The sequence below is a fragment of the Clostridium saccharoperbutylacetonicum N1-4(HMT) genome (assembly GCF_000340885.1).
Lineage (GTDB): Bacteria > Bacillota > Clostridia > Clostridiales > Clostridiaceae > Clostridium > Clostridium saccharoperbutylacetonicum.
On record NC_020291.1, the window covers coordinates 57,672 to 147,500 of the forward strand.

The following is an 89,829-nucleotide window of genomic DNA, read 5'->3' on the forward strand; positions in this document are numbered from 1 at the left end:
GAAAGTAAAATTAAGGATAAAGTTGTTGTAGTAATTGATATGTTTAGGGCAACTTCAGTAATAGTTACAGCGTTAAGTAATGGATGTGAAGAAGTCATTCCATATTTAACAATAGAAGAAACATTGGAGGCTGCAGATAAAATTTGTAGAGATAATTACTTATTGGGAGGAGAACGTAATGCTGTCAAAATAGATGGTTTTGATTTATCTAATTCTCCATTAGAGTACACAGAGGATATTGTAAAAAACAAGAAAGTTTTATTTACAACAACAAATGGGACTAGGACGCTTGCTAGATCAAAGTATGCAGGAAGAATATTAATAGGTGCTATGATAAATGCAAAGGCAGTAGCTAAAAAATTAATTGAATTAAATCAAGATGCAGTTATTATAAATGCAGGAACCAATGGAAATTTTTCCATGGATGATTATATTTGCAGTGGGTATATAATTAATGAAATGTTAGTTTATGGTGAAAAGTTAGAACTTACGGATATAGCAAAGACAGCTAATATAATATATGAAGGAAATTTAGAGATAATGAGTTATGTAAAGCAAGCAACGCATTATTCAGTTATGAAAGCTCTAAATTTGGATAATGACATTAGTTATTGCACTAAAAAAAGTATTATAGATATAGTTCCAGAGTATAAAGATAATAAGATAACAATATTAATTTAAACAGAATTTATACTTCTAATTAATAAGAAAATAAAATTATTTTTAAATAAAAAACGAACGGATCAAGAAATTAAGGATATTCTTGATCCGTTCGTAATTATCTCGAATGAATAATTTTAAATAATTTTGATAATAATCCAGTTTTTTTAGATTGAACTTCATTTTGAATGTAATAAGCTTGCTCAATTACATTCTTAAATTTTTTAATTTCATTTATCAAATTGTTATCTCTAGATATGGATAATTGATTAAATTCATTAAGTTGTGTAGTTATAGTGCTTTCTAACGAATTTTCTTCAGTTTTATGTTCTATACGAAATTTAGAGTCAATGTGATCCTTAAGTTCATTTAAAATAGTATCTTTAAGATTTTCCATGTATTTATTTTGTTCTTGAACTACTGCTTCAGCAACTTTTTGAACGAATAATTGATTATTTTCAGTAATCTTGTCAGCTAAATATTTTTTAAAGTCTTCAATTTCTTTATTTTCCTTGTTTTGTATCATAGCGCCAATATCTAACTGAAATTCTTGGCAGTAATTTTGAATTTCTTTAATAGTCATTCCTTTGTTCTTTAATTTAATTAAAAATTCAAGTTTATCTATATCTCTAGCTGTATATCGTAATTCTTTATCTGATATTTCTATTTGTAAAATATTATCAAAAACGTTGGTATAATAGAGTATATTTTTGTCTTCTTCATCTAGTAAAGAAGATACCTGACTAATTGTATAATATGATAAATCTCCTCTTTTTTTCTTTTTTATTATAACTTCTTCATCAATATTTATTTGTGCATTTTCAGAATTCATAGTTTATTAAATCCCCCTTAATTAAATTCAAATTAAAACAAATTAGTATGATTAATTAAATGTCATATAAAACCCCTAATATAATTTAATAATTTAAGAAAATGCCTAGAATTATATAATTAGTTTATTATAATATTAAAATCTGTAATTAAATTTACTTATAATAAACTTAATTATTACTAAATCAGAGTATTTTAATTTTTTATTGTTGAAATTAATCAGATTATAAATAATTGTACTTTAAATTTCTGCCAGTATAGTATAAAATTATAATTGTTAATATAGCTATATTAATATTATATAATAAATATAGAGAATAAAAAATAATAAATATTCAAAATGATAGGATAAATTTGTTATAATTAAATAATTGGGAGGATAAGTTATGGAAAAGAGCAAAATATTATTAGTTGCATTAGGACAAGGTGCTGGCAATGTAGTAGATGGTTTATTGAGTAAGAATAAAAGTTATAATGGATTATTTTTCAATAGTAGTTTGTTTGATATTAAGCCGTTAAAAAATGCAAATATCGACAAAAATGTTTATTTATATCCAGGAACTGATGGCTCTGGAAGAGATCGTACTAAATCAAAAGAAATGATAAAAGATAATGCAAATGCTATAGGGACTTTATTAAGAAAATATCCTCAAACAGAAGTTATGGTTGTCTTTACAAGCATGGCAGGTGGGACAGGATCAGGTGCAATTAAAACGTTTATACAAATAGCATCTGCTGCCATACCTACAACAAAAATAAATGTGGTGGCAATTTTACCAAGTTTAACTGAAGATCAGTTATCATTAAGAAACACTATAGAATGCTGGAATGATATTAACAGTATAATGGATTTGATAAGTGATATTAAGTTTGTTGATAATAATAAAAGAAATACATATAAAGAGATAAACAATGAAGTGGTTGATAATTTAGATTTGGCATATAATCTAATGGGAACGCATATTGATGGTACTATTGATAGGAAAGATTCATTGAGAATAAATACAGCAGATGGATCAGGGCTTGTCTTTAAACTTTATGATGGATTAAAAGATGCAAAGAGTGCTATAGATTTAGCTATACAAAATAGTATATTTGCGCAACCAGATACATATGATTGTGATTATTTAGGTATAAATCTAAAAATCGATGGTTATGATCCAAATGAAATTGCTAAAAGTTTTGAAGTTTATAGAAGTACTTATATCACATACAATAATGACTTTAATGTAGTTGTTCTTGGAGGTTGCGAAACTCCTACAAAATCAATTAAATTAATAAAAATGGCATTAGATGATAAATCTAAGAGAAAGTTGGAAAGATCTAAAAAGAGAAGTTTAATTATAGATTTTGATGATGAAGGTAGTACTAAAGAAAATAATAGTGGAATAGAAGACTCTCATGTAGGTGATGGTGGAGAGCTAGAATTTTCTTTTGAATAGTCATTGCATGATATAATATAAGACATAAATATGAGTGGATGTTGGACTAGTTTTAGTGAAATACCCACTCATAATTTTATTTATTGTTATATTGTTTGATTAATTGATAAATCCTTGGTGAACAATTTTTTCCTTTGCAATTACCACTTCCGGCACCTGTAGCTTTTTGAACTTCTTCTACAGTTGAAGCACCATTTTTAATAGCCTCTTTGATTTTAGCTCTAGTAATTAGCTTACAGGTACAAGTTTTGGTTAATTTATCTAAAATAGCTTCATTTAAATCATTTTCCATAAAAAACTCTCCTTTGCAGATAGTTATTTTAGATAATTAAATCATTTCATTTTAAATTGGTCAATAGAATTTATTAATAAATTTTATTTAATGTTTTTCAATAATTGACAATTAAAAATCATTAATATATAATTATTACAATAAAAAGACTATGATTAGGAAAAGTATCTTGGATGACATTTTTAGAGAGTAGCTGTTTGGTGCAAAGCTATAATAAGTCTAGGAGAAAATCACCTAGGAGTTGGAGACTGAAAAGCTTTATGCTGAATAAGTTATCACGTACAGCCTGCGTTAAAGGATAGAGTATGTTAGTACTTGAATTTAAACATTTAATTTTTTGTTTAAATGTTTAGCCTTAGGTGGTTTGCGAATTCAACTTCGTCCTTTAGGATGGAGTTTTTTTATTTACAAAAAATCATAGAATTTTTAAAGTCTATAAGGGCTAAAAAATAAGAATTTAGAAAGTATAAGGTTAGTGATTAGCAGTTAATGGTCTCAGGAATATTGAATAATAAGCTTTAAAAAAATAATATATAAAAAATGCGAAGCGTTTTTTATCCTAGCAACTGTAAATTGTAAACTGTAAACTGATTATAAGGAAGGGGATTTTTAATGTACAACAAGGTAGATTCGTCAAAAGGTACCGTCAACATCGAAAAAGACATAGCAAAGCTTTGGAAGGAAAAAGATATTATAAAAAAGAGCTTTGATTCTAATCAGGATGGAGAGTATTTCACTTTCTATGATGGACCTCCAACAGCAAATGGAAGACCTCATGTTGGTCATATTTTAACTAGAGTTATGAAAGATATTATTCCAAGATATAAAGTTATGAAGGGCCATAGAGTTCTAAGAAAAGCAGGATGGGATACTCATGGGCTTCCTGTAGAATTAGAAATAGAAAAGAAGCTTGGAATTTCAGGAAAAGAACAAATTGAAGATTTTGGCGTGGAAAAGTTTATTAAAGAATGTAAAGATAGTGTATTCTCATATGTTAGCTTATGGGAAGATATGTCACATCAAATAGGATATTGGGTTGATATGGAAGATCCGTATGTAACTTACCATGATAATTATATTGAATCAGAATGGTGGGCACTAAAGAAATTATGGGATAAAGGCTTATTATACAAAGGTCATAAGGTAATGCCTTATTGCCCAAGATGTGGAACTGCTCTTTCATCTCATGAAGTTGCTCAAGGATATAAGGATGTTAAAGACTTAACTGCAACAGCTAAGTTTAAAGTTAAAGGAGAAGAAAACAAGTATATACTTGCTTGGACAACAACTCCTTGGACATTACCATCTAACTTAGCATTATGTATCAATAAGGCTTACACATATGCTGATGTTAAAGTCGGTGATGAAGTTTATGTATTAGCTAAGGACTTAATAGGAACAGTTCTTAAAGATTTAGAACATGAAGTAATTAAAGAGTATAAAGGTGAAGAATTATTAGGTACTGAATACGAACAATTAATGCCTTTTGCTAAAGTTGAAGGTAAAGCGTTTGTAGTAATCCATGGAGATTATGTAACACTTTCAGATGGTACTGGTATAGTACATATTGCACCAGCTTATGGTGAAGATGATAGTCTTGTTGCAAAGCAAAATGGTATTGCATTTGTAAATTTAGTAGATGCAAGTGGTAATTTTGTTTCAGAAGTAACTCCATGGGCAGGAAAGTTTGTTAAAAAGTGTGATGAAAGTATCTGTAATTACTTAGAAGAAAATAATAAGTTATTTGATAAGCATAAACATCTTCACTCATATCCTCATTGCTGGAGATGTGATACACCACTTTTATATTATCCAAAAGACAGCTGGTTCGTTGCAATGACTCAAATGAGAGATAAGTTACTTGAAAATAATGATAAAGTAAACTGGTATCCTGATAACATTAGAACAGGAAGATTTGGTAAATTCCTTGAAAATGTTATTGATTGGGGTATTTCGAGAGATAGATACTGGGGGACACCACTTCCAATATGGCAATGTGAATGTGGTCATAGAGATTGCATTGGAAGCAGAGCTGAATTGGAAGAAAAGGCAACTACAGACTGCAAAGGTATAGAATTGCACAAACCTTATGTAGATGGAATCAAGTTAAAATGTCCTGATTGTGGGAAGGAAATGACTAGAACTAATGAAGTAATTGACTGTTGGTTCGATTCAGGATCAATGCCTTTTGCACAATGGCACTATCCATTTGAAAACAAAGAAAAATTTGAAAAGAATTTTCCAGCTCAATTTATATCAGAAGCTGTTGACCAAACAAGAGGATGGTTCTATACATTAATGGCACTATCAACATGTTTATTTGATACAAATCCATTTGAAAACTGTATAGTACTAGGTCACGTATTAGATAAAAAGGGACTTAAGATGTCTAAGTCTAAGGGAAATGTTGTTGATCCATTTGAAGTGCTAAATAGTCAAGGTGCAGATGCTACAAGATGGCATTTTTACACTGCAAGTGCTCCATGGCTTCCAACAAGATTTTCAGTTGATGACGTTGCAGAAACTCAAAGAAAGTTCTTAGGAACTTTATGGAATGTATATTCATTCTATGTGTTATATGCTGAAATAGATAATTTTGATCCAACTAAGTATGCAGATTTTGTTTCAGAAAATGTAATGGATAAATGGATTATATCTAAGCTAAATACATTAATTGAAACAGTTGATGATGGATTAAACACTTATAAGATCACTCAAGCAGCGTTAGCTATTGAAGATTTTACAGATGAGTTATCAAACTGGTATGTAAGAAGAAACAGAGCTAGATACTGGACACAAGAATTAACAGATGATAAGATTGGTGCTTATGTAACATTATATAAAGTGTTAGTTAATTTAGTTAAGGTAGCATCACCATTTGTACCATTTATGACAGAGGAGATTTATCAAAACTTAGTTTTAAATCTTGATAAGAATGCTCCAGAGAGTATTCACTTATGTAGCTGGCCAGAAGTAAATAAGGAAGCTATAAATGAAGAATTAGAAAAGGAAATGGATTTAGCTTATACATTAGTTAAGCTTGGAAGAAGTGCTAGAAATGCTGCTAACATTAAAAATAGACAGCCACTTTCAGAATTGCTTATTTCAACAAAATCGCTTCCAGAGTATTATGGAGATATAGTAAAAGAAGAATTAAATATCAAGATGGTTGAATTAGGAGCTGACCTTTCTAAATATGTTAACTTCGAAATTAAACCAAACTTACCTGTTATAGGTAAAATGTATGGTAAATTAATTCCTCAGATCAAAAAAGCAATTTCGGAAAAGAATCAAATGGAATTAGCTCAAAAGATTCAAAATGGTGAAAGCGAAACTATAGTTGTTAATGATACAGAAATAGTTCTTACAAACGAAAATCTTTTAGTTACAATGCAGGGATTAGAAGGTTATGCATTTGCAGGTGAAGGTGAACTAGGAGTTGTTTTAGATACTACAGTAACACCAGAACTTCAAGAAGAAGGTCATGTAAGAGAAATTATTTCAAAGATTCAAAATATGAGAAAAGATAAAGGTTTTGAAGTAGCAGATAAGATAAAGCTTTATGTAGCAAATAATGATATGTTAGTTGAAGTTATTAAGAAGTTTGAAGAAACAATTAAGAAAGAAACTTTAACTAATGAAGTTATTTATAACAAAGAAGCTGATTATTCAGAAGCGGCTATTAATGGTGAAATATTAAAGATGACAGTAGAAGTCATAAAATAGTTAAGATAGCTAGGAATTTCAAGTCTTATTGAAATTCCTAGCTATTTTAGAATATCTACTTGCACAAGATGAAACTCGAATTAAGTAAGCATAAATTAACTTTATTACTATTTTTACATATTATTTTTAATATTTTTTTAAGTAATTAAATAAAGTTACAAATATAAGGTTAGAAACTGTGATTTTTGACAAAACTTATGATATAATAAAAATTTATTATAAGTTTTGTTGATTTATAATGTAATATGTTAGTATAATAGAAATATCTAGAAAAATTCAAAGGAGGAATTAATAATGGCTACTTCTATAAAGGATGTTGCAAAGGAAGCTGGAGTATCAATTGCAACTGTTTCTAGAGTTTTAAATGATATCGATGTAGTAAATGAAGATACAAAGAAAAAAGTTTTAGATGCAATAAAAAAACTTGGATATAGACCTAATATAGTTGCACGAAGTTTAAAAACTCAAAGAACAAAAACAATAGGAATCTTACTTCCAGATATATCAAATCAATTTTACCCAGAAATTGTGAGAGGTGCTGAGGATGTTTCCAATATATATGATTATAATATAATATTGTGTAATTCAGACTTGGACATAGAAAAAGAAAAAGAATACTTAAGAGTACTCAAAGAAAAAATGGTTGACGGTGTAATCTATATGAGTATCTCTCTTAATTCAGAAATATTAGATTTAATAAATGAATTAGATGTAAAGACTGTCTTAGTTGAAACTAAAGATAGAGAAGGTGTACTGCCAAGTGTAACGATTGATAACGTTAAAGCAAGCTATGATAGTACAAAGTTATTAATTCAAAAAGGAATAAAAGAAATTGCATTCATAGGTGTTGGTAAAGATAGTGAAAATGCTTGGGGAGATAGATTTATCGGATATGAAAAGGCTATGAAGGAAGCAGGCATAAAAATAGATCAAGAGTTAGTGTATTTTGAGTCAATGAAAGTAAAGAGCGGGTATGAAGGAATACAAAAATTCTTAAAGGATAAAAAGAAATTTAAAGGTGTAGTATGTGCATCTGATGATATTGCTATGGGAGCAATAAATGCTTTAAGAGATAATAAGTTAAAAGTTCCAAAGGATGTAAGTGTAGTTGGATTTAATGATAATTTTGCTGCATCAATATTCTATCCAAAGATTACTACAATCTCACAACCAACTTATGATATGGGATCAGTAGCTATGAGAATGCTTATAAAACTTTTAAATAAAAAAGAACTAGAAGAACCACATTATGTTTTAGAACATGAATTGATTGAAAGAGAAAGTACGATTTAATTTCAACAAGAATTACAATTAGAAGGTAGGGCGTAGTTAATGCACTACCTTTTTTATAGTTGCAACAGCAACTAAACAATGTTAGAATAAGGTTTATTTTGATTAGTTGAAAGCTTTTAATTATCAAGGAGGATATTAATGAATAGTCAAAAACGATTAGAAGAAATGAGTGTAGGTAAGTTACTATTAGAATTTTCGATTCCAGCAGTTATTGGTATGTTGGTTAATACTTTATATAACATAATTGATAGAGTATTTATTGGACATATTGAAGGGATAGGAGAATTAGCAATGGCCGGTGTTGGAATAACAATGCCGTTAATGACTATAATATTGGCGTTTGGAATGCTAATTGGGATTGGTACAGCTACAAAGGTGTCAATAAAACTGGGGGAACATGATAGAGAAGGGGCAGAAAAACTTTTAGGAAATGCTTTTTCATTAATAATTATTATAAGTATTTTACTTACAATACTAGGAATTATATTTGTAGATCCACTGTTAAAAATGTTTGGAGCAAGTGATAATATTATAGTTTTTGGTAGGGAATTTATTCAAATAATCTTCATGGGATGCATATTTAATATGATAAGTTTTGGTCTTACTCACTCAATTAGAAGTGATGGAAGTCCTAAAATAGCAATGATGATTATGATAACAAGTGCAGTTATAAATACAATTTTAGAACCAATATTTATTTTTGGGTTAGGACTTGGTGTTAGAGGTGGAGCACTTGGAACAGTTATTGCACAATTAATAAGTAGTATTTGGATTTTATATTACTTTACCAAGGGCTCTAGTGTTCTTAAGATTAGAAGAAGTAATTTAAAACTTGATAAAGCAATTGTGTTAAGTATTTTTGCAATTGGAATAAGTCCATTTATTATGCAACTTTCACAAAGCGCTGTTCAAGTAGTAGCCAATAATTCATTGCAAACATATGGTGGAGATATAGCAGTTGGTGCAATGACAATTATAAATAGTGTTGCATTAATATTTTTAATGCCTATCTTTGGATTGAATCAAGGTCTTCAACCTATAATAGGGTATAATTTTGGTGCAAAAAGACATGATAGAGTTAGGCAGGCTGTAAGATATGGGATTATTGCTGCAACAATAATCGTATCAATTGGTTTTATTGTTATTGAAGGTTTTGCTGAAAAATTAGTTGTAATATTTAATAATGACTCTTCTCTTATAGAAGTTACGGCACATGGAATAAGAATATTTCTTGTAATGCTTCCACTAGTGGGATGTCAAATTATAATTACAAACTATTTTCAATCTATTGGCAAGGTTAAAATTTCAATGTTTTTAAGTTTGTTGCGCCAAGTTATAATATTAATCCCTTGTATGCTTATAATACCAGTGTTTAAGGGATTGGATGGAGTTTGGATTGCTGGAGCAACATCAGACATTTTGTCAGTTATGGTTACATTAATTGTTTTTGCAAAAGTATCAAAAAAGGTGAAAGAAAATAATGACAAAGAAAAAATTATATTTGAAAATTAAATTTTAATACAAATATAATTGATGTTAAAATATGAAAATAAGTTTATCCAAAATATTTTGAGATAAACTTATTTTTATATGTAAATAATTAAGAGGATAAGAAAGCGAAATTAAGTTTTTAATAATAAGGATATTTGACCCAAGGATACTCATTGATATCAACAACATTAAAAAACAATGTTCTTCCTATATTAGTATTAATTATTGCATCGTGAGCTATTTTTTTGGCTTTTTCTTTATTAAGGAAAAAGTTACATTTAAAAAAAAGACGAAGATCTTCCTTTGCAACACACTTGAATATATTAATACCATCATGTGTAATATTTTCTACTATTTTTACTATATCGTCTTGTCTTAAAGCGCAATTTACTATAATCATAAACAACATCAACCTCTTTTGCTTAAATTTTATAAAATGACGTCAATTCTTAATCGTCGCTTAAACAAGTATAAATATTAATTATATTATAATTGGATTTTTTATAAAAATCAACAAAAGATGACAAAAAACATGGTTGATTTAGAAAAAAAGATAAAAAAAGAGGGGAAAATGACTATTTTGAGATATATATTTAATAAAATTAAAATAAACCTTGTATAATAGAATAAAAATCCATTATATAAGGTTTATTTTTATAAATTAGTATTAATTTTTATTTTTAATATTAAAGAATTCCTTCATTCATTAATATAGTTTCTAAGTTTTGAACTCTATTTGATAAACATATAAATTTTTCCTTTAATTGTTCTTTTGAAGGGGAATCTGTATGTATATATTTTTCCATTTCTTCTACAGCTTTTAAAGCTTCCTCTACATCTTGTTGCGCTATCTTTAAATTTGAATTATCCATGAAAATTCTCCTTTTTATTTATTTATGTTTAATAAGTATATCCTATCACTACTAAAAAATAAGTGCAAGGAATATAAATGTAAAGAATAATTATACTATGGGGGAGAATATGATAAATTATATTTGGTTTTTTCTAATATTTTTCGGAATTTTAGTTGGGATATTGAGTGGAAATGGTGAAATTATTTCTAAAGCAATAATTAATTCATCAGGGAATACTGTTACTTTTGCAATTGAACTTACTGGTATAATGTGTTTTTGGTGTGGTGCGATGAAGGTGGCCGAAAATAGTGGACTCACAGAAAAAATATCGAAATTATTAAAACCAATTCTAAAACTTATTTTTAAAGAAGCATCAAAGGACGAAAAAACTTTAGGTGCTATAGTAATGAATCTTACAGCTAATATGATGGGATTGTCTAATGCAGCAACACCATTTGGAATTAAGGCAATGGAGGAAATGAATAGGTTAAATGATAATAAAGGGATTGCATCTAATGATATGGCACTTTTTCTAGTATTAAATGCTACTTGTATTCAATTAATTCCATCTACAATAATTTCTATAAGAGCTGCATGTAATTCATTAAATCCAGGTATTATAATATTACCTACACTAGTATCTACTACAACAGCAGCAATTGTTGGAATAGTATGCTGCAAAATATTGCAGAAGTATTTTTGATTTACAGAGGGAGAATAATTATATGTTTAATTATTTAAGTAAAAGCATAATACCAATAATATTTTTACTTATTATAACCTATGGAATGTTCAAAGGAAGAAAAGTTTATGAATGGTTTATAGAAGGAGCTAAAGATGGTTTACAAGTAACTTTAAGGATATTTCCATATCTTTTAGCTATGATAATTGCAGTGCAAATATTTAAGGAAGCTAAATTAATGGATTTATTAAATAATCTAATAGCACCTATCGGAAATTTGATTGGATTGCCAAAGGATCTTATTCCTTTGCTAATAATAAAACCTTTATCAGGAAGTGGAGCAATAGGGGTATTTACAGATATAATAAAAAGTTTTGGACCAGATACTAGAACTGGACTTATAGCTTCTGTTGTAATGGGGAGTACAGAAACAATATTTTACACAATTACAGTGTATTTTGGAGCAATAAAAGTTAAAAAAATAAGGCATACTTTATGGGCAGCAATACTAGCAGATATGACAGCAATAATTATGGCAATTTTTGTGGTAAATATATTTTTATGTTAAGTATCTTTATTAGTGTAAATTTTTGCAGTATTATATGTTTGTAGAAGAAAATATTTCTAAACAGGAAAGAGGATACATTTATGAAGAAAGAGGCATTTATTAGAAACAGAAGTAATTTAATCAACAGTTTAGAAAATAATTCGATTGTAGTTTTATTTTCAGGAAAGCCATGCAAAAAGACTGGAGATGAATTCTATCAATTTACAGTTAATAAAAATTTTTATTATTTAACAGGAATACAAGAAGAAGAGCATATTATAGTTTTGTCAAAAATTAAAGGAGAAATAAGCGAAAAGCTATTCTTAAAAGATTTAGATTTAGATAAAGAGTTATGGAATGGAAAGACTTTAAGAGATACTGAGGGGCAAGAAATATCTGGCGTAAAAGATGTAGTTTATATGAAGGAATTTACTTCTTATTTAAATAGGTTAATAAGAGGTGTTGAAGAGATTAATTTATATTTAGATTTAGATAGAGAAGAAATGGAAGAAGAAGACTCTATAGCTAATGTTTTTGGAAGGGATATGAATCAAAAATACCCTTACATTAATATAAAAAATATATCTCATAAGATAGCACCTCTAAGAATGATTAAATCTGATGAAGAAATAGCAGAAATGAGAAAAGCAATAGAAATAACAATAGCAGGTGTAAAGTCGTTAATGAAAAATGCTAAAGCTGGAATGAAAGAATATGAGCTTGAAGCATATTTTGATTTTGAATGTAAAACAAAAGGAGTTAAGGATTACGCCTTCAGAACTATTGCAGCAGCAGGAAAAAATGCGGCAATACTTCATTATGTAAATAATGATAGCGAAATAAAAGATGGTGATTTAATATTATTTGATCTAGGAGCTCAATGGAATTTATATAATGCAGATATCACTAGAGATTTTCCGGTAAATGGGAAGTTTACAGCTAGACAAAAAGAAGTTTACGAAGCTGTTCTAAGAGTGAATAAAGCTGTTATTAAAAAGATAAAGCCAGGTGTAGATTCTAAAGAATTAAATGCGTGGGCAAAGGATTTAATTGCTGAAGAATGTATTGGATTAGGACTTATTAAAGAAAAGTCTGAAGTTAATAAATATTATTGGCATAGCATAGGACATAATTTAGGGTTAGATACCCATGATTTGGGAATATTGGGAAGAGAATTTACTTTTGCAGAAGGAATGGTATTTACAGTTGAACCAGGAATATACATTAGTGAAGAATCTATTGGAATAAGAATTGAAGATGATATTTTAGTTACCAAGGATGGTTGCGAAGTCTTGACCAAAGATATGATTAAAGAAGTTAATGAAATTGAAGAGTTTATGAAATAATATATACTGCATCTAAGAAATTCATAGATTAACTTGTTAAATATAATGAAAAGTATTTGGTAAAATAGCAAGTCAATCTGTTTGACAGCATTGACTTGGTGTTTTATTTGCTAATAACAGTATTAAAGGAAGGTTGGAATAAATGAAAGTATCAGAACGAATACAAAAATTAAGGGAACTAATGAAAAAAGAGAAAATAGATTATTATATAGTGCCAAGTGAGGATTTTCATCAAAGTGAATATGTAGCTGAATGTTTTAAAGCAAGAGCGTATATAACAGGTTTTACTGGATCTGCAGGAACAGCCTTAATTGGATTAGAAAAAGCGATTTTATGGACTGATGGAAGGTATTTCATACAAGCTAACCAACAATTAGAAGGTTCAGGAGTAGAACTTTTTAAGATGAGAATTCCAGGATGGCCAACATTAGAAGAATGGCTTATGGAAAATGTGTCAGAAGGTCAGACGTTAGGCTTTGATGGAAGAGTATTACCAGTTAATAGATACAAAGATATTTTAAAAATAAAACAAAACAAAAATATTAATATTGCTATGGATAAAGATTTAATTGAAGAAATTTGGACTGATAAACCAGAAATGCCAAAGGAAAAAGTTTTTATACTTGATACAAAATATTGTGGAAAGAGTGCAAAGGAAAAAATCCAAGAAGTAAGAAATGATATGAATAAATTAGGAAGTAAAGCTTATATTATATCATCATTAGATGATATAGCCTGGCTTTTTAATATTAGAGGAAACGATGTTAAAAATACGCCAGTAGTTTTATCATACGCACTAATTGATGAGGATAGAGCAATACTTTATATAGATGTAGAAAAAATTTCCGATTCAGATAAAGAAGCTTTATCTAGAGAAGGAATTATAATAAAAAATTATGAGGATGTATTCGAAGATATAAAAGAAATAAAGGACAGTATCATATTTGATTCGGACAAAGTAAGTGCCTATATATATGAACAAATTAATAATGATGTTAAGAAAATAGAAGAGTTAAATATAACTACAAAATTAAAAGCAATAAAGAATGAAACAGAAATAAATAGCCTTAAAAATTGCCAGCTTAAGGATGGAGTTGCAATGGTAAGGTTTATAAAATGGATTAAGGATAACGTAGGAGAAGAAGTTATTACAGAACTTTCATTAGCTGACAAGTTGTGTGAAATAAGAAGTAAAGGTGAATTATTTATAGAAGAAAGCTTTGCTACAATTGCAGGGTACAAGGAACATGCAGCAATGATGCATTATTCAGCAACAGAAGAAAGTGCATATGAGTTAAAAAAAGAAGGGATATTGCTAGTTGATAGTGGTGGACAATACTTCGATGGAACTACAGATATTACTCGTAGCATTATTTTGGGAAAATTGACTGAAGAAGAAAAAAGAGATTTTACATTAGTATTAAAGGCGCATATTGGCCTTATGAAGGCTGTATTCTTAAAGGGAACAACAGGTTCTAATGTAGATATATTAAGTAGAAGGGTTTTATGGGAAGAAGGGCTAGATTATAAATGTGGAACAGGACATGGAGTAGGTTTCTGCTTAAGTGTTCATGAAGGACCACAAACAATAAGGCCAATTCCAAATACAGTAGAGTTAGAACCAGGAATGATATTAACTAATGAACCAGGAATATATAGAGAAGGAAAACATGGAATCAGAACAGAGAATATAATGCTAGTTGTTCCAGATAAAAAAGATGAAGAATTTGGAGAATTTTATAAATTTGAAACAATGTCATATTGTCCAATAGATTTAGAAGGAATTGATGTGAATTTACTAACAGATTATGAAAAAGAATGGTTGAATGATTACCATAAAGAAACTTATGAAAAATTAAGCCCATTTTTAAATGATGATGAAAAGCAATTCCTTAAAGAAGAAACTAAAGCAATATAATACATTTAAAGTTATTATTCTTAATATAGAAATTAAAAATAATTTCACTAATCAATTATAAATATATTATTGCACTTAATTCTAACAAATAGTATAATGTAAATAATTTGAGAATTAACAGGAAGTATTGTAATTTAAGTTAACTGCGTAAAATTATATTAAAAAATTCTGAAAGAATTTTACTTCAACTGTAAACTGTTAATTGTCCACAGGATACCCTGAAGGGCATAAATTTTTAATTGTATAAGATTGCGATGATGAGAAGAGTAGTAAAAGAATCATTCTATAAGAGAGCTAATACATGCTGAAAGTTAGCGTTTGTGAATTTTATGAAGATGGTCTTAGAGCATGTTTTTTGAGCCAAGATATTGGTTAGGGAAATACGGGCGCAACCGTTATATTGCAGGGTGATGATGGTCACCTAATAAGTTATTCATTGTGAAGTGAGTAAGAAATAGAGTGGTAACACGTATAATGCGTCTCTATATAGGTTTTAATATCCTATATAGAGGCTTTTTTATTATAAATGTAAAATCGCAGTGAAGTATTTTTTTAGATATATAAATACTCATTGGCTTAAAATAAGGAGGAACACAAATAATGTGTACAGATTGTAAAAAAACATATTATATTACTACACCAATTTATTATCCATCAACAAAGCTACATATAGGAAATACTTATACTACTGTAGCTGCGGATGCACTTGCAAGATTCAAAAGATTAACAGGCTATGATGTAATGTTTTTAACAGGAACAGATGAACATGGTCAAAAGATTCAAAGAATAGCTGAAGAAAAGGGAATTACACCAAAAGAGCATGTAGATGAAGTTGTTGCTGGTATTAAGGATCTTTGGAGCATGATGAATATAAGTTATGATAAGTTCATTAGAACTACTGATGATTATCATATTAAAGCTGTTCAAGATATATTTAAGAAATTATATGATCAAGGAGATATCTATAAGAGTTCTTATGAAGGGTGGTATTGTACACCTTGTGAATCATTTTGGACTGATACTCAATTGGTAGATGGAAACTGTCCTGATTGTGGAAGACCAGTTGAAAAATCAAAGGAAGAAGCTTATTTCTTTAAAATGAGTAAATATGCAGATAGATTAATAAAATATATTGAAGATCATCCGGATTTCATTCAACCAGAATCAAGAAAGAATGAAATGTTAAATAACTTCTTAAGACCAGGTCTTCAAGATCTTTGCGTATCAAGAACAAGCTTTAACTGGGGAGTTCCTGTAACTTTTGATGAAAGTCATGTTGTGTATGTTTGGATAGATGCATTATCAAACTATATAACTGCTCTTGGATATGGTCAAGATAACAAAGAATTATACGATAAATTCTGGCCAGCAGATGTGCATTTAATAGGAAAAGATATTTTAAGATTCCATACTATTTATTGGCCAATTATGTTAATGGCATTAGATTTACCACTTCCAAAGCAAGTATTTGGGCATGGATGGCTTCTTGTTGATGGTGGAAAGATGTCAAAATCTAAAGGAAATGTAGTTGATCCGGTTGTTCTTGTAAATGAATTTGGAGTAGATCCTGTAAGATATTATTTATTAAAGGAAATTCCATTTGGAGCAGATGGATTATTTAATAATGAGATATTTATAAAGAAGATAAATTCTGACCTTTGTAATGACTTAGGTAATCTTTTATCAAGAACAGTTGCAATGGTTGAAAAATATTTTGCTGGAGAAATGCCTGCACAAGTTGAAAAAGAAGCTATTGATGATGAATTAATAAGTTTAGCTTTAGCAGCGCCAGGAAAAATTGAAGCAGCAGTTAATGAATTAAATATACCACAAGCTTTAGAATATGTATTTGAATTAATAGGAAGAGCAAATAAGTATATAGATGAAACAACTCCATGGATATTAGCTAAGGATGAGGCTAAAAAAGCTAGACTTGGAACAGTTCTTTATAATTTAGCTGAAAGTCTTAGATTTGCATCAGTAATGATTTCAGCCTTCTTACCAGATACAGCTAAAAAGATCAATGAACAAATAAATACTTCAGAAATAGCATGGGAATCACTAAAAGCATTTGATGGAACAAAGGCTGGAACAAAAGTTGTTAAAACTGAAAACTTATTTCCAAGAATAGATGTTGATAAAAAGCTTGCAGAATTAGAAGCTTTAAGAGCGGCATCTCAACCAGCTAAGAGAGAAATAACTCCAATTAAAGAAGAAATCACGATTGAAGATTTTGAAAAAATTGATTTAAGAGTTGTTAAAGTATTAGCTTGTGAACAAATAAAAGGAGCTAAAAAATTATTAAAATTAAAAGTGGATTTAGGTGGAGAAGAAAGACAAGTGGTTTCAGGAATAGCAGTCCACTATAAACCAGAAGAATTAGTTGGAAAAAATGTTGTGCTAGTAGCTAATTTAAAACCTGTAAAACTTAGAGGTGAATTATCACAGGGAATGATTTTATGTGCTGCAACGGATGATGATAGCGTGTTAAAGGCTGTAGATCCAGGAGATCTAGAATCAGGAAGCATAGTAAGATAAGCAGGTAAGTGAAAGTACAAAAGTGATGCTCCAAATCTTGTATTTGGCTATAAGTGAAAGGTTCTTGGTTGCAGCATAGCTGCTTCTTTATAAGTGCAGAACTTTCTCTGTGAGCATCTATGATTTATATTCTTGAACTTAGTTAATTCATTTGTGAGTTGATCGCATATAAAAATAATTTTATATGATCACTTACTTTGTGTGGATTGATAATATGTTAGGAATGGAAGTTTCATATTTAATAAATGTAAAACAATAAAAGAACGTCTCACTTAGGGGAGTGAGACGTTCTATAACCATATATTAATGGTTAAAGGGGTAAATAATAATGCTTTAACTACTTTACAATTCATATTTTAAGATATGAATATGGCAATTAGGTGTCAAAAAAATTAATATTATATTAACTTAATTATTGAATTGAGGTATACAATATAAAGAAAGGATTTTATTTATGGAAGGAAAATATAAAATAATAGATAGTCATGCTCATTATGATGATGAAGCTTTTAATGAAGATAGGGAAGTAGTATTTGATGAGATTAGGAAAAATGGTGTTATTGGAGTTCTAAATTGTGCTGCATCATATGATAGCTTGAAAAGTACAGATAAATTGACTAGAGAGTATGATTTCATATTTGGTGCATTAGGAATACATCCAGAAAATGCAAATGATATGAAAGAAAATACGTTAGAAGAAATTAAAGAATACATTAGTAAAAATGATAAAATTGTAGCTATTGGGGAAATAGGATTAGATTATTATTGGGAAGAAAATCCATCAAAAGAAATTCAAAAAGAAGTATTTAGAAGACAAATGAATTTAGCAAGAGAATTAGATTTACCAGTTATTATTCATGATAGAGAGGCTCATCAAGATACATTAGAAATAATGAAAGAATTTCCTGAAGTTACAGGGGTAGTACATTGCTTTTCGGGAAGTGTAGAATTTGCAAAGGAATGCATAAAACTTGGATATTATATAGGTTTTACTGGAGTAGTTACTTTTAAGAACGCTAAAAAAGTAGTTAGTGTAGTAAAGGAGATACCAATAGATAAAATTCTTGTTGAAACGGATTGTCCGTATATGGCGCCTGAACCAAATAGAGGGAAAAGGAATAAATCGGACTATATCGAATATATAATAACTAGAATTGCAGAAATCAAAGAAATTGACCCATATGAAGCGAATTTAAAGTTTAATGAGAATTTTTATAGGTTGATTAAAAAGGAAAAATAAGGTAAAATATAACTTGTATACTTATTAATTTATACTAACAAAGTTTTAGTAAAGATAACATAATAAATCATAATTTAATATTGTTAAATTTTTAACTTTATAATGGAGTAATATAAAATCCGCTATCATTTGTATTTATAATTTTTATGCACAGAGTGCATTATTACTACGCTTCATTATAATGCAAGAGGGTGTTAATTTGACAACTTTGGAATATTAATATATAATCAAAAGACACTCTTGCCAAAGGAGGGAATTTAATGATAGAAAAATTTAAACAATTTGTTAAACAAAGTTTTTCTAACGGTCCGAAGGCAAAAAAAATAGTTGGAGCAATTGCAATTATAGTTGTAGTTGTTACAATAGTGACGATATTGAGCATGAGAAAAACGCTCGTATTAAGTGTAGACGGTAAAGAAGAGACTTTTGTCACTTACAAGGGGACTGTTAAAGATGTGTTGCAAGAAAGAGGCATACAATTAGCTGAAAAAGACAAAGTGCAACCATCCTTGGAATCCAAAGTATCTGCGAAAGAAACTATTAAATTAAAGAGAGCTATTCCAGTAGAAATTAAAGCAAATGGAATACAATTAAAGGTACAAACAGCAGAAGATACAGTTAAAGATATGCTAGAAGCAGAACAAGATACATTAAAAGATCAAGGTATAAGCTTTGATGAAGATGTAGATGAAGTATCACCTTCATTAGATTCTAAGGTAGAAGAAAACTCAAATGTACAACTTGTTAAAGTTGATACCAAAGATCTTGTAGAGAAACAACCAATTAACTTCGATACAATAGTTGAAAATGATGAAAACTTGGACACTAGTGTTCAAAAGGTAAAGAGTGATGGAGTTAATGGTCAAAAGGAAATTACCTATCAAGTAGTATATAAAGATGGAGTAGAAGTTTCTCGGAATGTAAAAAGCGCAAAGACTATTGTAGAGCCACAGAATAAAGTGGTGATAAAAGGAACTGGTCAAGTTTATGCAAGCAGAGGTGGAGAACAAATAAAATATAAGAAAAAAATGAATTGTACAGCAACTGCCTATAGTGGTCATTCGACTACTGCTACAGGAAGAAGACCTGTTAGGAATGAAGGCGGATTAAGTACGATTGCAGTTGATCCATCTGTAGTACCATTAGGAAGCAAAGTTTTTGTAGATGGTTATGGATATGCTATTGCAGCTGATACAGGAGGTGCTATAAGAGGCAACAAAATTGATTTATTTCTTGATTCATCAAGTGAATGTGATAGTTGGGGAAGAAGATCAGTGAATTTATTGTTGGTTGCTTATCCGGGAGAATGGTAAATTATTTTAAGAGATAACATTTGTTATCTCTATTTTTTTCTTTAAATTATAGATATTTTACATTATTATTAAAAGAGATGCGAATGAGATAATAATTTAGAAACTAAATATTTCAGCATAAATGAAAGGAAGTAGAGTTTTGATAAAAGAAGTAATAGTTGTTGAGGGTAGAGACGATGTCGATGCCGTAAAGAAAGCCATAGATGCGGAAATAATAGCCGTTGGGGGCTTTGGAATAAATGCAAAGGTAATAGCACGAATACAGGAAGCTCAAAAGAGAAAAGGTGTAATTGTATTAACTGATCCAGATTTTGCAGGTGAAAAGATAAGAAGAATAATATCTAAAAGAGTTAAGGGAATAAAGCATGCTTATATTTCAAAGGAAGACGGATTAAAGAATGGAGATATCGGAGTAGAAAATGCAAATCCTGAAGTTATTTTAAGAGCACTTGAAATGGCTAAAATAACTCAAGAAGAAAAACATGAATTTTTTACTATGCAGGATATGTTTTATTTCAAGCTTACAGGAGATAATACATCAAAGATTAGGAGAAATATGCTTGGTAAAATATTAGGTATAGGTTATGGGAATGCAGCACAAATGGTTTCTAGGTTAAATAATTACGGAATAACTAAAGAAGAATTTACTAATGCTATAGAAGAAATAGAAAAACAATTGGAAGTAGGTAATAAATAAATGGATTTGAAAGATATAAAAACACAAGAGTTAGTTAAGAAATATAATTTTAAGTTTTCAAAAAGCCTTGGTCAAAATTTTTTAGTTGATGATTCAGTGCTTAATGACATTGTAAGTGGTGCAGAAGTAAATGATGAAGATTTTATAATAGAAATTGGACCAGGAGTTGGAACACTGACTGCACAACTTTTAATGAAAGCTAAAAAAGTGACTTCTATTGAATTGGATAATGACCTAATTCCTATATTGCAACAGGAATTAGGAGATCATAAGAATTTTGATTTAGTACATAAAGATGCACTTAAAGTAGATTTTAACGAACTTATAGGTGATGAGAAGAGTGTAAAATTGGTGGCAAATCTTCCGTATTATGTTACAACTCCTATAATTGTTAAACTTCTTAAGGAAGGATATAATTTCAAATCCTTAACTATTATGATTCAAAAAGAGGTTGCTGAGAGGATTAATGCCGAACCAAATACTAAGGAGTATGGATCATTATCTGTTTTAGTGCAATATTATTGTGATACTAAAATACTTAGAAAGGTACCTCCAACATGTTTTATTCCAAGGCCAAAGGTAGAATCTATAGTAATAAGGTTAGACAAGTTAGATGAACCAAGAGTAAAAGCTAAAAGTATTGCTTTGATGTTTGAACTTGTAAGAGCTGGTTTTAATATGAGACGAAAAACCTTATGGAATGCAGCAAAATCACTTAAAGTTAATGTAGACGCATTAGAAAAGGCATTTGAAAAATCAGGAATAGACCCTAAGCGAAGAGCAGAGACATTAACATTAGAAGAATTTGCATTATTATCAGATTGTATTTTTGAATTTAGGAACTAAATTATAAATATTTTTTAGCAGTGTATGAAACTATGAAAAAATACAAGTTAAATCATAATTGTATTTTCTCCACATATAATATATGGAATAAATATATGTGGAGGGAAAGTAGGGTTGGCACATAATAAGTTGTATAGAAATTTTATAATATTACAAGAAGATGAAAGAGGATATTCTCACTCAAGTGATAAAACTTTATCTGGATATGCTAAGATTGAAGCAAAAGGGGATAAATGTAAAATATCATTTTATGCTCAGAATCTCAGGCCAGAAGATGATTATTCTATGGTACTTATCTGTTCCAAAAGAGATTTGAAACAATTAATTGATATTGGGCCTTTAGCAATAAACAATGTTGGAAAGGCTGATACTAGTAGAGAATATTATGTTAATAACATAGCTGGACTTGGAATATCATATGAAAAAATATCAGGAGCAGCAGTTTGTAAGACAAAAGACAATGAAAGTGAATTCATAATGCATGGATTTATGAATGGGGAAGATTCTTCAGAGAATTGGAGAAAATATAAAATTGTTAAAGTTGATTCTAGAAATGATATTAATAAATTAAATTTAGAAGCTAAGAAAAAAGAGTTCTTTAGTTCAAGCACAGCTAATAACTCAGAAAAATCCAATGATATGGAAATTAAAACATCTAATGTAAATAGCTCCAAAACTGAATTAGGCGAAAACAAAAAAGCTGAAAATAATTTTAAGATTAAAGAGAACATAGAATTAGGAAATTTAAGCACTAATAGTTTTAAAATGGAGGATAAGCAAAATAGAATCCCAGAAAAATCTCCTAATGCAGCGGAAAACATAGAGTCTTTTGATGATGATAGATGTAAAGGCAAAGAAGAGAAAGGATCTCATAAATGTCATAAGTGTGATAAACATGATGATGTTGAAAATGAGAAGGAAGATTTAGAAGACATTATAAGCAAATTAGCTAAAAACTTGGATGAAGATAATGGAATAATAGATATAAACATAGATTATCATATGCATGAGGATGTTATAGTATATGGTTTTATAAAGGATAAGAAACACGGATGTAAGTGGAAAAAATTCAAATTAGAAAAGAAATGTAAAGACAACAATAAAGATTTTAGTAACTATTATTGTAGTGCAAAAAGAGTTGAGGAGAATTTTCAATTAGATAGATTAAATCAAGGTTATAATGATGACAGGTCAGATTTAATAGATTTTGATAAGTATGAGAAAAGCATTCAACCAACAAATACAAATTATTCCAACCAAGGAGCAATGACTCAACCAATTGCAGAAATGGCAAAGTTTAATAAAACTCCTACGGAATCAGGTCAATGTGGAGTAGCTACAAACCAATCAATGGGAGGAACAGGTCAGAAAACTATAGAGAATTCAATGACAAACAATATGGAGAAAACAAATGTAGGGATGCAAAACATTGATTTAACTGAGAGTGGGCCAGCAAAATTAACTAAGCACGAACAAGAAAAACCAGTTGAAGGATTTAATTTAGTTGGAACTATAGGAAAGTTCTTTGAAAAACTTGCAGAAGACTTTAGACCTCATGATGCAAATTTAAGTGATATAAATTATTGTAAATGGTATAAAGTAAATGTTAATAGTATTGATGATTTAGCGGATGAATCAAACTATAATAAATACACTTTAGCATTATACCCAATGTTAAATTATTACCCTTACATTAGTAAAATGGGTCATTTCCTATTAGGGTATAAATGTAATAACATTGGAGAATTGAAGTATATAATATATGCTATTCCGGGAAGTAAAGCGAAAAATGATCAGCCATATGGTGGTAGGACTGGCTTTGTAACATGGACTAATGATAATAAAAATGATTTGGGATATTGGTTAATGTTTTATGACTTTAAAAATTCGTCAATTGTCATCCCAACAAGATAGAGCTAAATCATTATGAATAAAAGGCAATTAATAGTTATATCGATATTATTATCATTAATGTTGATATTAGTCATGATACAAGGGGTATTTAAGGAAAACTTTGAGCAGATAGCTCTTATAAGTCAAGGTATAAGTGAATTTAAAGAATATACTTTTGATGAGAATAAGTACAATATATTTCTACCAAGTGAGTGGATTGTAGAGGAAAAAGAAAGTAAGGGTAAATATGTTAGTTCCACATTAAATTTTAAAGGTAAGGATAATAAGATAAAAGGTCTATTGCAAGTAATAAACACTAAAGAAGATGTAAATGTATTTGCAGAAAATGATTTGAATAATCAGTATTTAGAGTACTATAATTCAGAATTAGTACCTTTTAAGAATTCTAATAGTTCAGGAGTATTAGTTAAATATGAGACAAGCATAAAGGGTGGATATGAGTATAAGAATAAATGTTATTATTTAAATGTTGGAGAAGGGAAGATAATAAAAGTATCATTTAATCTTATAGGAAAGGATTATGAAGAAAATATGAATACTATAGTTAATGCTATTATTTCTAGCATTAAAGTAGTTTGAAGTATAAAAATTAATTTTTTGGTTTAAGCTTTAAAGTATTTCAATTTAAGTGTGAATTGTAAGCTTTAATATAGTAGTTTTATGTATGATAAATAAGATTTGCCAATAAACATGATAAGTATTATAATCTAAGTATCAAGGAGAGGCGAAAATAGCTTCTCCTTGATACTTATTTATGTTTGGAGGGAAGTAATGAGGATAATATTATTTGAGATATTTGGAATACAAATAAAGAGCTACGGATTAATGATTGCAATTGGTATTATAGTTGCAGCAGCTTTATTTATAAATAAGGGAAAAAAGAAGGGCTTTAATGAAGATCATTTATTAAATTTAATAATTTTTGCAGTTATAGGTGGAATAATTGGAGGTAAAGGATTATTTATAATAACAGAAATTGCTGATATTATAAAAGACCCTAAAGTATTATTGGATTTTGGATATGGTTTTGTAATTTATGGCGCAATAGGTGGTGGCGCACTAGCTATATATTTATATTGCAGAAAGAAGAGTTGGGATATAATTGAAATGCTAGATATGACGGTTCCAGGGCTTGCAATTGCACAAGGATTTGGAAGAATTGGATGCTTTTTGGCAGGGTGCTGCTATGGAGCTGAGACTACACTGCCAATAGGAGTTGAATTTCCAGAAGGATCACTTGCTCCTGCAGGAGTACATTTACATCCTACACAAATATATTCATCCATCTTTGATTTTGCAATGGGATTATTTCTTTTATATTATAGTAAGAAGACAAAACAACGTGGTAAAACAATGGGTATGTATTTAATAATATACAGCATAGGAAGATTTATAGTGGAATTTTTAAGAAATGATCCTAGAGGAAATGTGGGTATTTTATCTACATCACAATTTATTGCAATATTTACTTTAGTATTTGGGATTATTGTTTTTTATAACAGCAGAATTTTTAAAGGAGCGAAAAAAAGCATTGAAGAAAAATAAATTTTCAATTATGATGTTAGCTATGTTACTGAGTATAAGTGTAATGCTTTCAGGGTGCAATGTTATTAATGATTTGCAAGTTAAAATGAATTTAAAAAATAATGAATTTGAGTATATAAAGCAAAATAAAGTTGATAAAATCATAATACAGAGCGTTAGAGATAGTGGATTTAGATTTGTGGTTAGAGATGACAAGGCAATAGGTGATATTTATAACATTTTATCAAAAGGTAGTAAAGTTTCGCAAAAGAGTTCTTATGATCCAGATTACGTTTTTGAAGTGTATACTGGCACTGATGTAAAAAAATACAACTATGTAGTTGGAGATAATGGACATGATATTGGAAATTTCTATGACGACAATACAGAATTTTCAGTTCCTAAAAATTTAGAGAATACTATAATGCAAAATCTTTCATTTATAAGGAAACCAAGAGAGTTTAATTATATATATTATGAAGCAATTTTAAAAGTTATCGAGAGCAAAAAGGATTCCTTATCTAATGGAAATAAAGTTGGAGTGGATATACAGTCTGATACAGATTGCTTAAAATATATATTTTCTGTAGATTTAGAGGAGTTTAAGAAAAAGTTAGCTAAGACATTACCTAATGTTAGTTTAGTAAACGGTGACCAGAATTTTGATACAATAATTAAAGTAAAAAATAGAGGATATAATACTACAACTTTCAAAACATTAATAACAGTAGAAAATAGTAAGGATAAGTCTACTGAAAACTATTATGTAGTTGCAGAATATGATTATAAAGATTGGAATATTAAGGTGAGTGAACCTAATAAGGTACCTCAGAATTGGTAGGGAGGAATAGATGTAATGAGTTGTGAAGATTGTAAAAGTAAAGATACATGTCAAACAAAGGAAACAGGATGTAAAGAAGAGAATCCAAAATTAATGCCTAGATATGGGAAGATTAAAAATATTATAGGAATTATAAGTGGAAAAGGTGGAGTTGGAAAATCAACTGTTACTGGAATTATAGCAACTATGTTAGCAAAGAAGGGTTATAAAGTAGGCGTATTAGATGCAGATATAACAGGACCATCTATGCCAAGATTTTTTGGAGTTAATGATAAAAGGGCAACCATAATTCCTTTAGAAAATGATATGGTGAAATTTGAACCAGTTGAAACGGATAGTGAAATAAAAGTAATTTCAATGAACCTTCTAACTGCTGTAGAAGATGAACCTGTAATTTGGAGAGGACCTGTAATTACTGGAGTATTAAAGCAAATGTTTGTAGAAACTAATTGGGGAGAACTTGATTATTTACTTATTGATATGCCACCGGGAACAGGAGATATTGCATTAACTGTAATGCAAGAGCTGCCAATAGACGAAATAGTGGTAGTTTCTACACCTCAAGATATGGTATCTATGATTGTTAAGAAAGTTGTTATAATGGCACAAAAAATAGGTATTAAGATTAAAGGTGTAGTAGAAAATATGGCCTATATAAATTGCCCAGATTGTGATAAAAAGATAAGAGTATTTAGTAAAAAATCTTCAGAAGAAAATGCTGACTATTTAGGAATTCCTTTAATTGGAGAACTACCAATTAATATTGAACTTACAGAAGCATTAGAAAGTGGGAAAGCTGAGGAATATGTAAGAGAAAATTCATTATATTCATTAATATTTGAAGGATTATATTAGAAATATAGTGGTTTTATAATTGAAAATTATATAATTATATTAATACATAACTTAATATTTCTTAGGAAATAATAAGTTATGTAATTTTATATTGAGGAGATGAATTAAATTATGAAACCAAAGGTAGATAAAGATACGTGTATAGCATGTGGGTTATGTCCGTCTATATGTCCAGAATGCTTTGATATGGAGGATGATGGAAAAGCAGGGGCTATAGTGGATGAAGTACCATCAGACGCTGAGGATTCAGCTAAGGAAGCTGAAGAAAGCTGTCCAGTAAATGCAATTGAAGTAGAAGAATAGAATTATATGTATAAATAAGTTTGTGCATATAAATAAAAATAGGATTGATTATTGTTAATACAAAATCAATCCTATTTTATTAAAAGCTTAATTAGTTATGGCATTTGTTGAAGAGGCATGTACTATCCTTTCCATAGGAAGTACAGCAAAAATTACTAAGCATATGATAGCTTCTATTCCAACCATAGGACCATTAACTATTACTGAATATACAACTGGAGACATTCCGTCAGGAGCATATGACCCAAAGAATGCCACACCTGAAATGAAATGACATATGAACCGAACAAAGGCTGCTATACCTACTCCGAGTAATTTCTTGTTTTTAAAGAATCCAACAACACCTAGTGCTGTAAAAGGTAATGGATAATCAAATAATACTTGTATTGGACTTAAGATATATGGATCTAAGATTAATGTTATTATGCCATATAGGAAACCAGTTAGGAAACCTATTTCTGGACCATACATAAGAGCTATAAGCATAATTGGAACCATACTACCTAATGTAATACTTCCGCCTTGTGGAAAGTGATATATTCTAAGCATTTTTAATACAGTTGCCAATGCTAAGGCTATACCAATACGAGCAATTAATTGTGGAGTGAATTGAATTTTTTTTGCTTTGACTAATACCACAAGTAACAATATACATCCTATTAGTGTAGCAATTGACATTGGACTTGCAGCTATATCCTGAATATTTTGTGGAAATTTTTGGATTAGTTCGGAAAATTGTACAGACCAATCATTAAAAATTGACATAAAAAAAACCTCCTTTATTGTGCTTGGAGATTATGAACCAAATAAATATCAATATATTTTTATAAGGTTGCATTCCCTACGCTAGAATTAACTAGATCAGGTTTTAAGGGTTTATGAATATCAAATCTCAGCACGATGGCTCCCCTAGCACATTATCATATACAGTTTATACCAATAATTATAAATAGTCAATTATGCTATAATTATTTAATCTACTATTTTTATTATAATCAATAGCATGATTTATAGCAGTTTCACTTATATGTACATAATTATGAGGAATGGAATTGAGGCGTAAAGAACTTAAGGGAACAATACTTATATCATCATTGCTATTAATAATAGTAACATCTTTATAAGTTGAATCTAATATAAAATTTTTCATATAAAAATAATTTCCTTTCATATTTATATAGATTATTACGATAATATTATTTACTAATTAGTAAATAAGTATTCAAGGAAAAGTCTTTTGAAAAAATAATTTATTGTATAAACTTACAGAATAAATTTAATGAAAAGTATTATACTATTTATGAACGTAGTAAAATAGAGTGAATATAAAATTTCTTAATTAGTCAAATACTTAAAAATCACAAAAAATAGGAAAAATAAAAGATAATCGGATGTAAATCACGATAATTAAATTCTAAAGCCTAAAAAATAAAAAAATAGTAGCATTGCTAATGAATACCTAATACAGTATAATAATACGGTAGTTAAATACTATATATTGTGTGTGGAGGGAATAAAAATGCTATATGTTGTGAAAAGGGATGGGAGAGAAGTTAAATTTAATTCGGATAAGATAGCTCAAGCGATCAAAGGATCAGCTAGTGAAATCGGTTTATTATTAAAGGAAAGTCAAGTGTTAGACACTGTACATAAAGTAATAAAATATATTGAAGTTGAGTCAGAATACAAAAGAACTGTTACGGTAGAGCAAATACAAAATCTTGTAGAAAAAGCTCTGAAGGATGAAGGTCACAAAGATATAGCAATTGCTTATTCATCATATAGAAGTGAAAGAACTAAGGTTAGAGAAATAAAATCAGATCTAATGAGAGCAATAAGGCAAATTGGAGTTGAGACTGATAGAGATAATGCTAATGTTGGGAATAATTTTAGTTCAAAATTATTAAGAATAGCATCTGAATCTAACAAGTGGAATACCTTAGCAACAATGCCTAAGAATTTAGCAAAGGCTCACGAAACAGGAGATTTGTATTACCATGATTTAGATAGCTATAATTTAACTGTAAATTGTCTTCATATTCCAACTAGAGAAATTTTAGAAAATGGATTCAATACAGGATATGGAACAATTAATGCTCCTAAAAGAATAGAGACAGCTGCTGAATTGTCATGTATATTATTGCAATCCACTCAAAATGATATGTTTGGAGGACAATCGCATCCAGACTTTGATAATGATATGGGGATATTTGTAGATCCTACTAGAGATGAAATAAGAAAAGAATTAGAAGAATTAGAAATACCAGAGGAAAAGATAGAGGCCTTACTTGAAGGCAAGGTAAGAAAAAAAATACATCAAGCTATGCAAGGTGTTGTTTATAATCTTAATACAATGCACTCAAGAGCTGGTTCACAGGTTCCTTTTAGTTCAATTAATATTGGATTACCAACTAGTAAGGATGCTGCGCTAGTGTGTGAAATATTTCTTTTAGAATATGAAAAAGGATTAGGAAAAGGAGAACAACCTATTTTCCCAAACATAATCTTCAGAGTTAAGTCTGGCGTTAATAGGGAAGAGAGTGATCCTTATTTCCACTTATTTAAGTTAGCTTGTAGAGTAGCTGCAAAGAGAATGAATCCGACATTTATGAACATTGATGCAGACTTTAATAAAGAGTATTATGATAAAGGATATGTTCCAGCTACAATGGGATGTAGAACTTATCTAATGAAGAATGTCAATGGTGAACCAGGTTGTAAAGGAAGAGGCAATATAGCACCTACAACATTGAACTTACCAAGAATAGGACTACAAGCTAAAGGTGATATAGATAAATTTTTTGAAATATTAGATTCAAGACTAGAATTAGCAAAAGACTCATTGATGAATAGATATGAAGTTCTTAAAAAACTAAGAGTGAAAGATTTACCTTTTGTTGCAGGTCAAGGTCTTATGAAGGGGGCAGAAGGATTAACTCCTGATGACTCTATAGAACCTATTTTAAAGCAAGGAACTTGGGGAATTGGATTTATTGGTTTAGCAGAAACATTGACAGGATTGGTAGGAAAACATCATGGTGAAGATGAAGAAGCTCGAGAGTTAGGTGTAAAAATCATTGAGCATATAAGAGAATATTGTGATAAGCTTTCAGAAGAATATAAATTAAATTGGAGTTGTTATGCAACTCCAGCAGAAGGGCTTTCAGGTAAATTTATAAAACAAGACCAAAAGATCTTTGGAAAAATACAAGGGGTAACTGATAAGGACTATTACACAAATAGTTATCATGTTCCAGTAGGATATTCAATATCAATTAAGGACAAAATTAATATTGAAGCACCATACCATAAACTTTGTAATGGTGGTCACATAAGTTATCTTGAAGTAGATGATACGCCAGATGCTGAAACAGTAATGAATATAATAAATTATGCATATAAAAATACTAATATCAGCTATGTTGGAATCAATTTTCATATAAGATATTGTAAGGAATGTGGAACTTATCTTCATAATAATGAAAATAACTGTACAAATTGTGGAAGTCAAGACATACAAGGAGTATCTAGAGTTACAGGATATTTAAGTTTAGATGAAAGATTTGGACCAGGAAAATACCATGAAAGAAAAGATAGAATATCTCATGCAGGAGATCATAAGCATAATTATTAGAATGTAAAATTATTTATTATTGAATAATTTAGTGTTAATGAGTAAATAAGTTTTAAAATAGGAATCTCAATTTAATAAGCTATGTTAGAGCATATATTTAAATTTAAATGAAATTTAGAATTATGCTTTAGCATAGCTTTTTTATTCTTTGGGAATTTTATAATGCAGTAAAATCTGTGGATAATATATGAATAAGGCTATTTAAATGAGTTGTGTATAAGAAAAGAATAAAAAACAAATCATATTCGCCTGCATAAAATGTTCTCATATGCAGCATAGCTGCCATTTCTAATGTGCAGATTTTTCTCACATACGTTCGAAAAGGCAGATGCGCACCTATAAAAAGAGTGCGAAGCACAATACGGAACTTAATATTAAAAATCTCCGGCTCCACAGTCGCCTGCGATTTTTTTGTAAGTTTAAATATATGACAGATAAAGATTATATTGTAATTAACCATGGAGTAATTTGGTATAAATACATAATGAAATGATTAAAATTACTATAAGAGTAAATGATTGAAAAATTTAATGTATTGCAATATTTGAAAAAAAACTTGCAATAATAAGTGAAAATAACCTTGTAATTGTAAAAAAAATAAAATTACTTGAAGGAGTTGTGAAACTATATTGCAAAAAATAGAAAAAAACAGTGTACCAATTTACTAAAGTATGATATTATAAATATACATGAAAAATGTTAATTTATTAGAAAAAGAATAAGCTATAAGTAAATTATTTAAACGGGGGGATTGCAATGGCACTTATTAATTTAAACCAAAATACAAAAGTTACTGTTGTAGATACTACTCTTAGAGATGGAGAGCAGACAGCAGGGGTAGTATTTGCAAACACAGAAAAAGTAACTATAGCACAGATGCTAAGTGATTTGGGGGTTGACCAATTAGAAGTAGGAATTCCTACAATGGGTGGAGATGAAAAGGCAGCAATTAAGGAAATTGTAAAAAGAAATTTAAAATCGAGCATAATGGCTTGGAATAGGGCAGTAATTGGTGATATAGAGCAATCAATAGACTGTGGAGTTGATGCAGTTGCTATATCAATATCAGTATCAGATATACACATTCAGCACAAACTTAAAACTTCAAGAGAATGGGTATTGGACAATATGGTTAAATCAGTAGAATTTGCTAAGAAAAATGGTTTGTATGTGTCTGTTAATGGGGAAGATGCATCAAGAGCAGATAAGGGGTTCTTAGTGGAATTCATTAATGCAGCTAAACAGGCTGGAGCTAATAGATTTAGATATTGCGATACTGTAGGAATTAAAGAACCATTTGGAATTAAAGATGATATACAATATTTATACAATAAAACAGGCTTTGACATAGAAATGCATACACATAATGACTTTGGAATGGCAACTGCCAATGCAGTAGCAGGTATTAAAGGTGGTGCAACTCATGTTGGAGTAACTGTAAATGGCCTTGGAGAAAGAGCAGGAAATGCAGCATTAGAAGAGGTTATAATGTCGTTAATGCTTGTTTATGGATATAAAGGTGATGGAATAGATACAAAAATGTTCCGCGAAGTATCTGAATATGTATCAAGGGCATCAGGAAGAGAGCTTCCAATATGGAAAGCAATTGTTGGTACAAATATGTTTGCTCATGAATCAGGGATTCATGCAGATGGAGCAATTAAAGATCCTAAGAATTATGAAGCTTTTGATCCAGCGATAGTTGGTCTTGAAAGACAAATTGTTATAGGAAAGCACTCTGGAAGAGCAGCGGTTGTAAATAAATTTAAAGAATATAATACTGAGCTTAATAATGATGAAGCTAAAGGTATATTAGAGCTTGTAAGAGAAACTTCAGTAAGGTTAAAGAGATCTTTATTTGATAAAGAAGTAGTTCAATTATACAAGGAATATCATAGAAAATTAGAAGAAAATAAGCAATAGAAATAGGGGGAATATAAAATGGGAGATAATTTAGTTTATAAGATTTTAAAGAGCCATATTGTTGAGGGGGAGTTGAAAGCAGGAGAGCCAATTGCATTAAAAATTGATAAGACTTTAACTCAAGATTCAACTGGAACTATGGCGTATCTTCAATTAGAAGCAATGGGAATAGACAGAGTAAAAACTAAAAAGTCAGTAGCATTTATAGATCATAATATGTTACAACAAGGGTTTGAAAATGCAGATGATCATAAGTTTATTCAAACAGTAGCATCTAAGTATGGAGTATATTTTTCAAAGCCAGGTAATGGAATTTGCCATCAAATTTTCTTAGAAAGATTTGCAACACCAGGAGATACTTTAATAGGTTCAGATAGCCATACACCAACGGCAGGAGGTGTTGGTATGCTTGCTATGGGTGCAGGCGGGTTAGATGTTGCTCTTGCTATGGGCGGAGGAGCATACAATATTAATACTCCAAAGGTAGTTAAAATTGAGCTTACTGGAAAGCTAAATAAAATGGTAGCAGCAAAAGATGTTATATTAGAAGTTTTAAGATTGTTGACTGTAAAAGGTGGAGTAGGAAAAGTATTTGAATACGCAGGAGAAGGTGTAAAAACACTTTCTGTTCCAGAAAGAGCAACTATAACAAATATGGGAGCAGAACTTGGAGCTACAACTTCAATATTCCCGAGTGATGAAAGAACATTAGAATTCTTTAAAGCACAAGGAAGAGAAGAAGATTTTATAGAGTTTAAGCCAGATGCAGATGCTATATATGATGAGGCAGTAACAATTAATTTAAGTGAACTAACTCCGCTTACAGCTAAACCACATAGCCCAGATAATGTAGCTAAGGTTAGTGAAGTAGGAAAGATTAAAGTTGACCAAGTATTCATAGGAAGCTGTACAAACTCTTCATATGAAGATTTAATGAAAGTGGCTAAGATATTGAAAGGTAATAAAGTGCATCCAGATGTAAGTTTAGTTATTGGGCCGGGATCTAGACAAGTTATGGAAATGATAGCTAGAAATGGAGCATTAGCAGATATAATAAGTGCAGGTGCAAGAATACTAGAAAATGGATGTGGACCATGTATTGGTATGGGACAATCGCCTGGAACTGATGGAATTTCACTTAGAACAGTAAATAGAAATTTCTATGGAAGAAGTGGAACTTTGTCTGGGCAAATATATATAGTAAGTCCTGAAACAGCGGCAGTATCAGCAATCAGTGGTGTCTTAACTAATCCAACAGAAATAGATGTGGATTTAACAATAGATATGCCAAAGGAATTCTTGATAGATGACTCAATGATTTTAGCACCAGCACCTACTAATGCTGAGGTTGAAGTTGTTAGAGGACCAAATATTAAGCCATTCCCAGTAAGCAAACCATTAGCTGAAGGATTAGATGGAAAAGTATTAATAAAGGTTGAAGATAATATTACAACAGATCATATTATGCCTTCAAACTCAAAATTATTGCCATTTAGATCAAATATACCTTATCTTGCAGAATATTGTTTTAATACTGTAGATACAGAATTCCCTAAGAGAGCTAAAGAATATAATGGTGGGTTTATAATAGCAGGTGGAAACTATGGACAAGGTTCAAGTAGAGAGCATGCAGCGTTAGCACCACTATATTTAGGAGTTAAAGCTGTTATAGCTAAATCATTTGCAAGAATTCATAAAGCAAATTTAATTAACAATGGAATAATTCCAATGGAATTTAAAAATGAAGCTGATTATGATGGAATTGATTTAACAGATGATTTGAAGATGGAAGATATTAAGGGCGCTTTAGTATCAGGTGTAGTTAAAGTTAAGAACTTAACTAAAGGAACTGAATTTGAAGCAACAGTTGATTTAACAGAAAAAGAAATTGCTGTAGTTAAAGAAGGCGGAAGGCTTAATTACGTAAAAGCAAATAACTAATATTTAGAAAAAGCACAAGAGTTCAATAATTGAATTTTGAATTCTTGTGTTTTTATTTAGACAAAATTAATTTTGTAAATGCTATTGACAAAAATAAACAATAGTTTTAGAATTACTTTAAATTAAAAAAATAAAGCTTTGAAGAGAAAGAGTAAAGTTAATAGCGTTTTACAGAGAGTTCCCGGAAGGTGAGAGGGGCAAAACAAGTTGATTTGAATACATCTCTGAGCAGCACTCCGAAAGATAACAACCAGTAGGCAGATGTCGTATTCGCACACGTTATAGTGCTAGGGTATAACCAAGATATAATTATATTGGCGTACCTGAAGAGGTTATTATTGTGAGATAATGATAAATTAAGGTGGTAACACGTAAGTAATGCTTTCGTCCTTTTATTAAGGCTGAGAGTTTTTTTGTCGTTCTTTTTACCAGTGATGAGATAATAAAAAATCATTTTATTTTAATTAAATAATTGTTAGGCGCCAATAATTATTTAATTAATTTACTAATAATAACTTGAAAATATAATCATGAATTATGGAGGAATTAAAATATGATGAATATAGATGAACAAATTAAGATAATAATGAAAGGAGCAGATGAAATAATAGGATTAGATTTTCTAAAGGATAAATTGATGAAAGCTAATGCGAATAAACAGCCTTTAATTGTTAAACTTGGATTAGATCCAAGTGCACCAGATATACATTTAGGTCATACAGTTGTGCTTAGAAAGATGAAGCAAATTCAAGATTTAGGGCATAAGGTAGTTATTATAATAGGTGATTTTACTGGGAAAATAGGAGACCCTACAGGTAAGGCAAAAGGAAGAAAAGCACTTACAACAGAGCAAGTTTTAGAGAATGCAAAAACTTATGAGGAACAAATATTTAAAGTTCTAGATAGAGATAAGACAGAGGTAAGATTTAATAGTGAGTGGCTCTCAAAATTATCTTTTGAAGAAACAATTAAATTGGCATCAACAATGACTGTAGCAAGAATGCTTGAAAGAGAAGAATTTAAAAAGAGATTTGATAATCAAATTCCAATATCAGTGCATGAATTTTTTTATCCGTTAATGCAAGGATATGACTCGGTTTCAATACATGCAGACATAGAACTTGGAGGAACTGACCAAAGGTTTAATGTATTAATGGGGAGAATGCTCCAAAAGGAATATGGGCAAGAACCTCAAACTACAATATTTATGCCACTCCTTGAAGGTATTGATGGAAAAGAAAAAATGAGTAAAAGTCTTGGAAATTATATTGGGATAGATGAAAAAGCAGAAGCTATGTATGAAAAAGCAATGATGATACCTGATGAATTAATAATAAAATATTTTAACTTGGTAACTGATATTTATCCAGATGAAATTCAGAAATTAAAAAATAATTTGGATAATAATAATATTAATCCAAGAGATGTAAAAATGAAACTAGCAAAAGAAATTGTGAAATTATATCATGGTGAGGATAAAGCAGAAAAAGCTGAGGAGAGATTCAAAAGTATATTTCAAAAAGGCCAGATACCTAAAGATATAGAAACGGTTATTGCTTCAAAAGAAAATTTTGATTTAGCTGAGATATTAGTGTCAAACAATATTGTAAAAAGCAAAAATGAAGTTAGGAGATTGGCAGCTCAAGGTGGAATTAAAATAAATAATAATACAGTTTATAGTATAATAAATGTTACAATAGATGAAGAGATGATTATACAAGTAGGTAAGAGAAAATTCATAAAAATTAAATTCAAATAATAAGTTTATGTTAGCATTCTGGGTAAAACTTATAGAGAAATAAAATTAATAATACTATATAATATTATTATAATGAAGCAATTAGAAAGAGGATGTTATTATGGAAAAGACTATAAGATTATCTGGAATAGCTTATGAGAGTTTAGTAAATGGACCAGGTATGAGAAGAGTATTTTTTGCTCAAGGCTGCACACATAACTGTAAAGGATGTTTTAATCCAGATACTCATGATTTTAGTGGTGGAGAAGAACGAGAGGTGGATTTTTTAATAAAGGATACATTAGATAATCCAATGCTAAGTGGAGTTACATTTAGTGGAGGAGATCCTTGGGAGCAGGCAGATAAGTTTGCAGATATGGCCAAGGCTTTTAGAAAGAAAGGCTTAAATATTTGGTGTTATACAGGTTATACTTATGAATACATTTTAGAAAATAAAGATAAACGTTTTGGATGGAATGATTTATTAAATAATATTGATGTTCTTGTTGATGGAAAGTTTGAAGAAGATAAGCAATTAGATGGACTTAAATTTAGAGGGTCAACTAATCAAAGAATAATAGATGTTGCGGAAAGTTTAAAAAACGATACTATAATAATTAAAGAGTATTAGACAAATAGTACATAACCTAATAATTTTTAAATGCTAAGTAATATAAAGTTTATAAGTATATATTACTAATTTTGGGAGGAAAGATTATGATTTATTCTTTAGAAAACTCAAGTATTAAAATTACAGCAAGTACTCATGGTGGAGAAATACATTCTATAACTAATAAAGAGGATGGGACTGAATATTTATGGAATGGAGATCCAGAGTATTGGAAATATCATGCACCAATATTATTCCCTATAGTTGGAAAGGTTGTTGATTCTAAATATAGAGTTAATGGACAAACATATGAATTACCACAACATGGTTTGGCCAGAACATCAGACTTTAATTTGATATCACAAACAGATAATGAAATATCTTTTGAATTAACATATTCAGAAGAATCATTAAAAGTATATCCTTTTAAATTTTCATTAATCTCTACTTATAGATTAGAAGATAACTCTATAGATGTTACGTATAGCGTAAAAAATTTAGATGATAAACGAATATATTTTTCTATAGGAACTCATCCAGCATTCATGTGCCCTATTAATGGAGATGATAAGCTAGAAGATTGTTATCTTCAGTTTAATGAAAAAGAGACAAGCAGTAGAAACCTTCTTACTTTAGAAGGATATCTTTCTCATGAAAAAGGTGAATGTTTAAATTCCACAGATGTTATTATGTTATCAAAAGAGTTATTTAAAGATGATGCCTTAGTATTCGATGATTTAAAGTCTGATAAAATAACAATTAGATCAAAAAATAATGATAAAGCACTGATAGTTGATTTTGAAGATTTTCCTTACATGGGAATTTGGGCACCAAAAAGTGGAGCTCCATTTGTATGCATAGAGCCTTGGTTTGGGCACGCAGATTATGAAGATTTCAATGGTGAATTTAGTGAAAAAGAAGGTGTGATTTCACTAGAAATAGATGAAAAATTTAGTTGTACATATAAAGTTACTATCATATAATCTAAAATTATATTTCTCATTAGAAGATTTGCTAGAATAAAAAATAATTCACAGAAAATATGGATTAGTTCTATTTTTTGTGGATTATTTTTATTGTTATGTGGATAATATTTAGTGGATATTGAGAATTGTATTAAATATATAGAAGGGGTGTTGAAAGATGATTCTAAATAAAGAATTTTATAAGCAAGGAGCATTAATTTTAGCGAAAGAATTATTAGGAAAAGTTGTTGTAAGGACTGTTGATAATCTTACCTTAAAAGCAAAGATTGTTGAAACAGAAGCTTATGTAGGAGAAATAGATAAAGCATCACACGCCTATAATGGTAGACGGACAGAGAGAACAGAACCTTTATTTAGAGAAGGTGGAATAGCATATGTTTACTTTATTTATGGTAAATACTATTGTTTTAATGTTATAAGTGGAATTGAAGATAAAGGTGAAGGAGTTTTAGTCAGAGCCTTAGAACCACTAAATGAATTTGATTATCTTGCAAGGAAAAGATTTGGAAAAAGTTTTGATGAATTATCAGAAGCAAATAAAAAAGCACTTACAAATGGTCCTTCAAAATTATGTATAGCTTTTTCAATAGATAAATCAGAAAATTATAAGAAACTATATGAAGAAGGAGATTTTTATATAGAAGATAGTAAGGATGAAAAATTTGATATAGTTGAAACTACTAGGATAGGTATTGATTATGCCGAAGAAGCTATAGATTTTCCATGGAGATTTTATATAAAGGACAATAAATATATATCTAAGAAATAATTAATAATAAAGTTATAGATTTATAATGATAAGTTTAACAATAAAAAAATCAAATGATAACATATAAATGAAATAAAAAAATAATATATTATCATTTGATTTTTTATTTATTACTTCTATTTCGGAAAGTAAAGAATTTCATTAATATAAAAGTAACTGGTACACCTATGATTGCTGCTAACATATAAGCAAAAAGCTTATGAAATCCAATAGTAGTACAAATTATTACAACAATATACTGAATGAAAAAATTAGGCATAGATGATATTGTAAACTTAGTTAATTTTTCAAGGCTAAGTTTTTCTTTAAAGGTTATAAAGCTATTTAATATATAGGATATTAATAAACCAGAAATATAACCTGGTATAAAAGCAATATTAGCACTTAAAAAGCTGGAAAATATATAGGAAAAAACAGTTCCATTAAAAGTATTTACTATTCCTATTAATACGAAAATAATAAATTGTTTGGTAAAAAAAGTATTCCTGAATTTTTCAATAAAATTATCCATAAAATAAATACCTATTTATCTTTCTTATTAATATCAATTAGTTTATCAGAAATAATAAAGCGAGGCCTTTGTTTAGTTTCATTGTATATCTTACCAATATATTCACCTATAACACCAAGAGATAAAAGTTGTATGCCACCAAGCATCCAAATTGATAAGGTTAATGAAGTCCATCCAGTAACTGTACTTCCAAAAAATTTAACAACTATAGAATAAATTAATGCTATAACACTAACAAAAAATATAGTAAAACCGAGCATTGTAATTATTCTTATAGGTTTTATACTTAGAGAAGTGATTCCATCTAAGGCAAAAGCTATCATTTTTTTTAGCGGATATTTAGATTCACCAGCAAATCTTTCATGACGTTCATATTCAACAATTGAATATCTATATCCTATTAAAGGAATCATTCCTCGAAGAAACAAATTAACTTCTTTATATTGACTCAATCCTTCTAGGGCACGCTTACTCATAAGACGATAATCAGCGTGATTAAAGATTGCATCAACACCGAGAATATTCATTAATTTGTAAAAGGCTAAGGCTGAGGTTCTTTTAAAGAAAGTATCAGTTTGGCGGGAAGATCTTACACCATAAACAATATCACTGCCATTATAGTATTGTTCCACAAATTTATCTATTACACCTACATCGTCTTGCAAATCAGCATCTAAGGATATGGTCATATCTGCATATTCTTTAGCAGTCATTAATCCTGCAAGTAGGGCATTTTGATGGCCTCTATTTCTTGATAAATTAATGCCGGAAAATATAGAGTTCTTTGAATAAAGTTGTTCAATTATATCCCAAGTTTTATCCTTTGAACCGTCATTAACAAAAAGTATTTTGCTTTCACAAGAAATAAGTTCATTTGAAATCATGGTATTAATTTTTTCTAACAATCGTTTAGAAGTTTCATGCAAAACCTGCTCTTCATTATAGCAAGGTATTACAAGATATAGTATATCTTTCATAAAGCCACCTCCAGTAGATTATTATATCAAATTTAATTCTAAAAATACCAATCTTAATGATTTATTAAGAGTTTCTTTATAAATCATATACTACTTTTGTTATAACAATTGAAGTTTCATCTATTAAATTAATTTCTTTATTAATTATATTATCATTAGAACTCTTAATAATTTTTACAATTGGACGTAACGGAAAGTTAGGCAAAGTTTCTTGAACAACGGCGACATCAGCATTGCTAAGTTCAACTAAAGTTCCTTTAGAAAATGGAATTACAATTTTACAAAAAGTATTAACCATATCATAATCAAACATTCTTCCAGCATTAGACATTAAATATTCTAAAACGTCACTTGGAAACATAGCCTTTTTATTAGGTCTACCTGAAGATAAGGTGTCATAAGCATCTGCAATGCTTACTATTTTACTTAAATTATTGATTTTATCATCAGTTAATTTATCAGGATATCCTAATCCATCAGGCCTTTCATGGTGTTGTAATACTATCATTTTGCTATGAGAACTTAAATTATAAGCATCTGAAAGGTATCTATATCCAAGAGTTGGATGCTGTTGAAGTATTAAGAGTTCCTCTAAACCTAGTTCTGAGTCCTTCATTAAAATTTCATTATGAATAAAAGTTTCTCCAACATCATGAAGCAAAGCTCCGATACAAAGATATTGAAGCTGTCTTTTTGGAAGTTTTAATGCAATACCTAGAACGAGAGATATAACAGCAACATTTACTGAATGAGAATAAAGATAATTATTCATACTTCGGATATCTACTAAAGAAAGAAGTACATTTTTATTGTTCAATATATTTTCGATTAAATTTTCAGCCATATCTTGAATGTTGTTAAAGTACTTTTCATCCTTTTTTGAAAATTTATCAGCAACAGTAATTCTATTTATGTTTGAAAAACTTTCTTTTATAGTTGAAATTGCTTCTTGTCGTAGTTCGGGTTTGATAATATCATCAATTTCTTCAGAACTATATTCATCAATTATATATATTGCTGGAATTTGTATATCTTTCATTTTAGAAATAATTGGCTGGGTTAGAACAAGACCTGATTTAGCTAATATTCTACCTTCAGAATCATATAATGTTTTTCCAATGATTGTATTGGTTTTTACACATTCAAGTGGGACTAATCTCATATTTATTCTCTCCTAAAATTTAGATTATAGTACAATATAGAACATAATTCGAAATAATATTTAAATATAATAGTAGTATAGCAATAAATTTGATGCATTTATAGTATATAAGGAAAAAAATAAAATTATAATTTATATGGTATAAAACTATAATTTATTTTATGCATAAATTTATGAATTAAATTAAAAAAGGGAAAATAAGAATTTGAGAAGATTGCAAGAGGAATTTTAAATAAATAGTATATAAATTTTGTATAAATATTCTGATTTTTTATACTAATGTATGATAAATTTGTTTCTTGGAATTTAAATTGTGATATAATATTATAGATAAAAATAAAATATCACAAGGGGGCTTTTTTAATGTCAAGAGTTTATAATTTTTCAGCGGGACCTGCTGTATTACCAGAGGAGGTTCTCAAAGAAGCGGCAGAAGAAATGTTGGATTATCAAGGAACTGGAATGTCAGTTATGGAAATGAGTCATCGTTCAAAGGCGTTTGAAGGCATTATTACAGATGCTGAAAAAACACTACGAGAACTTATGGGGATTCCGGATAATTACAAGGTATTATTCCTTCAAGGTGGGGCATCACAGCAATTTGCAATGATTCCAATGAATTTAATGAAAAATAAAGTTGTGGATCATATTATTACTGGGCAATGGGCAAAGAAAGCAGCAACAGAAGCGAAAATATTTGGGAAAGTTAATATTTTAGCTTCATCAGAAGACAAAACCTACACATATATACCAGATCTAAAAAATTTAAAAATATCTGATGATGCAGATTATGTGTATATATGTCACAACAATACAATATATGGAACTAAGTATAATGAGCTACCTGAAGTTGGGGATAAACTGTTAGTAGCAGATATGTCATCAGATTTCTTATCAGAACCGGTTGATGTATCAAAATATGGATTGATTTTTGCAGGTGCACAAAAAAATGTTGGACCAGCAGGAGTTGTTGTTGTAATAGTTCGTGAAGACCTAATTACAGATGATGTACTACCAGGAACTCCTACTATGTTAAAATACAAGGTTCATGCAGATAATAATTCATTGTATAATACACCACCAGCATATGGAATATACATATGTGGAAAGGTCTTTAAGTGGCTTAAAGATAAAGGTGGACTAGAAGCCATGAAAAAGATAAATGAAGAAAAAGCAGCTATACTATATAATTATTTAGATTCAAGCAGTATGTTTAAGGGAACTGTTGTGAAGAAGGATCGTTCTTTAATGAATGTGCCATTTGTAACGGGTTCAGATGAACTAGATGCTAAATTTGTAAAGGAAGCAAAGGCAAAAGGATTTGAAAATATAAAGGGACACAGAACTGTAGGCGGTATGAGAGCAAGTATATATAATGCTATGCCAATAGAAGGTGTTAAGGCTTTAGTTGAATTTATGAAGAAATTTGAAGAAGAAAATAAATAGATAATAACAATTAGAGAATCATATTTTTGATTCTCTAATTAATTTTGAAATAGATAATTCTATAATACATCTAAAATTTACATAAAAGTTATAGAATTCAAATCATAGAAAAAAGTGAATTTTCATATTTTGAATTTATGTTTAAAGAAAGTGATAAGAAATCGTATCAAATTAAGTAAAAAATTATCCTACATTTTTATTTTCTCCTCCATTCTGACAAGTATATGACTCCGCATGGGGGGTTACGGTAGATTCCGTTTCAGTAGCTTTAAATTCCATTATTCCCTCAATCTTAATTTTATCGTGGTCTGTCAATTTTCTATAAAGTCTGACTATATTAATTTCATCTTCAGTAAGGGAACCTAATGAAGAAATATCCTTACTGATTTCAGTACTGGTTGAATTTTTACTACTTATGTTATAAGTATCATTAATAAACATGTCTCCAGTGCCATTAATTAGCCAGTTTTGTGAAACTTTATATATATTTTCTATGTTAACTAATGCCTTGCTAGATGGTTTATAGCGACCTTTAATCCAATCTGTAATATTACCAGGAGAATAACTTATTGATTCAGCAAATTGTTTTTTTGTAAGTTTATAATGTTTTAATATTAAATCCAATCTATCACCAATATTGGTATCCATTTCAAACAAACCTCCTAAATTTTACTGAAATAAGTAAAAAAATACTTTACAAGTACTGATTTCAGTAATATAATTAGTACGTGATAAGAAAACACTTCAAAAATATTTTATCATAAATGATTATTAATAAAACTAATATATTTCATTTCTTGAATTTAACTAATGAGAAAGGTATCCTACCACTTACCCAGAATATTGACAAATGAATTAATTTGTGATTTTTTAAGGAGTTGATTCAAATGAAAAATGACATTTCTGATTTTGGAAAGGAAATTAAAATTAGGCTTATTCAATTGAATATGACACAAAGAGCATTAGCTAAAAAGATTGGTGTTAGTGAAAATTATTTAACAGATATAGTTAATGGAAGGCGTTCTGGGATAAAGTATAGAGCAGCTATTACTTCAGTTCTTTATAAAGAAAATATTGAAGATAGAATAAGAATAGTTTAATTATTATATAAAGTACACTAGATAAAATGCAATCTCAAATTGCTGTAAATAAATATAAAAGATATAATTAATATCCCATAAGTAAGAGTAGGTACTATATATAATAATGAGGTATATCATTTTGAATGATTAGATAAATAACTTCATTAGGTAGTGTTTAAACCATCAGTTATTTAATTGCTGGTTTTTTTATGGGTAAAAATATTTATGAAATTATATACTGAAAATATGAAATCAGAGAAGGGGACATATTATGAAGTGGTTTGGAAGTTTGAAAACAATGCAGAAATTAATATCTGGATTTATTTTTGTTGCATTATTTATTGCATTAACTGGAATTAATGGAGTTTTTAACTGATATTATTTTGAATTGATTTTTTAAAATAGAAAAGAAGGTTGAAAGTGATGAAGAAAAATGAGAAAAATATATTGGTAGTTGATGATATGACAAGTATTAGGAAATTCATTAGAGGAACTTTAGAGGATTATAATTATAATGTATTTGAAGCTAGCAATGGAGAAGAGGGAATCAAGGTATTTGAAAAATATGGCGATATTGATTTGATAATTACAGATATATATATGCCAATAAAAAGTGGATTAGAGCTTGTAGTTGATTTGAAAGAGAAGCACAAAAATTTAAAAACTATTGTTCTTTCAGATGGTGGTAAAAATAATTTTTCTAATGAACTTGGGGTTGTTGAAGCCCTAGGAGCAACATATTTTATGAAGAAAGATTTTATAAAAGATAAATTGATAGGATTAGTAAAAGATATACTGAATGAGTAAATTATATTTACTGTTTGGTAAAAAAATCTATAAAAAGAAGGAATTATAAATATAGTATCGAATTATACATTTTATAAAGGAATATATAATTTTATTAAATATTTTGAGGAAGGGAAGTTATAATATGTTGAGACTTACCTGGATGGAATTTTTTTTGAGAACTCTTCCGGAAGTATTCGTTATGGTATGGGGCATACATGTGATTTCTAGAGAATCTATAGATAAATTTAAGTATATACTTTCTAGTATAATATTAGCTATATTAACTTTTCTTGTAAGATGGCTTCCTATATATTTTGGTGTACATATGATAATTAATATGATTCTGATTATAAGTATTATGGTTATTATTAATATACCAATAATAAAATCAATATATAGTACTTTATTAGCATTTTTTATACTTGCGCTAGGTGAATTTTTAAATATGGCACTATTAGACTTATTAGACATAAATATAAACATTGAATCCTTAAATATTTATAATAAATGTTTATATTGGTATCCATCATTAATATTTTTCTTATTATTTATAATATTAATGAATTATTTATTTAAAATGAGAGAAAAAATAAAAAAGGTATCTAAATTGAAGGATGATAATTTAAATAGAGAGTAATGAGAAATTATTTTTAAGTATAAAAAAATAAAACAATAAGTAATTACAATAATCCTATATATTGAGAACATAATATATAGGATTATTTTCATAGATTAACTAATTTTTTTTAATAAAACATGGTTGAAATAAGATATATTTATATATTCATCTATATTTGAAACCTTCATTTCAATATCAAACATTTTTTCTTCCCAATCTTGCTGATTCTTTAATTCATGATTTTGTTGTAAAGCCCAAAAGGTTTTAATTCCAAGTACTTTTTCAATAGCGATATTCATATCTTTTACTAAATCTATAATATCATTTATATTGTAATAATTTACTTCACCAAATGGTGGAATATTAATAGTTCCACCATTAAGTAAATATATTGCCTCATCTACGTTATTTTCATAAACAACCTTCTCCATAATCTTTCCTAGAGGATTATGTTTTACAATTGATATAATTCCATTGGGTTTAAGAATTCGATAAAATTCTTGAAATATATCTTTCCGTTCCTTTATATATTCTAAAACATTATGACATAATACAACATCAAATGAATTATCTTTTAGTTTTTTTAATTGATCTATTTCACCAACAATTTGTTTATAATTATTTTTGCAGAATCTTTTTTCTACTGTCTCAACATCCGGCTCTATTGCGAGGACATCATTATTTTTTGCAAAATGACTTGCTGTGATTCCGAATCCGCTTCCATAGTCAAGGACTTTTAAATTGTTTATATGAGACAGTTGTTCCCAAACTACTCGATAGAAAAGTATACTCCATTTGCTATTTAGATTCTCTAAATATGTATTTAAATCATCAATCATTATGTTCCTCCTTTTATAGGATTACTTATATATATATATCAAATTATACTTTTATTATAACATTATGTTACACAAATTTATATTTTTGGAGTAAATTTTATTAATTTTATATTTATTTTTTGTTTTTTGAAAAATAAAAAGGAAAAATATAACCAATGTAGAATTATACAAATATATAATTAAATAGAGAATATATACAAATTTTTTAAATTTTTTTTGATAACATTGTAGATAATAAAAAATCATAATGGGTAATTAATAAAGAATGAAGAAAGGAATAAAATATGTCTCTAGCTGAAAAAATAGCAATTAGAATTGGAAATAATGCAAAATTATTTTTGAAGGTTGATGAAGATCAAGAACAAGTAATTGTATATGGAGCAATAAATTTATTTCAAGTCATATTTGCTTTCCTATGGGTTATAATTGCTGGAGTGTTTTTTGGTGTTCTTTATGAGGCCTTAGTATTTACCGCTACAGTTGGTATTTTAAGAAAATATTCAGGAGGTGCACATGCTTCTTCGTCAAGTCGGTGTATTATAATAGGAACAATTTTGGCGGTGTTAGCTGGAATAATTATTAATAATGTATTATATATTGCTAATAATTATCTAGTATTGTTAATAAGTGTAGCTTTTATGATTTTTTCATTTATGATAGTGGCAAAAAATGCACCAGTTGATAGCATTAAGAAACCTATTAACAATATCGAAATGAGAAAGCAATTTAGAAAGAAATCTATCACTGTACTATCTATTTATTCAATTATAATAATGATTTTATTTATATTAAATAAAAAATATTTGGAATTACATTACATAAAGTTGATGGAGATTATTAGTCTTGGTGTTTTATGGCAGACTATTACGCTTACTAAAAATGGAATAAGATTTTTAAACAAAGTTGACTTTGTTTTAAAATACATTACAGATAGAAAGGGGTGAATGATATGAAAAATTCCATTAATAAAGTAATTGTTACAATTGCAGCTAATATTTGTACAAAAATGGCATTATCAACTTCAGCATCAGCTTGCTCTATAAGTACATTCCAACCAGAAGAACCAAAGTGTTTAAGAAAATAGTAAGTAATAAAATTTAGTTGGAACAATGTTTAAAATAAAAATTGTTGATTTAATTATCAACAATTTTTATTTTAAATTTATGCATTTTTACCTATGATATTAGGGGGGAACAGTATGAAAGCTTTTATAGATAAAGATGAAAATAATTTAGCTATAATGTTATCAATTATTAAAATTGCAATAATAGCATTTATTAGCATAATCATATATATAAATTTGCCTAAGTATTGGGGTGATTTGAATATAAAAGATAATGGCCAATACAATTTATATACTATGGGATTTCTTTTATGTATTACTGGACTGTGCTATTTTTTGTGGTTGATAATTAGCCGTAAAATGTTACAATCGTCAAATGTATTTAAGGTTTCATGGTTATTGGAAAATATTTTCTTTATAGCGATAATTTCTTTACCTATGTATTTATCTACGGTATATGAAAGCGAAAATAAATATTTATTTCTATTATTAATAATATCATCTGTCATTCAATATGGTTCACGTTATGGAATTATAACATCACTTTTTTCTTCTATATTTATACTGGGGACAGATTTATTATATGCTCCGATAAAAGATGGAATAAATTTATACTTGCAAAAGGATTTAACCATGGTGGGAGTATTTATTTTTGTTGCGTGGATTCTTGGATATTATGTTGATATGGAAGTATCAAATAATAAAAAAAAGGATAGAACGCTTGAAATATTAAGTTCAGAATTGAAGGAAAAAAATAAGGAAAGACTAGACATAGAATCATTATTACTGAAAAATAAAACTTGTTATGATATGTTATTTGAAAATTCCTCGAATGCTATCATTGTGCATGAAAATGGAGTAATTATATATGCAAATGAAAGTTCAGCCAAGTTATTAGGATATGAAAATCCGATTGAATTAAATGGTAAGGATTTTTATAAACACTATCCTCAAAATATAAAATTAAATGTTGAGGAAAGGTATTTAAATATCATAAGCAATGAAGATTTAAAAGTTATGGAAGAAGAAAACATACTCAATTGCAATGGTGGTCTTATACCAGTGAGAAATACTTCAGCTTTCTTTACATACAAAGGAAAATCTTCAATACTAACACTTTTACTAGATATAACTTCAGAAAAAAAATTGGAAACCTTAGAAGAGGATGTGGAAAAAAGTTTAAAATTACTTAATGAAACTAGAGAATTTAACAACCTCATAACCGATTTTTTTACTAACATGTCTCACGAACTTAAAACACCTGTTAATGTTATTTTTGCTGCAATTCAAACTATATATGTGTACTTAGATGATTGTAAATTAGATAATATAGATAAATGTAAATCTTATTTAAAAACAATGAAACAAAATTGTTTAAGAATGATTAAGTTAATAAATAATCTTTTAGATATAACAAAATTAGATTCAGGATTTATTAAAATTAATAAAAGAAATGGCAATATTGTAAGCGTTATTGAAGATATTGTTCAATCAATAGCGTCATATGTAAAAAGTAAGGATATAGAACTTATATTTGATACTGATACGGAAGAAAAAATTATGGGGTTTGATCATGATATGATGGAACGGATATTATTGAATTTAATATCGAATGCCCTTAAATATAGTAATCCTAATGGACATATATATGTTAGTTTGGTAGATGAACAATCAAGTCTTGTTATAAAAGTTAAAGATGAAGGTAAAGGAATTCCACCGAATAAGCTTGATGTTATATTTGAACGATTTGGACAAGTTAATAATTCACTATCTAGGCAATGTGAAGGAACTGGGATAGGATTATATCTTGTGAAATCATTCATTGAGATCCATGGTGGGAAAATAACTGTTACAAGTACTGAAGGAGAAGGTAGTGAATTTATTATAGTATTGCCAGCAAAATTAGTTGAAAATGAAAGCTATGAAGATAAGGCTTTTTTTGAGACTCACGTGGAGAGAATAGAAATAGAATTTTCTGATATATATTCAATATAGACATAATAAGAGCTTCAAAAAAATATAAGATAGATAAAAATAAAACTTTTGGGCAGAGCACTTTTAAGTTATGTAATAATAGAAATAACAGCTGATATTTCTATTCACGTTATTGATAGTGAATAAATATCAGCTGTGCAAAAACTTAATCATTTATTTGAATACTAACTAAAATTCATATATTTCTAGTTAGTATTCAAATATTAAAATTAAATAAATAAGTCATTTTTAATCTAAATAATATTAAAATTCTGATGTCCCTGGAGTTCTTGGAAATGGTATTACGTCTCTAATGTTTGTCATACCTGTTATATACATAATTAATCTTTCAAAACCTAAACCAAAACCTGCATGTTTAGTTTCTCCATATTTTCTTAATTCTAAATACCACCAGTAATCTTCTTCTTTAAGACCTAATTCACTCATTCTATCTTTTAAGACATCTAATCTTTCTTCTCTTTGGCTACCACCTATAATTTCACCAATTCCTGGTACTAAAAGGTCTGTAGCGGCAACTGTTTTTCCATCTTCATTAAGTCTCATATAGAAGGCCTTAATGTCTTTAGGATAATCTGTTACAAAAAGAGGTTTCTTAAAATGTTCTTCTGTAAGATATCTTTCATGTTCAGTTTGTAAATCAATACCCCAAGATACAGGATAGCTAAATTCTTTTCCGCATTTTTCTAGAATTTCAACAGCTTCAGTATATGTTACTCTGGCAAAATCTGATGAAACTACGTGATTTAATCTTTCTAACAACTCTTTATCAACAAATTGATTAAAGAATTGTAATTCTTCAGGACATTCATCCATAACATATTTAATTACATATTTAAGCATATTTTCAGCTAGTTCCATATCATCTTGTAGATCTGCAAAAGCTATTTCAGGTTCGATCATCCAAAATTCAGCAGCATGTCTTGTAGTATTAGAATTTTCAGCTCTGAATGTTGGTCCAAAGGTATATATATTTCTAAAAGCTAAGGCAAAGCATTCTGCATTTAATTGCCCTGATACTGTAAGATTAGTTTCTTTACCAAAGAAATCTTTTGTAAAGTCTACAGTTCCATTATCATTTAATTCTGGAGTTTTAGGATCAAGAGTAGTTACTCTAAACATTTCTCCAGCACCTTCACAGTCACTACCAGTTATTATTGGTGTATGTGTATATACGAAATTTTGATCTTGAAAGAACTTGTGTATTGCATAAGCTGCAACGGAACGTACTCTGAAAGTTGCTGAAAATGCATTACTTCTAGGTCTTAAATGAGCTATTGTTCTCAAATATTCAAAAGTATGTCTTTTCTTTTGAAGAGGATAATCTGAATTTGACATTCCTTCAATAACAATTTCTTGTGCTTGAATTTCAAAAGGCTGTTTAGCATCAGGTGTAGCAACTAATGTACCAACAACTGTAATTGAAGAACTTATAGGTAATTTTGATATTTCTTTAAAATTGTTTAATTTATCATCAAAAACTATTTGGATAGTTTTAAAGAAAGAACCATCATTAACTTCTATAAATCCAAATGCATTAGAAGCTCTTAAAGTTCTTATCCATCCGGATATAGTTACTTGTTGTGATAAAAAATCATTAGTATTTCTATAAATACTTTTAATTAGTGTTGATTTTGCCATATTACATGACCTCCATTTATATAATTAACTTTGAGATTAAAATAAATGTTATATTAATAAATATTTTCATTAAGCTAAAATACTATTAAATAGCCTATTGTGTATAGGCTAAATAGATTTTACAATAATTTCTTAATGAATGCAACTTGTAGGATATTCTATGCTTGTCTATTCTACTCCAGTTTCAAAACTGTGTATTAATTCATTAGGGAAATTTAACATAGTTACATCTTTAACTGTTCTTTTGTATGCATAGGGAACTTCTTTAATTTGTGCTTTTATTCCACTTTCCTTTGTTATATCTAGTATGCAGTAGGTGCTGTTTGGACGTCCAATTTTAGGTTTTCCTATACTACCGCAATTTACATATAGTTTATCACCAAATTCTTTTATTCCAGGTATATGGGTATGAGCACAAACTAAAACATCTTCAGTAATAGTATTCATGATTTCATTAGTATTATCCCCATCTTCTAAAAGATATTCATTTATTGCATTTGGGCTTCCGTGAACAAACAGAATATTTTTACCTTCAATATTTAATGTCAATTTTAAAGGTGAATTTTCAAGAAATATTCTGTTTTCTTCACGCAATTCATTAACAGTCCAAGGAAGAGAAAAGGCATTAATAGGGGTTTCTCTAATATAGGAATATTTATTGTCAACAACGGAACTATCATAATTACCTTTGATACAAAGGATGTGTCGGCGTCTAATCATTGAAATAACTTCATTAGGGTGCGGACCATAACCAACTAAGTCTCCCAAGCAAATTATTGTATCAACCTTTTCGTCATCAATGTTTTCTAAAATGTTAATGAGAGCATATATATTAGCATGAATATCGGAAATCACTGCTATTTTCATAAGTATTCCTCCAAAGTTATATAATAAAGTTATTATTTCTGAAAATTATGATTCTAAATATTTTTCTCCCACAATAACTACATCACCAGCACCAACTGTTAATAATAAATCACCATCTGTAAGTTTAGATTTAACATAATTTAATGCTTCATCATGAGAATGAACATTTGTACATTTTATTCCTTTTTTTCTTAAGGCATCTCCAAGTTCATCTGATGATACTAACCCAGTATTTTTTTCACGGGCAGCATAAATATCCATTAGTATAAGTTCATCTACATCATTAAAGCATTCAGTAAATTCAGTGAATAAGGCTTTTGTCCTAGTATAAGTATGTGGCTGGAAAATACAGTATGTTTTATTATGATCAATTTGTTTTGCAGTACTTAAAGTTGCTTGAATTTCTGTAGGATGGTGAGCGTAATCATCTATTACAGTAACACCATTTAATTCACCTTTATATTCAAATCTTTTATGAGCACCTTTGCATTTGGATAATCCATCAATTATGCTATCAGCAGATATATCAAATATAAGAGAAACACAAGTCGAAGCAAGTGCATTTAATATGTTATGCTTACCTGGTACATTTAAAGTAAGGGTAAATAAATTTTTATTTCCTTTATATACATCAAAAGTTGCACATCCATTTTTATTAAATGTTATATTTTTGGCAGTCACATCTGCATTATCACTAAATCCATAGCTTATTGTATTGCAATTCGCTTTTGATAAAATTTCCTTTACTCTAAAATCATCTATGCAGCCTACAAGATAACCATCATTTGGAATTAGCTTAGAAAATTTTAAGAATGTATCAGCAATTTCATCAATATCTTTATAACAATCTAAGTGATCTGCATCAATATTTAAAATTATTCCTACATAAGGGAAGAATTTTAAAAATGAACGTTTATATTCACAAGCTTCAACTAAGAAATAGTCGCTCTTCCCAATTCTAAAGTTTCCTCCTATTGCATCTAATTCGCCTCCAACTAGAATTGTTGGATCTAAATCACCAGCAAGAGTAATATGAGAAAGCATAGATGTACAAGTAGTTTTGCCATGTGTACCTGTTATTGCAACATTATATTTATGGCCCTTCATAATTTGACCTAAGAATTCAGCTCTATCCATTAATGTAATATTTTTTTCCTGCGCTTCTAGAAGCTCAAGATTATCAGAGGGGATTGCAGCAGTATATACTACTAAATCTGCATCTTTAATATTTTCTCTTTTGTGGCCTATGTAAACTTCAGCACCTAAAGTTTTTAGCTTATCAAGTATTGGTGAATCCTTGAAATCTGAACCAGATACTTTAAAACCGTTATTTAGTAGTACAGCAGCAAGTCCGCTCATACTGATTCCACCGATACCAATGAAATGAATTTTTTTGTTTTTATCTTTTATAAAATTGAAAGACAAATTACCAACTCCTTTTTTTAGATTTATGAAAATAAATTTTGTGTATAGTTCAAAATTTAGTTTAAAAATCATTAGTTTTATACATTAACTATAATTATATACATTTTTCTAAAAATCAACCATAGAAAAAAATAAATACATAACATTTTATGCATATTAAATAGAATTGTGAACAAGTTATAATATATAGATAAACTTTATAGGCAAATATTATTGCTATTAATTTAAATATAGCATAAAATATGAATATTAAAGCGATTTAATATCAAAAAAATTCGTGTAGGTGATTTTATGGAGAAGTTTACAAGGAATAAAAGGGTAGTTGTTATTACAAAGATATTATTAGAAAATCCTAATAAAATATTAGGATTAAACAAATTTTCAGAGCTATTGAATGCAGCTAAATCTACAATAAGTGAAGATATAGTTGTTGTTCGTGAAGTATTGGAAAGACTTGAAATGGGTAAAGTTGAAACAATAGCTGGTGTGGCTGGAGGAATAAAATATATACCTCAAAGTGGTGAAGATGAAAATAAGACTTTTGCACTAGAATTATGCAAACAATTAAGTGATGATGGGAGAGTTATACCAGGGAATATAATATATATGACAGATTTAATGTATAATCCTAGCATAATAAGTAAAGCGGGAGTAATGCTTTCATCATGTTTCCAAGGAAAAGATGTTAACTATGTAATAACTGTTGAAACTAAAGGGATTCCACTAGCTTATGAAGTGGCTAGAAATTTAGGAGTACAATTAGTTATTGCAAGAAGAGATAGTCAAGTAACAGAAGGACCAACAGTTACTATAAATTATGTATCAGGTAGTAATGGAAGATTGCAACAGATGTCTTTATCAAAGAAATCAATGAAACCAGCAAGTAAATGTATTTTTATTGATGATTTTATGAAGGGTGGAGGAACTGCAATTGGAATCAAGGACTTATTAAAAGAATTTGACAGTGAATTAGTAGGAATAGGTGTTTTGGTTGACAATAAGCAAATTGATAAAATTTTAGACGATGAATATGTGTCTGTTGTGGAACTAAAAGCAGTTGATAAATCAACAATTATAGGAATACAGCCTTCAAAGACATTTTCTTAATCAGAAATTTTGAATTGAAATTGATTAGAATTAAATTCTTTTTAAAAATAATTAATATAATTTAGTCACTTTTGATGATTTGAGTTCTAATATATATGTGGATGTTATAAATATAAAATAGGACAACCCTTTTGAAAAAGTACACTATATGTAAATCTACATAAAAAAATAAATTTTATCAGGATTTATCAAATATAAAAAAGGAATTTAGAAATTTGTGGAGAAATATATAGTAAATATTAAATTTTTTAAGCAACTGGGAGGGGTGGAGTAAAATGCAAATAACAGACGTTAGAATTAGAAAAATTACATCAGAAGGTAAAATGAAAGGAATAGTTTCTGTAACATTTGATAATGAGTTTGTAATTCATGATATTAAGGTTATAGAAGGACAAATGGGTTTATTTATTGCTATGCCTAGTAGGAAAACGCCAGATGGAGAATTTAAGGATATAGCTCACCCAATTAATACAGAAGCAAGGGAAAGAATTCAAACTGCAATTTTAGAAGCTTATGAAAAAGCTGTTTCAGAAGAAGTTGTAGAGGGGTAATGGGTTTTTGAGAACAAAAGGAAGTTTTTATAACTTCCTTTTGTTCTTGTAAGATTTAAATATAAAATGAAATATTAAACTTTGTAATGGCTTGAATTATATATATGATTCAAATATAATTAATTTGGTATAATTAAATAATTATATAAATTTAAAAAAATAGTTTTAAGATAAAATAATAAGTTAAGTATGGTAGTTTGATTTGTTATTTTAAATTATAAATGAGGTGTGATATATAATGTATAAATGTGCACTAGTTTTAGCTGCTGGTCAAGGTAAAAGGATAAAATCAGATTTACCTAAGGTATTACATAAAGTATGTGGTAAGGAAATGCTAAAACATGTTATAGATTCAATAAGAAGTGCTGATATTGATGATATAGATGTAATTATAGGAAAAGGTGCTGACCTTGTTAAAGAAAGAATAGAGGATAAGAAGGTATCGTATTCATTACAAGCTGAACAATTGGGGACTGGGCATGCGGTTAAGTGTGCTCTAGAATTTTTGAAAGGAAAAAAAGGGGTAGTAGGAATTTTTGCAGGTGATACTCCTTTAATAAAGCAATCAACAATTGAAAAATTGTTTAATGAACATATTGAAAATCAAAATTCAGCTACAATATTAAGTGCGATTGTTGATGATCCAACTGGATATGGCAGAATTGTAAGAGGAAAAAGTAATGAAGTATTAAAAATTGTTGAGCATAAAGATTGTAATGAAGAAGAACTAAAAATCAATGAAATGAATTCAGCTATATATTGTTTTGATATTGAGTTATTAGTGGATGCTTTGGGAAAAATAAATAATAATAATAATCAAGGAGAGTACTATCTTACTGATGTTATAGAAATATTAAAATCTAATAATAAAAAAGTTGGTGCTGTTATAACTGATTTTGAAGAAACTATAGGAGTGAATTCTAGAGTTCAGTTAGCACAAGCAGAAGAAATTCTTAGAAATAGAATAAATCTTATGCATATGGAAAATGGTGTTACCTTAATAGATCCTAAAACAACATATATAGAAAGTGATGTTGAAATAGGAAAGGATACAATAATTTATCCGAATAATATATTAGAAGGCAATACTAAGATAGGAAGTAATTGTTTAATTTATCAAAATTCAAGAATTGTTAATAGTGTAATTGGAGAAGAAGTAGATATTCAAGCTTCAGTTATATTAGACAGTAATATTGGAGATAATACAACAGTTGGACCTTTTGCATATATAAGACCTGAAACTACAATAGGTAAACATGCTAGAATTGGAGATTTCGTAGAAATAAAGAAATCAACTATAGGTGATGGCACTAAAGTTTCACATTTAACTTATATAGGAGATGCAGAAGTTGGAGCTGAATGTAATTTCGGGTGCGGGACAGTAGTTGTAAATTATGATGGTAAAAACAAAAATAAGACAATTATAGGAGATCATAGCTTTGTAGGTTGTAATGCTAATTTAGTGTCACCTGTTACAATACACGATAATACTTATATTGCAGCAGGATCAACTATTACTTCTGAAGTTAAGGAAGGTGAACTTGCAGTTGCTAGAGCTAAACAAAGAAATATTAGTGGATGGGTAGAAAAAAAAGGACTAAAAAAGTAAAAGCCTAATTTTTATAACTAGCTAAAATTTTAAGGAGGTCTTCTTAATTATGATAACACATGGTAGAAATATAAAAATATTCACTGGAAATTCGCATTGTAGGCTTGCACAAGATATAGCTGATATTTTAAAAATTCCAGTAGGACAGTCTAGGGTTTCAACTTTTAGTGATGGAGAAATATCTGTTGATATAAATGAAACTGTTAGAGGAAATGATGTGTTCATAGTTCAGTCAACTTCATCTCCTGTTAACAATAACTTGATGGAATTGTTAATTATGATTGATGCATTTAAGAGAGCATCAGCAGGGAGAATAACAGCAGTTATTCCATACTATGGGTATGCAAGACAGGATAGAAAAGTTAAGGCTAGAGATCCCATAACAGCAAAGTTAGTTGCAGATTTATTGACAGCAGCTGGTGCAAATAGAGTTCTAACTATGGATTTACATGCGCCTCAGATTCAAGGGTATTTTAATATTCCAGTTGATCATTTACTTGGAGCTCCAATATTGGCTCAACACTTTATATCTAAAGGATTAATTGATAGGGAAGATCTTGTAGTTGTTTCGCCAGATTTAGGAAGTGTGACTAGGGCTAGAAAGTTTGCGGATAATTTACATGCGCCAATAGCTATTATAGATAAAAGAAGGCCGAAAGCTAATGTTTGTGAAATAATGAATATTATAGGTGATATTGAGGGTAGAACATGCATATTGATTGATGATATGATAGATACTGCTGGAACTATTACTAATGCAGCAAATGCACTTAAAAATTTAGGGGCAAAGAATATTTATGCATGTTGTACTCATGGCGTGTTATCAGGACCAGCAATGGATAGGATAAATAATTCATCAATTGAAGAATTGGTAATGTTAAATACAATTCCATTGAATGAGGAAAATGATAACCATAAAATAAGATCAATTTCTGTTGCACCTTTATTTGCAGAAGCAATAAAAAGGATTTATGATGATGAACCAATAAGTAAATTATTTGAGTATGAACAATAGAAAGCTTTTCTTAAAATACTTCTAAAAATTAGTTTGAATAAGTGAGAATGTGTATTTGTCCTATATATTAGGACAAATATATATTCTATTTTTTATATATGTTATATATAGTGGTAAATAAAAGTTTAGTTAAGGAGGGAAATTTGTGGATGGATTTGCAACAAAGGTTTTGATTGTTGATGATGATGAGAATATTAGCGAAGTAATAGATATGTATTTAAAAAGTTCAGGTTATAGTACTAAAATTGCATTAAATGGTAAAGAGGCACAAGAACTATATTTGGATTATAATCCGGATATAGTATTACTTGATGTTATGATACCTTACATAGATGGAATTGATATTTTAAAATGGATAAGAAAGCAGAAAGAAACTCCTGTTATAATGATTACTGCAAAGGGAGATACTTTTGATAAGGTTTTAGCATTAGAAATTGGTGCAGATGATTATATAGTAAAGCCTTTTGAACCCAAGGAATTATTGGCTAGAGTTAAAGCTGTATTAAGGAGATACTCATCTGAAAACATGAAAGATGAGGTAATTAGGTTAAGTGATTTATCAATTGATTCAATGTCCTATAAAGTAATTTATAATGGAGAAGAAGTAAAAATGCCACCAAAAGAATTTGAATTACTTTATTATTTAGCTAACAATAGAAATAAAGTTTTTACAAGAGATCAATTACTTTGCGAAGTTTGGGGATATGATTATCCAGGCGATTCTAGAACTGTGGATGTTCATATAAAAAGATTGAGAGAGAAACTAAGTGGTGGAGAACAATGGGAAATACAAACTGTATGGGGTGTTGGCTATAAATTTGAGGTGAACTAGATGAAAAATGGAAGTTTACTTCAAAAACTAATAATTACATTTACAATAATTTTAACTATAGTACTAGTATCATTAGCTTGGATTTTATCAATGTGGTTCAGAATATCTTATTTTTCAGAGAAAAGAATGCAATTTGAACGGGATGGGGAATATATAGCTAATGCAGTTAAGGAATATAATTTTGAAAAAAGCAGAGAGCAATTAGATAAATTACAAACAATAGTAAATGTATCTAGCGTTGGAGCAAATTCAGTTATTACTGTTTCAGATGAGTTTAATTATGTATATATGAGATCTGTAACTGAAGAGAGCAATAATATAGAAGGAAGCATAAAGATACTAGATAAAGATAAGGAGCTACTTGTTAATGGAAAGCCTATAGAATATATTAACGAACATTATATGTATGTTTATCCAATAATTGATGATTTTGAATTTAAAGGATATATAGTAATGACAGCTCCTTTATCAACAATAAGTAAGCAATTACATAAAATTTATATTATTGTGTGGATATCTGCGCTAGGAGCTATGATATTTGCAGCTTTAGTGTTATCGTTAGTTTCAAAAAAAATATTAATTAATCCATTAGCAGAAATCAATAAAGCTGCTAAAAGATTTGCAAATGGAGAAGTAAATAGAAGAGTTAGTATATACTCTAAAGATGAAATTGGTCAGTTAGCTAATTCATTTAATATAATGGCTGAATCATTAGAAAAAGTCGAAAATAATAGAAGAGATTTTATATCAAATGTTTCACATGAATTGAGGTCTCCAATGACATCTATAAAGGGATTTATTGCTGGAATAATTGATGGTGTAATTCCTAAAGAAAAAGAAGGGTATTATTTAGATATAGTTTATACTGAGATAAAAAGACTCACAAGATTAATTAGCGATTTACTAGACTTATCAGCAATAGATTCTGGCAAATTAAAATTTAATATGAAAAAAATTAATATAAATGAGTTAGTCAGGCTATGTGTTATAAATAATGAGCAAAGTATAAAAGAAAAGAATATAATGCTTAACGTAGAGTTACAAGACGAAAATTGTTATGTGAAAGCAGATGAAGATAAGACAATGCAAGTAATAACGAATCTCTTAGATAATGCTATCAAGTACTGTGGGAATAATGGAATTATAAAAATTAGTACATATCGTAAGGGTGCAAAAGTGTTTGTACAAATATATAATAATGGACCTAAAATTCCAGATGATGAAATGATATATATATGGAGTAGATTCTATAAATCAGATAAATCTAGAACCAATAAGGTTAGTAGTGGACTTGGTTTATCAATAGTAAGAATGATACTTATTCAACAAGGGGAAGAGATATGGGCTGAAAATAATTGCGATGAGGGAGTTACTTTTACATTTTCACTTACGAAATATAAAAATAACAGATTAGATAAACAAAACTAGGGAGGAAAAGATATGTTTTTAATTGTAGGCCTTGGAAATCCAGGTAAGGAATACGAAGATACAAGGCATAATATAGGGTTTAAAGTTGTTGATAATATAGCTAAAGAGTATAATATTCAAATAAATAGGCAAAAATTTAAAGGTATATATGGGGAAGGTTTTATTAATGGTCAGAAAGTAATACTATTAAAACCAACAACATATATGAATTTGAGTGGTGAAAGTGTAAGGGAAGTAGTAAACTTCTATAATATAGAGAATGATGAAATATTAATTATATATGATGATATAAGTTTAGATGTAGGTAAATTAAGAATAAGAGAAAAGGGAAGTGCAGGCGGTCATAATGGTATAAAGAGTATTATAGCACACCTAGGAAGTGAAGTTTTTTCAAGGATAAAAATAGGCGTAGGACAACCTAACTCAGATTTAGTTAAACACGTTTTGGGTAAATTTTCAAAAGAAGAAATGGTTACTCTAGATGAGAGTATAGAGGCAGCAACAAATGCAACTGCCGAAATTATAAAAAATGATGTTAAAACAGCTATGAATCAATTTAATGGGTTTAAAGCAAGTACAATAAGTTAAGGATGGTGCATAGAATGAGATTAAAAGGGTTAATAGAGCCCTTAGAAAATAGTATAGAGTTTCAAAATATTATAGGCAGCTTTGAGAATAAGAAATTTCCTGTTGGTATATATGGTGCATCTGAATCTGGAAGAGGATATATTATAAGTGGGATATTTGAAAATATAGATAAATCCATGATAATTATAACTCAAAGTGATATGGAAGCAAAAAACCTTTATGAAGATTTGATTTTTTATACTAACGAAGTATATTATTTCCCAATAAGAGAAATGGTTTTTTATAATATTGATGCTATTTCTGGGGATTTAAGATGGGCAAGATTAAAAGTAATAAATGAAATTTTGAATAAGCAAAAGAAAATAATAGTAACTTCAGTAGAAGCTTTCTCAGCTAAGTATACGCCTCATAATTTATTTTTAGATTATAGTATGCAGTTAAAAGTAGGCAAGGAAATTGATATTACTGAAGTATCTGGAAAATTAATTCAATCTGGTTATGAGAGAGTAGAAATGGTTGAAGGAAAAGGACAGTTTTCATTAAGAGGTGGAATATTAGATGTTTTTCCAACATGTTCAACTTATGCATATAGAGTTGAGCTTTTTGGTGATGAGATTGAATCTATTAGAACTTTCAACACAGAATCTCAAAGGAGTATTGAAAAAGTAAAGAAAGTAGATATTTTTCCTGCAAAAGAAGTTATTATCTTAGATGAAGCATTAAAATCAGGAAGTGCTAAACTTAAAGATGAATTTAATGATATTGCTTCAAAAGATAAAGATGATGAAAGAATAGAGAAATTAAGAAAAATATTAAATAGAAATTTAGAGTCGTTAGAGGAAACGGGATCATTTGAAGCTATAGATAGTTACTTACCATACTTTGTAGAAGAGCCAGAAAGTCTTTTTGATTATTTTAAAGACTATTTTTTTGTTATGGATAATGTTCAAAGATGTAAAGGAAAGTTAGATTCTACATACTTGGAATTTGAAGAAAATTTTACGGCTTTTTCACAAAGAGGAGATATATTTCCAGGACAAGGAAATTTATTAATTAATAAAGAAGAGATATTAGAAGTATTTGAAGATAAAAATCTTGCTTTTTTTGAAGCATTAACTAAAACAACAGATTGGTTAAAACCAAGAGTGTCAGTAAATACTGTTCAAGTGACTTTGAATAATTATCAAGGTCAATTAGATTTGTTAATTGATGATATTTTAAGTAAGAAAAACTTAGGATATAAAACATTAATATTATCAGGAACAAGAGCTAGGGGAGAACGTTTAGTTGGGACTCTAAGGGATAGAGGAATAGAAAGCGTTTATAGGGATGATGTTGATAAAATTGAATATGGTGAAGTTGTAATAACGTTTGGAAATCAATTAAAAGGATTTGAATATCCAGAATATAAAATTTGTGTAATATCAGACAGAGAAGTTTTTGGAGAAGCTAAAAGAAAATTAAAAGCTAGTAAATCAAAAAGAAAGGGTATTTCTAAAATAAGCAGCTTTGCAGAATTAAAGCCTGGAGATTATGTAGTTCATGCTAGTCATGGTGTTGGTGTTTACAAGGGAATTAAACAAATTGATGTTGCAGGTCATAAAAGAGACTATCTGGATATTGTATATGATAAAGGAGATAAATTATATGTTCCTGTAGATCAACTGGATTTAATTCAAAAATATATTGGAAGTGAAGGTAAAGCTCCAAAGGTAAATAAACTTGGAAGTGCTGAGTGGCAGAAGGCTAAGGCAAAAGCCAGAAAATCAATTAATGAAATAGCTGAAGATTTGGTCAAACTTTATGCTATGAGGAGCACTGTAAAAGGACATAAGTTTTCTAAGGATACTGAATGGCAGAAACAATTTGAAGATGAGTTTCCATTTGAAGAAACGCCAGATCAATTAACATCTATAGAAGAAATTAAATTAGATATGGAATCAGAAAAACCAATGGACAGACTTGTATGTGGAGATGTTGGTTATGGTAAAACAGAAGTGGCTCTAAGAGCTGCATTTAAAGCTGTTATGGACGGAAAGCAAGTTGCAATTTTGGTTCCAACAACTATTTTGGCTGAACAGCATTATAAGAATATCAAAAATAGATTTTCTGATTTTCCTATAAAAATAGATATGATTAGTAGATTTAAGACAACTAAACAACAGAAGGAAACTTTACAAAAGGTTAAAGAAGGGAATTTGGATATTTTAATAGGAACTCATAGATTAGTTTCTAAGGATATCCAATTTAAAGATTTAGGGTTACTAATTGTAGATGAAGAACAAAGATTTGGTGTAAAACAAAAGGAAAAAATTAAAGGAATAAAGAAAAATGTTGATGTTTTAACTTTAAGTGCAACACCGATTCCAAGAACTCTTCATATGTCATTAAGTGGTGTTAGAGATATTTCTGTAATAGAAACACCGCCAGAAGAACGATATCCTATTCAAACTTATGTTGTTGAACAGAATGATCAGCTTATAAGAGATGCTATACTTAGGGAAATTGGAAGAAATGGGCAAGTGTATTTTGTATACAATAGGGTTGAAGATATTGAAAGAATGGCAAAGTATGTTCAAGCTTTAGTTCCTGAAAGTAAAGTTGGAGTTGCACATGGACAAATGGCAGAGAGACAACTTGAAAATGTAATGATTGATTTTATGTCAGGAGAATATAATGTACTAGTTTGTACAACAATAATAGAAACTGGAATGGATATTCAAAATGTTAATACAATAATAATTTATGATGCTGATAAAATGGGACTTTCTCAACTATATCAATTAAGAGGTAGAGTTGGTAGATCTAATAGAATTGCATATGCTTATCTTTTATATACAAAGGATAAAGTATTGACAGAAGTTGCAGAGAAGCGTCTTAAAGCATTGAAAGATTTTACAGAATTAGGCTCTGGCTTCAAAATAGCAATGAGGGATTTAGAAATTAGAGGTGCTGGAAATATGATGGGATCATCGCAACATGGTCATATGGCATCTATAGGGTATGATTTATATTGCAGAATGCTTGAAGATACAGTTAAACTTATAAAAGGAGAAATTCAAAAGGAACCAATAGAAACAACTTTAGACATAAAGGTTGATGCATTTATACCTGAAAGTTATATAGAAGATGAAATTCAAAAAATTGAAATTTATAAAAAAATAGCTGTAATTGAAGGGTTAGAAGATTACAACGATATAAAGGAAGAATTAGAAGATAGGTATTCTAAAATACCAGAACCAGTATATAATTTAATGGATATTGCATATATAAAAAGCCAAGCCAAGTCTATTTTTATAGAAGAAATAAAGGAAACTCCAAAAGAAATGCTTTTTAAGTTCGCTGAAAATGAGAGTGATTATAAGAATATATTCAAAATTTTAATGGAAAAATATAAAAATAGTGTGGTGTTAAAATTTGGCTCTAATCCATATTTTGCATTTAAAATAAAATGCGTAAAGAAAGAAAATGTGTTAGAATTTTTAAAAGAAGTTTTTAATGACATAATATTGTAACAAAAGTTTGATATAAAGGAATAGTAAAGTAAATAAAATAGTGTAAAAAATTGAATTATAAAAATAATATTGATATACTAATGTTATGACTCTTTATAATAACATAGGGGATAATATTGTCTTATACAAAATTTATAATTCGTTTTGACAAATTATTTTCTAATGTTTAAATCTAGAATAAGTGAGGGGAAAATTTTGAAAAGAATAAAAAAAATTATAGCAACAATAGCTATGTTAACAATTGCGGTATCTGCTATGGGGTGCAAAATGGTTGAAAAGACTCCAGAAGCAATACAAAACACAGTACTTGCAACAGTTGGAAATGAAAAAATAACAAAAGGTGATTTGGACAAACAAGTTGGTCCACAATTAAAGCAACAATTTGGTGATGATTATGCAACTAATGACAAAGCTAAAGATCAAGTAAAGCAAGCAAAACAACAAGGATTAACTAGCTTAGTAAATCAAAAAATACTATTGCAAGAAGCCGATAAGTTGGGTTTAAAACCATCAGATGATGATTTAAATAAGCAAGTTGATGATCAAATTAATCAATATAAGGCTCAATATTCTGGGGAAGGTCAATTTGAAGGACTTTTACAGCAAAATGGGTTGACAGAAGATCAATTAAGGAAACTCATGAGAGATAATTTCATAATTCAAGCTGTTCAAGACAATCTTATGAAAGATATAACAGTTACAGATGATGATGTTCAAACATATTACAATGAAAATAAAGACAGTCAGTTTACAGTTGGAGCTGGTGCAACAGTATCGCACATATTAATTGCTGAAAAAGCTGGTGATGGATCAGTAGATTTTGACGCATCGTTAACAAAAGCAAATGCTTTAAAAGCTAAATTAGATGCTGGGGCTGATTTTGCAACACTGGCAAAAGAAAATTCAGCAGATCCAGGAAGCAAGGATAAAGGTGGGGACTTAGGGTTCCAAGCATATAATACTACACAATTAGTTAAAGAATTTGTTGATGGATTTAAGAACTTAAAAGAAGGTGAAATCTCAGCGCCAGTAAAGAGCCAATATGGATATCATATAATTAAGGCTACTGGGTTAAAGCAAGCACAAGTTACACCATTAGATCAAGTTAAGGATCAAATTAAATCTACATTATTACAACAAAATCAAAATAAAGCTTTTACTGATAAGCTTGCAGAATGGAAGACAGATTTAAAAGTTCAAACTTATGAAGATAGATTATAGTATTAGTAAATATTTAACTTAGTAATTAAGCCATTTTGAAGTAATTGGAATTATTTCAAAATGGCTTAATTTATTGTATGGTTATATTAAAGAAAGATGTGTTGAAGAAATTAGATGAGCATATAATTAATTAACATATTATTAGTGAAAAATAATTAACATAAAATTTGTCTATAAGTGTATAAAATTTCTAGAAATTCAAATAATAATAGTGCAACCAATTAATAGAGTTTCAAAGGAGGTTATACAACCAATGAAGGCAACAGGAATTGTTAGAAGAATTGATGACTTAGGAAGAGTGGTAATACCAAAAGAAATAAGAAGGACTCTAAGAATTAGAGAAGGAGATCCACTAGAAATTTTTACAGATAGAGATGGTGGTGTAATTCTAAAAAAATATTCACCAATTGAAGAGCTTACTAATTTTTCTAAAGAATATTGCGAAAGTTTACAACAAGTTATTGGAAATGTTGTATTAATCGCTGATAAAGATGCTTTTGTTTCAATAAGCGGAGCACCGAAAAAAGATTATTTAGAGAGAAAAGTAAGCAGTGAATTAGAACAAATAATGACTGGAAGAAAGACTGTATTATTAAGCAAAGCGAACAATTCAGTAATCCCATTACATAATGATGATGATGAAAAAGCATATTCTAGTCAAGTTATATCACCAATTATAGCAGAAGGTGATGAAATTGGAGCTGTAATTATTTTATCAAAAGAAGATGATGCAGAACTTGGTGAGGTTGAAACTAAACTAGTTGAAACAGCAGCATCATTTTTAGGAAAACAAATGGAACAATAATATTTATAATTTAATTGCAATATGAAAAATAACAGGAATAATACCTCTAAACTTACAATAATAATTAATTAGTAATATGTAAGTTTGGAGGTGTTTTATGAATAAACAATCGCTAATTAAGGGAAGTGTAATTCTTGGTGTTGCAGGAATACTAACAAAATTTTTAGGACTATTTTTTAGATGGCCATTGATAATGTTGATTGGAGATGAAGGAATAGGATATTATCAAATGTCATACCCAATGTATATGTTTTTTATAGCTATGGCTTCTGGTGTGCCAGTTGCAATTTCTAAAATTATATCTGAAAAAAATGCTATACATGATATATCAGGAAGCTTTGAGGTAATAAAGGAATCAGCTATTTTAATGACAATAATAGGGACAGGCACTACGTTAGTGCTATTCTTTTTTGCCAAGCCAATAATAACGTTTTTGAAATGGGATCAGAAAGCATATTATTCATTAATAGGTATATCCTTTGCGCCTATGATTATATCTTTTGTGACTATATTTAGAGGCTTTTTTCAAGGATTGCAGAATATGACGCCCTCGGCTATATCACAGGTTTTAGAGCAAATTGGGAGAGTTGTTTTTGGAGTTGGACTGGCAATATTTTTCTTGCCGAGGGGAATAGAATATTCAGCGGGTGGAGCAGCATTTGGAGCTACAGCAGGGGCAGTTATTGGTGGAACATATTTATATTCAAGGTACAGAAAAATTAAAAAAAATTATAAAATAAGAAATATAAAAAGTAATCCCGAAATATTAACTAATATATTAAGAATTGCAATTCCTATATCATTAGGTACAACCGTTGGAAGTGTTATGAATTTAATTGATTCTATTTTGGTGCCACAGAAGTTGTTGGAAGCTGGTTTTACTAGTACACAAGCCACTGTATTATATGCTCAATTAACAGGTAAAGCATCTGTAATTATAAATATTCCACTAACTATTTCTATGGCGATATGTACATCATTAATTCCTATTATAGCTGAAAATTATATACTAAAAAGACAAGCAGATGTTAGAAGTAAAGTGGATATATCTATGAAAATGGCATCTGTAATTGCAATACCTTGTACCTTTGGTCTTTTCTTCTTGGCAGAACAAGTAATGAAACTAATTTTTCCAAAAATGTTTGATGGGATAGAAATATTAAGATATCTATCTTTGTCAATCCCATTTATAATAATTACTCAAACTACAACTGCTATATTGCAAGGCACTGGAAATTATATAAAACCAGTTCTTAATCTCCTAGCTGGATGTATAATCAAGATTGTATTAACCTGTATTTTAGTATCTACAGAAAGATTTAATATATATGGAGCAGTCATAGCTAGCTGCAGTGCATATATAATAGTGAGTATATTAAACATAATAACAATGAAGTTTACATTAAAAGTTAAACTGAATTTTTACGAAATATTAATAAAACCAACGTATGCAGCTGCAATTATGATGTTGCTTGTATTAATAAGTTATAATATTATATATAAAAATACAATAAGTAATGGCATAGCTTGCTTAATATCAATATTTTTAGGTATGATAATATATATTATATTAATAATTGTACTTAAAGTATTTGATGTTAGTGAAATAAAGAATAGATTTAAAAGAAGATAAAAGGAGAGTAATCTGATGATTAAAATAGTGGGATTAGGACCAGGAGATAAAGATGCATTGACTATAGGAACTGTATATGAATTTGAAAATACTAAAAATATTTTCTTAAGAACAGAAAAGCATCCAACAGTTGACTACTTAATTGAAAAAGGAATTAAGTTTGAAACATATGATAATGTTTATGAAAATACAGAAAATTTTGATGAAGTGTATTTAAACATAGCTAATGATTTGCTTGTGAAGCATAATAGTTTAGGAGATTTAATATATGGGGTGCCAGGACATCCATTAGTAGCAGAAAAATCAGTATTTAATTTAATAGAATTATGTAAAGAGAACAACGTGGAATATAAGATAATACCAGCTGTGAGTTTTATTGATGCTATGATTGAAAGCATAAAAATAGATCCAATTGAAGGCTTGAAAGTTATAGATGCATTTGATATTGGAAATCAAATATTAGATAAGCGTATAGGAACGATTATAACACAGGTATATAATCAATTAATAGCCTCAGAAGTTAAGTTGAAATTGCTTGATCAATATAATGATGAAACAGATATTTATTATGTAAGAGCAGCAGGTATAAAGGGTCAAGAAAGCATAAGAAAAATTCCTTTGTTTGAATTAGATATGCAAGAAGATATAGATTATTTAACATCAGTATACATTCCAAAAGATATGAATAATAAAAAAGATTTTAATGATCTTTTAGATATAATAGAGATATTAAGGGGAGAAAATGGTTGCCCATGGGATAGAGAACAAACTCACGAATCTCTTAAGAAATCTTTAGTAGAAGAAAGTTATGAGGTTATAGATGCAATAGATCAAGCTGATGATGATTCATTAATTGAAGAATTAGGAGATGTATTACTGCAAGTTGTTTTTCATGCATCTATAGGCAAAGAGGATGGATATTTTGATATAAATGACGTTATAGGAGCAATTTGTGATAAGATGATAAGCAGACATCCGCATGTTTTTAAAAGATCTAGTGAATTGAACTCTTCAGAAGAAGTATTAGTAAAGTGGGATGATTTAAAGAAAAAAGAAAAAGGGTATAATACTATTACAGAAGAAATGAATGGAATAACAAAAGGGTTGCCAGCACTTTTAAGAGCTCACAAAGTTCAAGAAAAAGCAAAAAAAGTTGGATTTGATTTTGAAGATATAAGTTTTGCAATAAATAAGGTAAAAGAAGAACTTAAAGAGGTAATTGATGTATATAATACAGAAAATGTGGAGAAAATAACAGAAGAAGTTGGAGATTTACTATTTTCATGTGTTAATGTTGCTAGATTTTTAAAGGTTGATGAAGAAGTGGCATTAAATTATACTATAGACAAGTTTATAAAAAGATTTGCTTATATTGAAAGCGTTGCAAAGGAAAAAAACATTGAATTAACTAACACAAGTTTGGATGAAATGGATAAACTTTGGGAAATTTCAAAAAAAATAGATTAATATTTCAATTTAATAAAGGAATTTTCTAATTTATGCAGAATAATACTTTATAAAAGAACTATATTGTAACGATTTATTGGATTATTTAGTTATATGTAGCAAAAGAAAGCGTTTTTCTATAGACGGTTAGCTAAAGAGGTTATATAATAAAGAGGTGCAATTTAGTACATAAAGAAAACAGTTAAAAATATAAAACTGGATTTTTAAGGAGGATGTTATTGTGAATAAAGCAGAATTAATTACTAGCATGGCAGAAAAAAGTAAATTAACAAAAAAAGATGCAGAATTAGCGCTAAAGGCTTTAATTGAAAGTGTTGAAGAAGCACTAGAAAAGGGTGAAAAAGTTCAATTAGTTGGATTTGGAACTTTTGAAACAAGAGAAAGAGCTGCTAGAGAAGGAAGAAATCCTAGAACTAAGGAAGTTATAAAAATTCCTGCAACTACAGTTCCAGTATTCAAAGCTGGTAAAGAATTTAAAGATAAAGTAAATAAGTAATAAAATTAAATTTACACAGCGTAAATGTGAGCCCGAGTTTTCTCGGGTTCTTTTAATAAAGGAGAAAAGTATGAGGCTAGATAAATATTTAAAAGTATCGCGTATCATAAAGAGAAGAACTGTTGCTAAGGAAGTATGTGAAAGCGGGAGAATATTGATAAATGATAAGCAGGCAAAACCTTCTACATCAGTAAAAGAAGGAGATATTATTCAAATAACATTTGCAAATAGGATTTTAAAAGCTGAGATAATTAACATAGCTGAACATGTTAAAAAAGAAGATGCAAAAGAAATGTATGTGATTATTGAAGGGGAAGAAGATAAGGAGTAGAAAAAGTGAAATGCTTATCTACTCTTTTTACGTAAGAAATAAAAAATACTTAACTTATTAAAGGTTCTGAATTCTAAATTGAAATAGACAAACATATATTATATAAGAAAAAATAAATGGAGGAATCTTTAATGGAGAAAAAAGTGGAAAATAAAGTTGAAGATAATAGATGTAATTTATTTTTAGAGAATAGAAAAAAAATAACTTTAAGTGGTGTAATTGAAGTTATAAGTTTTGATGAATTAAAAATTGATTTAACCACTAGTTTAGGTAATTTAACTATTAAGGGAGAAGATCTAAAAATGAATAAGTTAGATGTGCAGAATGGTGACGTTATAATAGCTGGAAATATTGGATCTGTAGTTTATAATGGGAAGGTATCTAAAAAAAGTAATGAAACTATAATAAGTAAATTATTTAAGTAGGTAGTAGTATGCCATTAGAATTAAATATGCAGATCAATCTTGTTATTTATAGTGTAATTGGAGGTATTATAACGGGAATATTATTTGATATATATAGAGTGATACGAGGACTAAATTCTTTTAAAATATTGAATGTGATAGAAGATATGCTTTTTTGTGTACTTATTGCGTTGATAGTATTTTCTTTTCTCTTATATATTAATTATGCTTTTTTAACTCCGTATGTATATATTTTTATAGTGATTTCTACTTTATTATACTTTAGACTTCTAAGTAAATATTTTTATAAAAGTGAAATAATAATAGCTAAGTTATTTTATAAATTAATTCGAATACTATTAAAAAATATAAGGTATCCATTAAAAATGATTGCGTATAAAATTGCTGATAGAAAGAAATAAGAAAAAATTACTTGAATAATAGCAATATAGTGATTACAATAGATTTAAGAGAATTTACAAAATAGAGGTTCTATAGATGAAAAAAAAGTTAATATTAAAAAGAGTAATAATTGTTGGATTTATTGTGTTCTTTGCGTTTAGTTACATTAGGCAAAGTATAACAATAAGTAGGATTCAAAAAGAAATAGATAGTAAGCAACTGCAATTAGATGAGATTAATCAAAAAAACCAAAGACTTCAGGATGAGGCTGAAAAAATCAATTCCGATTCTCCTGATTATCTTGAAAAATTGGCAAGGGAGAGGCTTGGGATGATTAAACCTGGCGAAAAAGTTGTTAATAGTGAGACAACAAATAAAAATTCTAATTAGCTTTTAGTATATAGAAAGATGTGTAAAGCTCGATAATTATAGTAACTATTAAATTGCATTTCTAATTAAAGAACATACTTATAATTTAGTTTGTTCTTATAATTTATATATTTTAAAATTTAAGGAGGAGTCTTTTAAACATGACCTTATTGGCAGGAAACATAGTAGAGGGCACAGTGATAAACATTACGAATTTTGGAGCTTTTATTGAGGTTGAAGGCAAAACTGGATTAGTTCATATTTCAGAAGTTGCGGATTCTTACGTAAAGGATATTAGGGAACATCTTAACGAGCAAGATAAAGTGAAGGTAAAAGTTATCTCAATAGATGACAATGGGAAAATTAGTCTTTCAATAAAACAAGCAAATGTTCAAAGAAAATCAGTTAAACCAGCAGAAATTGATTGGAAGGCAACTGATAAGAAGAAACCTTCTAATTCGGGGAACTTTGAAGATATTATGTCTAAATTCTTAAAAGATAGTGAAGAAAGAATGCAGGATGTAAAGAAGCATCAAGAATTTAAGGGAAAAGGTGGAAAGAAAGGTTATTAGATTTTTTAGTTGCAATAAATATTTATAGATGGAATTATTTTGAATTTGATGTGCAGAATATAGTTTGTAAGTGTATGCTTTAAAACTTGTTCTGCACTAATTAATTTGTTTGATTTATTATAAATTTTGATTTGAATTACGTCATATATTTTTTATAATAAAAAGATGTTGACAGTATAATAATTATATATTATAATTAGCTTTGTTGTTGACACTTAGTTGATAGCAAAGTGTGCCGAAGTGGCGGAACTGGCAGACGCACAGGACTTAAAATCCTGCGGTGGTTAAACACCGTACCGGTTCGATTCCGGTCTTCGGCACCATAATAAAATATAAAATAACGCGGGGTGGAGCAGTTGGTAGCTCGTCGGGCTCATAACCCGAAGGTCGTAGGTTCAAGTCCTGCCCCCGCAACCATTAATATGGCGGAATAGCTCAGCTGGCTAGAGCACTCGGTTCATACCCGAGGTGTCGTAGGTTCAAGTCCTATTTCCGCTACCATGTGTGCCGAAGTGGCGGAACTGGCAGACGCACAGGACTTAAAATCCTGCGGTGGTTAAACACCGTACCGGTTCGATTCCGGTCTTCGGCACCATAATAAAATATAGAATAACGCGGGGTGGAGCAGTTGGTAGCTCGTCGGGCTCATAACCCGAAGGTCGTAGGTTCAAGTCCTGCCTCCGCAACCAAAATAAAGAATAATTTTTATTATGAAATATTAAAATGTCGTAATTATATACATGATGTGATTAGAATATGCCGAAGTGGCGGAACTGGCAGACGCACAGGACTTAAAATCCTGCGGTGGTTAAACACCGTACCGGTTCGATTCCGGTCTTCGGCACCAAAAGATTTAAGCAAAAGCTTAGGTCTTTTTTTGTTATTAAGTATATTTGCAAAAAGTTATAAAGTAATTTCGTCATTTGATAATTTATAAGTGTCAATAAATAAACAGCGTGGTCGTTTTGTTGCGGTTAGTAAGAGAAGTTTGAATAGGTGTAGAGTACTATTCATGCTTTTTTATTTTTATGAAAAAATAATTATATATAAACTACTAATAAGGCAAGATTAACGACAAAATAATTATGTGGAGTAAAAGTTATAAATTAACCTGTATACCCGCTTTTTCATGGAGGTGCACAGAGTTTTTAGTAAAATTTATGATAAGGAAAATAACATATTAAATAATTGTATATTAGTGAATTTTAGATGAAGTTGTCCAACGAATTTTTAATTAGTGAAACACCTTATGACATATATCGTAAAATATAGATGCTATAATCATATTACATTATTTGGAAATGAGGCGAGCTGATGTGCAGTATGGGTTAGGTGTAGACAAATATCAAGAGATAAACAAAGTGACAAATGTAAAAAGGAACATAGGGATAAAAACATCTTTAGTAAGATTATGCACTATTTTGATAGCTGGGATTTTACTTGGAAGAGTAAGTTTGTTATTAAATCAATCAGATAGAAGTGGAATAGCTCCGATTGGATTAGCTTATTTAATAGCTATTGTTACAAAGGGAAATAAAAAAGACAATTTTGCAGCAGCAACGGGAGTTGCCATGGGATATTTATCAATAAATAATCTATTAACAGATGGATATGCATATGTAACCTCTGTATTTTTAATAATGATATATTATACTTCTATACCAACAACAAGGAAAAGAAAGAGGGAGTTAATAGGTTTTATTATCATTTTAATCAGTTTCTTTTTTTATGGTCTTTGGATTAGTAAATATGAACTGGGAATAGATATAACTTTGAGCATAATAGAAACATTAATTATTGTACCAATATATTATGTTATAAAATATGCGATAAATTCTCTAGAAGTAATTAATACTAGTTATTTATATTCATCTGAAGAGTTAGTTAGTATAAGTATGTTTTTATGCTTATTAATTGCAGGGATAGGAAACGTTGATTTTGTTGATTATTCAATAAGAAATATATGTGCATTAACATTAGTTCTGGTAATTGCCTATATAGGAGGAGCTACATATGGAGCTATGATTGGAGTTTTAATGGGAATAATGATTGGGATTGCATCTAATAACATGATGTATAGTGTGGCTTTTTTTGGTGTTGGAGGACTGATAATTGGAATATTTAAAGATACAGGAAAAATATTTTCAATACTTTCAAGTATAATAATTTATTCTGCACTGGCGTTATATTCAAATTCAGTAACCTTAAAGTTGGCTGTTGAGGTCTTAGCTAGTTCTTTTTTATTCTTATGCATACCAAAGCTTATATATGAAAGTATTGAAATTGAGATAAATCCATATGTAAAAAAGGCATCTTTAGGGGAAATTCAATTGAATTCAATGAAAGAGGAATTTACTTTTAAGTTAAAAGAATTAACAAATGTACTGGCAAATGTGTCAAAGTGCTTACTCAATACTAATGATAATGAAAATTTATTGATTAAATCGAAAGGAAGTGCTTTAGTAGAGAATTTAGCAGATAGAAGTTGTTGCAACTGTGAGAATAGGATTTTATGCTGGAAAAAAGATTTTCATCAGACATTTAATGCATTTCAAATACTAATACAAAGATGTGAGGAGGGAAAATTAGAAATACCAGAATATTTACAAAAAAAATGTATTAAAAATTTTACGATTTTGAAATGTGCTGAATCAATTGTAAATAATTACAGTGTAAATGAAACAATAAAAAACAGGTTGGCAGAGGGGAGGGAGATATTATCAGAACATATATCCAATATATCTCGAACCTTAAACGATCTTCTAGGTAGCTTTAAGAAAGAAGTTAATATTGATGTAGAATTAGAAGGTATAACAAAACGAATTTTGAATAAAAATTTAATAAATTATAGTGATGTTTTTTGTTATGTGGATAAAAATGGTAGAAGTAAAATTAGAATAAATATGAATGATTATGAGAATTTTAATTATTGTGAAAAAAATATAGTATCATTGTTAAACAATAATCTTAATATTAGAGTTCGTATAGGAGATGATGGAAGTAGTATCGATACTGAAACAAATCAACGTATTATAAAAATAGAAGAAAAACCCAAATATCGTATGGTCTCTTATGTATCTGTTGAACCTAAAAGTGGAGAAAAGGAAATAGGAGATAGTTATAGTTTTGGAAGAGTTGTTGATGGATCATATATGACGATTTTAAGTGATGGAATGGGTTTTGGTCCAGAGGCGAAGGAAGAAAGTAAATCAACTGTTGATTTAGTAGAAAAACTTATGGAGGCTGGATTTGATGAAAACATAACAGTAAATACAGTTAATTCTATAATGGGAATGAGATTTGTAGAAAATGAAAAATATGCGACATTGGACTTGAGTAAAATTGATTTATATACTGGTCAAGGCGTTTTTGTGAAAATAGGTGCAGTCTCAAGCTTTATTAAGAGAGGGAGTGAGGTGAAGGTTATTAATTCAAAGAATTTGCCATTGGGACTTGTAGATGAGGTGGAGGTTGAAAGAATAAAAGAAGTTTTAAAGCCTGGTGATATATTGGTAAATATAAGTGATGGTGTTTTAGATATTGAAAGGTATAGCTTTGGAGAAGTAAGTTGGATTGAAGAGTATTTAAAGAATGTTAATGCGGGTCCTAGAGAACTATCTGAAAAAATATTAAATAGAGCGAAGAAATTAAGTGGAGGCATAGTTAAAGATGATATGACAGTAATAGTTTCAAAAATTTATTTGGATAGCTAAGGAGTATTGTTATTTTCCTATTTTATGAGATATTATAAATAGCTGTTTTAAAACTTTAGTGTATTATTAGTTTTGAAGCAGCTTTTATAATTTATATTAAAAAGGTTTGCAGAAAAAAATTAAGGCAATAATGTTTACATTGGAAAAATATATGCGTAAAATATATTATGCAGTATTATATAATAATAGGAGTGTTTATTTTTGGACAGAAAAGTACTATCTTATATTAGAGATAATAAGTTATTAAAAAGTAAGGATAAGATTTTAGTTGCTCTCTCTGGTGGCCCAGATTCTTTGTGTCTTTTGAATATTTTGCTGGAGTTAAGACAAGAATTAGATATTGAGATAGCAGCTGCGCATTTAAATCACCTTTTGAGAGGGGCAGATGCAATTGGTGATGAAGAATATGTAATTGATATTTGCAATACGATGGGGATAAAATGTTTTGTTAGACGTTTAGATATAAATATTTATGCTAAAGAACATAGATTATCATCTGAAATGGCAGGAAGAAAGGCTAGATATGATTTCTTTGAAGAAATTTCAGAAAAAGAGGGATTTAACAAAATTGCAACTGCACACAATGCAAATGATCAAGCTGAAACAATTTTATTTAGACTTATGAGAGGAACAGGACTCGATGGGCTTGGAGGAATTAAAGCTTCAAGAGATGGAAAGATAATAAGACCAATTTTGTGTTTATCAAGAAGTGAAGTAGAAGGATATATAGAATTAAAAAAATTAAATCCAAGAATTGATAAAACAAATTTTGAAAGGATTTATAACAGAAATAAAATAAGATTAGATATATTACCATATATGAAAGAAAATTTTAATGAGGACATAATAGATGCTTTGAATAGAATGGCTTTATTATTACAAAAGGACAATGAATTCATTGAAAATTTAGCTTTAAGTTTATACAATAAATATTGTATAGAGGATAGTGCTTATTTTATAATAAAAAAGGAAATATTTATTGAAGAAGAGCCTATAGCAACAAGAGTGTTAAGAAATGCATTAATAAAATATTCTAAGTCAAATTATGATTTTGAGATGAAGCATATATATGAAATTTTTCATTTAGCAAAAAAGAATTCAGGAAAGTTGATACATTTACCTAATGGTATTTATGCTGAGAATATCTATGGAGATATATACATAAAAAGTAAAGTAGAAAAGTATCATATAGATAATAAAATAGAAGATATAATTTTAGAAAAAAACAATATAAATACAAATGAAATTATATTAGATAATTTTATAGTTAAATTCGAAGTTATTACTGACTATGAAATGAGTCAGATAATTTCAAATCAAAATAAATTCACAAAATATTTTGATTTTGATAAAATTAAGAATAATATTTCAATGAGAAATAGAAGAAATGGTGATAAAATTATTCCTTTAGGCATGACTGGAAATAAGAAAGTAAAAGACATTTTTATTGATATGAAAATACCTAAAGATGAAAGAGATAGTATCCCTATTTTATGTTTTGATAATAAAATTGCTTGGATTATTGGAATAAAAATCTCTGAAGAATATAAAATTACAGATAAAAGTGGAAATATATTAAAAGTAGTTGTTGAAAGAAAGGAATATTAGAATTATGAAACAGGATATACAAGAAATATTATTTTCGGAAGACGTTTTGAATAAACGTATTAAAGAACTTGCAAGTGAAATAAGTAACGATTATGAGGGGAAGAATTTAGTTGTAGTTGGTATATTGAAGGGTTCAGTATTGTTTGCGGCAGAGTTAATTAAAAACATTTCTGTTCTGTGTGAGATAGATTTTATGGCTGTTTCAAGCTATGGAAGTTCTACAGAAACATCTGGTGTTGTAAGAATTTTAAAAGATTTAGATAACAGCATTGAAGGTAAGGATATTTTATTAGTTGAAGATATTGTTGATACAGGAATTACTTTATCTTATCTGCTTAAGTATTTGCGTGCAAGAAATGCTAACAGCATAGAAATAATTTCGTTGTTAAATAAACCGGCTAGAAGAAAGGTAGATTTAGACGTTAAGTATATTGGATTTGAAGTGCCTGATGGATTCATAGTAGGTTATGGAATAGACTATGCGGAGAAATATAGAAACTTACCTTTTATAGGAATATTAAAACCAGAGGTATACAACAAATAGACAGTTTAAATTTATTGTAATAAAAATATTGATATGGTAAAATTTTAAATATGATGAGAGAGGGGGGCCTTGAATGAAAAAATATTCAAGTGCGGCTGTATGGATTGTATGTTCTGTTATGTTAATTCTAGCAGCGGTTACAATGTATCAAACAGGAAAAGGGTCTAGTGATATGGCATATAGTGCATTCGTACAGAAATGGAATGCCAATGAAATAGAAAGTATTGTTGTCAAAGAAGATAGTATGACAATAGAGGGAAGAACTACTGACAGCAAAACTTTTACAACTTATGCTCCAAGTGAGTTAGTTGGATCATTGATGGAAAAACAACCTAAGTCTGATGTTAAAGTAACTTTTGAGAAACCATCTAATAATGCAACATGGATAGCTACATTACTTCCATTTATATTAATGGCAGTGATGATATTTATATTTTTATTCATATTTACTCAACAGTCACAAGGCGGAGGTGGCGGAAGGGGTGTTATGAATTTTGGTAAAAGTAAAGCTAAAATGGTAACTCCTGATACCCAAACAGTCACATTTAATGATATAGCAGGTGCTGATGAAGAAAAGGCAGAACTTGAAGAAATTGTTGATTTTCTTAAGCTACCAGCGAAATATATAAAGATGGGAGCAAGAATACCTAAAGGGGTATTATTAGTAGGTCCTCCGGGAACAGGAAAGACCTTGCTTGCAAAAGCGATAGCTGGAGAAGCTGGAGTTCCTTTCTTTAGTATATCAGGTTCAGATTTTGTTGAGATGTTTGTAGGTGTAGGTGCATCTAGAGTTAGAAGTTTATTTGAAGAGGCTAAGAAGAATTCACCATGTATAGTTTTCATAGATGAAATTGATGCAGTTGGAAGACAAAGAGGTGCTGGACTAGGTGGAGGGCACGATGAGAGAGAGCAAACATTAAATCAACTTCTTGTTGAGATGGATGGTTTCGGTGCTAATGAAGGAATTATTATGATAGCAGCAACAAATAGACCTGATATCTTAGATCCAGCATTATTAAGACCTGGAAGGTTTGATAGACAAGTAATTGTTGGTGCCCCTGATGTGAAAGGAAGAGAAGAAATTCTTAAAGTTCATACAAGAAAGAAACCACTTAGAGAGGATGTTAAATTAGATATTCTTGCTAAAAGAACACCAGGTTTTTCAGGAGCAGATTTAGAAAATTTAACAAATGAAGCAGCTTTGCTTGCTGTTAGAAGAGATAAGCAACAAATTTCAATGCAGGAAATGGAAGAAGCAATAACTAAAGTAATTGCAGGACCTGAAAAGAAGAGTAGAGTAATAACAGAGCATGATAGAAAGCTGACAGCATACCACGAAGCGGGGCATGCTGTTGTAATGAGATTACTTCCAAACTGTGATCCGGTCCATGAAATAAGTGTTATTCCAAGAGGAAGAGCAGGAGGTTATACTATGCATCTTCCAAAAGAAGATACTTCTTATACATCGAAATCAAAGCTTAAAGATGAAATGGTTGGTCTCTTAGGCGGAAGAGTAGCTGAAAAACTAATCATGGGGGATATTAGTACTGGTGCAAAAAATGATATTGATAGAGCTAGTCATATAGCTAAAAGTATGGTTATGGATTATGGTATGAGTGAAGAAATAGGTACAATATCTTATAACACTGCAGGTCATGATGAAGTGTTTATTGGTAGAGATTTTGGTAAAGTAAGAGATTTTAGTGAGGAAATTGGAGCACGAATAGATAAAGAAATAAAGAAATTTATAGATGAAGCTTATGAAAAAGCAGAAAGTCTTTTAAAGGAAAATCAAGATAAATTGCATGCTGTTGCGCAAGCTTTAATTGAGAGGGAAAAACTTGATGCACGAGAATTTGAAGAAATTTTTGTAAGTAATTAAAAAATTTATTAGTAAAAAGTTATTTCAAAATATAAATGTTTGAAATAACTTTTTTTATAAGTTAGATTGGGTTTATTTTGAAAATATATTATTATCTATATGAAAAAAATATTAGATTAGATAAAAAGATTTATCTAAACACGAATGTTTTGGTGAAAAACATATTAATTATTCGAAAGAACTTTTATTAGCTAAAGTGAAGTGATATAATGGAAATACACTAAATTGATTCTTGGTTATATTAGGAGGAAACTTAAATGAAAAGTGACATTCAAATTGCACAAGAGGCAAAGATGGAGCCGATAAAAAATGTGGCAGAAAAATTAGGACTTTGCGAAGAGGATATAGAGTATTATGGAAAATATAAATGCAAAATATCCTTAGACGTCTATGAGAAAGTTAAAAATAATAAGAATGGGAAACTGGTTTTAGTTACAGCTATAAACCCAACTCCAGCTGGAGAAGGAAAGTCAACAGTTACTGTAGGTTTAGGTCAGGCAATGAATAAACTAGGAAAGAATGCTGTAATAGCATTAAGAGAACCATCATTAGGACCTGTTTTTGGTGTAAAAGGTGGTGCGGCAGGTGGAGGTTATGCTCAAGTAGTTCCGATGGAAGATATCAATCTTCATTTTACTGGTGATATGCATGCCATTACATCAGCTAATAATTTATTATCAGCAGCTATAGATAATCATATCCATCAAGGAAATGTTTTAGGTATTGATTCAAGAAGAATTGTTTTTAAAAGAGTTATGGATATGAATGATAGAGCTCTTAGACATATTGTTGTTGGAATGGGCGGAAAAGTAAATGGATTTGTTAGAGAAGATGGCTTTAATATAACTGTTGCATCTGAAATAATGGCTATATTATGCTTAGCAAGTGATTTAGAAGATTTAAAACAAAGAATGGGAAATATTGTGGTTGCTTATAATTTAGAGGGGGCACCTGTTTATGCTAAAGAATTAGAAGTTCAAGGTGCTATGGCATTGTTAATGAAGGATGCTATTAAACCTAATTTAGTTCAAACGTTAGAAAATACTCCAGCATTAATACATGGGGGACCATTTGCTAATATTGCGCATGGCTGCAATTCTATAATGGCAACTAAACTTGCATTAAAACTTGGAGATGTTGTAATTACAGAAGCAGGATTTGGTGCTGATTTAGGTGCTGAAAAGTTCTTTGATATTAAATGCAGATATGGAGATTTAACACCAGAATGTGTTGTCATAGTTGCAACAATACGAGCATTAAAACATCATGGTGGAGTAGCTAAGGCTGAATTAAATGTTCCTAATGTTGAAGCGTTGTCAAAGGGGATAACTAATTTAGAAAAGCAAATAGAAAATATTAAGAAATTCAACGTTAAACCAGTTGTCGCAATAAATAAATTTATTACTGATAGTAATGAAGAAGTCGAATTTATTAAAGAGTTCTGCAATAAAATGGGCGTTCAGGTAGCTCTTTGTGATGTATGGGCTAAAGGAGGAGAAGGCGGAATAGAACTTGGAAATATAGTATTAAATATACTTGAGAATAATGATTCTAAATTTGCTCCTATATATAGTAAAGAAGAGTCTATAGAAAATAAAATAACGACAATTGCCAGGGAAATATATGGTGCAGATAAGGTTAATTATACATTGGCGGCTAAGAAGCAGATTGCAGAATTAGAAAAGTTTGAATTAGATAAGTTGCCTATTTGTATGGCTAAAACTCAGTATTCACTGTCAGACAATCCGAGTCTTTTAGCTAGACCTAATGGATTTGATATAACAGTTAAGGAAGTTAGGGTATCTAATGGCGCAGGATTCATTGTTGTTCAGACAGGAGATATAATGACTATGCCAGGTCTTCCTAAAGTACCAGCTGCAAATAAAATGGATGTCTTAAAAGATGGAGAAATAGTAGGTTTATTTTAGGTAAGATAGTTTAATTAATACTTTGAAAATTTAGTTATTATAAATAAATAGTTTTATGGTATTTAAGCAAGATATAAACACTTGACAAATATATTAAAATTGTTAAAATTATATTGTTATTTTCTAAATTAAGGCAGCTCTTTGGGCTGCTTTTAATTTAACTATATTAAGGTGGTGCTTTCTATGATCTTGCTTGTTGATGCAGGTAATACAAATATTGTTTTAGGAGTACATGATGGAAATAAATACATAGCGAGTTGGCGTATTTCAAGTGGAGGGAATAAAACTTCTGATGAGTATAGTATACAGGTTATGCAGTTATTTAATCTTGGTAATATAAATCCAAAAGATATTACAGGAGTTATAGTTTCATCTGTTGTTCCTAACATAATGCATTCTTTAGAGAATATGTTAAAAAAATGTTTTAATCATGAACCTATAATAGTAGGACCGGGAATAAAGACGGGAATAAACATTAAATATGATAATCCAAAAGAAGTTGGAGCTGATAGAATAGTAAATTCTGTTGCGGCTTACGAAATTTATAAAAGGCCTGTAATTATAATAGATTTTGGAACAGCTACGACCTTTTGTGCACTAAGAGAAAATGGAGATTATCTTGGAGGGTGCATATGTCCAGGAATTAGAATTTCAGCAGACGCATTGTTTGAAAGAGCTGCGAAGCTTCCTAGAGTAGAGCTTGAAATACCTAAGGGAATTATTTGTAAAAATACAGTATCAAGTATGCAAGCAGGAATTTTATATGGATATATTGGGCAAGTTGAATATATAGTTAGAAAAATGAAGAAGGAAATGATGACTTCTAAATATAAAGAAGAACCATTTGTATTAGCTACAGGGGGATTAGCGAATTTAATAGCTAAAGAAACTGATGTTATTGACAAGGTTGATTCGGATTTAACATTAGAGGGATTAAAGATTTTGTACGAAAAAAATAAAGAAATGGCGAATTGCTAAATTTAAGGAGTAAATTCTGAATGAAAATAGGTAATTTAACCTTTGATAATAATGTGTTTTTAGCACCTATGGCTGGTGTAACAGATATATCATTTAGAGGATTATGCAAGGAAATGGGATGTGGATTGGTTTATACTGAAATGGTTAGTGCCAAAGCATTATATTATGGAAGTGAGAATACTCAGACATTGCTTAGAATAGCTGAGGAAGAGAAACCAGTTGCGGTACAAATCTTTGGCAGAGAACCAGAAATAATGGCAAGTATATGTGAACAATATTTAAATTATAGAGATGATATCTGTATTATAGATATCAATATGGGGTGTCCTGCGCCCAAAATAGTTAAAAATGGAGAAGGATCTGCATTGATGAAGGAGCCTAATCTTGCATATGATATTGTAAAGGCGATAAAGAAGATTTCAAAGAAACCTGTTACAGTTAAATTCAGAAAAGGATTTGATGAAGATAATATTAATGCTGTAGAATTTGCAAATATTATGGAGGAAGCAGGAGCCGATGCAATTACTGTTCATGGAAGAACAAGAAAACAAATGTATCAAGGGGTTGCAGACTGGGATATAATTAAAAAAGTTAAAGATACCGTTTCTATACCTGTAATAGGTAATGGCGATGTGTTCTCAACTGAAGATGCTATTAAGATAAAAAAGATAACAAATTGTGATGGAATAATGATTGCTAGAGGAAGCCAAGGGAATCCATGGATATTTAGAGAGATAAACAGTGCACTAAAAGGAGAGGCTATTTCAGAAGTTTCAAATAAAGAAAAAATTGAAATGTGCCTTAAACATTATAATCTAGCGATTAAATATGATGGAGAATTTAAGGCCATAAGAGAAATGCGAAAACATGCGTCGTGGTATATAAAAGGCCTTCCTAAATGTACTGAAATAAGAAATCAAATTAATACAATAGATGATAGTAAGAAAGTAATTGAAGTATTAATTAAATATATGGAAGAACTATAATATTATAATATTTAAAAAAATATTTCAAATGTGAATTAAAAAATAAATTGTTGATATTATAATATTAATAGTACTTATATTTATTTTATAAATCTGAGGGAAAGATGGTTGTTGCTTTATTTTAGGATTTATTGACATATCAAATATGCTGATTTATAATTAGTTAAATGTCAGTTGGAAACAAAAATTGTTTAAGTTATTTAGTAATTAAGGTTATCTTATTGGGAATATATATTAATAACGTATTTTTTGACTGATTGAGGAGTGTTCTAATAAATATAAAATAATGAACATAGTTATTAATTAAAAAATTATAGAAGGTTTTAAAGGGGAGTAAAGTATATGAGCCAAACAAAACAATATGTAATGACTTATGAAGGTGTTAAAAAATTAGAAGGTGAATTGGAATATTTAAAAACTGTAAAAAGAAAAGAAATAACTGAAAAAATTAAAATTGCATTAGGATATGGAGATCTAAGTGAAAATTCAGAATATGATGAAGCTAAAAACGATCAGGCATTTACAGAAGGAAGAATAATTCAATTAGAAAACATGTTAAAAAATGCAGTGGTTGTTGATGAATCAGAAATTCCAAGTGATATTGTTTCAGTTGGAGCAAAAGTTAAAGTTAAAGACTATGAATTTGACGAAGAAGTTGAGTATTTAATTGTAGGTTCAGCTGAAGCGGATCCTATGAATTTTAAAATATCAAATGAATCACCAGTTGGAAAAGCCTTAGTAGGCAAAAAAGTTGGTGAAATAATAGAAGTAGCAGTTCCTGATGGAATTAATAAATTCGAGATATTGGGAATAAGTAGAAATTAATTGGAGGTACATTATGTCAACAGAAGAAATGAGCATGCAGGAATTAGAGTCTCAATATAATGAACAAGAAGGATTGAGAAGAACTAAACTAGCAGAGCTACAAAATGCCGGAAAAGATCCTTTTGATGTATATAAAGTAAACAGAACTCATACATCAGAAGAAGTTAAGGCAAACTATGACGAATTAGAAGGAAAAGAAGTAACAGTTGCAGGAAGACTAATGTCTAAAAGAGGTCAAGGGAAAGTTGTATTTTCAGATATACACGATAAAGATGGAAAGATACAATTATTCTTAAAGATTGATAAAGTTGGAGAAGAGAATTTAAAGCAATACAAGGCATTTGATCTAGGTGACTGGGTTGCAGCGACAGGTGAAGTGTTTACAACAAAAACAGGGGAAGTATCTGTAAATGTAAATACTTTTGAATTAACATGTAAATCTTTAAAGCCACTTCCAGAAAAATGGCATGGATTAAAAGATCCAGATTTAAGATATAGACAAAGAGAAGTTGATATAATTACAAATGCAGAAGTAAAAGAAACTTTTATAAAGAGAAGTAAAATTATTTCAGCTATGAGAGAATTTTTAGATAATAAAGGTTTTGTAGAAGTAGAAACTCCAATACTTGGAGCTATAGCTGGTGGAGCAGCGGCTAGACCGTTTGTCACTCATCACAATACTTTAGATATTGATATGTACTTAAGAATTGCAACAGAGTTATATCTTAAGAGATTGATAGTTGCTGGTTTTGAAAAAGTATATGAAATAGGAAGAAATTTTAGAAACGAAGGTATGTCGGTTAGACATAATCCTGAATTTACAGCAATTGAATTATATGAAGCATATTCGGATTATAATGATATGATGGAAATTACAGAAAATATGGTTGCGCATATATGTGAAAAGGTAAATGGAACTACTAAAGTTAATTATCAAGGAACTGAAATAGATTTCAAGCCACCTTGGAGAAGAATAACTATGGTGGATGCAGTAAAAGAATATGCGGGAGTAGATTTTAATCAAATTAAATCCGATGAAGAAGCTCAAGCTATAGCTAAAGAAAAGCATTTAGAATTTGCTAAACCATTAGATACAGTAACTAAAGGTGAAGTATTAAATATGTTATATGAAGAATTTGGTGAAGCTAATATGATTCAGCCTACATTTATAACAGATTATCCAGTAGAAATATCACCTCTTACAAAGAAAAAGAGAGGAAATCCTGAATTTACTGAAAGATTTGAAGGATTTGTATTTGGAAGAGAAATTTGTAATGCATATTCAGAATTAAATGATCCTATAGTTCAAAGACAAAGATTTGAACAACAGGCTAAGGAAAGAGAACTTGGTGATGATGAAGCATATATGTTAGATGAACAATTTATGAGTGCTCTAGAAACAGGTATGCCTCCTACAGGTGGAATGGGAATGGGAATAGATAGACTTGTAATGTTCTTAACTGACTCAGCATCAATTAGAGATGTTATATTATTCCCAACAATGAGACCTCAGAAGTAATTTGATTTAAGTATATTAAAGATATGTAGATATAGTTAAACAAAAGGGTTTATATATATTTCGAGTATATATGAATCTTTTTTGTTTAATTTATTAAAAAAGCTTGCAAAATTTTGAGAAACTGATATAATTGATTAGGTAATGACGTTCCGCGATAGCTCAATGGTGGAGCACTCGGCTGTTAACCGATAGGTTGGAGGTTCGAGTCCTCTTCGCGGAGCCATTTTTTTGTTTGAAAATAGAAAATTATGATTTGCTAAAGACAGAAGGTATTCTGCCTTATTTTTTTGCACTTGAATGCTAAGGAGAAAGGCTGACTTTTGAAAAATTAAGTTTGTTAGGGATTAAGCTTGAATTTATAGTAAGAGATTTGGGGAATTGTCAATAATTTTTGAATTTAGAAAATAAATTTATAATAAAAATAAAAAAAGGGTTGCAAAATTAATAAAAGCTGATATAATAGATTAAGTAATGACGTTCCGCGATAGCTCAATGGTGGAGCACTCGGCTGTTAACCGATAGGTTGGAGGTTCGAGTCCTCTTCGCGGAGCCATTTTTTTATTTGAAAATAATATTGGAAAACAATAAAAGGTAGAAGAATTTTCTACCTTATTTTTTTTATATTACATTTGACTTATTATCAATAAAGTCAAAGTTATCTAGAACTACATCAACTGTGTATTTTTTTATATTGTTTTTATCTAAATAGCTACCTGTTTTAATTTTACCTTCTATTGATAGTTTATGACCTTTAGCAACATACTTAGATAGAATCTCAGCTTTTTTATCAAAAGCAACAATATCAATAAAATTAGTTGAAGGCTCTTTTGAAGTTGGATTGTATTCATCCACAGCTAAAGTGAATTTTACATAAGATCTTTCTCCATTTCCAAAGTACTGAAGTTCTAAATCTCTAGTTATTCTACCTATAAGATATACTTTATTCATACATTTCCTCCTAAATTATTGTTTGTTATAAGTTTAGACAAAAACATAGGTTCGTATTCAAATAAAAAATGAAAAATAGGGTTGCATAATTAAAAAAAACTGATATAATAGATTAAGTAATGACGTTCCGCGATAGCTCAATGGTGGAGCACTCGGCTGTTAACCGATAGGTTGGAGGTTCGAGTCCTCTTCGCGGAGCCATTTTTTTAAGAATATATTTTATATATTGACAGAAAAATTAATTTTGTTAAAATTAATTTATAAATTGAATATACATGTTGAAAAAGAGTAGTAATTCATAAGTCAATTATAGAGAGATGGTGTTTGGTGAAAACCATCATTGATTTAGGATGAATGGAGCTTTTGAGTGTAAGATTATTAGTGAAGAAAGATGGGCCTAAGCCAAGAAGGGTGGAACCGCGGAATTATAATTTCGTCCCTTTGTGGTTAAGGCTTTTTTTATTTTATAAAATTATATTTTGGAGGGATAAATAATGTCAGTAGAAAAAACAATGGATAAGATCACAATTCTTTGCAAAAATAGAGGATTTATATTTCCTGGATCAGACATATATGGTGGATTGGCCAATTCGTGGGATTATGGTCCTTTAGGAGTTGAATTTAAAAATAATGTTAAAAAAGCATGGTGGAAAAAGTTTGTTCAAGAAAGTTCATACAATGTAGGTTTGGATTCTGCTATTTTAATGAATAGAGAAGTTTGGGTAGCATCAGGGCATGTCGGCGGTTTCTCAGATCCATTGATGGATTGTAAGGAGTGTAAAGCAAGATTTAGAGCAGATAAATTGGTTGAAGATCATATGACAGCCAATGGAGCAGAAGTAGCCAGCGCTGATGGATGGACAAATGAACAACTAAAAGAGTACATTGAAAGTAATAATATTGTATGTCCTAAATGTGGAAAGATGAATTATACAGATATAAGAAAATTCAACCTTATGTTTAAAACATTCCAAGGTGTTACTGAAGATGCTAAATCTGAAGTTTTCTTAAGACCAGAAACAGCTCAAGGTATATTTGTTAACTTTAAAGCAGTTCAAAGAACTTCAAGAAAGAAAGTTCCATTTGGTATTGCTCAAATTGGTAAATCATTTAGAAATGAGATTACACCTGGTAATTTTACATTTAGAACAAGAGAATTTGAACAAATGGAATTAGAATTTTTCTGCAAGCCAGGAACAGATTTAGAGTGGCATAAATATTGGAAAGATTACTGCTGGAAGTTCTTGATGGATTTAAATGTTAAACCGGAAAATTTAAGAATGAGAGATCATGGTGAAGAAGAATTATCATTCTATTCAAATGCAACTTCTGATATAGAATATCTATTCCCATTTGGCTGGGGAGAACTTTGGGGTATAGCAGATAGAACAGATTATGACTTAAATAAGCATCAAGAACATTCTGGGCAAGATTTAAGTTACTTGGATCAAGCAACCAATGAGAAATATATACCATACGTTATAGAACCATCTTTAGGTGCAGACAGAGTTACTTTAGCATTTTTGATTGAAGCTTATGATGAAGAAGAATTAGAAGATGGTGATGTTAGAACAGTATTACATCTACATCCAGCATTAGCACCATTTAAAGCTGCTATATTACCTCTTTCTAAGAAACTTTCAGAAAAAGCTTTAGATGTTTATGCAGAACTAAGTAAGAAGTTTAATATTGAATTTGATGAAACAGGAAGTATAGGTAAGAGATATAGAAGACAAGATGAGATAGGAACTCCTTATTGTATAACAATCGATTTTGACACACTAGAAGATGGAGCTGTTACTATTAGAAATAGAGATACTATGGAACAAGAAAGAATTAAGATAAGTGAAGTAGAAAATTATATACAAAAAAGTTTAGAATTTTAAAGAGTAAAAAAGATAATGAACTGGCTCAATAATTTATTAAGAGTCAGTTTATTTTTTATTTTAAGGTGTTATAATTGAAATGGAAAAGAACGGATTTTATCAATAAGTTATATTATATAGTTAATTAAATATGGAGGAAAAATATGAAGAAGAATTTTGAAGAGTTTAAAAAATATATTATTGGCAAAAGGGTTGGTGTTGTAGGAATAGGAGTTAGCAATATTCCTTTAATAAATTTTTTGTTGGAGTTAGGTGCAGTAGTAACAGCTTTTGACAAAAAGACTATAGAAGAACTTGGAGATGTAGGAACTGATTTTGTTAATAAAGGTGTAAAATTAGAACTTGGTGAAAATTATTTAGATTCTCTTACTGGATTTGATGTAGTGTTTAAAACCCCATCAATGAGAATTGATAGTGAAGCTTTAATTAGAGTTAAAAATGAAGGCGCATACATAACTTCTGAAATGGAGGAGTTTGTAAGATACACTAAAGGAAAAGTGTACGGAGTAACAGGTAGTGATGGTAAGACAACAACTACAACAATTATTTCGAAATTATTAGAAGAACAAGGTTATAAAACTTGGGTTGGAGGAAATATAGGAACTCCATTATTTTCTCAAATAGAAAGTATAAAAGAAGAGGATAAAGTTGTATTAGAATTATCAAGTTTTCAACTTATGACCATGACTCAAGAAATAGACGTGGCTGTATGCACAAATTTATCACCTAATCATTTAGATATGCATAAGGATATGCAAGAATATATAGATGCTAAAAAAAATATCTTCTTATATCAGAATTCAAATGGAATTTTAGTATTGAATAGAGAAAACGAAATTACTTATGAGTTTAAAAAAGAAGCCAAAGGCAATGTTAAATTGTTCAGTTCTAAGAGAGAAATAGAGGGCGGAGCATACTTCAAAGAAGGAATACTATATCTTGAAGGAAAAGAAGTGTGTAAGAAGAGTGATATAGTGATTAAGGGAATGCATAATGTTGAAAATTATCTTGCGGCATTTTTGGCAGTTAAAGAAGATGTCTCTATAGAGTCAATGAAAAAAGTAGCAGAAACATTTGAAGGTGTTGAACATAGATGTGAATTTATAAGAGAACTAGATGGTGTTAAGTATTATAATGATTCCATAGCATCTAGTCCTACGAGAACACTAGCAGGCCTTAAGGCTTTTGATGAAAAAGTAATATTAATTGCAGGGGGATATGATAAGCATATACCATTTGAACCACTAGCTTATGAAGGATATCCATATATAAAAGAGTTGATTCTACTTGGAGCTACAAAGGATAAAATTAGAGAGGTGTTTGATAAATTATATAAAGAGCAAGAAATTAAAATAAATATAAAGACTGTTGAAACTATGGAGGATGCGGTGAAAGAGGCTAGGAGTGTTGCAAGATCTGGAGATATAGTAACATTATCGCCAGCCTGTGCTTCGTTTGATATGTATCCAAATTTTATGATTAGAGGAAATACATTTAAAA

General features: G+C 29.2%; 78 protein-coding genes, 9 tRNA genes, 1 riboswitch and 4 other annotated features (2 of these 92 running past the window's edge). Of the genes, 72 read left to right on the top strand and 15 right to left on the bottom strand.

Annotation, left to right across the window (positions count from 1 at the left end):
* Positions 1-681, top strand: partial view of a 2-phosphosulfolactate phosphatase family protein gene (locus tag CSPA_RS00260; protein WP_017810881.1) — the 3' portion only. 39 nt of this gene lie to the left of the window's left edge; only the last 681 of its 720 coding nucleotides appear in the window; the start codon falls outside the window, past its left edge; the stop codon is at positions 679-681.
* Between the two features lie 97 nt (positions 682-778).
* Here the strand turns inward: CSPA_RS00260 and CSPA_RS00265 are convergent, their stop codons facing one another.
* Entirely contained in the window at positions 779-1,492 is a 714-nt protein-coding gene (locus CSPA_RS00265; RefSeq protein ID WP_015390225.1) for a helix-turn-helix domain-containing protein, read from the bottom strand.
* A 385-nt stretch (positions 1,493-1,877) separates the two neighbouring features.
* On the opposite strand from CSPA_RS00265, the gene CSPA_RS00270 reads away from it, so the two are divergent.
* On the top strand, positions 1,878-2,933 hold the full coding sequence (locus CSPA_RS00270) for an FtsZ/tubulin family protein (protein ID WP_015390226.1): 1,056 nt from the start codon (positions 1,878-1,880) through the stop codon (positions 2,931-2,933).
* A 76-nt stretch (positions 2,934-3,009) separates the two neighbouring features.
* On the opposite strand, the gene CSPA_RS00275 is transcribed toward CSPA_RS00270, so the two are convergent.
* Positions 3,010-3,225 carry a (2Fe-2S)-binding protein gene (locus tag CSPA_RS00275; protein ID WP_015390227.1) on the bottom strand — a complete coding sequence of 72 codons (216 nt, stop codon included), beginning with the start codon at positions 3,223-3,225 and terminating at the stop codon, positions 3,010-3,012.
* A gap of 142 nt (positions 3,226-3,367) precedes the next feature.
* Positions 3,368-3,614 (top strand) — a binding site (T-box leader).
* 223 nt (positions 3,615-3,837) lie between these two features.
* On the opposite strand from CSPA_RS00275, the gene ileS reads away from it, so the two are divergent.
* The 3 genes from ileS (at position 3,838) to CSPA_RS00290 (ending at position 9,756) form a co-directional block, all read left to right on the top strand.
* On the top strand, positions 3,838-6,951 hold the full coding sequence (gene ileS / locus CSPA_RS00280; protein WP_015390228.1) for an isoleucine--tRNA ligase: 3,114 nt from the start codon (positions 3,838-3,840) through the stop codon (positions 6,949-6,951).
* A 294-nt stretch (positions 6,952-7,245) separates the two neighbouring features.
* On the top strand, positions 7,246-8,244 hold the full coding sequence (locus tag CSPA_RS00285) for a LacI family DNA-binding transcriptional regulator (RefSeq protein WP_015390229.1): 999 nt from the start codon (positions 7,246-7,248) through the stop codon (positions 8,242-8,244).
* A gap of 138 nt (positions 8,245-8,382) precedes the next feature.
* Positions 8,383-9,756 (top strand): MATE family efflux transporter, encoded by a 1,374-nt coding sequence (locus CSPA_RS00290; RefSeq protein ID WP_015390230.1) that lies wholly within the window; start codon positions 8,383-8,385, stop codon positions 9,754-9,756.
* Between the two features lie 118 nt (positions 9,757-9,874).
* On the opposite strand, the gene CSPA_RS00295 is transcribed toward CSPA_RS00290, so the two are convergent.
* Together CSPA_RS00295 and CSPA_RS00300 are read right to left on the bottom strand one after the other, a co-directional pair.
* Complete coding sequence (locus tag CSPA_RS00295) at positions 9,875-10,135, bottom strand: hypothetical protein (protein WP_015390231.1); 261 nt, start codon at positions 10,133-10,135, stop codon at positions 9,875-9,877.
* A 286-nt stretch (positions 10,136-10,421) separates the two neighbouring features.
* The gene (locus CSPA_RS00300) at positions 10,422-10,607 is read right to left on the bottom strand and encodes a hypothetical protein (RefSeq protein WP_015390232.1); all 186 of its coding nucleotides are present in this window, start codon (positions 10,605-10,607) and stop codon (positions 10,422-10,424) included.
* 109 nt (positions 10,608-10,716) lie between these two features.
* Between CSPA_RS00300 and CSPA_RS00305 the strand changes: the two genes are divergently transcribed.
* From CSPA_RS00305 to CSPA_RS00375, 15 genes are all read left to right on the top strand, one after another.
* A complete protein-coding gene (locus CSPA_RS00305) occupies positions 10,717-11,292 on the top strand; it encodes a nucleoside recognition domain-containing protein (RefSeq protein ID WP_015390233.1) in 576 nt (191 codons plus the stop codon).
* A gap of 22 nt (positions 11,293-11,314) precedes the next feature.
* Positions 11,315-11,839 carry a spore maturation protein gene (locus CSPA_RS00310; protein WP_015390234.1) on the top strand — a complete coding sequence of 175 codons (525 nt, stop codon included), beginning with the start codon at positions 11,315-11,317 and terminating at the stop codon, positions 11,837-11,839.
* A gap of 80 nt (positions 11,840-11,919) precedes the next feature.
* A complete protein-coding gene (locus CSPA_RS00315; protein ID WP_015390235.1) occupies positions 11,920-13,164 on the top strand; it encodes an aminopeptidase P family protein in 1,245 nt (414 codons plus the stop codon).
* Between the two features lie 142 nt (positions 13,165-13,306).
* Positions 13,307-15,082: an aminopeptidase P family protein gene (locus CSPA_RS00320; protein ID WP_015390236.1), complete on the top strand. Its 1,776-nt coding sequence runs from the start codon at positions 13,307-13,309 to the stop codon at positions 15,080-15,082.
* A gap of 245 nt (positions 15,083-15,327) precedes the next feature.
* Positions 15,328-15,569: a binding site (T-box leader), on the top strand.
* 113 nt (positions 15,570-15,682) lie between these two features.
* Positions 15,683-17,620, top strand: a complete 1,938-nt coding sequence (gene metG, locus CSPA_RS00325; RefSeq protein ID WP_015390237.1) for a methionine--tRNA ligase — start codon at positions 15,683-15,685, stop codon at positions 17,618-17,620.
* 454 nt (positions 17,621-18,074) lie between these two features.
* A complete protein-coding gene (locus tag CSPA_RS00330; RefSeq protein ID WP_015390238.1) occupies positions 18,075-18,860 on the top strand; it encodes a TatD family hydrolase in 786 nt (261 codons plus the stop codon).
* A gap of 260 nt (positions 18,861-19,120) precedes the next feature.
* On the top strand, positions 19,121-20,173 hold the full coding sequence (locus CSPA_RS00335) for a ubiquitin-like domain-containing protein (RefSeq protein WP_015390239.1): 1,053 nt from the start codon (positions 19,121-19,123) through the stop codon (positions 20,171-20,173).
* Between the two features lie 139 nt (positions 20,174-20,312).
* The gene (rnmV, locus tag CSPA_RS00340) at positions 20,313-20,870 is read left to right on the top strand and encodes a ribonuclease M5 (protein WP_015390240.1); all 558 of its coding nucleotides are present in this window, start codon (positions 20,313-20,315) and stop codon (positions 20,868-20,870) included.
* Complete coding sequence (gene rsmA / locus CSPA_RS00345; protein WP_015390241.1) at positions 20,871-21,716, top strand: 16S rRNA (adenine(1518)-N(6)/adenine(1519)-N(6))-dimethyltransferase RsmA; 846 nt, start codon at positions 20,871-20,873, stop codon at positions 21,714-21,716.
* A gap of 114 nt (positions 21,717-21,830) precedes the next feature.
* Positions 21,831-23,630 carry a hypothetical protein gene (locus CSPA_RS00350; RefSeq protein ID WP_015390242.1) on the top strand — a complete coding sequence of 600 codons (1,800 nt, stop codon included), beginning with the start codon at positions 21,831-21,833 and terminating at the stop codon, positions 23,628-23,630.
* Positions 23,631-23,642: 12 nt separating this feature from the next.
* Positions 23,643-24,209 (top strand): hypothetical protein, encoded by a 567-nt coding sequence (locus tag CSPA_RS00355; protein ID WP_015390243.1) that lies wholly within the window; start codon positions 23,643-23,645, stop codon positions 24,207-24,209.
* A 192-nt stretch (positions 24,210-24,401) separates the two neighbouring features.
* Entirely contained in the window at positions 24,402-25,175 is a 774-nt protein-coding gene (locus tag CSPA_RS00360; RefSeq protein WP_015390244.1) for a prolipoprotein diacylglyceryl transferase, read from the top strand.
* Entirely contained in the window at positions 25,162-25,995 is an 834-nt protein-coding gene (locus tag CSPA_RS00365) for a YhfM domain-containing protein (RefSeq protein WP_015390245.1), read from the top strand. The genes CSPA_RS00360 and CSPA_RS00365 overlap by 14 nt, the downstream gene beginning before the upstream one ends.
* A 15-nt stretch (positions 25,996-26,010) precedes the next feature.
* On the top strand, positions 26,011-26,850 hold the full coding sequence (locus CSPA_RS00370; RefSeq protein WP_015390246.1) for an Mrp/NBP35 family ATP-binding protein: 840 nt from the start codon (positions 26,011-26,013) through the stop codon (positions 26,848-26,850).
* Positions 26,851-26,961: 111 nt separating this feature from the next.
* Entirely contained in the window at positions 26,962-27,153 is a 192-nt protein-coding gene (locus CSPA_RS00375; RefSeq protein WP_015390247.1) for a ferredoxin, read from the top strand.
* 87 nt (positions 27,154-27,240) lie between these two features.
* On the opposite strand, the gene thiT is transcribed toward CSPA_RS00375, so the two are convergent.
* Positions 27,241-27,918 carry an energy-coupled thiamine transporter ThiT gene (gene thiT, locus CSPA_RS00380; protein ID WP_015390248.1) on the bottom strand — a complete coding sequence of 226 codons (678 nt, stop codon included), beginning with the start codon at positions 27,916-27,918 and terminating at the stop codon, positions 27,241-27,243.
* Between the two features lie 55 nt (positions 27,919-27,973).
* A riboswitch (TPP riboswitch) is annotated at positions 27,974-28,074 on the bottom strand.
* Between the two features lie 22 nt (positions 28,075-28,096).
* Positions 28,097-28,303, bottom strand: coding sequence for a hypothetical protein (locus CSPA_RS00385; protein ID WP_015390249.1), 207 nt, complete (start codon positions 28,301-28,303; stop codon positions 28,097-28,099).
* A gap of 369 nt (positions 28,304-28,672) precedes the next feature.
* On the opposite strand from CSPA_RS00385, the gene CSPA_RS00390 reads away from it, so the two are divergent.
* The 7 genes from CSPA_RS00390 to CSPA_RS00420 all read left to right on the top strand — a co-directional run bounded on the left by CSPA_RS00390 (position 28,673) and on the right by CSPA_RS00420 (position 38,754).
* Complete coding sequence (locus tag CSPA_RS00390) at positions 28,673-30,787, top strand: anaerobic ribonucleoside triphosphate reductase (RefSeq protein WP_015390250.1); 2,115 nt, start codon at positions 28,673-28,675, stop codon at positions 30,785-30,787.
* A 756-nt stretch (positions 30,788-31,543) separates the two neighbouring features.
* On the top strand, positions 31,544-32,710 hold the full coding sequence (gene nifV / locus CSPA_RS00395; protein WP_015390251.1) for a homocitrate synthase: 1,167 nt from the start codon (positions 31,544-31,546) through the stop codon (positions 32,708-32,710).
* An 18-nt stretch (positions 32,711-32,728) separates the two neighbouring features.
* Entirely contained in the window at positions 32,729-34,651 is a 1,923-nt protein-coding gene (locus CSPA_RS00400; RefSeq protein ID WP_015390252.1) for an aconitate hydratase, read from the top strand.
* Positions 34,652-34,780: 129 nt separating this feature from the next.
* Positions 34,781-35,046 (top strand) — a binding site (T-box leader).
* Between the two features lie 158 nt (positions 35,047-35,204).
* A complete protein-coding gene (tyrS, locus tag CSPA_RS00405; protein ID WP_015390253.1) occupies positions 35,205-36,410 on the top strand; it encodes a tyrosine--tRNA ligase in 1,206 nt (401 codons plus the stop codon).
* A gap of 100 nt (positions 36,411-36,510) precedes the next feature.
* Positions 36,511-37,020, top strand: coding sequence for an anaerobic ribonucleoside-triphosphate reductase activating protein (gene nrdG, locus CSPA_RS00410; RefSeq protein ID WP_015390254.1), 510 nt, complete (start codon positions 36,511-36,513; stop codon positions 37,018-37,020).
* An 86-nt stretch (positions 37,021-37,106) separates the two neighbouring features.
* The gene (locus CSPA_RS00415) at positions 37,107-37,982 is read left to right on the top strand and encodes an aldose 1-epimerase family protein (protein WP_015390255.1); all 876 of its coding nucleotides are present in this window, start codon (positions 37,107-37,109) and stop codon (positions 37,980-37,982) included.
* Between the two features lie 160 nt (positions 37,983-38,142).
* A complete protein-coding gene (locus tag CSPA_RS00420; RefSeq protein ID WP_015390256.1) occupies positions 38,143-38,754 on the top strand; it encodes a DNA-3-methyladenine glycosylase in 612 nt (203 codons plus the stop codon).
* A gap of 103 nt (positions 38,755-38,857) precedes the next feature.
* Here the strand turns inward: CSPA_RS00420 and CSPA_RS00425 are convergent, their stop codons facing one another.
* The 3 genes from CSPA_RS00425 to CSPA_RS00435 all read right to left on the bottom strand — a co-directional run bounded on the left by CSPA_RS00425 (position 38,858) and on the right by CSPA_RS00435 (position 41,404).
* The gene (locus CSPA_RS00425) at positions 38,858-39,265 is read right to left on the bottom strand and encodes a GtrA family protein (RefSeq protein WP_015390257.1); all 408 of its coding nucleotides are present in this window, start codon (positions 39,263-39,265) and stop codon (positions 38,858-38,860) included.
* A gap of 11 nt (positions 39,266-39,276) precedes the next feature.
* The gene (locus tag CSPA_RS00430) at positions 39,277-40,242 is read right to left on the bottom strand and encodes a glycosyltransferase family 2 protein (protein ID WP_015390258.1); all 966 of its coding nucleotides are present in this window, start codon (positions 40,240-40,242) and stop codon (positions 39,277-39,279) included.
* A gap of 76 nt (positions 40,243-40,318) precedes the next feature.
* A complete protein-coding gene (locus tag CSPA_RS00435; RefSeq protein WP_015390259.1) occupies positions 40,319-41,404 on the bottom strand; it encodes an HD-GYP domain-containing protein in 1,086 nt (361 codons plus the stop codon).
* A gap of 363 nt (positions 41,405-41,767) precedes the next feature.
* Here CSPA_RS00435 and serC point away from each other — a divergent pair, with 363 nt between their 5' ends.
* Positions 41,768-42,850, top strand: coding sequence for a 3-phosphoserine/phosphohydroxythreonine transaminase (serC, locus tag CSPA_RS00440; protein ID WP_015390260.1), 1,083 nt, complete (start codon positions 41,768-41,770; stop codon positions 42,848-42,850).
* A 183-nt stretch (positions 42,851-43,033) separates the two neighbouring features.
* Here the strand turns inward: serC and CSPA_RS00445 are convergent, their stop codons facing one another.
* Complete coding sequence (locus CSPA_RS00445; protein WP_015390261.1) at positions 43,034-43,498, bottom strand: helix-turn-helix domain-containing protein; 465 nt, start codon at positions 43,496-43,498, stop codon at positions 43,034-43,036.
* Between the two features lie 239 nt (positions 43,499-43,737).
* Between CSPA_RS00445 and CSPA_RS00450 the strand changes: the two genes are divergently transcribed.
* The 3 genes from CSPA_RS00450 to CSPA_RS00460 all read left to right on the top strand — a co-directional run bounded on the left by CSPA_RS00450 (position 43,738) and on the right by CSPA_RS00460 (position 45,358).
* Positions 43,738-43,950 (top strand): helix-turn-helix domain-containing protein, encoded by a 213-nt coding sequence (locus CSPA_RS00450; protein ID WP_015390262.1) that lies wholly within the window; start codon positions 43,738-43,740, stop codon positions 43,948-43,950.
* Between the two features lie 405 nt (positions 43,951-44,355).
* Positions 44,356-44,739 carry a response regulator gene (locus CSPA_RS00455; protein ID WP_015390264.1) on the top strand — a complete coding sequence of 128 codons (384 nt, stop codon included), beginning with the start codon at positions 44,356-44,358 and terminating at the stop codon, positions 44,737-44,739.
* 142 nt (positions 44,740-44,881) lie between these two features.
* Complete coding sequence (locus CSPA_RS00460) at positions 44,882-45,358, top strand: hypothetical protein (RefSeq protein ID WP_241427136.1); 477 nt, start codon at positions 44,882-44,884, stop codon at positions 45,356-45,358.
* A 95-nt stretch (positions 45,359-45,453) separates the two neighbouring features.
* On the opposite strand, the gene CSPA_RS00465 is transcribed toward CSPA_RS00460, so the two are convergent.
* Entirely contained in the window at positions 45,454-46,179 is a 726-nt protein-coding gene (locus CSPA_RS00465) for a class I SAM-dependent methyltransferase (protein ID WP_015390266.1), read from the bottom strand.
* A 284-nt stretch (positions 46,180-46,463) separates the two neighbouring features.
* Here CSPA_RS00465 and CSPA_RS00470 point away from each other — a divergent pair, with 284 nt between their 5' ends.
* The 3 genes from CSPA_RS00470 to CSPA_RS00475 all read left to right on the top strand — a co-directional run bounded on the left by CSPA_RS00470 (position 46,464) and on the right by CSPA_RS00475 (position 49,237).
* Positions 46,464-47,123, top strand: coding sequence for an accessory gene regulator ArgB-like protein (locus tag CSPA_RS00470; protein WP_015390267.1), 660 nt, complete (start codon positions 46,464-46,466; stop codon positions 47,121-47,123).
* A 5-nt stretch (positions 47,124-47,128) separates the two neighbouring features.
* Positions 47,129-47,263, top strand: coding sequence for a cyclic lactone autoinducer peptide (locus tag CSPA_RS28995; protein WP_015390268.1), 135 nt, complete (start codon positions 47,129-47,131; stop codon positions 47,261-47,263).
* 114 nt (positions 47,264-47,377) lie between these two features.
* A complete protein-coding gene (locus CSPA_RS00475; RefSeq protein ID WP_015390269.1) occupies positions 47,378-49,237 on the top strand; it encodes a sensor histidine kinase in 1,860 nt (619 codons plus the stop codon).
* A gap of 243 nt (positions 49,238-49,480) precedes the next feature.
* Here the strand turns inward: CSPA_RS00475 and asnS are convergent, their stop codons facing one another.
* The 3 genes from asnS to murC form a co-directional block, all read right to left on the bottom strand.
* Entirely contained in the window at positions 49,481-50,875 is a 1,395-nt protein-coding gene (gene asnS, locus CSPA_RS00480) for an asparagine--tRNA ligase (RefSeq protein ID WP_015390270.1), read from the bottom strand.
* Between the two features lie 168 nt (positions 50,876-51,043).
* Complete coding sequence (locus CSPA_RS00485) at positions 51,044-51,742, bottom strand: metallophosphoesterase family protein (RefSeq protein WP_015390271.1); 699 nt, start codon at positions 51,740-51,742, stop codon at positions 51,044-51,046.
* A 45-nt stretch (positions 51,743-51,787) separates the two neighbouring features.
* Positions 51,788-53,167 (bottom strand): UDP-N-acetylmuramate--L-alanine ligase, encoded by a 1,380-nt coding sequence (gene murC, locus CSPA_RS00490; RefSeq protein WP_015390272.1) that lies wholly within the window; start codon positions 53,165-53,167, stop codon positions 51,788-51,790.
* 291 nt (positions 53,168-53,458) lie between these two features.
* Here murC and purR point away from each other — a divergent pair, with 291 nt between their 5' ends.
* The 35 genes from purR (at position 53,459) to CSPA_RS00665 (ending at position 86,048) form a co-directional block, all read left to right on the top strand.
* Complete coding sequence (purR, locus tag CSPA_RS00495; protein ID WP_015390273.1) at positions 53,459-54,274, top strand: pur operon repressor; 816 nt, start codon at positions 53,459-53,461, stop codon at positions 54,272-54,274.
* Positions 54,275-54,549: 275 nt separating this feature from the next.
* Positions 54,550-54,825, top strand: coding sequence for a septation regulator SpoVG (gene spoVG / locus CSPA_RS00500; RefSeq protein WP_015390274.1), 276 nt, complete (start codon positions 54,550-54,552; stop codon positions 54,823-54,825).
* 238 nt (positions 54,826-55,063) lie between these two features.
* Positions 55,064-56,434, top strand: a complete 1,371-nt coding sequence (gene glmU, locus CSPA_RS00505) for a bifunctional UDP-N-acetylglucosamine diphosphorylase/glucosamine-1-phosphate N-acetyltransferase GlmU (protein WP_015390275.1) — start codon at positions 55,064-55,066, stop codon at positions 56,432-56,434.
* A gap of 49 nt (positions 56,435-56,483) precedes the next feature.
* Entirely contained in the window at positions 56,484-57,449 is a 966-nt protein-coding gene (locus CSPA_RS00510; RefSeq protein WP_015390276.1) for a ribose-phosphate diphosphokinase, read from the top strand.
* 145 nt (positions 57,450-57,594) lie between these two features.
* A complete protein-coding gene (locus CSPA_RS00515; RefSeq protein ID WP_015390277.1) occupies positions 57,595-58,281 on the top strand; it encodes a response regulator transcription factor in 687 nt (228 codons plus the stop codon).
* On the top strand, positions 58,282-59,709 hold the full coding sequence (locus CSPA_RS00520; protein ID WP_015390278.1) for a HAMP domain-containing sensor histidine kinase: 1,428 nt from the start codon (positions 58,282-58,284) through the stop codon (positions 59,707-59,709). It begins immediately after the preceding gene.
* 12 nt (positions 59,710-59,721) lie between these two features.
* Positions 59,722-60,297, top strand: a complete 576-nt coding sequence (gene pth, locus CSPA_RS00525) for an aminoacyl-tRNA hydrolase (RefSeq protein ID WP_015390279.1) — start codon at positions 59,722-59,724, stop codon at positions 60,295-60,297.
* 14 nt (positions 60,298-60,311) lie between these two features.
* Positions 60,312-63,812, top strand: a complete 3,501-nt coding sequence (mfd, locus tag CSPA_RS00530; RefSeq protein ID WP_015390280.1) for a transcription-repair coupling factor — start codon at positions 60,312-60,314, stop codon at positions 63,810-63,812.
* Positions 63,813-64,007: 195 nt separating this feature from the next.
* On the top strand, positions 64,008-65,033 hold the full coding sequence (locus CSPA_RS00535) for a peptidylprolyl isomerase (RefSeq protein WP_015390281.1): 1,026 nt from the start codon (positions 64,008-64,010) through the stop codon (positions 65,031-65,033).
* A gap of 253 nt (positions 65,034-65,286) precedes the next feature.
* Complete coding sequence (gene spoVT / locus CSPA_RS00540) at positions 65,287-65,838, top strand: stage V sporulation protein T (protein ID WP_015390282.1); 552 nt, start codon at positions 65,287-65,289, stop codon at positions 65,836-65,838.
* A gap of 97 nt (positions 65,839-65,935) precedes the next feature.
* The gene (locus CSPA_RS00545; protein ID WP_015390283.1) at positions 65,936-67,471 is read left to right on the top strand and encodes a putative polysaccharide biosynthesis protein; all 1,536 of its coding nucleotides are present in this window, start codon (positions 65,936-65,938) and stop codon (positions 67,469-67,471) included.
* Positions 67,472-67,486: 15 nt separating this feature from the next.
* The gene (gene yabN / locus CSPA_RS00550; RefSeq protein WP_015390284.1) at positions 67,487-68,938 is read left to right on the top strand and encodes a bifunctional methyltransferase/pyrophosphohydrolase YabN; all 1,452 of its coding nucleotides are present in this window, start codon (positions 67,487-67,489) and stop codon (positions 68,936-68,938) included.
* Positions 68,939-69,158: 220 nt separating this feature from the next.
* Positions 69,159-69,434, top strand: a complete 276-nt coding sequence (locus CSPA_RS00555; RefSeq protein WP_015390285.1) for an HU family DNA-binding protein — start codon at positions 69,159-69,161, stop codon at positions 69,432-69,434.
* Positions 69,435-69,504: 70 nt separating this feature from the next.
* The gene (locus CSPA_RS00560) at positions 69,505-69,765 is read left to right on the top strand and encodes an RNA-binding S4 domain-containing protein (protein WP_015390286.1); all 261 of its coding nucleotides are present in this window, start codon (positions 69,505-69,507) and stop codon (positions 69,763-69,765) included.
* Positions 69,766-69,896: 131 nt separating this feature from the next.
* Positions 69,897-70,190 (top strand): sporulation protein YabP, encoded by a 294-nt coding sequence (gene yabP, locus CSPA_RS00565; RefSeq protein ID WP_015390287.1) that lies wholly within the window; start codon positions 69,897-69,899, stop codon positions 70,188-70,190.
* A gap of 8 nt (positions 70,191-70,198) precedes the next feature.
* The gene (yabQ, locus tag CSPA_RS00570; RefSeq protein ID WP_015390288.1) at positions 70,199-70,591 is read left to right on the top strand and encodes a spore cortex biosynthesis protein YabQ; all 393 of its coding nucleotides are present in this window, start codon (positions 70,199-70,201) and stop codon (positions 70,589-70,591) included.
* Positions 70,592-70,667: 76 nt separating this feature from the next.
* On the top strand, positions 70,668-70,961 hold the full coding sequence (locus CSPA_RS00575; protein WP_015390289.1) for an FtsB family cell division protein: 294 nt from the start codon (positions 70,668-70,670) through the stop codon (positions 70,959-70,961).
* Between the two features lie 140 nt (positions 70,962-71,101).
* Positions 71,102-71,512 (top strand): S1 domain-containing RNA-binding protein, encoded by a 411-nt coding sequence (locus CSPA_RS00580; RefSeq protein WP_015390290.1) that lies wholly within the window; start codon positions 71,102-71,104, stop codon positions 71,510-71,512.
* A 234-nt stretch (positions 71,513-71,746) separates the two neighbouring features.
* Positions 71,747-71,835: transfer RNA gene (locus CSPA_RS00585), tRNA-Leu, on the top strand.
* Between the two features lie 18 nt (positions 71,836-71,853).
* Positions 71,854-71,929 (top strand) — tRNA-Met (locus CSPA_RS00590).
* Between the two features lie 7 nt (positions 71,930-71,936).
* Positions 71,937-72,013: transfer RNA gene (locus CSPA_RS00595), tRNA-Met, on the top strand.
* Positions 72,014-72,018: 5 nt separating this feature from the next.
* Positions 72,019-72,107 (top strand) — tRNA-Leu (locus CSPA_RS00600).
* 18 nt (positions 72,108-72,125) lie between these two features.
* A tRNA-Met gene (locus tag CSPA_RS00605) sits at positions 72,126-72,201 on the top strand.
* Positions 72,202-72,270: 69 nt separating this feature from the next.
* A tRNA-Leu gene (locus CSPA_RS00610) sits at positions 72,271-72,359 on the top strand.
* A gap of 469 nt (positions 72,360-72,828) precedes the next feature.
* Positions 72,829-75,225, top strand: a complete 2,397-nt coding sequence (spoIIE, locus tag CSPA_RS00615; protein WP_015390291.1) for a stage II sporulation protein E — start codon at positions 72,829-72,831, stop codon at positions 75,223-75,225.
* A gap of 201 nt (positions 75,226-75,426) precedes the next feature.
* Positions 75,427-76,833, top strand: a complete 1,407-nt coding sequence (gene tilS, locus CSPA_RS00620; RefSeq protein ID WP_015390292.1) for a tRNA lysidine(34) synthetase TilS — start codon at positions 75,427-75,429, stop codon at positions 76,831-76,833.
* A gap of 4 nt (positions 76,834-76,837) precedes the next feature.
* A complete protein-coding gene (gene hpt / locus CSPA_RS00625; protein WP_015390293.1) occupies positions 76,838-77,377 on the top strand; it encodes a hypoxanthine phosphoribosyltransferase in 540 nt (179 codons plus the stop codon).
* 73 nt (positions 77,378-77,450) lie between these two features.
* The gene (ftsH, locus tag CSPA_RS00630; RefSeq protein WP_015390294.1) at positions 77,451-79,259 is read left to right on the top strand and encodes an ATP-dependent zinc metalloprotease FtsH; all 1,809 of its coding nucleotides are present in this window, start codon (positions 77,451-77,453) and stop codon (positions 79,257-79,259) included.
* Between the two features lie 257 nt (positions 79,260-79,516).
* Complete coding sequence (locus CSPA_RS00635; protein WP_015390295.1) at positions 79,517-81,187, top strand: formate--tetrahydrofolate ligase; 1,671 nt, start codon at positions 79,517-79,519, stop codon at positions 81,185-81,187.
* Between the two features lie 183 nt (positions 81,188-81,370).
* Positions 81,371-82,165, top strand: coding sequence for a type III pantothenate kinase (locus tag CSPA_RS00640; protein ID WP_015390296.1), 795 nt, complete (start codon positions 81,371-81,373; stop codon positions 82,163-82,165).
* A 20-nt stretch (positions 82,166-82,185) separates the two neighbouring features.
* Positions 82,186-83,151 (top strand): tRNA dihydrouridine synthase DusB, encoded by a 966-nt coding sequence (gene dusB, locus CSPA_RS00645; protein WP_015390297.1) that lies wholly within the window; start codon positions 82,186-82,188, stop codon positions 83,149-83,151.
* A gap of 342 nt (positions 83,152-83,493) precedes the next feature.
* Entirely contained in the window at positions 83,494-83,976 is a 483-nt protein-coding gene (gene greA, locus CSPA_RS00650; RefSeq protein ID WP_015390298.1) for a transcription elongation factor GreA, read from the top strand.
* A 13-nt stretch (positions 83,977-83,989) separates the two neighbouring features.
* The gene (lysS, locus tag CSPA_RS00655) at positions 83,990-85,495 is read left to right on the top strand and encodes a lysine--tRNA ligase (RefSeq protein WP_015390299.1); all 1,506 of its coding nucleotides are present in this window, start codon (positions 83,990-83,992) and stop codon (positions 85,493-85,495) included.
* A gap of 148 nt (positions 85,496-85,643) precedes the next feature.
* A tRNA-Asn gene (locus CSPA_RS00660) sits at positions 85,644-85,718 on the top strand.
* Positions 85,719-85,973: 255 nt separating this feature from the next.
* Positions 85,974-86,048 (top strand) — tRNA-Asn (locus tag CSPA_RS00665).
* Between the two features lie 65 nt (positions 86,049-86,113).
* Here the strand turns inward: CSPA_RS00665 and CSPA_RS00670 are convergent.
* Entirely contained in the window at positions 86,114-86,443 is a 330-nt protein-coding gene (locus CSPA_RS00670) for a single-stranded DNA-binding protein (RefSeq protein ID WP_015390300.1), read from the bottom strand.
* A gap of 126 nt (positions 86,444-86,569) precedes the next feature.
* Here CSPA_RS00670 and CSPA_RS00675 point away from each other — a divergent pair.
* The 3 genes from CSPA_RS00675 to murD all read left to right on the top strand — a co-directional run.
* Positions 86,570-86,644, top strand: a tRNA-Asn gene (locus tag CSPA_RS00675).
* 68 nt (positions 86,645-86,712) lie between these two features.
* Positions 86,713-86,887 (top strand) — a binding site (T-box leader).
* A 50-nt stretch (positions 86,888-86,937) separates the two neighbouring features.
* Positions 86,938-88,329 (top strand): glycine--tRNA ligase, encoded by a 1,392-nt coding sequence (locus CSPA_RS00680; protein WP_015390301.1) that lies wholly within the window; start codon positions 86,938-86,940, stop codon positions 88,327-88,329.
* 143 nt (positions 88,330-88,472) lie between these two features.
* Positions 88,473-89,829, top strand: the 5' portion of a protein-coding gene (murD, locus tag CSPA_RS00685; protein ID WP_015390302.1) for a UDP-N-acetylmuramoyl-L-alanine--D-glutamate ligase. It continues 20 nt past the right edge of the window; only the first 1,357 of its 1,377 coding nucleotides appear in the window; the start codon lies at positions 88,473-88,475; its stop codon lies beyond the right edge, outside the window.

Excerpts from the sequence above, each read along its gene's own strand:
- CSPA_RS00265 (WP_015390225.1), bottom strand. The coding sequence starts at position 1,492 with ATGAATTCTGAAAATGCACAAATAAATATTGATGAAGAAGTTATAATA.
- CSPA_RS00270 (WP_015390226.1), top strand. The coding sequence starts at position 1,878 with ATGGAAAAGAGCAAAATATTATTAGTTGCATTAGGACAAGGTGCTGGC.
- CSPA_RS00275 (WP_015390227.1), bottom strand. The coding sequence starts at position 3,225 with ATGGAAAATGATTTAAATGAAGCTATTTTAGATAAATTAACCAAAACT.
- ileS (WP_015390228.1), top strand. The coding sequence starts at position 3,838 with ATGTACAACAAGGTAGATTCGTCAAAAGGTACCGTCAACATCGAAAAA.
- CSPA_RS00285 (WP_015390229.1), top strand. The coding sequence starts at position 7,246 with ATGGCTACTTCTATAAAGGATGTTGCAAAGGAAGCTGGAGTATCAATT.
- CSPA_RS00290 (WP_015390230.1), top strand. The coding sequence starts at position 8,383 with ATGAATAGTCAAAAACGATTAGAAGAAATGAGTGTAGGTAAGTTACTA.
- CSPA_RS00295 (WP_015390231.1), bottom strand. The coding sequence starts at position 10,135 with ATGATTATAGTAAATTGCGCTTTAAGACAAGACGATATAGTAAAAATA.
- CSPA_RS00300 (WP_015390232.1), bottom strand. The coding sequence starts at position 10,607 with ATGGATAATTCAAATTTAAAGATAGCGCAACAAGATGTAGAGGAAGCT.
- CSPA_RS00305 (WP_015390233.1), top strand. The coding sequence starts at position 10,717 with ATGATAAATTATATTTGGTTTTTTCTAATATTTTTCGGAATTTTAGTT.
- CSPA_RS00310 (WP_015390234.1), top strand. The coding sequence starts at position 11,315 with ATGTTTAATTATTTAAGTAAAAGCATAATACCAATAATATTTTTACTT.
- CSPA_RS00315 (WP_015390235.1), top strand. The coding sequence starts at position 11,920 with ATGAAGAAAGAGGCATTTATTAGAAACAGAAGTAATTTAATCAACAGT.
- CSPA_RS00320 (WP_015390236.1), top strand. The coding sequence starts at position 13,307 with ATGAAAGTATCAGAACGAATACAAAAATTAAGGGAACTAATGAAAAAA.
- metG (WP_015390237.1), top strand. The coding sequence starts at position 15,683 with ATGTGTACAGATTGTAAAAAAACATATTATATTACTACACCAATTTAT.
- CSPA_RS00330 (WP_015390238.1), top strand. The coding sequence starts at position 18,075 with ATGGAAGGAAAATATAAAATAATAGATAGTCATGCTCATTATGATGAT.
- CSPA_RS00335 (WP_015390239.1), top strand. The coding sequence starts at position 19,121 with ATGATAGAAAAATTTAAACAATTTGTTAAACAAAGTTTTTCTAACGGT.
- rsmA (WP_015390241.1), top strand. The coding sequence starts at position 20,871 with ATGGATTTGAAAGATATAAAAACACAAGAGTTAGTTAAGAAATATAAT.
- CSPA_RS00355 (WP_015390243.1), top strand. The coding sequence starts at position 23,643 with ATGAATAAAAGGCAATTAATAGTTATATCGATATTATTATCATTAATG.
- CSPA_RS00360 (WP_015390244.1), top strand. The coding sequence starts at position 24,402 with ATGAGGATAATATTATTTGAGATATTTGGAATACAAATAAAGAGCTAC.
- CSPA_RS00370 (WP_015390246.1), top strand. The coding sequence starts at position 26,011 with ATGAGTTGTGAAGATTGTAAAAGTAAAGATACATGTCAAACAAAGGAA.
- CSPA_RS00375 (WP_015390247.1), top strand. The coding sequence starts at position 26,962 with ATGAAACCAAAGGTAGATAAAGATACGTGTATAGCATGTGGGTTATGT.
- thiT (WP_015390248.1), bottom strand. The coding sequence starts at position 27,918 with ATGTCAATTTTTAATGATTGGTCTGTACAATTTTCCGAACTAATCCAA.
- CSPA_RS00385 (WP_015390249.1), bottom strand. The coding sequence starts at position 28,303 with ATGAAAAATTTTATATTAGATTCAACTTATAAAGATGTTACTATTATT.
- CSPA_RS00390 (WP_015390250.1), top strand. The coding sequence starts at position 28,673 with ATGCTATATGTTGTGAAAAGGGATGGGAGAGAAGTTAAATTTAATTCG.
- nifV (WP_015390251.1), top strand. The coding sequence starts at position 31,544 with ATGGCACTTATTAATTTAAACCAAAATACAAAAGTTACTGTTGTAGAT.
- CSPA_RS00400 (WP_015390252.1), top strand. The coding sequence starts at position 32,729 with ATGGGAGATAATTTAGTTTATAAGATTTTAAAGAGCCATATTGTTGAG.
- tyrS (WP_015390253.1), top strand. The coding sequence starts at position 35,205 with ATGATGAATATAGATGAACAAATTAAGATAATAATGAAAGGAGCAGAT.
- nrdG (WP_015390254.1), top strand. The coding sequence starts at position 36,511 with ATGGAAAAGACTATAAGATTATCTGGAATAGCTTATGAGAGTTTAGTA.
- CSPA_RS00415 (WP_015390255.1), top strand. The coding sequence starts at position 37,107 with ATGATTTATTCTTTAGAAAACTCAAGTATTAAAATTACAGCAAGTACT.
- CSPA_RS00420 (WP_015390256.1), top strand. The coding sequence starts at position 38,143 with ATGATTCTAAATAAAGAATTTTATAAGCAAGGAGCATTAATTTTAGCG.
- CSPA_RS00425 (WP_015390257.1), bottom strand. The coding sequence starts at position 39,265 with ATGGATAATTTTATTGAAAAATTCAGGAATACTTTTTTTACCAAACAA.
- CSPA_RS00430 (WP_015390258.1), bottom strand. The coding sequence starts at position 40,242 with ATGAAAGATATACTATATCTTGTAATACCTTGCTATAATGAAGAGCAG.
- CSPA_RS00435 (WP_015390259.1), bottom strand. The coding sequence starts at position 41,404 with ATGAGATTAGTCCCACTTGAATGTGTAAAAACCAATACAATCATTGGA.
- serC (WP_015390260.1), top strand. The coding sequence starts at position 41,768 with ATGTCAAGAGTTTATAATTTTTCAGCGGGACCTGCTGTATTACCAGAG.
- CSPA_RS00445 (WP_015390261.1), bottom strand. The coding sequence starts at position 43,498 with ATGGATACCAATATTGGTGATAGATTGGATTTAATATTAAAACATTAT.
- CSPA_RS00450 (WP_015390262.1), top strand. The coding sequence starts at position 43,738 with ATGAAAAATGACATTTCTGATTTTGGAAAGGAAATTAAAATTAGGCTT.
- CSPA_RS00455 (WP_015390264.1), top strand. The coding sequence starts at position 44,356 with ATGAAGAAAAATGAGAAAAATATATTGGTAGTTGATGATATGACAAGT.
- CSPA_RS00460 (WP_241427136.1), top strand. The coding sequence starts at position 44,882 with ATGGAATTTTTTTTGAGAACTCTTCCGGAAGTATTCGTTATGGTATGG.
- CSPA_RS00465 (WP_015390266.1), bottom strand. The coding sequence starts at position 46,179 with ATGATTGATGATTTAAATACATATTTAGAGAATCTAAATAGCAAATGG.
- CSPA_RS00470 (WP_015390267.1), top strand. The coding sequence starts at position 46,464 with ATGTCTCTAGCTGAAAAAATAGCAATTAGAATTGGAAATAATGCAAAA.
- CSPA_RS28995 (WP_015390268.1), top strand. The coding sequence starts at position 47,129 with ATGAAAAATTCCATTAATAAAGTAATTGTTACAATTGCAGCTAATATT.
- CSPA_RS00475 (WP_015390269.1), top strand. The coding sequence starts at position 47,378 with ATGAAAGCTTTTATAGATAAAGATGAAAATAATTTAGCTATAATGTTA.
- asnS (WP_015390270.1), bottom strand. The coding sequence starts at position 50,875 with ATGGCAAAATCAACACTAATTAAAAGTATTTATAGAAATACTAATGAT.
- CSPA_RS00485 (WP_015390271.1), bottom strand. The coding sequence starts at position 51,742 with ATGAAAATAGCAGTGATTTCCGATATTCATGCTAATATATATGCTCTC.
- purR (WP_015390273.1), top strand. The coding sequence starts at position 53,459 with ATGGAGAAGTTTACAAGGAATAAAAGGGTAGTTGTTATTACAAAGATA.
- spoVG (WP_015390274.1), top strand. The coding sequence starts at position 54,550 with ATGCAAATAACAGACGTTAGAATTAGAAAAATTACATCAGAAGGTAAA.
- glmU (WP_015390275.1), top strand. The coding sequence starts at position 55,064 with ATGTATAAATGTGCACTAGTTTTAGCTGCTGGTCAAGGTAAAAGGATA.
- CSPA_RS00510 (WP_015390276.1), top strand. The coding sequence starts at position 56,484 with ATGATAACACATGGTAGAAATATAAAAATATTCACTGGAAATTCGCAT.
- CSPA_RS00520 (WP_015390278.1), top strand. The coding sequence starts at position 58,282 with ATGAAAAATGGAAGTTTACTTCAAAAACTAATAATTACATTTACAATA.
- pth (WP_015390279.1), top strand. The coding sequence starts at position 59,722 with ATGTTTTTAATTGTAGGCCTTGGAAATCCAGGTAAGGAATACGAAGAT.
- mfd (WP_015390280.1), top strand. The coding sequence starts at position 60,312 with ATGAGATTAAAAGGGTTAATAGAGCCCTTAGAAAATAGTATAGAGTTT.
- spoVT (WP_015390282.1), top strand. The coding sequence starts at position 65,287 with ATGAAGGCAACAGGAATTGTTAGAAGAATTGATGACTTAGGAAGAGTG.
- CSPA_RS00545 (WP_015390283.1), top strand. The coding sequence starts at position 65,936 with ATGAATAAACAATCGCTAATTAAGGGAAGTGTAATTCTTGGTGTTGCA.
- yabN (WP_015390284.1), top strand. The coding sequence starts at position 67,487 with ATGATTAAAATAGTGGGATTAGGACCAGGAGATAAAGATGCATTGACT.
- CSPA_RS00560 (WP_015390286.1), top strand. The coding sequence starts at position 69,505 with ATGAGGCTAGATAAATATTTAAAAGTATCGCGTATCATAAAGAGAAGA.
- yabP (WP_015390287.1), top strand. The coding sequence starts at position 69,897 with ATGGAGAAAAAAGTGGAAAATAAAGTTGAAGATAATAGATGTAATTTA.
- yabQ (WP_015390288.1), top strand. The coding sequence starts at position 70,199 with ATGCCATTAGAATTAAATATGCAGATCAATCTTGTTATTTATAGTGTA.
- CSPA_RS00575 (WP_015390289.1), top strand. The coding sequence starts at position 70,668 with ATGAAAAAAAAGTTAATATTAAAAAGAGTAATAATTGTTGGATTTATT.
- CSPA_RS00580 (WP_015390290.1), top strand. The coding sequence starts at position 71,102 with ATGACCTTATTGGCAGGAAACATAGTAGAGGGCACAGTGATAAACATT.
- hpt (WP_015390293.1), top strand. The coding sequence starts at position 76,838 with ATGAAACAGGATATACAAGAAATATTATTTTCGGAAGACGTTTTGAAT.
- ftsH (WP_015390294.1), top strand. The coding sequence starts at position 77,451 with ATGAAAAAATATTCAAGTGCGGCTGTATGGATTGTATGTTCTGTTATG.
- CSPA_RS00635 (WP_015390295.1), top strand. The coding sequence starts at position 79,517 with ATGAAAAGTGACATTCAAATTGCACAAGAGGCAAAGATGGAGCCGATA.
- CSPA_RS00640 (WP_015390296.1), top strand. The coding sequence starts at position 81,371 with ATGATCTTGCTTGTTGATGCAGGTAATACAAATATTGTTTTAGGAGTA.
- dusB (WP_015390297.1), top strand. The coding sequence starts at position 82,186 with ATGAAAATAGGTAATTTAACCTTTGATAATAATGTGTTTTTAGCACCT.
- greA (WP_015390298.1), top strand. The coding sequence starts at position 83,494 with ATGAGCCAAACAAAACAATATGTAATGACTTATGAAGGTGTTAAAAAA.
- lysS (WP_015390299.1), top strand. The coding sequence starts at position 83,990 with ATGTCAACAGAAGAAATGAGCATGCAGGAATTAGAGTCTCAATATAAT.
- CSPA_RS00670 (WP_015390300.1), bottom strand. The coding sequence starts at position 86,443 with ATGAATAAAGTATATCTTATAGGTAGAATAACTAGAGATTTAGAACTT.
- CSPA_RS00680 (WP_015390301.1), top strand. The coding sequence starts at position 86,938 with ATGTCAGTAGAAAAAACAATGGATAAGATCACAATTCTTTGCAAAAAT.